Source organism: Photobacterium sp. DNB23_23_1, assembly GCF_052873815.1.
The window spans coordinates 1-105677 of record NZ_JBNNXT010000017.1 but is presented as its reverse complement, the minus strand read 5'-3'; the positions used below and the strand labels follow the sequence as shown (position 1 = coordinate 105677).

The following is a 105677-nucleotide window of genomic DNA, read 5'->3' as shown; positions in this document are numbered from 1 at the left end:
AGCCATCTGTCGTCTTTAAAACGATGGTTATGGCTGCTTGATATTAGAGGGTGTCGCACTTCGGAGTTGAATTCGGGAGTGAATAAAAGTACAATCAAAGGATACTATCATGAAATACGTATTTGCTTTAACATTGGCGTTATGCTCTTTTTCCTCTTACGCGACAACAGATAAAGAAATGTGCGAACAGTATGGTCGTGCATTGGCGGGAAATGCTGTTGAAAATCAAAAAGTTTTTCTCAATGAATTAACGTCTCGAACCCAGCAAGGCACATGGTCGTTAAGCGTAGAGGAATGTGCAATGTATATCAAGCATGGTAAAAATGACTTCAACTTTGAACTAGTTGAAATTGTTCTTGATTAATTATAGCTTGGCACTGAAATTGAAACTATAGTGAATGCCCTATAAATAATTGTATCCGTGCCACGGGTAAAACCAGCGGACCAAGCCGCTGGTTATTATATCTTATCCTCCACCCCAGAGTTATATATTAAAATTTGCAGATGTGGTCTAAATGAAGGTAATACAGTTCTTTTGCCATTCAGTGGCCTTTGTGATTTTTAATCCCGTATTACTCTAAAGCAAGAATCGCTTCAACAATCTCATTCATTGTTATCCCGGTAATATCGGGTTTCTTATACAAAGGGTTATATGGCCAACCCAAGCGGTCGATATAGGCAGCTTTCATCCCAACGCTAAGAGCGCCATGCGTATCCCAATCATGGGTTGCAACTAAGCGTAGCTTCTCTACAGGCAAGTTCATTTTATCAGCCAAGTAAGCATAAACCACAGGATCTGGCTTGAAACTTCCTGCTTCCTCCACTGACACAATTTCATCGAAATAATCGTTTAACCCAGCCTGCTTTATTTGCGAGGATACTAAAATCTGCGATGAGTTTGAAAAAGCGACTGTTTTATATCCAGCTGAACGCAATCGTAATAATGCGCTTTTAATATCATCATGGGGTTGAAGGCTAGCGAAAGTTGACAGTATTTCAGCTCGGTCTCCTTCCGTTAACCCAACCCCTAGGCGAGATGCGACTGTATCTAACGTCATTTTTGAGAGTGTAAGAAAATCAGTTTTCACGCCTGTTAATATACACACGGTCGATGTGTGCAATAACATTGAAAACCATAAGCTAGTGATTTTGTCATCACCAAACACTCTCTCAAATTTAGGGTTTAGTGAATCAAAGTTTAACACTGTTTCGTTTATATCGAAAATTATCGTGTCTTTATCCACCAAATCCTCCTTAAACCGTTAATTTCAATTACACTTGATAAGTGGCATAATCGCCTTCCCTATCTATTGTCCAAGTTGTTGTTTGGGATAGTTTGATGGAAACAGTGCACGTCGACTCTCATCATCCACCGTTGATTTAAACTCGATATCTTTGTCGATACTTCGGGCCACTGCCGCTGCGGGGCGGCTATTCACGCTATCAAACCAACGCTTTAAATTAGGGTACGGGGTAAGCCCTTCTTCACCTAACACAACCGGAGCCTTGTCAATCCAACCCCATGCGGCCACGTCTGCAATAGTGAACTCGTCACTGACAATATATTCTCGCCCCTCAAGATGTCCATCCAGCACCTCATAATGACGCTGCGCTTCTCGCAAGTAACGATTTTGAGCATACGGAATTTGCTCTGGTGCTGCGCGATGAAAATGCACACACTGACCCGAGAAAGGACCAAGCCCAGAGGCAATAAACATCATCCAGGACAACAACTCCGCGCGATCTTCCGCCTTACCAGCCAACAGCCCTGTTTTTTCTGAAAGGTACAACAAGATAGCATTAGAGTCGAATACGCGTGTACCTTCATCGACAATCGCAGGAAGTTTGCCATTTGGGTTGATAGCGCGGAACGTCGCAGTGTGTTGCTCACCTTTTAGCGTATCAACGGCAACCAGTTCATAAGGCAAGTCTGTTTCTGCCAGAAATAGGGCAATTTTCATTGGATTTGGAGTTTGATGAAAATAAAACTTAAGCATTTATGGTTCTCCTGATTAATGATCTTTATCCAGCATCCACATGCCAGCTAAAAATGTGATTCCATGTACCAAAAGCTATTACTTCTTCTATATGGATTAACTATAGGATAATTTGAACGGTCGCTCAATATCATTTTGAACAAATGTTCACAACTGTGTGTTTATTGGCTTACTTACAATAGGAAGTCACATCGCATTGTTACGAAGAGAAGCGATGGACAAAGACGCTTTTCCCATCCGGTAAGGGCTAGAGTCTGTCTTGAAGTGGTGCTGACAAAGCAACCAGTCCAATTTTATGCTCGATATTCTTTACCGATTCGATGCCTTCAGTCGTACTAACATCAGCAACAACGAAGTCCGTTTCAACATTGTATTTATCGGCGATTTTGCATGCATATTGACGTAGTGACCTACTCACCACTTTTTAACCACCAAAGATTTACGACCGACTATCTAGCCCAGCACGCCTTCTGACGTGAGGGATTTTTACCCATTAGTCGGCAAGAACTTCATTCAAAATCACCATTTTTCGTCGTGTTAACTTCCTCTCTATTCATCAGGTTCTTGCTCTGAATTTATACGAAGCATTTCGCCTTTTTGGAGTGCTATCCCCAACATAATTGAATTTTTTGTTTACTTGAAATTGTTAAAATATCGACCTGAAGCAAAAGACCTTCTCAGTGAAGGTAATAACATTAAGGGGAATAAATGAAAAAATTCGGACTGAAAACCCTCACTCTCACTATCGCCTCACTTTTTGCTACGTCTACCAATGCCAGTGTGGCGGATGACCACCCCTTAGCCAAATACCTTGCGGCGCCCGGCGCTACAGTTACCCTTCCAGTCAGCGCGGCAAAAGAACATTTTGAGTTAGATTTTATTCAGGATGCCTATGACAGCTTTGAAAGCTTCCACGCTCAGATGGGCGGAGATCACACACTCTACTATCTAACCAATTGGAGCACTTTTATGCGCACCGATATGGTCAACCCTGCCACTAAGCAGCTTGCACTGGAGCGCAACCTCAATAGCGACATCGGCAACATCGTGGTGAATACCGATAGTGAAGGTGAACAAAAAATGGATGATTATTTTGTTCATCCAACGTTCCGCCATCAGGGCGTAATGATGATCCACAAAGGTAAAGTGGTTTATGAGGCATACCCAGGTATGAATCCGACCGATACCCACCTTTGGATGTCTTCTTCTAAAACGATTACCGGCCTGATCACGGCGATGCTGGCCGAAGAAGGCAAACTAGATCTTACGGCCTCTGCAACTCAATATGTTCCGGATCTCAAAGGTACCGCATGGGACAAGGTTACCGTCCTGGATTTGGTCAACCACACCGCAGGATTGGATCACGAAGAAAATAATACGTCCATCCTTGACCCAGAAGGCATTTTCGTCCGCTTTGTTAGTTCAGCGCTGGGCACGACAGAACGCTGCACTAAAGGGGAGACCTGGCGTGACGTGCTAAAAGATGTCCAGCCACTTGATAACGAACAGCCAGGCGAACGCTTCCGTTACTCTTCTCTCAACACCCATGTTCTTGGCCAGGTTATCCAGAATGTAACCAACAAGCGCTGGTCAGACGTTGTCGAGGAGCGTATCTGGGGCAAACTGGGGGCTCGTATGCCACTGATGGTACACCTGACACCCGATGGTACTCCACTAAACCTAGCGATTATATCTTCGACCCTGGAGGACTTTGCCAAATACGCGACCCTGTATACGCCAAGCTGGGACAAGGTCGCTCACGAGCAAGTTGTCACTCCTTCGCTACTCAAGCAAATCCGCAGTGCCGGCAACGGCGATGCCTTTATCGGCGGCCACAAAGAAAAGCAGGCAATTGGCCTGTTTGCAGAGAAGCCCGTCAAAGGCGCGTACCAGTTTGACTTTATGTTTGAGGACGGAGCCATATATAAGCACGGCAACACTGGCCAGGGGATTTATATCGATCCGGAACGCGACTTTGCCGCAGTGTACTTCTCGGCGACGCCTTACGTTGCACCTTACGGTGAAATCAAAGCCCCTGCTTACTTTAGAAAAGTGGCTGAATTATTAGACCAGACGAAATAACCCATACTCGTTTGAGGCCTTAACTTTACGTTAAGGCCTGCTGGCTTCAAAAGGGAAGCTAACTTCTAGGTGATTGGCTTTATTAAATTGCCATCTATCTAGCCCGTACTCAGGAAAACCCTGTGAGCACACCGTCAGACATTTAGCTATCGGTGGTGTATTTTTTATCTTTAATACGTTAGAAGCCGATAGTTTGAGACAATAAATGATTTCACTGGAGCAAATACATTCTTTCACACTTGTTTACCAGCATGGCTCATACAGCGCCGCTGCACGTGCAGCCAATAAAGAGCGCAGTACAATACGAGAGCATGTTCTCACCTTAGAGGACACGATAGGAGTCGAGCTGTTCAAAATCGAAGGGCGGAAGGCAAAGCCTACCAACGCAGCCCACAAGCTGATATCTCGTGCCACGAACCTAAGCAAGCAAGCGAAAGACTTTGAGTTGACGGCCTTCTCATTGCTCGATGCTCCACTAGGAAAACTGTTTTTGCTCCACGATGAGCAAATTCCCACCAGGCTGCTCGCCAAAGCGATTAAAGCAATCAAGTGCCGTTATTCCGGCATGTCCATTCAATGTGCCCCCTCTTCCCGTGAAAACGCCTACCGCTGCATAGAGAACGGTGAGTGCCACATTGCGATAATGGCGACAGAAAACAGCCCAAGAACTCAGGCAAGAATTGCTTCCAAATATATTGGTAACTTACCACTCAGTGGCTATGTTCATACCCGATCACATCTTGCCAAAAACGAAAGCGTTACCCTAGATGACCTGCGGTTAGAAACGCAGTATGAGCTGCCAAATACCAGCGAAGGGGACTTGGGCTTTTTCAGGGTTTCCAACATTGTGGAGAAAATTAGTAATGTTGAGTTAACCGCGGAGTTATTAGCTGACGGCGGTTGGATTGCCCTGTCTGACTCCTTAGCCGCGCGATGGATAAAATCCGGCGACTTGAAACCATTAAAGTTAGACGACGCAACACGTAACTACCGACAAGGGGTATGCCTGTTTTTCGGGCTGGCCAGCGATACCCGAGAAGAGATCTCTTTTGCTCTGGACACGATTAACCACCACGCCAGCGATTACCTGACATAGCAGCCCAAATCCAGTTATGGCATGAGCAAGCATGACAATGCACCATGGTTAATACGTACTGTGCTCAGTGGGGTTACAACGTTAAACTCAATAGGACACCTCTGTAAATCAGATGCCCTTGTACACAGAGCAAACACTAGTCAAACGCTGGTGGCCACTCCTCCTCGCTTAGCCTCCCTTCTTTTATCAACTGCTCTCTCAGCCCATTAATCTTGTTTTTCAGTACATCACGAATAAGACGAATCGCAGGAGTGATCAGCTGACGGCTTGGTAGCACCAGCCACAACTCAGTCACAGGTATGTGATAACCAGGCATCACTCTTTGCAGCCGTCCAGTAAGCAGATCAGCAGATACATCGATAACAGATTTTTTCGCAATGCCTACGCCATCCACACACCAACGACGTACGATATCGCCATCATTCACAGCACGATCACTCTTGACCTTCACCTTAAACTTCTCTTCACCTTGATAGAGCTCCCAATCATCGTGCATCACCTCATAGAGCTTATAGAGTAAAGTATTGTGTTGAGACAACTCATCAGGGGTGGTAGGCGCACCGTGTTGTGAAATATATTCAGGTGATGCACACAAGAAATGCGGAATATTACAGATCTTAAAACCATACAGATTAAGCTCCTGCACTGCGGCTTTAGTCATGGCACGCAGCGCGACATCAACACCATCGCGATAAAAATCCACCCGACTATCGCTAACATGTAAACGCAAAGAAAGATCAGGATGCTGCTCCATCACCTCATTAAGCAGGGTGCGCATCAGGTTACGTCCCATCTCCGAGGACATGGCCATCTTAACCTCGCCATTAATCGACTGTTGCTCTTCATTAATCACTACCTGACCTTGTTGCAGCAGATCCAGCGCCTGTTGACATAAGGGCAGGTATCGCTCGCCCTCAGGGGATAACCTTAATTGCCGTGTCGTGCGCACAAAGAGCTGCGCACCCAGTAATTTCTCAATACGCTTTAACGCCACACTGGCAGCAGATGAGCTCATATCGAGCTGATTGGCAGCGGCGGTAATCGACTGTAACTCCGCCACGGTTAAAAACACCTGCAGATCGGCAATTTTCATAACATCACCCCATCTAATGCAAAGCATGCTTTGATCATAATATTGATTATCCACGTTTCAGCGAAAGTGTATTGAAGAACAGCCCGTTTATCTAGTGCTAGATGGCACCTAGTATACCCATCAAGCAATCACAACAACGTTCAATACGATAGAGAGTTAATAATGAAATCTTCAATCAAAGCATCAACACTAGCGCTCGCAACAGCACTACTCGCAACACCAACCTTTGCCGCTGATGCTACCTCTAAGGTTGTCGCCACTGACGACATTGAATGGGGCTACCTAAACCCGCAACGTGGCGAACTAAGCCCCGGTGCCGCCGATCTATGGGGTAACCGTACAACAGATACGGCAACAGGTATGCTGGTACGCTTTAACAAAGGCTTTGAGTCACCACCGCACATCCACAACATTACCTACCGCGGTATTGTTATTGATGGCCTCATGCACAACGCTGATCCAAGCGCAAAAAAAATGTGGATGCCAGCAGGATCTTTCTGGACGCAACCGGCAGGTGAAGACCACACTACGGCTGCCAACGGTGATACTAACTTGATCTATCTTGAGATCGACTCAGGCCCGTACCTAGTAAAACCATCCGAAGAAAACTTTGATAATGGTGAGCGTCCGCTTAACCTGCATAAGGACAATATTGTATGGCTAGATAACAGCGATCTGCACGATATCGACGCACAAGGTGTAAAGGCCACCTATGTATGGGAAAGCACCGCAGATATGGGTGGTTCTATGCTAAAGCTGCCCGTTGGTTTTGACGGTACCATTACCACCGAGGCAACCGAGTTCCGTGCCGTGGTCATCTCAGGTAGCGTAGATTACAACTCAAAAGACCAAGTTCAGCAAAAAACACTTAATCCAGGTAGCTATATAGAGTCTATGGGCGGCTTTAGCCATGCGTTCACCAATAAAGGTGATACAGAAGCCACCATCTACATCCGTACCAATAGCAAGTATCAGGTTAAGTAACACGCTATAACTCTCTTGTGTATACCTATTATAACGCGGGTATACACAGAGAATGCTAAATCAAGCCTCTCTGACTCAAGCATGAACGCTGTTACCGGCGTGTCTAACAATGAGATCATGGAGTTGGCGTTGGCATTCGAGTCACTGATACCATGCATCTGTATTTAGCTGGTACGGAAATGTAATAACACATCCACTAGCGAATGCTGTGACTTCGACAGGCGCTCAACATCACCATGGGTCTCTTTGCTTTGGCCCTCGATCCCATTGACCACCGACTGGATCTTATCCATGCTGCTAGTAATTGACATACTAACCGCTTCTTGTTGGCTAGCCGCCGAGGCCATTTCATCATTGAGCTGGCAAATAGTGCCCACCGACTGTGAAATAGCATTAAGTGCTTTTTCGCACTGCTCGGTACTCACCACCACGGACTGATTACTCTGTTGCAGGACCTGCATCTCAGCCAGCACACATTTGATACTATTCTTTAGCTTGGCAATATTATCGTCAATCTTCTCTGTGCTCTGCTGCGTTTGTGCGGCCAAGGTACGAACTTCATCTGCCACAACGGTAAAGCCACGTCCATAAGCCCCTGCCCGCGCCGCTTCTATTGCTGCATTGAGCGCGAGTAAATTGGTTTGGCTCGCAATAGCGCCAATTTGTTCAAGAACCTGTGAGATTTGTTCGATATCTTGATTCAACGTGCCAATTGCCGAAGAGGTCGAATCAAAATTTGTCATCAATGAATCAACATGTTCAACCACCTGGCCGATGTAGGTTTTACCCTCCTGTCCTTGCGTCAGGGTCATTGCCGCTTGCTCCGCCGCCCGTCGTGATGATTCCGACACTGATGCGGCAGAATGGCTCATTTCATTAACAGCAGCAACAACTTGACCCGTTTCTGAAACGTGATCGGATAACTGCATCTGCGTTGCCTCTGAATTTTTCTGCAGGTTATCGACTACTTGTTCCATTGAGCTTGATGCACCCGATATTTGCTTCACCATATGCTCGAGCTTAGCGATGAATACATTAATATCTTGCGCTATCTCACCAAGCTCATCTCGGCTAGTCACTTCTAAACGCTGGCTTAGATCCCCTTCCCCCGAGGCTAAGTCGGACACAACCACTCTTAAACGCATAATCGGGGCATAGGTATATTTGGCAAGAAAAATACTGACACAGATAATGATCAGGCCAGCAACACTCAGCGCCATTGTGATCAAACGGGTGATCTGATTCACTTCCTGGCCAATGAAACCATGATCGATATAACCGGTCAGCGTCCATTGCTGATTTTGTACATTAATTACCCGGCTTATCCCCTGCCAACTTGAGTCAGGTAGGTTATTGAAAACCTCAAATCCACTGTCTGTTTCCAACTTGAGGTAAGCGCCTTCAATTTGGGTGTTTTCAAGTAACTCTTGGACACTGGAGAGATCAACTTCAAATACATCCCCCCTACTTTCTCCTTGAGGCGAAATAATTGTCAGAACAGGGTTACCTTCTACCAGTGTTAAATCATCAACAGCCAACACCTCTGCGCTGGCAAGCTTTGCAAGCACCTGCTGACCTTTGACATCCATATCACTCAATGAGCCCTCAGGTGAAAAAACAAAGCCGTGGACGACCCGGTATATTTTATGAAAACCGGTTAATTGCTGTAACTGACCAAGGTCTGTCGCACTGGTATCCAATATACTCGCCAGCACAAGCTTGTTGTTGATTTCATTGTTCACTGTTGTAACCAGCAGTTCCATTTGGCTCTCAACGTCGGCATGCATCGAGCGCGTTGTTTCCCTAGAAACAAAGAAGCTCACGCTGAGATAACTCGCTAATATGGTTACCAAGCTAATTGCGATGAAAAACGCATTGATTTTCATCTTGAAAGAGAGAGATTTCATCAAGCCACCTGCTTATTTCTTATTCGTCTTTATTACTCCTTAGCAGCATACTAACCCGCAAAGTGATGTGAAATTGTGATAAGCCGCCATTATGTAATCGTTACCACACATTGATGTACCATTTCTTGGAAAAGTGTGATTTGTGACAAATCAAGCAGATACAACAATGAATTTGACGGCAGACGGCGGACTCACTTTACTTGGGGAGGACAAGTAGGCTTGCAGTATCGCCTGCCACAAAAGTGGAGTGTCGATTTAGTTTACCGATATCTGGATATGGATGTTAATGGTAGCCACCATGAGTTAGATACAACCCAGCAAGTCACACTTGCATTGGCTGCACCTCGGTGTGGACTTTTTCATACTTTTGAGCAGTGGAAAAATAACTATCTGCGACTACAGTAATGTCTAGACCCACCACATATGGTTACGCCATATAAGCTGACATTATGAACTCCCACAAAGAAACACTCACCAGCCAAATTCAGGGGCACGTCATATTACCTGATGACAGTGATTATGATGAAGCTCGCCAAGTATGGAATGCGATGATCGATAAGCGGCCTGCTGCTATCGTCAAATGCAGCAATGCTGCTGATGTACTCTCCGCACTAGACTACGCCAAAGACACAAATATTGACATCACTGTCCGAGGCGCAGGGCATAACATCGCCGGTAATGCGATATGCGATAACGGGCTAATGATTGATCTTTCTGACATGAAAGCGGTCACTGTCAATCCGCAAACCAAACGTGCGCTTGTTCAACCCGGGGCTACCTTGGCTGACTTTGATGCTGCTGCGCAGCAACATGGCCTCGCGACACCTGTCGGTATCAATTCAACCACAGGTATTTCAGGACTGACATTGGGCGGCGGTTTCGGTTGGCTGACCCGTAAATATGGTATGACTATCGACAATTTGGTTTCAGCCCAAATCATTACTGCTAATGGTCAACAACTGACTGCATCAGCAACTGAAAATAGCGATCTCTTTTGGGCTATCCGCGGCGGAGGCGGTAATTTTGGTATTGTGACCGAATTTGAATTTCAGCTCCATCCGGTAGGGCCTGAAGTGCTTGCGGGGTTAATTGTCTTTCCATTCGACCAAGCGAAGCAAGTACTGGAACAATACCGATCATTTACTCAAACAGCACCTGAAGATCTCAACGTCTGGGTTGTGATGCGCCAAGCCCCACCTCTGCCATTCCTGCCAGAAGACGTACATGGCAAAGAAGTCATCGTTCTAGCGATATTTTATGTGGGAGATTTAGCACAAGGGGAAGCCTTGCTCGAACCACTTCGCCAATTCGGCACCCCACACGGCGAGCATATCGGTGCACAACCTTATACTGCGTGGCAACAAGCCTTTGATCCGCTACTTACCGAAGGCATGCGTAACTATTGGAAATCGCACAATTTTACTGAACTACATGACGACGCATTGGAATTACTACTTCAATATGCCGGCAACCTCCCCTCTCCTCACTGTGAAATATTCATTGGTCAGCTCGCAGGAGCCGCCAACAGTGTTGCCTCAGATGCAATGGCTTATAGCAGCCGGGATGCCAAGTTTGTCCTAAATGTCCATGCACGATGGGAAACACCAGCTGAGGATGAAGCTTCTATCAATTGGGCTCGGGACTTCTTCAAAGACACGACGCCTTATGCCTCTGCGGGGGCCTATGTAAACTTCATGACGGAAGAAGAAGGCGGACGCGTTTCGGATGCCTATGACAGTAATTATCAGCGATTGGTCAAAATTAAACGCCAGTATGACCCTGATAACCTCTTTCACCATAATCAAAATATTAAGCCTTAACGTCATTATTTCTTAGGCAAAAAAAGGTCACTGACGTGGCCTTTTTACTTCATCGACTCAGATCAAACTTCCGTCACTTAATTCCCAACAATTTTAACCCCATGGCTACACTTATAGTGAAATCATCGTTGAAGGGGGAAGCAATATGGACTTCACACAAAAGATGAGACTAAGAGGTAAAGCCGAAGAAGATCTGTACTTTGCTCAACAAGACAGTGAACTGATCGAAGCTTTGCATGAAATGCAAAAGAGCGGCGAAATCGATAGCTGGCATAAAATACCTAAGCATAGCGACGAGCAAAATAAGCAATAATCTACGCTACATCCACTTTTAGCTATTTTGGTCATGCTTGTGTTTTCAGGCTTCTCATAGAGAGGTAGACATATTGTAGTGTTTTTAAACAGTACTCCATTCCTTGTGGAGTGGATGATGAGTGGTTCTTATGATGGCACAAAACTGTGCCTTTATATTAAGCCAGCGACCGAAAAGATTTATGTATCCCGCCAGTTACGTTAAACTTCACAACAACTGACAATCAATGAGCAATCCAAAGCACCTCGCAACGGTTTCAGCAGCTGTAAACCGTTGCTAGTTATATTTGGATGACTGATTTCGGTGTACACCATGTTGTAGTGCTTAAGCACAGCGTGGTCCGCACCGTGTAATGAAGAGTTAACAATCAATGAGCAACGCAATCCAGTGGTTCCCGGGTCATATGCACAAGGCCCGCAAAGAAATTGAAGAAGTCCTACCGAAGGTAGATGTGATCATCGAAGTACTTGATGCCCGCATCCCGTTCAGTAGTGAAAACCCACTGATTAAAACCTTTCGCGAAAAAAACAATAAGCCCGTTGTTAAGGTGCTGAACAAACGTGACCTAGCTGATCCTGAAATGACACAGTTATGGATTGATCACCTAGAGAAAGAGCAAGGTGTTAAAGCGTTGGCGATTACAACAGAGAATGTCAACGAAGTTCATAAAATCATGGAACTTTGTCGCAAGCTCGCGCCACACCGTGAAGAAATGGGGAAAAACATTCGCACCATGATCATGGGTATTCCGAATGTGGGCAAATCCACCATTATCAACACCCTTGCAGGCCGTACCGTTGCCATCACGGGTAACCAACCAGCAGTTACCCGCCAACAGCAGCGCATCAACCTACAAAACGGTATTGTGCTGTCTGATACTCCAGGAATCCTGTGGCCAAAAGTTGAAAACCCGCATAGTGGTTTCCGTCTGGCAGCAACGGGCGCGGTTAAAGACACCGCCATGGATTATATTGATGTTGCCTTCTTCACTATTGAATACCTTATCAAAGCTTACCCTACTCTGATCAAGGCACGTTACGACCTTGATGAAGATGAAGTCTCTGATAGTGAAATCGAGCTTATGGAAGCCATTGGCCGCAAACGTGGCTGCTTGAGATCAGGCGGACGCGTTGATCTTCACAAAGCCTCTGAAATTCTGATCAATGAACTGCGTAACGGCACACTAGGTCAAATCACAATGGAACGTCCTGAGATGATCACTCAGGAGTTGATTAACGTTGAGATTGAAGCAGAGAAGAAAGCAGAAGAAAAAGCAAAGAAGAAAGAAGAACGCCGCAAGCGCTACCTAAAAAACAAACGTTAAACTTAGCACTAGTCAATCCAGGTGAATGAGTCAACGCTAAGATAATGACCTTCAAAGCCCTCCTCGATAAATTCGTACGAGGGCTTTTTCTTTTCCTGTCATCCCGACATCAACCGTCCTCATTTTGCACACTGGTTGCGGTATAGAGCAAAAAGTTAGAATATAGTGCGCATTCATTTTACGGTGAAACTTTTTCGATCTCTCACGGTCTGAATCACATTGCAAGCTCTCTCTTTGTCAAAGTAGCAAAGAAACCATAAAATCAATTTCTTACTGAGACCATTAATGAGCCAAGCGGTAAACCAAAGCCAAACAGCCAAATATACCTTGCTGTTAGTGTTGGTCGTGATTTTTGTCTGCTCCGGGCAAAACTTCGGCTACACAACCGCGTGCACGGCAAATGACCTCCCCCCCAGCAAAGACAGCCAATCCGTCGACGCTACACCTGCATCGCAGCAAATGAAAGATTCGGCTGTTCACGGTAAATGTTCTCTTTCTGATCATTTACTGCAAATGCACCAGCACTCCGTTGAACACGCCATCATTAGCTTGTTTATCGTTGTATTGGCACTCTTGATCTATGCAGCTTTCACCCAAGCAACCCCTATATTTACAGAGCCCATTCCCCCAACACGGCGGCGTCACCTGACGCTGTGCGTGTTCCGAGAATAAAACGAAGCTAACCACTCTCATGCATTGCTTGAGATCGCTTTTGTTATTCTTGGAGTTATTACATTGAAAAATATGATTATTAAACGATTTTCCCTACTCACCTCTTTGATTGTTTTGATGGGAGGCCTGTTCTCATTTTCAGCTTCTGCTATTGAATATTCAACTGGCTGGTTACAAAATCCGGACCATCCTCCTGTCGAGCTTCGTTATATGCTAACTGGGCAACAAAACCTAGAATCCAAAACAGTCGAAGCCCTATTAGAAGTCAAACTGGATACCGACTGGAAAACCTACTGGCGCAGTCCGGGTGAAGGTGGTGTTGCCCCTTCTATCGATTGGTCTCTTTCAAATAACCTAGAAGGAGTCGATTGGCACTGGCCTATGCCAAAGCGCTATGAGTTTCTTGGCGTCGAGACACTAGGCTATAAGCACACCATCATCTTCCCAATGACAATTCACGTATCAGATATGTCCAAGCCTGTTTTCCTATCAGGCGTCCTAACCATGTCTTCGTGTACCAATATATGTGTACTGACTGATTACGAGATCACGCTAGACTTCAATCCCACCGATCTGACTGCATCTGAGCAAGCGATGCATTTGTACAACCAAGGAATGAGCAACGTCCCCAAGGAACAACCAAGCGTAGAGATCACAGCGCTATCGTGGGATAAAAACAGTAAGCTGATGTCAGTGGTTGCTACCAATACCCTTGGTTGGCACCAACCGGATGTGTTTATCGATGGCGAATCTCAAAATGTTCAAGACGCGTCATTCCTCAAACCAACCGTTCAGGTAGACGGTAATACCTTAACAGCCCAGATGAAGGTCAGCAGTTGGTTCGGCGAACCCAAACTGCTTGGTGAAACCTTGAATGTCACTATTAGTGATACTGATTTTTCTGTCGAAACCCAAGGCATTGCCAATGATATTCCGGTCACGCTGACAACAAGCAGCAGCAACTTACTTGAGATTATCGGCATCGCCCTGCTAGGTGGCTTGATCTTGAATATCATGCCGTGTGTTTTGCCTGTTCTCGGCATGAAACTCAGCAGCGTTATTGCCGCTGAAGGGCTAGAGAAACGTCAAATCCGCATGCAGTTCCTATCTTCTGCAGCAGGCATCCTCACGTCATTCTGGTTACTGGCTGGCTTTATGATTGTTCTCAAGTTATCAGGCCAAGCTTTGGGCTGGGGAGTTCAATTCCAAAGCCCGTACTTTATCGGCGCCATGGTGGTTATTACCGCCCTTTTCGCTGCGAATATGCTGGGCTTGTTCGAAATTCGCCTATCGAGCGGTACCAATACTTGGCTGGCAACAAAAGGCGATGATTCATACGTAGGCCACTTCGTACAAGGCATGTTTGCAACTCTGCTGGCAACGCCATGCAGTGCGCCGTTCCTAGGCACTGCCGTTGCTTTTGCACTGGGTGCAGATGTTGTCACTTTGGTTGCTATCTTTACCGCCCTTGCAATTGGAATGGCAACCCCTTGGTTGGTAATTGCACTCTTCCCTCGCCTAGCCCACCTCTTGCCAAAACCTGGCATGTGGATGGATAAACTCAAAACTCTCTTTGGTTTGATGATGCTGGCTACCAGCCTGTGGCTCCTAAGCTTGATGACAAGCTTCTTTGCTACCGCAGCGGTTGTACTGGTGGGTGTATTACTAATCATTGTGCTGCTATGGCGCTTAGGCAAAGTGAAAGGCCGTAAACCGGTCATTCTGGCCATGGCATTCATCATCGTCGGCTCTGGTGGTGGACTGATTGCTGGCAGCATGACAGCCGATAACTGGGCAACACCATTGCCACAGAATCACGCTTGGCAGCCACTCAATATTGACGCTATCCAACAACAAGTTAGCCAAGGAAAAATCATCTTTGTCGACGTAACAGCAGATTGGTGTATTACTTGTAAGGTCAATAAAGTCAGTGTCCTGCTTCAAGACCCAATCTATTCAGCCCTTGAACAAGATCATATCGTATTGATGAAGGGAGACTGGACCAAGCCATCAGACTATGTCACTGGATTTCTACGTTCCAATGGGCGCTTTGGTGTTCCGTTCAACATTGTATATGGCCCAAAGGCACCGATGGGGATAGCACTTCCGGTTATTCTGACCAATAACGATGTTATCAACGCCCTTGAAGCGGCCAGTGGCAAAGGAGCTGAGTAATGGCTTCACATTCATCTACTGAAGGCAAAACCAAACCCTCGAAGATTGCGCGTTTTTTCAAAGAAGCGGTCTTGATGCTGCTGGTTTTGATCGCCGTAACAACCGGGCTTGATATATGGCGTAGCCAAAGTATGCCGCAAGGCACGATCCCGGCTCTGGACGCACAATCAACCAAAGGGGAAGAAATCGACCTAATTACCCGCAGTCATGATAAGCCCGTGATGGTGTATTTCTGGGGCACATGGTGCAGTGTGTGCCGTTTTGTCAGCCCAACCATTAATTGGCTTGATGGAGACTACAATGTGGTGTCAATTGCAGTTAATTCTGGCGATAACCGTCGAATCAATGGTTACCTTGACCACCATGATTATGGTTTTACCACCATCAACGACACTCATGGTTCGCTAATGAAAGAGTGGGGAATCTCAGCAGTACCTTCTATTTTCATCATCAAAGATGGTCAGGTATCGTCAGTGACCACAGGCTTTAGCACACCACCGGGCCTATGGCTCAGAATGCAAATGGCACTCTGACTCCCCCTCACCTAACAAGCAGCCCAGTCTAAGACTGGGCTGTATTTTATCAAAGGACATCTATCTTTGGTGTAGAGAAACACTACCTACTCCCACTCCCAATGCCTACCTTCATGGCCGTCGGAAAACATCATCCGGTACCCGCTGATATTTCTGTGGGGGATATCACGCATGATCTTATGGAACTGTTTTGCATCGACATGGATCAGGTTTTCATGATCACCTGACTCTATAAATAGTTCATCTTGCTCAAACAGCATATCATCAACCAACATATCAACCTGATAAGGTTGGCCGATTGATGGGATCGCACCGGGTTCACAATCTTGAAATATCGATGTCAGTTCATGCTCACCAACAAGGAAGAATTGTTTCCCCGTCATTCGGCTGATCTTATCTATCATAACGCGGCGGTTAGAAGGAACAACAGCCATCAAGAACTCACCGTTCGTGTCTTTTAGCAGCACCGCTTTTGCAACCTGCGATGTTGGAACATGGGCCGATATAGCCGAACTAAATGACGTATCGGTATGTTTATGCCGAGTCAGACTGAAGTCGACATTGTGGCTGTTGAGGAATTGCCCTACTGTCAGTGCCATAGCCATGGAATCACCTCCTGATCATTCATCAAGCCACTTCCACGAATAGAAAGCGCGCCTGATGGAAACTGGGCCTACAGCCTCAGTATGGAAGGAGATAGTCAATTTCGCGAGCTAAATTCCACTCTAGAGTCGTAAACAATCCCTCACAGGTTAGGGCGTATTGACTTACCCTTGCTTGGGGATCACTCTCCTAGCTTGCCAGTAGGTACTTCGCCAATAGGGATTTTTCAGATTCGAAATCATGACGCCTTGTGACGTTGATGCATGAAGAAAGCGAGACTTACCGAGATAAATACCAACATGGCGTCGGCTACGTCCGGTCTTGAAGAAAACAAGATCGCCCTCTTTCAGCTCCGTAATAGCAACCCACTTACCTTGCCGAACCTGCTCGCCTGTTGTTCGTGGCAATTTCTGCTGGAATACTTCAGCAAGGCCAACTTGCACAAATGCCGAACAATCAATGCCCGCCTTGGATGTTCCCCCCAAACGGTAGGGTGTACCACGCCACTGTTTATAGACAGAATCAAGAGATGGCGACTGATGAAGCGGTACATTCATCTCAACAAATTCGTAGCGAGGTGAGTTGGCCAATTGATCGTCAGAGGACGAATCTTGCCCTGCAGAGTCCGGTGATGATGAGCACCCCGACAGACAAATTGTCAAAGCCAGTGACGGTAACAACTTTTTCACTGCAGTCGACCTCTTCTCTATGTCAGTGATGTCTGACTATGAAATTTTTGTGGTAATAATCTAATAGAATAGTCAATTACTGAAACTACGGGAACATTATTCTATGTCCGCTATGAAAATTTGACATAACTGATGATAAAGCCAGCAAAAGTGCTTTACAGCTGAAATGAAGACAAAAAAATGGCTGACAATTGTCAGCCAACAAAACTCCACACAACAGAAGAGATAGATACCATGCTCTCACCCAACCAAGGAGAGCGACTGCACCTACCGAAAGTGTTTATCGCTTTATTTCAGTGCCTTATCCAGGATTTTCTATCTAAAACCATCACAATTGCGAGCAACTTCACGCTACCAGCTCCTTTCAAGCACTAATTAAACAATTCAATGCTTTATTAGCTATACACATGTTTTTATTGATGAATTCATCAAAAGAGTATATTTCTATCTCGAAGAGACTGAATAAAAATCAAACAATTGTTACACTTCATTAATTATTTGGATAAACATGCGCTTATCTGCTGGTCATACAACTAAAAAGATTTCATAATGCACACAGTTTTTCATTAAATCGCTAAGGAGTAAGCGTGCTTGCATTCTTCCGCATTTTCCTCGCAGCCATTTTCATTATTTTTACCACGCTATTCGCTCTGGTTTACTGCATGTTGTTTAAACCTCGCGATCCTAAGCACGTACATTTTTTCTGTCGCTGGTTTAACCAACTTCATCGTATTGTTGGCGTTGAACTTATCCACCGCGGTCAAGAAAAGATCGCTGATACACATAAAGCCGTTTATGTGTCTAACCATCAGAACGTGTTTGATTTTGTTTCCGACCCAGGTATGTTGCCACCCCGCGCAGTCTCCATTGGCAAGAAGAGCCTCTTGTGGATGCCATTTTTCGGTCAGCTATATTGGATAACCGGTAACATACTGATTGACCGTGAAAACAAATCAAGCGCACGCAACACGATCCAGCAAGTTGCTGATGCTATCCATAAACGTAACCTGTCGGTATGGATGTACCCTGAAGGAACTAGAAGTAAAGGGAGAGGGTTGCTGCCATTTAAAACCGGTGCTTTTCGTATGGCGATTGAAGCAGGCGTACCTATCGTACCTATGTGCACGAGCTCTACTCACAACAAAATCTCACTATCAAGCCGAGACAACGGCATTATCATTGCTGAAATGATGGAACCTATTGATGTATCGGGCTATGAGCTTAATGATGCTCGCGAATTAGCCGATCATTGTCATCGGTTAATGGAAGAAAAAATTGCCGAGCTGGATGCAGAAGTTGCCCGACTAGAGCAAGCCCGCGCTGGTGATAACGTCAGTATCAACTCATAGCATCTTACCCAACAAACAAAACAGGCTTGCCATTTGGCAAGCCTGTTTTGTTTTAGAAGACAATGAATACCAACCTACATATTACCCACCTACATAAATATTTGATCAGTCTTGAACAGCTACTTACCCGTCAGTAAATCAAACCCATTTTTTAGCTGTTCACTTTGCAAAATCCGTCCATGCCCTAACCCCTCAGTCGCGATCAGCGTAACGTGTTGATTTTCACTCGCGAGTTCAGAGTAAGCATAAGAAGCAAATCGATCGTATTTGTCATGCACTATCACTGCTTTAGCTTGTCGACCATTTAAGCGACTAAGCGGGTTTATACTCTCTAGCGGGTATTGATATTGCTTGGCAATATCAGCAACCACATCATGAAATAGCTTCATCGAATACCCAGACTGCTTAACTGTCGATACAAGGTTTTCGGTATAGTTAAGTACAGGAGCCACCAACAGCACAGGCTTGTCTTGTAATAAAGGGTGCTGACTCTCCAACACCATTGCACCGCCCATACTATGAGCGATAACACCAGCAATTGATTCCTGCTGAGCTAAAATACTGTCAAATGCAGCAACAAAGCCCGGAAGATGCCCAAACTGCCCTTCACTCTCGCCATGTGCCGGATTATCGAACGCTAACGCCTTGTAGCCTGAATGGGCAATATGCTCCATCAACGAATAAAATTGCTGAGCTGAGCCTGACCACCCATGACCTAACACCCATGTAGGGCCTTCTCCGAGACAGTATGTCATCATCATACCTTCTGATGTCTCAATCGGATGGCGGACTATACCCATAGGCTCTTCTACGTTCTTTGTACTTCTCACTGGAGTCAACAGCACCTTACGAGCAACACGTTTGGCATGCTCAGGAGCAATGCGGTAATGTAAACGGGTGGTCAGGTTAACTAGCTTCCTGCGCACATCAAAGCCCTGGCTTTTCTTGAAATATATTTTGCTGCTCATTGCTGTCCTCACCTTAAAATAGAACGGTCGTGCTTTTTATTATCAAAGCTTATCATGTCTAAAACACATTGATTCATCAGAGAGCCTACATACGCCACTGATCAAACAATGTATCCACTCCTTGCCAAAACCGCTGATGATCGTCTGTCTCCAGTTCCATACTGAGAAATAAGTGACTGCTGAGATACACCCCGTATAACTGGTATACACACTGCCAGCTATCCAGAGTAACCACGAACTCTCCTTGCCGCTTTCCTTGTTCAAGCTGTCGATAAAGGTAATCAAGCCAGCGCTTTGTCACCGCTTTGAGCCTGAGCTGAACGGACTGCTCTTTGTCACCGTGCTCTGTCCATGCATCGAGAAACATGCAACTCCCCTGAAAAGAACGATTCCATGCTAGCCAGTTTGTTAGCAACAGCCTTAGCTTCTGCTCAATTGACTCAGGAGATTGTAACCTGGCCGGTTGTATCACCCGTTCCACAAACAACTCCCCAGCATAATCCAAAACCGCAATTTGTAGATTTTCTCGTGAGTTAAAATGTGAAAACAAGCCACTTTTAGACATGCCTGACGCTTTGGCAAGCTGGCCAATCGTTAAGCTATCCAGCCCCTCTCGACTGGCCAGAGAAAATGCAGTATTCAAAATATGCTGTCGGGTGGCTTCTTTTTTACTCATTGGCTGCAAATCCCTATCTCAGGACACCTCTAGACGATGTATTAATCCTCGCTGTTATTTTTAGCACGATCGTACTTTTCATGGAAGCCATATTTATTATCAACTGGATGTTCAATCTGCATTGGTTAGATGCACACGATCTAAGCTGACAATTTGTTAGCGTTCAGCGAAACGGAATAAGCTGTCGATGTGAATCGGGCAGCTCCCTACCTGATGAACGATATCTTCAGCTTGCTTAAGTGAATCGTAACTACAAGGGATCCCGTAACTATCCGTTATGGGGTATTCGTTACCCTCACTATCAATAAAGTTAATACTCCAACCGGCACTGAGATAGTCATGCACCAAACGAGCTTCAACGATTGCATTATCTGCCATCAACTGGCGGCACTCTGAAAGGATCATAATTCCCCCTAGCAGCAAGAGTCCCCATATCAATCTCGGCCACTCATGACTTGGTGGAGAATCCTGCCTCATCGAATGTTCAGTCAAAGTATAGCAAGGCTACAAAAAAGGCTACAAATAGTAGCCTTAATAGTTAATGCTGAGCGGAGCGATTACAGGTACATCTTCGCCACATCAGAAGGTTCAGATTCTGAACCCTCAAGTTGAACTGTCCAGTTCAAACCAACCAGAACACCGTCTTCTGACAGCGTAATCATCCAGTCTTCAACAAAAACATCTAGCGGGATCATTACAGCGGTGAACTCAGCCCACTCATCCACGCAGTGAACTTTTGCGTCGGATTCATTCGACCAAAATGGCATTACTTCAGATTGCTCGAACTCGCTAGAGTCAACAGAAAGCCAGTCACCTTCTTCGTTACAAAGTCCCCATACTTGTTGAGTATCTTTGGTCTCTTCAACAAACAGATCGCAATTTGCCTTAATATCTGTGGTTAACTTAGTCATTCTATTCTCTCTTATACATGTTTATATCCAAGCGGCCTGGACACAACACCTGTAACTTGATGTGAAGTATACCCAAGCACTTGATGTTGTTTGGGTATCATAATACCAGAGATTCATGGTAGAAGATGTACAATTTATCGCTATCTATGCTGCTAACTACATCAGATTATTGTCTGTTTAGGGTTTGAATCGAGAATTAAGGATTGGTAGCTATACTTGTTTAGATGACCGGAACAACAACACCTATTGGGCAGTAAAAGAGGGCAAAACATGGCAACCGTTGACTGGCTATCAAATCTTAGTAATCAGACTATTTTAAATCCTCGCTCTCACCTGATAGAAGCCCACGAATATATCGGCGAGCATGGAGAAAGAAAGGTCGCGGTTGACTGTGCATGTGGCAACGGCAGAGACACACTGTATCTGCTTGAGGAGGGTTATCACGTCTACGCCTTTGACAACGACCGTCCTCGCCTAAAGACACTCTCTGAACATCCTTTATTGGGAGCACACCCAAACCTCGATATTCAAATCAGTAGTTTTGCTGACTATGAATTCCCCCGTGCAAATCTTATCAATGCCAGCGCCTGCTTGTTTTTCTGCACGCCTCATGACTTCAACACGCTTTGGAACAACATATCCAACAGTCTCAAAAAAAGTGGCATTTTTTGCGGGCACTTCTTGGGTAAGGAAACGCTAGAGCCCAACGAAAAGTTACCTATCCTCACCCACAGCCAATTCGAGCTTGAGCAATTATTTGCCGACTTTTACATTATTTCTTGGAAAAAAAAGCAAGAGTACTCAGCCAATCTTACAGGTAAAAAACGACTTTGGTTAATTCACACCATAATCGCGATGAAAAAATAACAACTTTATAGCCTCCTTATACCCAAAACTCACAAGCAACCCATTCATCCTGAAAAGCTACATTCCCAGCAAAGAATGTTCATTTCCCGTTCTTATATAACGACTATTGCATAAGTAATTTTAAATACCATAATATTTATATGGTTTTAGAAAATAGGCATGTTTAGGTATGGATACCCACGAAATATTTAATGATAGCTATACACGCTGTCTGCGAAACAACCAATTCTTCTTCATTTTTTATCGCCATTTCTGGCAGCAAGAGCGACGATTCAAAGACCTCTTCCAAGATGTGGATTTAGAGCGTCAAGTTCAGATGCTAAAGTTATCAATCTCGATGATAATCCTTGCTTCTTCATCAGAACAAGCAAGAGAAAGTATTCGACGATTCGGTAAAGCCCATGGCCCTGATGGCATTGGTGTTCAACCTAATGACTTTGAGGTTTGGTTAGATTCACTCATTGAAACCGTTCAAATTTGCGATCCTAAGTACAATGATGAGATTGCTTTCGCTTGGCGAGAGTGCTTCAAGGAGGGAATAGCTATAATGAAACAGGAATGTTTATAGAGAACGCACATGCCTCCCAATTTTCGACCGGACGACTCATCAACGTCAAATACATCACCATCAACCAGTAAGCGTTCACTTTTTGATTGGCGTTACATACTTCTCATCGCCATAGCACTGGCGCTAGGGGTAATGGCCATTTATTTCTCACCTATCCGACAGAGCCGTAACTTTTACGACTATGCAGACCAGCGGTTATTGTTTGGTATCCCCCACTTCTGGAATGTCGTCAGTAACCTGGGTTTTCTTATTGTTGGTATTATTGGACTTAGAGAAAGCATACGCAACCGCTTGGTAATCAATCAATCACTCTCCTTTGCATACCAATTATTTTTCATCAGCCTTATCGGTGCTTTTCTCGGATCAAGCCTTTACCATTTATCACCTGGCCCATTCACCTTGATGATAGATAGGATCCCGATCACCATCAGCTTTATTTGCCTTTACTGTATTATCCTTGCCGAATACTTATCACCAACACTAGGCAGAGCAATGCTGCTGCCCACTCTGGCATACGGAGTGCTATCCGTTATCTATTGGTACATGACCGATGTCATTGATGGACGCGGTGATATGGCCCCTTATGTATTGGTGCAATTGCTGCCTATTATACACATCCCCTTGATTATCTGGCTTTACCCAAACAGCCGAAATCCGACTCGATACTACTTCTATGCTCTTGGCTTGTACGTGCTGTGCAAACTGGCTGAATCAAACGACGACGAAATATATGAACTCACCTCACAGGTAAGCGGTCACTTTCTGAAGCATATTTTGGCAGCCCTCGCTGGCTATTGTGTCTATCTAGGCTGGAAAGCGGCGACAAAAAAACCTCGTATCTAACGAGGCTTTGTCTAGCACTAAATCGAAATTACTTTTCGCCAATTCCGCGGTGTTCTTTTTTTGCTAGCGTAATTTTTCCGAAGCCAAGTTTACGGAAGTGACTATCTCTAAAGTCCCTCATCGCCTTACTGCCAGATGATACGGCTTCCACTTGCTGTTCCATTCGCAAAAAATCGGTTAGATCAATTCCTTCTGCTGCTGCAACCGCCTCATGGATCGTACGGTACTGAGAGTATGAAAACGTCAGCGTTTTCTCTTGTTCTTTAAAGGTATAAATAATAGTGCGTGACATAACGCCTCCAACAGCAAAATCAAGAGAGGGAATTTACCCTACTTCAATTTCAGAAGAAACCTTTTTTCCGGATTGACTGGAACCAGTTGGTACAATGTGCTCGGCCAAAATCTGTGCCTTTGTCATCGGTCGGTAAAAAAAGAACCCCTGCACATACTGCACGCCTTTCTTCTGAATAAAGTTTAGCTCTTCTGCCGTTTCAACACCTTCAACTACAATCTTAGCCTTTGTGATATGACCAAGTTGGACAACGACATCGAATAAGCTTCGACCGCGCTCAGTATCTAGGTTTTCCACCAGCGAGCGGTCTATTTTAATCTTGTCAAATTCAAAGCGTGATAGATAGGCCAGTGAAGAATAACCAGTACCAAAGTCATCCAAAGCAACAGAAATCCCCATAGCTTTGATAGCTTGGATCACTTTAGCCGTTCGCACTTCATCCTGAATCAGCATATTCTCGGTTATTTCGATTTCAACCTGATCATAGTCCAATGTGCTGTTATTTATCACCTGCTTGATTGACTTAACAAAGTCTTTCTTCAACATCGTTTCAGGTGAAACGTTTACTGATATTGTAACGTTTGACGAAAGAACCATTTTAGAGGCATCAGAAATGGCCGTTTCCAACACCCAAAAGTCCACATCGGAAAGAAGCCCTAATTGACCGAACGACTTCAAGAAAGTCGGTCCTTTTACTCGCCCTTTCACATCTTCATGGCGTATCAACGCCTCCAGCGCCACAACTTCAGCACTTTGAATATCAACTTGAGGTTGATAGTAGAGTAAGAAAGAACCACTATTTTCAAGCTTCTCAACTTCACGCTGAGCATTAATGTTATCTTGAATCGAAGGTAGAAAACTGTTTAATTTGGATTGTATCGGCACGTCATCCCCTTTAAAGAAGTGAGTGTGGAAGATAGATGAAACATCAACACCCAGCGATCGCTGATCCATAACCTTGAAAAAAGGATAATAGATAGCGATACCCACAAAAATAAGAAACAGCTGGAATACAGCCACCGAAACCGCACCACCTGACGCAACATACCCACTCATTACTGGCGGCATTAACCAACTATGCACTTCACTCAGAGGTGGAATCAACCCCATAGATATTGCGCCATACGCCAGCATAAAGCTAACAAGAGGCACGCACAAAAAAGGCAATACCATAATTGGGTTGAATATGATGGGAATACCAAACAGTATTGGCTCATTAATGTTGAAAATAGTTAGAATAAACGCAGCTTTCGCTAGTAACTTATAACCTTTGCTTTTTGAAAAAAACAGCATGCACAATACAAGACTAATTGTGTTACCACTACCGCCCATGCCCGTAAAAAAGTCATAGAAATTTGTACTAATTATATTGAGGTCTGTACCAAAATTTTTCCAGTCGGCCATATTAGCAATGCTAATATCATATAGCTCTGTTTTATACATATGCAAAATATTATGGCCATTAACCCCAAGACTCCATAACATTCCACGGATAAACTCATACAACAGTCCATCATAGAATGAGGTCGGATCCAGTTTAGGGAGCACTATTCCAGGCTGTATAAATGTTGCATATATAACAACAGAAAAATGAGAACCAATAATTAATATTGCTAATGTAAGAACACACGTGGCCATCATCTGTATAGATGTATCAGCAGCACTAATAAACTTATCAAAGCTAAATAAACGAAGCTTATTAAGCTTCGATATGATTGAGCAAGAAGCATATGCCGTCAAAAAAGCGATCGCAAAATTATTCGGTAGGGCTATGACTGGTGAAATAAGGTCCCATTGCTGTGATACAATGAAAAAAGAGGCAAGAGCACAAGTAATCGGTGCAGCTTTCGGTAATCGAAGCAATGATGAGTGATATGTGGCGAAGAATATATTGAGCAATAGCGGGAACATGTGACCTGTCATCTCCCCAACATAACCCAAAGTCACACTGATACTGTCATAACCAAACCTCCCAAAAAAAACAGAGAGCAAGTAAAAAAACGCTGCCACCCATGACACAGGCAAAGCCATAATAAAAACATTGCTGATAGCAACTATAAAGGTATTAGAAGATAAATTTGAGAGTAAAAGCGGCAATGTACACTATCCAATTAATAAAACACTAAGCAGCGCACCTAGTCATAAATGCATGGTTACAACCTGAAAAGTCGTTACTTTGTATCATATCAAATTAGATTTATAAGCACACTAGAATTACGATATATAACTTATTATTATATAAGCCAGTAGCTAATCATTATTCCCACCAAGGAAGAATATAAAAGTGAGTATATTAGGTGTTTTGTGATTTAACCGTAGTTATACCTAATAAAAAAGAACAATACCCAATAGATATCGAATTTATTTATTCAATACAAAATAATTGATACTCTTTTTAATAGGCTGATAGAAAATATAGCGCTAATATTTTTCCAAATTAAATAGAGAATGATTAGCTGTCAAATACAACGTTATTCATGATACATGCCTGAAAATCATATAATCGTAAACTAGCACTACCTGAGTAAACTGTTTTCCCATAGTTATGCACAGAAACAGTGGATAACCTTTATAAATAAACAGGCAGCTAACAACTCATCAACAATCGACATTGGTTCATCGGCAAAACCGGTCTAACAATCAACCAGGTTACACCGTAATGATGACTGGATACTTACTTTTGGCCTTTTAGATAGTGGATAACCTGATTGCTACTTCCCCGCCATACTAATTCTGGGTTATGCAGCTCTTTCTCGAACTTCCCATCAACGACAACGTCAACATACTCGAGCACTGCTTTCTGCTGCTCATCAAGCTCTGCCAAGCGGTAACCAGTCCACAACCAAATATCCTTACCGCTACATTCGGTCTGTACTCTTTTTACCAGTTTTAAAATAACTGGAACATTGGCAGGGTGCAGTGGGTCACCGCCCGACAAAGACAAACCGCGCCGCTTTATGCGGCTATCGTTCAGGTCCGCAATAATTTGGTCTTCTATTTCCTGAGTGTATACGTGCCCAGCATCCAAGCGCCAGGTGCTCTGGTTATAGCAACCACGGCACTGGTGCACGCACCCTGATACAAACAAGGTACAACGCGTCCCCGGACCATTAATAACATCAACAGGGTAATAGTTGTGATAGTTCATTGTTACTCCTAATAAAAAGTGCCGAATCATCGGCACTTAATGTCATTGTTCGGATCAGCGTATGGGTCTACATATGTTTCACACGACGTATAACTTCTTCTTGCTTACCAAAGTTAAACGGGCGTGCATCTGGACTACCTAGATACCCACAGACTCGACGGGTAACCGATACCTTCGATGGTTCATGATTGCCACATTTCGGGCAGGTAAAGCCTTTACTGGTACAATCAAACTCACCATTAAAACCACACTCATAACACTCATCAATCGGTGTATTTGTGCCATAGTATGGCACGCGGGTGTAGCTGTAGTCCCAAACATTCTCCAGCGCTTCGACGTTATGCTGAATATTCGGGTATTCGCCATAACAGATGAAGCCACCATTTGCGATTTCTGGGTATGGCATTTCAAAGTCGATCTTATCGTATGGGTTTACTTTCTTTTCAACATCTAAGTGGAAGCTGTTAGTGTAGTAACCTTTGTCAGTTACACCGTCTACCACCCCAAACTCTTTTGCGTCGATCGAACAGAAACGGCTGCACAAATTTTCACTTGGCGTGCTGTACAGGCTAAAGCCGTAACCCGTCTCTTCTTTCCAACTGTCAGTAGCCGCTTTCAAGCGCTCAACAATCGCGATCGCTTTTTCGCGCAGCGCTTCGTTGTCGTAAACATGCTCATCTGTACCGTACAAAGCATTGATCGTTTCGTGAATACCAATGTAGCCCAGCGAAATCGATGCGCGACCGTTTTTAAAGATCTCGGATACGTCATCGTCTGGCTGCAGACGCACGCCACAAGCACCTTCCATATAAAGGATCGGGGCAACGCGCGCTTTAACACCTTCTAGGCGGCTAATGCGGGTTTCTAGCGCACGACGTGCCAGTACCAATTTCTCGTCAAGCAAAGCGAAGAACGTTGCTTCATCACCTTTCGCCTTCAGTGCGATACGCGGCAAGTTCAGACTCACGACGCCGATGTTGTTACGGCCCTCGTGGATAAGCTCACCATTTTCTTCATATGCCCCTAGGAAGCTACGGCAACCCATTGGGGTTTTGAACGAGCCAGTCACTTCAACCACTTTGTCATAGTTTAGGATATCTGGATACATACGTTTAGATGCACACTCAAGCGCCAACTTCTTGATGTCGTAGTTTGCATCTTCCGACTTATGGTTTAAGCCGTCTTTAATAGCGAAAACTAATTTCGGGAAGACCGCTGTCTTGTGGTTTTTACCCAGGCCCGCAATACGGTTTTTCAGAATAGACGACTGGATCAAACGTGATTCCCAGGATGTCCCTAAACCAAAACCAAACGTAACAAATGGCGTTTGCCCATTCGCAGTGTGCAGAGTGTTTACTTCGTACTCAAGTGATTGGAATGCGTCATAACACTCTTTTTCAGTGCGCGCTTTAGCAAAGGCTTCTGGTTCTGGAATATCCCACTCGTTGGCAACTTGTAAGTGCTTTTCGTAACTAACAGATACGTATGGCGCCAACACTTCGTCAATACGGTTGATCGTTGTACCACCGTAAATATGGCTCGCTACCTGTGCGATGATCTGAGCCGTCACTGCTGTTGCTGTAGAAATTGACTTAGGTGTGTCAATTTCTGCATTACCCATTTTAAAACCATGAGTCAGCATACCGTTCAAGTCGATCAACATGCAGTTAAACATTGGGAAGAAAGGTGAGTAATCCAGATCATGGAAGTGGATATCGCCCTCTTCGTGTGCCGAAACAATATCACGAGGCAGTAAGTGTTGCTTTGCGTAGTGTTTAGCCACAATACCAGCAAGTAGATCACGTTGAGTCGGGATCACCTTGCCATCTTTGTTGGCATTCTCATTCAGTAGCGAAGCGTTGCTTTGATCAATCAACCCACGAATTTCATTATTTAAATGGCTTTTCTTCTCGCGAGCAAGGTCACGGTCGTGGCGGTACTCAATATAGGCACGTGCAACTTCTTTGTGTGGACCATTCATCAGGTGATTTTCAACCGCATCCTGGATAGCGTGGATCTCCACCTGCTTCTGGTCAGCGAACTGGGACAGTACTTGCTCAGCAACTGACTCAGCATATGTGGCATCCATTGCCTCTACAGATTCGGCAGCACCTAGTACCGCTTCTTTAATACGCTTGGTATTAAACGGTACAAGGCAGCCATCACGCTTAATCACAACAGGGTTCACACAAGTCTCCTAAAAATGACAGTGTCACGAAAACCACTAAATATAGGGCTTACAAAATTGACCAATACAAGATGTGGTGTATTAAGCGAGAATTCAGGAAGAGAAACATTGATCTATGTCAGTATTTCTCCAAGAGCGTACAGCTAACAACCGATGTTTTCGATTACCTCTCAAAACTGACATTTTCACTCGTTTCATTACAAAATTGTCAACCCATTTATTTGATACTCAGAGCTGAAATAACTGAAAAAAAACTTGAATATTATTTAGATTATTAGTTCGAGCTCAACGCCTCACAACAAAGCAACAGCACCTCTTTCATCGTGCTTTTTGTCGGTTACCTTCCCTGCCCTCTATACTCAAAAGCATCATTGTGGAGGCCATTGCCTATGAGAACTGCCTTGTCGTTTTTGTTCATTATTGGCGTACTGATATCTTCAATCTGCAGCGCATTCCAAATCACCCCGCAGAAATACGAAAGATATACTGGTGATCTTCCCGTTATGGAGGAGAAGCGTGTAATCCGCGTGCTTGTCGCTGCGGATTTGGGTTTTTACTACCTAGACCGTGGTCAGCCCAAGGGTTTAATCTCTGAAATGCTTAGACTTTTCGAAAAGTTTGTCTCAGAGAAAACCCAAAAAAAATACCGTATACAAATCATTCCGGTTCACCGTGATCAACTTCTTCCCGCTTTAAACGCAGGCATAGGGGATCTTGTTACGGCTAATATCACCATCACACCCAAACGCATGAAACAAGTCGATTTTAGCCACCCGATACTGACTGGTATCCAAGAATTATTTATCACCCACTCCGTGCGAAGCCCTATAACAGACATCAAGCAACTTTCGAAAAAGAGTGTTTGGCTACGAGCCAGTTCAAGTTACTACCAAAGCATCCGTCGAATTAATAAGCAACTACATAAACTCGGCAAGGAGCCAATGTATGTTCATTTTCTAGAAGAAACGCTTCAAGATTTTGAGATGCTACAAATGGTTCAAGAAGGCATTATTCCCATGACTGTACTCGACTCTCATAAGGCTGAGTTTTGGGATTTGGTTACTGATGACCTTCAAATTCACTATGAGTACCCAATCCGCAAAAATAGCGCTATCGGTTGGAGTTTTCGCAAAGACAGCCCAGAGTTTAAAGCGATTGTTGATGAGTTTGTGGAAAACAACCGTCGCGGCACACTAAATGGCAACATCTTATTCAATCGCTACCTCAATAGTAAGGCGTGGTTCCAAAAAGTCATGAGCCCCGATAGCATCGATAAATTCAAAGAGCTTGAAAATCGTTTTATTCGTTACGGTAATATGTATGACATCAACTGGCTGATCATTGCCGCCCAAGCCTTCCAAGAATCAGGCTTTGACCAATCTAAACGCTCACACGCTGGTGCTATAGGCATTATGCAGGTGCTTCCACAGACGGCTAGCGAGCCTTACATCAATATCAGTAACATCCAAAATATCGAAAACAATATCCACGCAGGGGTGAAGTATATGGACTTCATTCGCGATAGGTACGTCACAGATGATGACACTGATGAGCTCAACCAACTGTATTTCGCCCTAGCAAGCTACAACGCGGGACCAAATAGAATACGGCGATTAAGAAAAGTTGCAGAAGAACGCGGCTATGATCCGACCCAATGGTTTAATAACGTGGAGGTGATTGTCAAAGAGGAAGTTGGCATGGAACCTATCACCTATGTCGGTAACATCAACCGCTACTTCACCATCTACAAGCAAATCTTCTCTTTACAGAATGCAGCTGGCCAACGTATGGCAAGCTCTAACCTACTTCGTTTCAAACTCTCTCGCTAACCTGGTCACGTTTCAATCAAAACAACCTCGAATACAACAGACGATGAGATCAACCTCTCGCTTTCATCACGTTGTCATTTAATGTCACTACTCTTGCCAGTACAAAAGTAATATACCCAAACACCTTAAGTGGCTTGGGTATATGCAGTTAAGGAAAACACTGCTTGGGAATAACCTTGCTATTGGCCTCTGCTATAGCACTCAACAAGGCATAAATTTATGGATATATTGAACAATACAACCATTGTTGTACCGACCGATGAAGAGCTACTGGCCAACTGCCCAGATAGCCTGAACTTAAATGATGAAGAAAACGAGCTCGCCAACGATATTATTGTGCTTTGACAGCAACCTACCCAAATTAAGCAATGAGCTAGCACTCGGCTAGCTCTTCCTCACTAGAAGTACTATTCAGCAGCTATAAAATCAGGTCGAATTCTAGACATCAACACCATATCGATGTACTTACCCGCCTTGAATGTACTAAGCCGTTTGATCCCTTCTATCTCGAAACCCACTTTATTGTACAACGCACAGGCCGCTTCATTATCCGCATGTACTTCTAACTCAAGACGTACCAAATTTAGCCAATTATCCGCTTGCTCAATGGCTTGCTTCATCAAGTAACGCCCTACCCCTTTGCCATGACAAGAAGGGTGAACCGCTATCGCCAAGAATGCCACATGTCTATCCCGAACCTTGTTGGTTAAAAATAGCGTGACATGCCCGACAACCTTTTCACCAACTTCAGCGACTAAAGTGTAGTTATCGGGATTATCGAACAACTGCCCTACCGTGTCAGAACTTAAAAAGGGCTTCTGGGAGGTATTTTCCGTCACCTCAGGTAGGCGATAAATGTCGAACAAGTCACCGTTGTCCGATTTTTCATAATGTCTAATTGATATTTCCACTGGTATCCTTCCCGGTAAACCGCATTGACCTAATCGCGCCTAAGTGGGCGTATTACACTCTCAAGCCCTTCAATTTTCATCTCAAGGGCTAATGCCATCAACAAACCCAACTCACCCTCGGGAAAGCCCTTTTTTTGGAACCACAGCAAATATTCTTCCGGCAGATCAATAATGACCCGGCCCGCATACTTGCCAAAAGGCATCTTTACGTTAGCTAATTTTACGATTTTTTCTTTATCAAACACGTTGGGCCTGTTTTCTTTAGGGGATGGAAAAGCCAGTATCCTAAGCACTACACCGCCAACCATTGTGCAGCAGCAATGATGTCATCATCAACAGTGACCTGAGCGACAAATTGACTTCCCGGTTGTACCTTACCGACACCGGATGGTGTACCTGTCATCACGATATCACCATCATTCAGTGTCATGAAGGTTTGAATTTCTTTCAAAATGACATCAGGCGAATAAATCATCAATGAAACGGTGCCAGTTTGCATCAATACATCATCAATAAAGAGGCGTAGCCCTAATTCACCACTCTCGGTGGATGGTAAAGACACAAACGGGCTAAACAATGCAGAACCATCAAAAGCTTTACTGCGCTCCCAAGACAATCCTTTTTGCTTCAATTTGCTCTGTACACCACGCTTGGTCAGATCGAGACCTACCGCTACCGCATCGAATCTGCCATTGCGGTACAGAAATGACAACTCAGCTTCGTAATGGACCTCATCGCCATTATGTGAAGCGAACAGCGTCTCTGAAATAGCTGAATTAGGCTTATTGAATAACACCATCTCGTCAGGTATTTCGTTTCCTAATTCATGAATATGAGCCACGTAATTACGTCCAACACAGACGACTTTATTTGGCGTAATAACTTGTTCTTCAACAATCACTTGTTTCATTTCAATCCTTTTTAATGATCCTTAGTTATTGCAAAGTAACACCGATAAAAAAAGCCAGCAATGGCTGACTTTGAAAATTATTCGTTATCGATATTAGATTTATGTATCAGCTAGCCAACGATCTTGGGCACCCTACTCAGACACAAACACTAAGTTCGCATTGACGGGAACAGTCAGCAATATAGAGTTGAGCTTGGCAATATCTTTGAGCTTTCCAATCCCCTCATCAAGACCAAAAGCCCCGGCCTGTAATTCCACAGGATTTATCGTTGAAACCAACAGACCGCCATCATCCAATCCAGTAACCTGTACTTTTGCGTTTAACACTTCAGACTTGCCATGCAAATCGATCTTGAATTCAACATCCTGCACCACTGTTTGTCCGGCGCTCAATCCACTGATAGCCGCGCTGTCCACTTTGGCTTCAATAATGGTTAGTGGATACACTTCGGTATTGAAGAGCTCTTTTTTCATGCGCTCATCACGGATCTGAATCTTGGTATCGACGCTGGTCAAATCAATAGAAAGAGAGACCTCACCTTGGGCAGAAATAGATCCACTCAAATTACGAAAACCGTGTTGCTCCATGACACTGTCATTTTTTACCGAAGAGAACCCCACTGAGGAGTGAGTACTATCTAACTTCCAACCGGCCCACGCACCTGTTGCTCCAAGCATAAGCGCAGCAGATACGCTGCCTAACAGAACCTTGTTCTTCCACGTTAACGCCATTGACTTCCCCTTCTTTAGTTATTTCTTTGAAATATCACTTAGAAAATATAGGTCAGTTCTTTACTTAGCGTTAATTGGCGGAAAGGTCACCCTTTGACCTTCTGCCGTCAAAATAGCAATGTCGATAGGTTTACCGTCAGCATCTAGCCTCACTTCCCCAATCGCACTTCGGTTTATTAAACGGTGGTTTCCAGGCAGATCTGGATCGCGCTTGAAGATCTTGAGTCGCTTTCGCTTAGTCAGCAAATTGAGTGGTGAACGTGGGCTGTACAATATGCGATCCATAAAGTCACAAACGCGAAGTAGCGCATTCGGGAACTCATTTTTGATCCCGCTTGAGGTGATCTGGTAAATATTCGGGCTGCTATTACGAAAACGGAGTTTAACGTCATACGCAAACGAATAATGAACATCTCCAGACAGGATCACAAAGTTAGTTGGCGTTTTGGTATGGGTGAAAATATTGATGAGCGTGTTGGCTGAGCCCGGGTGAGCCATCCAGTTTTCCGCATCAATCACTAATGGCTGACCAAGCCATGTCATACCACGCTGTAAGGATTCAATAAACTTCACGCCAAACATGGGAGCGGCAGAAACCAGGATCACTGCTGGTTCGTTAATCAGCGACATTTGCAGCTCGCTGAGCGCCTCCCAGTCCATTAAGCCCGAGGGCTTGTTCATTTTCGACTCAGATCGCCAACGTCGAGTACGGGTGTCCAGTACCAACATTTTAGGTGACGTACTTATGGTGTAATGCCATTGTTCAAATCGATAGAGATAATCTATCAGACTATCATGGCGGTCACTGGTTGGTTGCTCGAAGTATTCCTCGACATGACTAAAAAATGTCTCATTGAAGTTTTCAGGTGCATTTCCCCATCCTTGGCACAGCCAGTAACTGATTAAACCGTTTCCGATAATCCGCCGAGAAAAGTGATGATGATAGGCTGCTTGCTCCCATCCTACGGTCAAGTTCCAGTCATCAGTGACATCATGATCGTCAAAGATCATATACGTAGGAACGTGCGCCATTAAGCGGCGAACTTGGGGCAAGCCGGCAACAAATTGATCAATTGTCGCTTTTTCATCGAACCACAGTTTTTGCCATTTTTCCTCAAGGGTGTGACCTTGCCACCGAAATAAATTCTTTTCCAGCTTCGCATTATCGACAAACTGCCACAGCACTGGTGACCATACCAATAAATACATGGCATTAAACTCACTCAACGTAATGAGATGATTACCTGACTCTCGGGAACTGAATACCGGTGACTTTAGCCTTAACCAGTTTGCAAGGCGAGGCACGCGCTCGATGATTTCATGGCCACCTTCGAGATATTTCGGTAACAGCTTATCCCTGCCGTAAAAATTATTGGCATGATCAAATAAGGCTTGTGTATTGGCAACTGGTGCTTTATCGAAGCTCTCGTCGTAAAGGCCCAGCAAATTGATCACTTGCTGAATACTGTCTAATGTTGAGCCAGCCACGTGGTCAGCATAGATCTGATCACCACTCATCATTAGTAATGATGGTCGATCTTCAATGCTCTGACTCGCAATTTTAGCATCAGCGGCGACCAAGCTGTCCTTGCTCGGATAGTGCGGGTTACGGCAAGAACCATGCATCACATAGTCTGCGTGAGTTTTTATGATAAATGTCGGCCGTGACTCCCCGTCATACAGTAAATCAGGTACTAATTCGGTCAGTAAGCCATCTTGAGTGTTAATTTGGTATTCCAGCGGTGTGTTACTAGGGAACTTACCACAAAATGTCACCTGAAATATCCAAGCACGCTCACCAATTCGAATATGCTTTCCTTGTGAAAGCTCACCGGTATATAGCGCTAATTGTTCTGTTTGCTGGTATAGAGTAAATGTCCCTTTAAGCGGGCTGGAAACCGCAAACCACAGCGTCAATTCCTGCGGCGTTACCTTGCGCAAGATTGGCCCTGCGAGGATGAGAGGCAACACAGATGAAGAGTGGGGGTGTTCTGTGGTTAATGGCAATTCAACAGTCATAATGCGCAGATACTCTTTACTTTTTATATTTACTCTTGGTAGGACATTAACAGCAACAATTTGTTTAAAAAAGTTATATACCCAAGTAACGCCAAAGACATTTGGGTATACCTAGAACATCTTTGCCAACTCGGTATACATCCAATTCATGACTTGGCCTACTCCCTTGTCACGTCGCTTCACCGCCCCCATTTCCACCATTAGAGGTTCAGGGATTTCTTCAGTGGAAAGCTCAACAAGCTCATCCACATACCATACTTCTTGTGCAACATGCTCGGGTACCAATGCCCAGCCGACCCCGCGTATTACCATCGAGGAAATCAAGTAATAGCTATCAATATGCCAGTAATTGGAAGAAATTGGCTTCGCTTTTCCCACCCCCATACGATCGCGAATGACCAGTTGCCTATGCTGGGTAAGGTCAGAAATTTTAGGTACTGGAATTGCAGCTAACGGATGCTCTCGTGAAACAATCAAAGCATGCTTAAACTGGCCGATTGACGTAAATTCCAAGCTGTCAGGTAAGGCATCCTGATGAAATAACACACCCAAATCGGCCTTCTCTGTTGCCACCCACTGAGAAATATCTTGCTGTGAGCCATTGATAATAGTGAGCTTCAATGATGGATAAACCATTGCCAAGGAGGCAAATAGGCTTTCGAAGGCAGTGATAGGCACCGCTTCATCAATGGCTATGGTAAATGTCACCTCCTCGCCTGACGAAACCGTCATCGCCCGTGCCGACATTCTTTCACATTGGGCAAGTACGGCTTGAGCTTCAATATACATTTCTTCGCCTTCTGGCGTCAGGACCGGCAAGCGCGCACTACGATCAAACAGCTCAAATCCTAAATCTAGCTCAAGATTATTGATAGCGGTACTGACCCGCGACTGCGCTTTTCCTATACACCTCGCCGCTGCAGAAAACGAACCTTGCTGGACCGCACACACAAATGCCTCCAGCTGATCTATCGTCCAATTCACGATTTTTCACCCAATATAATGACGAATTACCCCCTCACTCTATCCGAAAAACGGATAGATACAAACTTCAACCAATCTCAAAAACAGCGATAATGTTCCCAACGTTATTACAGCTCAAAGTCCCTATTCAACAACGGCGCAAGAGAAAGTCATGCAAGAGCAATTCAACCACGAAACGCCAACAAACATTCAAAGTATCAGCAGAACTTTCTGGCGATACACCATTCCTTCCGTTGCAGCCATGCTGGTTAACGGTCTATATCAAGTCATCGATGGTATTTTCGTGGGTCACTATATTGGCTTTGAGGGCTTGGCAGGTATCAATATGGCTTGGCCTATCATTGGTATTATCGCAGGTCTAGGGCTTCTTGTAGGCATGGGGACGGGAAGTCTAATCTCGATTTACAAAGGAGAAGGTAACCACAACAAAGCGCAAAAGGCTCTATCGACGGGGCTTAGCATAATTGCCATTGCCGGATTATTAGTAATGGCGCTGTTAACCATGATTGCACCATCACTTTTAATAGCACAAGGCGCAACGGGCGCACCGCTCGAAATGGGTCGCGCTTATATTGAAGTGTTCACTGGGGGGGCCGTATTCACTATCGCCGCCAGCGCTTTACCTATGCTCATTCGCAATGATGATAGCCCTAATTTCTCAACGGCGCTGATGATGGCTGGGGCAATTATCAATATAGCCCTAGATTATATTTTCATTGCCCACCTCGATATGGGGCTTAAAGGCGCTGCAATAGCCACCATCATTGCCCAGATTTCTATCACCATCGTTGCAGTAACGTATTTTTTTACGCATTACTCCAAGCTAAGGCTCAGTCTATGCACTTTCAGGTTTAGCCCAAGTATTGCAACCCGTGCAATCAGCCTCGGTGCATCAAGCTTGCTCATGTATGCCTATTTCAGCTTTATTGTTGCTATTCACAATAAGTTATTTATGGATTACGGCAGTGCGGTTCATGTCGGCGCATTCGCGATTGTTGGGTACCTGATAACCATGTACTACCTGCTTGCTGAAGGTGTCGCCAGCGGTATGCAACCGCCAGTTAGCTATTACTATGGTGCCGGTCATGGCAAGAAAATCCATGCCACGCTGCTCCTTGCGAGCAAAGTCGTGGTACTGACAGGCATCATCTCGGTCGCTTTCTTAAACTTATTCCCCTACACCTTAGTGGACTTATTCAGTAACGGCGATCCATCACTCGCGACTGAAACAGTCAATGGCTTACGCTTGCATCTATTCGCAATGTTTCTTGATGGCTTTATTGCCCTTGCTTCTGTGTACTTTATGTCTGTTAACCAGGGAGGGAAGGCTTTAGCCATTTCTGCGGGAAACATGCTGGTGCAAATCCCTTTCTTGTACTTCTTGCCACAGTGGCTAGGGGTAAATGGTGTTTGGTTATCAGTTCCTCTATCCAACATTCTATTAGCCGCAATTGTCGTACCGCTGGTATGGAAGGATATTCAGAATAAACAACGTAGTGACATTTTACTTAATACCGTAACAGCCTCATCTTAGATAGCATAAAAAGTACACGCTATTTGCGTGTACTTTTTATTTATACGTCCAGAGTTAGGGCAAGCCTAAAATATCCCTTTCTTCTTGATCTTCTGCACATGAGCTAGACGCTCATTCAAATCAACTACCGGAGATGGGTTGCCAGGCGGCTCATCCTGACGACTCGTACTTCTTTGCGACAGCGTACGTATCAATGCCGTTTGCGCTGTTAACTGATTTTTTAGTTCCGCAATCTGCTGTGACTGGGAGTCAATCATTGCAACGAGCTTTGCATTCTGATCGCTGAGCTGGTCGATACTGCCAATTACAGCCTCATCTTTACTTTCAGCCTCAACACTGTTTGTGCGTCGCTCTGAGGAAGATATGTACTCACGAGTCAGCTTAGCTTCGGATTTCACTTGCTCGCTAATCGACGCTTTTAAAGCCTCAAAGAGTGCAGTTTGCGCTTCTTGGTTAAACTCTTGCGGTGAGTTTTTTACCAGAAAGCCCAAACCTTGCAGTGTGTTTTCCAGCGTTAATTCTGATACCTGCGACTCTGTTACCTGTAAACTCAACTGTTGTGACAGGTCAGGACTTAGCAAGTGCATGAACAAACCACTCAAGTAGACCTGCTTTTGCACATTTCTCGCATTGAGAAGCGCCAAACCATTCTCTTCCGCTGACTCGGCTTTCAACCGCGTAAAATCATCTGCCCATTGATGAAGCACTTTGCTGGCATACAAATCGGCTGGGTTATTCAATGGGTCGAGGTAAATGGAGTAATTTATCCGCTTAAGACGTTCAGCCATTTACGGCCTCTTGCTCTGGCATATTCACCGCTTCACCATCGGCATGGTACAAGCACAACTCGCGAGCCAAGGCTTCTTGCGGCTCGTCCACCAGCACTACTCGTTCGCCCAACGTCTCATAGGCTTTTTGTACTGCCGGATAAATCAAGCTTGCTCCGCCTCCCACAAGGTAAACTCGGTTCGGGTTTTTAGCAAACTTCTTCGCTTCGTATGCGACTTGCTTACCCAACTCATCAATCTTGGTTTCAATCTTCTCAAGGATCATCTGGATCTGACTTTCGTCATTCACGACTTCTCGGACAAAATCATGATTAGCACGTTGCTTGATGAGTTCATTGGCGACTAAGTAGCTCGAATCACTATCGGCAACCGCCAGTGATTTGCGGGCAACATCGGTTACCATGGAAACGCCGATTTCGTTATTGCCGTAAATAGCAGAAACGTCATCAAACTCACCGACAATCACCCCCATATCCAGTGTCGTGCCACCAATATCGATCACCAAAGAACGGTTAAACTGGCTGACAGATTGCATTGTTAGGGTCGATAACACTGCGGGCAAACTTTCAGGCATCACCTCAACATCGATGATATCAAACAACTCGCCTTTGTTTAGCTCAATCTGGCGCATAAGATTGTCACGCTTGCGGGCAATTTTATCTTCGTTTTTCTGGCAATCTTCCGCGTTGTAGTATTCTGTGATCGGCAGTGTAACAACCAGCTTTACAGGTCCTGGTTCGATACCCGTTTGTAGCAGTGCATGATGAACTGACAATAAATTCAAATCATCGTATTGGTAATCAACATGGGTTGTTTCCAACGCCTTGTCGGAGGTCATATCGTAGGTATATTTAGTTGAGCCAATCGTATAGTTAAAGATCTTCTTGTCTTTTCTTAGTGCGGCACTTTTCCAGTTTTTTCGAAATGAATTCGGTGAAATAACAGTCTGTAATTCACCATTTTCAATCCAACTAACTTTAACGTTGGTTGAACCATCATCAACTGCAAATTTACGTGGCGTCATTTTGATCCTGCTCTATTCTCAAGGGGATATAGGTTTATCTGCGAGAAGTAGATAAAAACCCGACGCTAATGGCAAACCTAGCGCCAGAGTTTTGAAGCGGCTAGGCAAAACAAAAAAAATCCAACTCTTTTATTTAATTCTGGTGAAACTTGGTCGATCAGCCCGAGTGGTAGCGTTTATTAGCCTGCAGATTGTCGTGATTAGCACTCAGTTAATTATCACAAAACCATGCATCTTGTATGATACCAATCTGGGTAAGTCGTTGATCAAGTATTTATGTCGGTTGGTATGATGTATCACCCCATAAAAAAACAGCGACTAAAATAGTCGCTGTTTTCACATTTACTTCAAAATATCGTAAGGCTTTGACCATTGGTACCGCTGGCTCAGCTCCTTTTTAATTTGCTGATACCTTGGTGACGTCAACATTTGTTGTACATCATCAACGGTCAACAAAGGCTCACTACCCTGTGGGTGCTGATTCCGTACTGAAAGCATGTCTTTGGCACTTTGACGCAGCGAATCAAAAGACACTTCATCACCATTGCCATTCACAAATGAAGTGTAAACTTTTGCGGTCGTTCCCGACTGTGGTTTACCACAGCTATAAATTGAAGGGTTCCATAAACCATCTTTTGAGTGGTACTCCGTCACAGGTCGGCCTTCAGCAATATCTTCAATCATGCAATAGGTTGGGCTCAGGCTCACTAAGTTGTGGCTATTGTTAAAAGCATGAGCGACCCAATCACCACCGCTTGCTTCATCTGTTTCATCCTGCCACACCCAGCTATCAGAGGGGCCAGTGAAAGATTGACCAATAGCGAAACGTTGTGGATCGGATACAAAATATGCCGTATCACCGCTTTCCAGCTGGTATGCCTTAACAAAATCGCGCTGAAATTCATAATGCGCACTGTCAGTATGAAGGTTACGACCGTCATAAGGACCATCAATGAAGCCAACGGTAAGAAAGTTTGCCTCGGTCATCGCCTTGACACCGTCACTCAATGAGAGATCAGATTCATCCTCACTGATATAATAAGGGTAATCACTGAACAGAAGGCTCTCCCCGCCTGATATGATCCCGCTTCTTGGGCCTGAGTATTGATAACTAGCAACATCATAACTGGTTTCACGAAGGCCAGAGCTCATTTCAACCTCATCCTTAATGACACGAACCGATGTCCCGATCCAGTTACCTTCATATTTCAGTACATAGTCCTGTGTAATGACTTCACGCCCTGACTGAGGGTTAATATCATAACTTTGAATATCAAAGTGAGCTGATGTCGGGTCGAAATCCCAGCGTCGAAAGAATGAAACCTTAGTGCCTTTCTGGCTTATGGCCCGTGGCTCAGCATCATAATTTGCACCGCAGGCTTGACCGCGACTTGCGATATAAGCCAAATTAGTCCCGTTGACATCAACACGGCAAACAAACTGATCATGAAGTGCAGAAGCGTTCACTTTATTAACGATATTAGAGAATGCCTCTTCGCTTACCGTTGAATTGTGGGCCTGGAAATACCCCAAAGCTGCATTATAAGAAGCTAATTGAGCCTCAGAACTTGCTGGCAGTGTCAAAGCGTAATCCAACAAAAAGTACTCTGCCTTATTTTGCTGGATTTTATTGACAGCATAGCTAATTAGCTCTTTAGATTGATAATAACCTTGTACATTGGGCGTCGCATTGGCATAGGCTGCAGTCATGACAAGAAGAGCACTGATAATCGTTTTTTTCATTTTATCCCTTACTTCTTAAAATTTGACGGTGTACGCATGCCTGTCCCGTTATTCGAGGCATATTTCACGGCTTGGAGCATTTCTATGTCACTGTCATTAACACTAAGCTGAGTTTGACGGTCGTGTTGTTGGGTAGCACTACTAGAGTGGGTATTAGAAGATGAATCGCCACCACCACAACCGGCGAGGGAAACTCCCATTGACAGAAACAAAACCAATAATCGACATTTCATTTAAAGCAGCCTTATATCAAATACTTATCGTAGTAACCTAGAGAATATTGAGCACTGTTTTATTCTCTGCGCGGATTGTACGTTCAGCGTTTGTTCAGCTTCAAGACATTAATTGAATGGGTTTGTATAGATGAGCTTAGATATTTTATAAATTAAAATCTGTAGAGAAATTTATTGTTTATATTTTATGTAGTTAAACGGATTGATAAACAGTAGATAAAATATATATATTGAAAATACCAATCACAATTTGCATTTTTGGTTGTGCAGCATGGGGAATAACTAGGAGTAATGCCCTTGAATATTTAAATTGTAAGGGCATTTAATAATGTTAAGTTATCCTACTATCTTTAAGTACAGCAAAACATCACCACTTGAAGAGATCAGATCAATGTTGAATTAACTGAACCGTAGTAACGATCTTATCGTTTAAGCTTGGATGAATAATACCGCCATTATCAGGGTCGAAATTATCATAAAAGCTCGGTACTGACAGGGTTGCCTTCACCTCAGCACCAAAGAATGGCATAGAAGCCTCCGCCGCCGCCAATACGTTTTTAGCGCCACTAGGACCAGGAGATGTCGACAGCAAAACAACCGGTTTATCTTGGTAGACCTTTGGCTCGATGCGCGAAACCCAATCAAACAAGTTTTTATAAGCAGCCGTGTAAGAGCCGTTATGCTCAGCGAATGAAATTAGCAATGCATCGGCAGATTGCACCTTCCTGAGAAAAGCATGAGCGAGTGACGGTTGACCTAGCTCTTTTTCCTTATCTTGGCTAAAGAGAGGCAACTCAAAATCATTAAGATCCAAGACTTCGACATTCACGCCTTCTAACTGCGAGGCGGCATAAGTGACGAGTTGTTTATTGATAGACGTTGAGCTGTTACTTGCAGCAAAGGCGACAACTTTCATTCTGGCTTCCTTTCATCATGAACTATTTTGCATGTCTGATAACATTAGCAACCCATATTAGTGAAGTAAACTAGATGCCTTATTTACCTTTCTCTTTATAAAACCACATAAAAAAGATGTCATCAAAGCATCTACTTTACAACGCACTATATAGTTACATGATCATAGGCTCACTAAACGTCCAGCGTGAGTCAAATCTCAAACGTGTAATCTCCATTAGAGGCGGCAAATACCACTATCAATTTGCCGCCGAATTAATCTAGCCGTTTTTAGTCGTCAATTAACAATATTAAACAACATCATAGGAATCACCCCATAACAGCACTGACCTTGACAAGGTCAGTGCTGACATGAAAGCCCCCTATCGTTGCTAATATTATCTGCATGCCAATACTTTTACGAATAACTCCGCTTCTCTTTAGCTTAAGTGCTTTTGCCACTGTTGAACTACCCATAGCGGAATTTGAACACGAAGCACTCAGTACTTGGAAAGTAAAACACTTTCAAGGGCGTACCCAATACGTTCAAGTTAGGCTTGAAGGCCAGCGCGTGCTCAAAGCGACCAGCAATAACAGCGCAACCCTCTTGTCCAAGCCCATACGCATCGATCTCGTGGAAACCCCTTACCTTAATTGGTCCTGGCGGGTAGAGAATCAGTTAAAGGGGCTCAATGAAACCACCAAGGACGGGGACGATTACGCAGCCCGGATCTATTTAGCTATCGGTACTAAATTGCTGTCTTCATCCAGCAAGGCGATAAATTATGTGTGGTCTAGCAACCAACCACGATTCTCACGTTGGAGTAATGCATTTGCCGGAGAAAAAGTTCAAATGATAGCGATTCGAGGAGAAGCTGATAGCGTATCTCAATGGCAAAGTGAAAAACGAAATGTCTACCAAGATTTCATCAATATGTTTGGGGATAAAGGAAGCGAGCTAGCTAACCGTGAGGCTTATCGCGATCTTAATGGTATTGCCATCATGACGGATACCGATAACAGCAACCAGGCGGTCACAGCCTATTATGGCGATATCTTCTTTTCTGCAAAGTAGGTTGGTATTAGATAATCAGTTTAAATAGTTGCATAAAATAAGGGGGAAGCCACCTCACCTCCCCCCTTTGTTTCATTTTGACTGTGTCTAGCCTCTATACTGACGTCGCACTACTTTCCCTGCGGCGAAATGCGTTAAGTGACAAAATCACAATCACTACAGCAACGGCTGCCAATTTAATCGCTAATCCACTGAAAATCAGTGCAAATGGCACCATCAGCAATGCCAAGCGCTCCACGACTGACAGCGGCTTTATCAACCGCCCTTCAATCGCGCCAGCAAAGGCGACAATAAGCGCGATGGTGGTCACTATCGCGAACATAAAGCCAAACAAGTTCTCGCCATCATAGATAAGCGGTGAAAATGCCATCATCAACGGGATCAGGAAGAAGCCCTGCGCCAACTTGAATGCTTGCACCGCTGATTGCATAGGAGAAGCACCGGCAATGCCTGCACCGGCAAACGCAGCCAAGGCAATGGGTGGGGTTACATTTGAGGTTTGCGACAACCAGAACACGATCATGTGCGCGGCCAGAATGCTTAATCCAAGCTCAGTCAACGCAGGCACCGCCATAATTGACAACACGATATAGGCAGCGGTTACTGGTAAGCCCATTCCCAAAATCACCGCAGCTACAGCAATTAACGCCATTACCGACCACAAATAGCCACCAGATAATGCCATCAGGAACTGGGTAAACTGCAGGCCAATACCGGTTTGGCCAACAACCCCAACCACAATACCGGCAGTGGCACAGGCAACAGAAATAGGCAATGCCAGTAGCGCCCCTTCTTTCATCCCTTCAAGGAAAAGACGAAGACTTATACGACTGTGTTTCCGGCACATCGCCGCAACCAAAATGGCACTACAACCCGCAATACCAACCAGCACTGGCGAGTAGCTCATTAACAATAAGCTGGTGATCAAAATTAATGGAACAATGAAATGCCATCCCTGCTTCATCACTATTTTCAGCTGCGTGACTTTATCCATACCTTTGAGGCCGAGCTTACAGGCCATCAAGTGAACATAGAGCAAAGTACAACCGAAATATAAAATGGCCGGGGCAATCGAAACCAGTAAGATTTCACTATAGGCAATACCGGTAAACTGGGCCATGACAAAGGCACCCGCCCCCATCACTGGTGGCATAATTTGCCCGCCAGTAGACGCTGCAGCTTCAATACCTGCCGCTTGCTCAGGCTTATAGCCCAGCTTTTTCATCATTGGAATTGTCAAAGCACCAGTGGTCACCGTATTGGCAATCGCCGATCCCGAGATAGACCCTAATGCCGCAGAAGCAACCACACTCGCTTTCGCCGGGCCGCCACGATATTTACCCGCAACAGCAAACGCCGCATCAATAAAAAACTGTCCGGCTCCGGTCACTTGTAAAAAAGCCCCGAACAGCACGAAAATAAATACCACCCCTGCTGCAATAGCCAGTGGCGCACCAAACACACCGTTAGTGGAATAAATATGGAAACGGATGATCTCATCCAGTGCAAAGCCTTTGCTTGCCACACTGGCCGGTAAGATGTCGCCAAACATGGCATAAGACAAGAAGAATCCGGCAATCACCACCATGACTATACCGACTGTTCGCCGTGTTGCTTCCAACAAGGTCACAATCAAAATAGAGCCCGCCAGAATATCATTAGTCCCTAGCCCATCAAGTAAGAACCCAATGTCATCATAGTCAAAACGGACGATATGCTGTGCAGCCCACAGGGTGGCCAATACCATGGATAAATCAACCAGCCTTGCAGGCAAGTAGAAACGGTTGTCCACTTTCACCAAAGGCTTCACGAGAAAGACCAGTGCGAGGATCCAGCATAGGTGGACAGGGCGAAATACAGGAGCGGAGAGGTTGGCGGTCAGTCCCTGCCAAATTTGAAACACTGATAAAGCAACGGCGGCAACCGCTGCCAATTGCATTAAACGCTCAGTTATCCTGTGATTTAACGCCGAAGAATGGGTCATTGCGAACTCCTTGTAAACTGCAATGTTATGTACCCCCGAGTGACTTCGGGGGTATTACTTCAACCATCGATGCCGATAGGTTTTACTTCGGTTATTTATTTTTTCTCATCCATGAACTGCTGAGAGCCGGGGTGCAGTGGAATACCTGCCAACTTGTTCATGTTTTCAACAGTAGTGAACTTGGTTACGCCGATAGACTGGCGGATCTGATCGATGTTATCGAAAGCCACCTTGGTCATCTCGTACGCTAAGTCTTTATCCAGGTCCCCTTTTACCACAAGTACATTCCAAACGGCTGGAGCCTGGAAGGCAGGAACATTACGGTAACTGTCAGCATCAACATCCAAACCGCTGTATGAAGCGTTGTCTTGGTTGATTTTCGCTATTTCTTCATCACTGAATGACAAAATACGGATATCACGCGTCAGCGCTAACTCTGTGATTGCACCTACACCTAGGCTACCCACAATTACGCCGGCATCAATCTGACCGTTAGCCAGCGCTTCAGTGGTCGCGGTATAATTCAGTGCTTGACCGCGCACGTCACCCTCTTCAATGCCCAAGGTTTTCAAAATGTTCAGCGCACTCACACGCGTACCTGAGCCCGGCGCACCCAGCGCAACACGTTTACCTTTTAAGTCCGCAACGGACTTGATGTCTGAATTTGCTGGAACCATGAACTGAACAACATTGGGATATAGTGCAAACAACACAGAGACATCCATCTTGCGCGGGAACGGCTCTGTTCCTCGATAGGCTTGTTGTACAACGTTACCCATTGCGATACCAGCAAGTTGCTGCTGGGTCGACACTTTAATAACATTTTCTACCGATGCCGCCGTCACTTCAGCGCGCATATTGAAACCTTCGATATTCTCACTCCAAACCTTGGCCAGCAAACCGCCTAAAGGGTAGTAAGTCCCACTTTGGCTACCAGTACCTATGGTGTAGTTAGCCGCAGCAACGGGTAAAGAAACCGCCAGTGCCAGAGAGATAATCCCTTTTTTGATCATTGAACGCATTGAGTACTCCTTCTCATTTAGAACGTCTGATTATTGGTGACCTGACACCGTAGTATCAGGCTCGACACATAAGCATCAGGTTTTATTGTCATACCGATGTTGCATCAAATAAAACTGCATTTAAATGTTAAAATTGTGAAAGTTGTGAAAATGAGATATCAGTGGTGTTAAAGGCATCAGTAGCCGTCACTGCTTAGAACGAAATTATAAATTGCGTTACCCCGCTTAGATTGTTATCACACATTAAAAGTAATTTGCACTCAACCGCAATTATCATCACTACAGAAATGGTTATGCTGAACGCACTCTTGAATATTCTTGTTTGGAGGTATCAATGGCTGAAGAGCGCGCCATCAATCTTTACTACTACCTTGTAAATAACAAAGCCCCGAAAAGAGAGTTAGATGTGGTTATCAACTTATTAAAGCAGCAATACAAAATTGACTTGAGTCACCTTGAACGAAAGACACCGCCCCCAAAATCGATTCGATATTAACAGTTATGGTGCAGGAGTTTCACGAACCATGAATCAAACTAGTCAAATACTGTCAACATAAAGTCAAATAAATACAGACAAATATTTAATACATAAAAATAATACCATTAAATTATAACTTTTATTTAGGTTTACTCATTAGATCAACAAATAACCTAGACAGAATAAACACAATTGCAATTATTTAAAAAACAAATTTATAATAATAAAACTCTTTAATTATTACAGGTGATTTTTTATTTCTTTTTTATATATAAAAAATAAATGTAGAAAAAACCATACATTACAATATATTAATGCTACCACCAAAGATGAATACGACCTAATTATCAACACCTTAGCAACGACAGAGAAAACCATACAATTTGTGCCATTTTTTAATTCTGCTACGCTTTCTTCATCGCCTATCAACTGTAGGCGAATCCACACGTAAATACGACAACTCTATTTGTATGGTATTCAAAATGAATAATACAAATTATACTAATAATTTAAGCGGTACACGAAAAAATCATCAAACAACGAAAACAGGAGCCCTAACTTGTATCATCTCATGTATTTTATATTCTGGTAACCTGCAGGCTAAATGCGATATCCCCACGGGGGCGTCTCTAAGTCCATTATTTGGTGCCGAACCCTTTACACAGGCTCTTTATCGACTGGAAGAGTTTGGGACGATTCCGCTTCCATATTCATCAAATCCAGGTAACCCCTTCCCCACCCCTAGTGATAAAAACTCATCACCTGCCGGTAATAAATTGGATAACTTTATGGGACAAACCCTGTATCCAATTCCGGATAAATCACATTCTGGTTCATACGCTAATACGTCGGATCACAACCCTTGGAAAGATAAAATAAACAGCGTTCTTGGCCTAGGCTTAGTCAATCCTCCTGCTGAAGGCCGACCGCCAGGCATAGACTGGGCACACCAACGTTGGAGCGAGTTCTATCCTGAGGAGTATACTGTTACAGCACAATCTGGCGTGCGGGTAAATCGAGGTTTTCGCGATCAATACCAAACTCATCAATATCAATCCGATGAGTTTAAAGATGGCGGCCTTTACCACTCCACTTTTAACTGGGATAAACAGCCAAACCTCAGCAATGATTTCAAGGCAACCACGAACGGGATTCCCGCTCAGTTTCACCCTAAAATGCCAGTTCAACAAGCCAATTCGCTATGGACTTTTGACGGTACATTTCCACCAAAGTTATTGAAAATGCGTTATGGCTACCCGGTATTGTTCCGGCACTACAATGCGTTACCCATATCACCCTCAGCCAACAGTGGCTTTGGCCTGCACACTATTACCACCCACCAGCACAATGGCCATAACCCAGCAGAGAGTGATGGGTATACTCAAGCTTTCTATTTTCCAGGCCAATACTATGACTATCGTTGGCCAATGATTTTGGCGGGACATGATCACGTCAATAAAAAAGGAAAAGATAACCGAGCTGGTGGCCCAGATGGCAATGGAGGAATAAGGAAAGTACCGGGTGACTTTAGAGAAACAATGAGCTCACTCTGGTTCCATGATCACATGCTCGATTTCACTGCACAAAATGTCTATAAAGGCAACGCTGCCAGTCTGAACCTCTATAGCTCATTAGACCGAGGTAATGAATATATCAACGACGGCGTTAATCTTCGTTTTCCCAGTGGCTCTCACCTCGACTGGGGGAACCGCGATTATGACGTTAATTTAATACTGGCCGATAAGGCTTGGGACAAACAGGGGCAATTGTTTTTCAATATATTTAACCTAGACGGCTTTCTTGGCGATCGGATGTTGGTGAACTGGCAGTACATGCCTTATATGGATGTCAGAGCTCGACAGTATCGTTTCCGACTCCTCAATGCTTCCGTCTCCCGTTGGATGAAAATTGCGGTTATGACCGAGGATAAAGACCCTGTGCCAGTCTATATGATTGCTAATGACGGTAACATCATGGAGCACAGCGTTTTCTTTGAAAAAGGCGAACTTCCGACCCAAGCAATTGGTGAACGCTATGACATCATTATAGATTTCAGCCAATTTGAGCCTGGCACTAAAATCTACTTGGTCAACCTAATGGAGCATGAAGATGGTCGGGAACCTGAAAGTACTTTTAGCCGTTCCAAAGCATTTAGTGACCCTTTTAAGAAAGGAAACACCTGTGATCCTGCTGTAGGGAAGTTCATGGAGTTTCGGGTTAAGAGTTACGAAGGTATCGACCACAGCATGAACCCCGCTGATTTCGTCAAAGGTAAACAGAAGATGATCAAGCGTCCAAAATTCACTAAAACGGAATTAGCCAACGCCCGACATCGCTCCTTTGAGTTTGGTCGAAGCAGCGGTACAGACTCCGCACCGTGGACCATCAAAACAGATGGTGGCTCTGGGTTTGCAGCCGATCCTAAAAGGCTGTCGGCAGCACCTAACATCGGGGATGTTGAGATCTGGCACATTAGCGGTGGCGGGGGCTGGAGTCATCCAATCCATATTCACTTCGAAGAAGGACAGATCCTCAGTCGTGACGGTAGCAAACCTCCAGAGTGGGAAAAATGGGCAAGAAAAGACATCTATCGAATAGGTGATGTCAAAGACAGCAGCCGTGAAGTCACTGTGGCCATCCGATTCAGGGAGTTTATGGGCAGCTATATGGAGCATTGTCACAACACTCAACATGAAGATCATGCCCAGTTACTGCGTTGGGATATTGAAAAGCCAGGGCAAACCATGCCTATCAGAACCCCAATGCCAACATGGGAAGGTGTTGGCTATGTCGATTCCTTTACATTGTCTACCTACAAGAAAGGGGATGTGGACGCCAAAAAGGATTTCAACGACGATTAACCGCTTCAATAAACTCCCGATAAACGCCTAATTAGATGGCAACAATATGTTGCCATCTAGGAGATTTCTTAATGAAAAAAAATCAATCTCTACCTTTATTGGCTATGTTATTAACGTCACTAGCGACCGTTAGTTTTTCGGCAATGGCGGCTAAATGGCGAGAGAATTACTTTCCGAATACTGAGCTGATTACCCATAACAATACCAAGGTAAAATTCTATGATGATTTACTGAAAGACAAAGTCGTGCTCATCAATTTTATCTTTACTCGCTGTCAGAACGTCTGCCCGATGGAGACTGCTCGATTAGTGGCGCTGCAAAAAAAATTGGGTGATCGCGTTGGAAAAGATGTCTTTTTCTATTCCATATCAATCGACCCTGAGCATGACACTCCAGAAAGGCTCAATGACTATGCTCAGCAATATCAAATTGGCCCAGGTTGGTTTTTTCTCACCGGCAACCAGGAAGAGATCAATGAACTTCGAACTAAGCTCGGATTAACCATTGATGACTTAGAAGTGTCTGATGACGGCGAGTTGGATCACAATCTCAGCTTGATCATCGGTAACGAAGCAACGGGAAGATGGATGAAGCGCTCCCCTTACGAGGATACAGCCGTTCTTGCTGCCATGGTCGGTGATTGGCTTCACAACTGGCAGACATCATCAACAACACAACATACATCATATGACAAAGCCCCAAAGCTCAATGAAGAATCACAGGGACTTTATCTCTACCGTACAAGGTGCGTGACCTGCCATTCTTACTCGCTAGAAGAAAATAAATTAGGTCCTAACCTTAGTGGAGTTACCACACGACGAGAAGAATCATGGCTTCGACGCTGGTTAAAAGAACCCGATAAAATGCTGGAAGAAAAAGATCCAACCGCTATCGCATTGTTTGAAGAGTACAACCAAGTTCCGATGCCAAACTTACAACTAACGCAACATGACATTGATGAGCTGATACTCTTCATGAAAGAACAAGACAGCCAATTAACTGCACAAAACGCAACCAAAACAACACCTTAAAAGACCATCACTTCCCGCGACAATGCAACTAACTGTGCCACTGGCTATATGCGGTGGCTTTCACCTCGCCTCCACACAATAACATTCCCTTACATTCACTGTTATTACTTTGCATAAATTTGCTATCTACACAACCATTTACAATCAAAAACACGCACGTATTTAAAAACAGCGTTTTTAAAATCAACCACATAGGGCTTAAGTAACATATCACTTAAGCCATGGCTTGAAAATTTCAGTTAATTTACATTTTGAAATTTAAAAAACACCGTTCAATTTATACAGGAATGATTCAGTTTGATGTTGCTAAATTAGCGCCATAACAAAACGCCATCACAGAAGTGATGCAGCCTTTAAGCATCTTAATCAGCAGGAATCATCATGAATACATTCGCCAAATCTTCTATTGTTTCAATCATCGGCCTGACTCTTCTTACAGGTTGCGTAAACCCAGACAATCAAGATGATCCAAATGCATTGACTAAACAAGGTGCTGCCGGTGGTGCCCTGCTAGGCTTAACGCTCGGTGCATTAACAGGCGAAGCGGATCTTGCTGTTAAAGGCGCGATCGCGGGTGGCGTTACTGGCGGTGTAGCAGGTGCTTCTGCTGATATCCAAAACAACCGCGATAATCAGCGCCATGACAGCCGCAACGACGCCCTAGCGCAAATGGGTAATGGCGGACAAGCGACCACAACCAATACCCAACCACAAAACTGGGACAAGCTTGATAACTTCACCGGAGACTGGAATGTCAACATTTGGAGTGGAGCAACCGAGCAACCAGTAAATGCAACTGCAAATGCCTCTGGCTCCTTGGTGAAGACAACCGAAGCAAGCATCAACATCAATAATGTAACCGTTGGCGATCAAGCACAGGCACTCTCTTTTAATGCAAACTTTGCCTATACCCCCGAAGCTGGCTATAGCCTTACAGTGACAGACAACGCAAACAACGTACCGGTTACTTTTGCTGGTGAATTCCAACAGAATATGAACCGCTACAACTTCTACCCAACTAACGCACAAGCCAGCATTTACGAAAACTTCGACTCATCAACGGTTCGCTTAGAGCTCGGGTTTGCGGGTCAGAATGTTTGGATGGTAGACACCTATGCGCTCGTTGATGGTGAAGAGCAAAAAATTCAGACTTACCGTTTCACCAAAAGCTAATTATCACTTCATGAGCTGATAAATTTCCTGTAGCGCTGTGCCCTCCCAGATACCCAAAACATGGGTATCGAAGTAGACACAGCGTTTTTTTAAAGAGTACAGCTCAAATATCCATCCTCATAACTCCCTATAGTCACGTGAGTACCGTAACCAACTGACGGGAAGTTTTTAGGGAAAGGAACACTGTCGTCATATTGGCTGTCAACATGAGAGTCAAACTCCAGATCACCTTCCAAGTCATAACCTTCATAACGAAGCGTCATAGAGCCAACCCTCTCATAATCAACATATACATTGAGCACTTGACCGTAATAAAATTTACCGCCTGGCGCGGCCTCAAAAGAAACATCAAATTTTTTCCGATCATCCCGTGCCTCAAACCTTGCATCCATACTGGTATCGTAAGCACCGCGTTTTTCGCATTCAATTCTCTTTCTGTCTTCATCTTTCGCAATACTACTGCCAGAGAATGCAATCAAACTTACTATGCCCACTACTGTTAATGCATCTTGAATACCATTTTTCATGTTTTCACCTAATCAAGTTGATTCAATCAGACATGCCACTGCCTTTCCAAGCGGTACTTCAACATCCTTATTTCACGGGTAAGAGACAGATGTCTAATTATTGTTCCATGTCGATAGTGAGAAAATTTGAATACCAAATCCGCTCTATGCTTACAGCAAACCTATGGAACAATAATCACGCTTAGAGCCTCTTATAAACATGAGTAGACACTCTCAATCACAGCATGACTATAACCAGCTTGTGGATCTGTATTATGCAAAGCTATACCGCTTTGCTTTCAGCCTGACGAATTCACAAGCCGATGCCAGTGATCTTACCCAGCAGACATTTTGTATTTGGTTAGAGAAAGGACACCAGTTACGCGATCCTGAGAAGGTAAAAACGTGGCTGTTTACAACACTGTACAGGGAGTTCCTGCATGTAAAGCGGAAGTTAAGTGTGATGACAAGTGATGAAGGTATTGCCGAAGACGTAGCAGAAGAGCTGGAATGCCATGATAATCAGTGCATTGACCCAAATAAGGCTCTCGCTGCTATTGCGAGTTTGACTGAGTTTTACCGCACTCCTTTAATCTTGTTGTATATGCGGGAGCACTCATACCAAGAGATTGCAGATATTATTGGCGTTCCAATAGGCACAGTTAAATCTAGAGTATCAAGAGGTAAAGCAATGTTATACAAGATCATTGAATCAGATTTAACCGACTTCGACGATAGCTTGGAGCAAGTAGGAGCAGAGTAATGGACAGCAATACAATCAAGTCGATATTACGACTTTATCGTCCTGATATTGATGAAGAAACCAAGCCTATCACGGAAGCTCTAATCCAAGTAGAGAGCAACCCTGAACTTAAAGTATGGTACAGAAAACACTTAGAAAACGAAGATGCTATCAGTGCTCAGTTTGATGACATTGCTATTCCCATTCATCTAAAAGAGCAACTTAAGAAGCAATACGAACCCAAAAGCACGACGTCAAAACACAGCTCTTGGTTGGCACCGCTGGCGCTAGCAGCTTCAATGTTGCTGGTAGTGTTATCATGGTTTAACTTCTCGACAATAGACAAACCCAGCTTTGCACACTTCCAGCAAGACATGATCACCTTTGCTACCCAACCTTATGAAATGGATATAGTGGTGGAAGACCTTGATTTAATTAACAAGGGGTTTGCTAAAGCAGGATGGCCAACTAACTATATCACTCCCGAACCACTTAATAATTTGCATGCCTTGGGCGGGGTCACACAGCAATGGGAAAATGAAAAAGTGTCTATTGTTTGCTTAGAGGACGAGGCCGGTAAATATATTTGGTTATTTATCACTAAATTCAGTGCTTTTGGTGAAAATCAAGCAGTGGTTTTGAACGCAATGCTGGTTAGTGAAAAACCACTCCTCACCCATGCAGCATGGCAAGATCAGAATTTTATCTATTATATGTTAGCTGAAGGTGATATTGAGTTTATCAAAAGCTATTTATAATGGGCGTATACTCAAATCTATCACTTTAGTAGGCCCACCAATTCTCTTATTCGCAGCCGTGCCATCGCCAGATAACATTCTGTCATGGTACTTTGATCTCAATAAGTCTACATACACACAACAAAAACAATTACATGCTTGATATTGCCTGCTAGTATTCATGCATCAAAACAATAACAAATACCGTTTCATGCCGACCAATATTCCATTGTCCGATTACTCTTTGACCAGCCCAAACAACACAAGTCGAAAATGGACCAGTTTATTGGTGGTTGCTGCCCTTATCGCATCATCTCTACTCTCTTCCGTTGTTGTTCTCAATCCACATTACTTTGAGAAGCAAAGCGGTTGGCTTACCGGTGAAAAAATCCTGATTTGTACATCAGCGGGATTACGCTGGGTCTCGGTCTCTGCCCTTGAACGAAAAAACAAACACCAGCACAGCGATGATCACCAAAACTACAATTCACACTGCCCTACCTTCAAACTTCACGATAGTAGGAGCTTATCTTTCAATGGTAGCTACACGCTTGTTCACGACATTCAATTTGTAGTGCACCTTGCTGATTATCAATCACAACAAAAACAGATTACTGACCGGCTATACCTGATCGCGCCCAAACATTCTCCACCATTATCTTGAGTCAGCACTTAAGACAAAATAAATTAAAAAATTTAACTGGCATGACACCAATTGGAGAACATAATGAAAACTATAAAAAGCATTCTACTAGGAAGCCTATTCGCACTTACCAGCTCAGCCTATGCCCATGAATACAAAGCAGGCGATTTATATATTGACCACCCTTGGTCAAAACAAGTACCGCCAACTTCACAGGTTGCCGCGGCTTTTTTCAATATTATGAACCACAGCAACAACGGCGACGAACTGATCAGTGCTTCGTCCCCTATCGCAGGGAAAACCGAACTGCATGCACATATGCATGAAGACGGCATGATGAAAATGCGTGAAGTAGAAAAAATAGATATCCCTGCCAATGATTCACAAGCTCTTAAACCGGGCGGCTATCACATTATGTTTTTTAACCTAAAAGAAGTACCACAATTGGGTGAAAGCTTCCCATTAACCCTGAACTTCAAACATGCTGGAACCGTTAAGGTTGAAGTCAAAGTAGAAGAAGCAACCTATATGCCAGAGGACATGAAAGAAGAAATGATGGATCACAGCAAACACTAAATGAGCATCAATTGGTGCAAGCTAACCCATGGCTTGCACCCTTCCCTATCAGTTACTAACACTTACATTTCTTTTAACGACAACCTATAGTCAGACTGAAATCGTTACGTATAATACGCCTCAGTTTGAGGGAGTAGCTATTTTGCACTTTATGCAAAAGGTTACGTCAACATATTTGGCAACATGCCATGGCGTAACCAGTTACCAATATTTCAGGTAGCCCAGCGAGACTCGGACAATCACACACCAAATGCGAGGGCTAGGTGTGGGGTTGTTCGTGTTTTTTATAGCCCTCGCCTCTAGTAAGACTAATGAACGCTTTTCTTCTAGCACTTTCTGCATTAACTCTTGGCTTTGTGTTCCTATCCTTTAGTGCAGATAGGCTTATCGCATCATCCGCCACCTTTGCCAAGCACTGTAATATATCCATTGCCTTTATCGGTATGACTGTAGTTGCCTTTGGTACTTCCGCACCAGAACTATTAGTCTCAGCGACTGCAGCTATCAATGGTGCAGGCGAGCTATCAGTAGGGAATGGACTAGGTTCGAACATCATCAATATTGGCCTAGTAATATCGGTTTGTATTCTGTTTAAACCCTTATTTGTCCATTCTCGTTTCATCCGGCGTGAGTACCCTATACTGGCCATTACAATGATGCTGTCGTGCTTATTAATGTTGAATGGAAAACTCGCCATAGTTGAAGGTGCGATCCTCCTTTCTGGCCTTCTGGTGTATTGCCTGTATCTCGCCTATTCAGTAAAGCATGAGCATTCAGAACCTGAAGAGTTAGATTTCCTCAACATTTCAAAAGCCCGAGCGGCTCTTGAATCTATCATCATGCTTGTTATTTTACTTACATCATCAAAGCTGATGGTGTGGGGAGCCGTTGAATTGGCTGTCATTGCCGGAATTAGCGAACTGACAATTGGCTTAACTGTCATTGCATTTGGCACTAGCTTACCTGAACTCGCCGCCGCTCTTGCAGCTGTGAAGCGGGGAATGCATGACATCGCTTTTGCAACCGTCATCGGCTCAAATATTTTTAATCTCTTAGGTGTCATTGCTTTCCCTGCCCTTATTGATGATGGTTTGACACTGCCTCCGCAAATTTTAAGCCGAGACTTACCGGTGATGGCACTGCTTACAGCCGTGCTGGGTGGGATGTTAATGTTTGCAGTAGCAAAACAACGCTTCACTAGTAATACGACGGCTAGTTATCAAGTCAGCCGAGTGGGTGGTGGATTACTATTGATCATCTTCATTACTTATATGTGGTATATCGCCAGTTCAATCGTGTAACTATTTACCGGCATAACCGCGCTAGTGGCAAGGCATTGATATATAAAATGAACATCCGGTTATGCCACTACTTTCTACTTGGCTCTTTTGCTATGACATAAATTATTTATTCATATTCGCTCACCATTTACACTGTAAAGGTGGCCAATGCGCTTGATCTACCTCGTGCTAATGTAAGCCATTTCCTGCTTGATTGGTCTGATGAGTTATTAAATAATGATTTAACAACACAAAGATAATATCGCTTTTCATCCATATAGGGATATCAAGATGAAACTGCACCAAGTTGATGGCTACATCCAGTCGATATATCTGGTCGAATACCGCTATGGCCTACTCTTGCTCGATGGTTGCTGCCGCGCTGACATCCCTATCCTGCTCAAATTCATTTCCGACAACTTGAACCGCCCAATTAAAGACCTCAAATTGGTCGTTGTCACCCACATGCACCCCGATCATGCAGGCGCAGCCCATCGGCTGCGCAAAATGACAGGATGCAAAATCGCTGCGGCTAATGTGCAAGGACAATGGTATCAAGGGATTGATGGTGTACTGATGCACTGGACTGATTTATTACTAGCCAATTGGGTGGCTAGAAGAATGAAAAAGCCACGCCAGAATTTATGGTATAACGCAAAATTGAAACCCGATTTCCTGTTGGATGATCAAGAACCTTTGCCCGGTTTCCCCGAGTGGCAGGCCTTATTGACACAGGGCCATACCGACCGTGACTTATCGCTCTATCATCCGAACTCCGGCCAAGTTTATATTGCAGATTTAATGGTAAAAGTAAAAGGGCGCTACATCCCCCCCTTTCCTATTTTCTATCCAAAACGCTATCGGCAATCAATTAATAAGATCATCGCTTTATCACCCAACCGACTATTGCTCGCCCATGGTGGTGAAATAATCCCAACAACAGAAGACTTCCAGCACCTGCTTGAGAAAGCACCCACTACACCAATCACACATTGGCGATCAGTAAAAACCAAGTTCAAACGTGCATTTTTTGCAACATGAGTTACCAGCCACATTAAAGTGCTCCCGAAACAATCACCAGATCGCTCGGGATAAGTTAAGGCAGGAATTGAGGTCCTCTTGCCAAGCAATAACCAACGTTAATCCGTTTGTTTTTATAAAACAAAGCCGAGTCATTGCAATGACTCGGCTTAATATTGGCACCTCTATACAGATCAACGACTACTGGTCGGTCAGGGTCGTCATCGTCACATTTTTATCAAACGCTATTTCGTCGATAGAGGCGGCTGCGTTAGGAATGGCGATACTGGTGAACGTATTTTTATAAAATGCCCGCTTGTCGATAAGAGTCACTGAGTCGGGAATCGTCACACTCCTTAATCCATTACTTGCAAACGCTTCGGGACCGATAGAAGTGACAGAGTCAGGGAACGTCACACTGGTTAATGCATTTCTAGCAAACGCCGCCTCATCAATAGAAATGACGGAGTTGGGAAACGTCACATTAGTTAACGAATTTTTGTAAAATGCACTCTTACCAATGCGGGTGACTGAATCAGGAATCGTCACACTTGATAATGCGTTTCTTGCAAATGTCCAATTGCCAAGCGAAGTAACTGAATCTGAGATTGTCACACTGGTTAGTGCGTTATCATAAAAAGCACTGCTTCCTATCGAGGTAACAGAATTGGGGATGGTTACATTGGTTAATGCATTTCTAGCAAACGCGTCGTCGCCGATCAGCGTTATCGAGTCAAGAAGGGTTACCTTTGTTAGGATATTGCTAGCAAATGCCCCGTTGCCAATCGTGGTCACTGACTGAGGAATGGCTATACTGGTTAACGTATTGTCAAAAAAAGCCTTTTCACCAATAGAACTGACAGATTCAGACAGTATTAGATTCGTTAGCGCGTTTTTAGCAAACGCCTCATCGCCGATAGAGATGATCGAGTTAGGTAGTGTCACACTTGTTAGTGCGTTGTCGTAGAATGCCTGGTCGCCTATATGGGCCACTGAGTCAGGGATGGTCACATGCGTTAGTGTATTTCCATAAAACGCCTTATCGCTAATGGAGGTAACAGATTTAGGGATGACTACACTGGTTAAAGCATTACCATAAAACGATTGCTGTCCTATAGCGGTGACTGAATCAGGGATATCCACACTGGTTAATGCGTTATCAGCAAACGCCTTGTCACCAATTGTAGTGATAGCATCAAGGATTGTGACACTCGTTAAAGCATTCTCATAAAATGCTCCTTTACCAATAGATGTCACTGATTGTGGGATTATCAACGACGTTAATTCGTTACCATAAAACGCGAAGTCACCAATAGTGGAGAGAGAGTCCGAGAGTGTCAGGTTCGTTATTCCATTACTAGAAAATGCAGATTTTCCAATAGTGGTCACAGAATTTGGAATGATTAGCTCTGTAATTGTATTTCTATTAAATGCACTCATCCCGATAGAAATAACAGAATCGGGGATTGTCACACTCGTCAATGCGTTACTAGCAAACGCTTCCATGTCGATATACTTAACAGAATTAGGGATAGTTACACTGGTTAATGCGTTACTAACAAAAAGACCACTACTAATGGTGGTTAATTTATTTGAGATCTTCACCTCTGTTAAGGCGTTTCTTAAAAATGCGCCTGAACCTATAGAGGTGATGGAATCCGGAAGAATGAGGTTAGTTAGTTCATTTCCTGCAAAAGCCCACTGATCGATGTAAGTGACGGAGTCAGGAATCGTCACACTTCTTAAGGCTTTATCAGCGAATCCACTTGCACCAATAGACACGACAGGAACGCCGTCAAAGTTGTCTGGAATAATGATATGTTTATAACGAGAATTATATGCCTGAATTGTTCCTGTTTCTTCATCGAAATCAACATCATTTAACGTGAGTACTGTTTCTTGTATTTTTTGTTCGCTTAATTCCAATGTGTTATTTTGTTCTTGCTTGCAGCCTGTGCTTATTAAAAGCAACATTGCACACACAATAAATCCGGTAATATTTATTTTCATTATTCTCTTACTCGCAGAAATAGACTTTCATACTTTTTTTAAAATTTATCTCAGTTTTTAATTTAGGTGTCTTATTTTTCTGTAGAGTAAACCCTTCGAAAGCAGTTCCAACCAGGTTGCATGCGACATTACGCCACTCCACATTTATTAACTTACCACTAACTTAATTAACCAAAGTTTCGCATGATAACCTGAGAGCAAATAACTTAGATGCTGTTTTTGTGGATGTCGATGCTTTTTATCAGGAACTTTGACTTCCTTGCCAATATATTACTCCGTTATCCACCAATACGCAGCAGTTATCAGCATGTCGAAATGAGTTAGTAAGCTTCGCTTATTTGGAAACTCTGAATTAGCACTAACATAATCACCATTAGGTCATGGCTCAGTACTATATACATCGATTTAAATACCTCACTCTACTCATACAAGAAGCCGTCATATATGACAAGATGAAAACTAAAGATGACGCTAGTGGTATATATAGATATACATCTACTTTCGTTAGCAACCACTCTTCACCAAACGTAGATATCGCCTTGATAAAAAGCGGATGAATAAGATAAATGCCTAAGCTAAGTTCGGCGAAACGATTTAGCTTCAAGTCATTGTTTGAATACTCTTTAATTATGAAAAACAATGCCACCGATGCCACAACAACATTAACACTTAAATATGAATAAAAGTAAATATACGTTATATAATAACTACCAACAACGGTAGTAAATAGAGCAACTGCAAACATGATGATGCATCGTATTATTTTTGGTTTAATGGCATATTTAGCAATGTATCCACCTAGGCAATAATAACCTAAATAACTTAAGAAATCATTTGTAAACAGGCTAACTTTAGCGCTCAAATCAAAATATAAAAGAACAACATTTGAAAGAGCCGATAGCATAGCTAATGCAAAGCTGATACTAATGAAAACGAGCAGTTCATTTTTTTCGACCGCGCTTATTATTACCCTTAAGATAGGCGTCACTAAGTACAAGAAAGGCACCATAAAAAGATACCAAAGGTGATAATAAGGCTCACCAAGAGCCCACCCTTTAGCAACCGTAAAATAAGCTGTAGAGATATCACCTTTAAAGAAGTACTTTAAAATAACCCACAAAGAATAAAACAAGGACCAGAATACGAAGGGGATAAAAATCTTTCTTACTCTTTTTCTAAAAAAGACAGCATTTGATTCTGTTTTGTTAAGTAAGAAATAACCGCTAATCATGATAAATAGCGGTATACACCACATAGTTAACGATGCATATATGTTACCCGCCCACCAGCTACGATTACCATATATAGGGTTAATTATGTCAATATCACTAACAAAATCAGAAGCTACATGCAATAAAACCACAGCAAAAACTGAAAACACTCGTAAGTTATTAGCCCACAAAAAGAGACCCCCTCCAATTTTTTAAAGTCTAACTTAAAGAGTGTATTAATTCGCTTCGACAGCTCATAGACACCACTTGAAAAGTCATCGCTACCTTAGTAACTAGCAGATCACTTTCACACGGCCTACATCACCACTTTCTAATCGCACTTTAATACCGTGAGGATGATTTGGCGACTTAGTCAATAGGTCTTTTACAATACCGGAAGTTAATGTTCCGCTGCGCTGATCTTTTTTGAGGACAATTTTCACGGCTAATCCAGGGCGAATATTGGCACGAAGAGTTCCACTCATTTTCTCTACCTTCTTATTGGGCGTAATCACTGGTTGCGATTGGCACCGTGTCAGCAAGAATCAACTGACACGATGTTTATTGGTATATCGTTGCTTGTTTGGTTATGAATTTTTTAACCAAACATCAGCATTGCCAAGACCTTTCTTTTTACGTTTTTTCTTACCCGTACCTTCCGGTTTTGCCATCGGCTTATTGGCTTCTAGCATCTCTTGGGTAATGGTTTCATCGAGTTCAAATCCTTCTACCTGTTCACGATCAAGGCGGATCTTGTTCTTCTTTTCGATAACTTTGAAGTGATGAAAATCTTCATAATCAATCAATGATAAAGCTAAGCCAACTTCACCAGCGCGACCACTACGACCAATCCGGTGCATATAGTCGGATGGGCTTCTAGGTAGATCAAAGTTAATCACTACCGGCAACTTTTCGATATCTAAACCACGGGCGGCGATATCTGTTGCAATTAAGACATCAATTTCACCTGACTTAAACGCTTCCAGTATACGCGTGCGGTAGCCCTGCCCTTTGTCACCATGAAAGACTTCAGCTTCAATCCCACGCTTATACAGTTTATCGGCTAGGTGCTCACAACTGTTCTTGGCATTGACGAATACGAGTGCCTGTCGCCATTGATGCTGTTTGATCAAATGCGCTAATACTGCTGTTTTTTCGCCTTTATTGACGTTAAAAACACGCTGTACAACAGTGCTGGCATCATCACTTTGTAGCTGTATTTCAATCGGGTCAGTAAGCAGCTCTTGAGTTAACGTCTGTACTTGCTCTGGGAACGTAGCGGAAAACAGCAGTGTCTGCTTTTGTTTTGGCAATTTTCCCAGCAATTCAGATAGCTCATCTGTAAAGCCAAGGCTTAGCATTCGGTCGGCTTCATCAAGCACTAAGGTCTTTACCTTATCGAGCTTAATCGCATTACTTGACATTAAATCGAGCAAGCGGCCCGGCGTAGCAACCAAAATATCGGTACCGCCACGTAGCGCAAGCATTTGAGTATTTGCCGATACACCGCCAAAAACAGCCACGGTTTTAACTGCCCCGTTAAAATGCACAGCGTATGACTTAACACTGTCAGCCACCTGCTTAGCCAGTTCACGCGTCGGCACCAAAATCAGCCCAGTAACATAGTTACCTTGGCTGCTCTTTGGGTTCTCTCTGTTTTTTTGCGTAAAGAGATCCTGCAACATTGGCAGTGCAAACGCCGCCGTTTTACCCGACCCCGTATTGGCACCTGCAATCAAGTCACGGCCTGCTAACACACTTGGAATAACTTGCGTTTGAATCGGTGTAGGCTGTTGGTACTCCAGCTCTGTTAATCGAGCTAACAAAGGTTGGATGAGGGCAAGTTCAGCAAAGCTGGCTGGCGTTTTGGCAGTAGTCATTGGGTAATAAAAGCTCTAGCAAAAATATTGGCGTGCATCTTAGCCTATTTGAGCCCTGCGAAGTAGCACAACGATAAGTTTAGCCACGCTGATACCTGTTTATCACATTCTCTATGGTCATTATTCCAAACATGATTTTCCTGACAAATGACTCCGAGCTGCCAACGAAATAGAAATTTGGATGCCGAGACCATATCTTTTGTAAGGCAATATCAAGCTGAGCAGCTTTTTCAGAAGACTCACTTCTCACCGGATTATTGCTGCTGATATCGTGCCCCGTGGCACCCGCAGATTCAAAAAAGATAACCGCATCATAGCGGGCGATTTCCTCTTCGAAGGTCGAGTTAACCTCCTTGAAAAAATCACTTTCCGTTCCCGGCCAATAAGCTAAGCCATCAAGTGATCCCCGATCGCACACTAGTAACCTATCTGGAAAGTGTGCTTTATTGATATCTTCCAAGTTTTTCTGCAATTGGAAAATTGTTTTCTGGATCATTTTAAGTACTAGTTCATCTTCTGATCGTGTTATCCCGCCAGAAAAAAGCACCGTGGCAGCTTCAGGAACAACAGCAATTTGTTTGCCGAGCTCCCGACGGAAAAGATCCAAGGCCGTCGTTTTCCCACCTCCCGGACCACCAGTGATCACCACTTTCAACTGTTGTTTCATTATAGGCTCTAACTCGTTGGCTTTATCTAAATAGCTTAGTCAATAGGTCCAAATCATGTTCTAACCTTGTGGTGACCAATTACAGAAATGGAGCCCGGCAGTGACCGGGCTGTATTATCTAATGATCATTCTAAGTCTTTACTATGGAAAAGGGCCTGCCCTTTTTTATTCACATCTGACCAGAAATTGATATTGAACTGAGCATCATCACTCATTTCGATACGGTGCCAGTATTGCGGTGGGCTTGTTGCGAATTGCCCAGCATTGATGACAACCTTGACCTCTGGCTCAGTCGCTTCACTGTTGGCAAAGCCATAATAAGTGACCCTCCCTTCCATTACACACAGCTGACCAAATACACCTGCGGCCGTATTATGGTGACTGAGCAGTGCTGCCGGCACGGTTTCCTTGGTAAAGAAAGGCGTTGAACGCTGTACTGTCCAATGTGCAGGAATACGTTGATGGCTCATGGTAACCTCCAATTCAATTCTGAATCGATTAATTGATGTTTAACTGTTTAATTCTTTCAACAATGGGAATCCGTTAGGAAGGTGCTGCTGAGTAACGACATAACCCGTTAACTGCCCTTGCTCATTGCGGGCCCGCACCGTGCTTCCCAGCTTATTGACATCTATTTGCCAATTTAGCTCTTCGTTGATATCTGGAAGTACAGTTTGACCTGCAAGTTGAATTGGAAAATCAGGTGTTTTTACTTTCACCATCATAACGGGTAATACCAACGGTGTAGGCTGTCCCAATATTGTTTTGGCAAGCGCATTGGCACCTAATAATGCAGGTTGCAGATACGCCAGCACCTTGCCATTTATCTCTGCACAGTCGCCTATCGCAAACACATCAGGCGCAGATGTAGCTAGCTGATCGTTTACAACAATTCCTTTTCCGACCTTAATACCCGCGCTGGCTGCCAGCTGAATATTGGGTTTAAGTCCTGCCGCAGAGACCACTGCATCGACCTCTATCCGCTTTCCTGAGCTCAGTTCTACCTCCATGGGGCCATGTAGGGTCTTTGACAGTTTCTCAACCTTGTCAGATAGAAAGAACGTTGTTCGTTGCGAGGCCATGACTCGTTCGAGCTTCAAAGCAATATACTCGGGTAACTGATTAGCCATCAATATTTGGCAAGGATCAATCACCGACACAGTTTTACCACTGCTAGCAAAGTCCATCGCCAGCTCAGTACCAATCAATCCCCCCCCGATAACCGCGATATGTTTGGCTTGCTGCAATACATTCTGGGCGTCGGTATATTCAGATAAACTGTTGAGCGTCAATACACTATCTACACCGTCACCGCGCATAGGGGGAATGAACGCACGAGCACCTGTCGCGAGAACAAGTTTGTCATAATCGTATTGCAGTCCATTTGCCACGATGCACTTTTGCACGGTATCAATTACTTCAACAAAACAGTGGGTATGCAGTTCCACTTGGTATTCTGCAGAAAAATCTGAGCTACGCATCCGGATCAGATCACTCGCTGTTTGCTTTTTTGAACATGCATGACTCAAATCCGGCTTGTTATAGTCATGCCCTTCATCTGACGTAAACACATGGATAGGCAAAGCCTTATCCTGGCGGCGAATAGCTTTTACCAATTGGTAAGCGGCAAAGCCGCTACCTATGATCACCAGTGGTTTAATCATTATTTATGCCCCTTTCACCGGTTCAAACACGTCTTTGCCAAGACCGCATTCAGGGCATAAAAAGCTCTCGGGTACATCTGACCAGCAAGTACCGATGTCGATCCCTTGGTTCACTTCACCAATGGCGGGGTCATAAACCCAATTACACACCGTACAAAGCATTTTCTGGGTATCTGTTGGTGACAGAGCCTCACTGGTAGCTACTGAGCCTATGGTTGGCTGACTTGCTACGCTTGGCTCTGCATTCTGAACTGGCGCAGCATCAAAACATTCAACAGTACTTTGCTTAGACACTTGCAGATTAGAAACTGGTGCAGAAGCTTCTGCTAAAGGCAAAGCCTTCAGTGTCCATTGTTTGGCAATCATGCGACCATGTTCACGGCATTTAAGCATCATTTTGCCGTCTGGCTTCCATTTTGCTTTCAGGCCAAGGGTTGTTTCAAAACCAGCATCGGTCAAGCGTGAATGAATTCGGTCAACCGCACCACCATTCCAGCCATAGCTACCAAATGCTCCCGCTTTTTTATTCTTAAAGCGAAGCCCTGTGATTTCTTCCAGCATGCCTGCGACTTTAGGCATCATGACATTATTCATGGTCGACGAACCCACCAAGATCCCTTTAGAGCGGAATACGCTGGCCAAAATATCATTCTTATCTTGGCGAGAGACATTGAAAACCTTCACTGCCACGCTCGGATCTACATCGTGAATACCTTGAGCAATCGCATCGGCCATCATTCGCGTATTATTCGACATAGTGTCGTAGAAAATAGTGATGCGATCTTCTTGGTAGTTATCCGCCCACTCTAGGTACTGATGAATAATTTGAGTTGGGTTATCACGCCATACGATGCCGTGCGAGGTCGCAATCATGTCCACTGGAACATTAAAGCTCAGCACTTCGTGAATTTTTGCCGTTACTAATCCGCTAAACGGAGTAAGAATATTGGAGTAATAGCGCAGACACTGATCCATCAGTTCATTTTGATCCACTTCATCGTTAAACAAACGCTCATCGCAATAATGCTGACCGAATGCATCGTTACTAAATAATACTGCATCACCAGTTAGGTAAGTCATCATGCTATCCGGCCAGTGCAGCATAGGCGCTTCAATGAAGATCAGTTGCTTCCCATTACCAATGTCCAACGAATCGCCAGTCTTAACAACTTGGAAATTCCATTCCGGGTGATGATGGTGGCCAACGATAGAGTCAACGGCATTTTCAGTACAGTAGATTGGCGTATTAGGAATGCGTGCCATCAAATCAGAAAGAGCACCGGAGTGATCTTCTTCTGCATGGTTAATGACAATATAGTCAATATCTTCTAGATTGACTTCCATCTCTAGATTTTGAATAAACTGATGGCTAAATCGGTGGTCGACAGTATCAATGAGAACAGTTTTTTCTTCACGGATAAGATAGCTGTTATAACTGGTACCTTTGGTCATCTTGTATTCTGTGCCATGGAAGTCCTGCACTTCCCAGTCGCGTTGGCCTACCCAGTGAATGTTGTTTTTAACGTGAATTGTCATCTTGATACCTTACTCAATGCTATGGGCGCTACATGACGCCCTCAATCTGACTAAGGTAATGCACTGGCCGTGCCAACTTTTTATCATGTTGATAAATAATGAATTTATTTTCAACAACAAGCAAAACTGTCATTATGACAATTAATAATCACTGTCAAATAGACAGTATCATGTCATAATGACAACATCACAGTTCGTCAAAGAGGCGACAATGCTTAATACACCGAAAGAATTAACCCAACTCGCTTTGGATCTGACTCAGGGCATTTCTAGCCAAGACCGATTTGATCGCCTACTCACTGTCATCAAATCCCTTTTTGGGTGCGATTCATCGGCCCTGCTTGCTTTTCGCGAACAACATTTCTCCCCGCTTGCGATCAATGGCCTGTATGAAGAAGTACTGGGCCGGCAATTCGATATCAACGACCATCCTCGCCTTGAGGCCATTGCCAGAGCAGGAGATATCGTCCGTTTTCCCCATGACAGTGATCTGCCCGACCCGTATGACGGTCTGATTCCGAGCCATCAAGGCAACCTACATGTGCATGCCTGTATCGGCTTACCCCTGATTGCAGATGAAACCTTGATCGGAGCATTGACCATCGATGGGTTTGATCCTCACCAGTTCGACTTGTTTAGTGATGAAGAGTTACGCATTATCAGCGCCCTTGCTGCTGCAAGTTTACATACCGCCTTGTTGATGGAGCAGTTAGAAAGCCAAGCTTTCACCATGCCAGAATCTCACGGACAGGCCGCAATCCAAGCAGGAAAATCAGCCCAGTCAGGAAAGGTAGAGATGATAGGTAAATCGAAAGTGATGGATGAGCTGAGAAGCCATATTCAAGCCGTCGCCGCAACAGAGCTTTCTGTATTGATCTCCGGTGAGACTGGGGTGGGTAAAGAGCTGATCGCCGCTTCATTACATCAATTGTCCCACAGAAGTCAGCAACCATTGATCTACCTTAATTGCGCCGCACTGCCTGAGTCAGTTGCCGAAAGTGAGTTATTCGGGCACGTTAAAGGGGCTTTTACCGGCGCAATCAGTGACCGAAAAGGCAAGTTCGAAATGGCCGATGGCGGCACTCTGTTTCTTGATGAAGTTGGTGAGTTACCCCTATCCCTCCAGGCAAAGCTGCTGCGGGTATTACAATATGGCGACTTACAACGGGTCGGTGATGATAGTGTATTGAAAGTAAACACCCGCATTGTGGCGGCAACGAACCGCCAACTTCATGAAGAAGTCAAAGAAGGCAAGTTCAGAGCAGATCTGTACCACCGTTTGAGTGTCTTTCCTATCATGGCACCGCCTTTGAGGGAACGGGGAAATGACATTATTTTGCTAGCCGGTTTCTTCATTGAACGCTGTAAAGGCAAACTGGGGATCAAGTCGATGCGACTAAGTAGTGAGGCTGTTGCGCAAATCTCTGCCTATAGGTGGCCAGGTAATGTCCGAGAGCTTGAGCATGCAATCAATCGTGCTTCTGTTGTAGCTAGAGCGGAATCAACCCACTTAGACTTCATAGAGCTGCAACCTCAGCACTTCGAACTCATACATACTCCGCAAGAACTTTCGAAGGAAACACTTTCAGAAGGGGTATCTTCACACCATGACAAAATACAAGGCCCAATATCGATCGATACCAATATTGGGCTTAAAGATGCGACTACCCGCTTCCAATACCAATTTATTGAAGATTGTTACCAGCGGAACAATCAAAACTGGGCAGCAACCGCCAGAGAGCTCGATCTGGATGCGGGTAATCTCCACCGCTTGGCAAAACGGTTAGGGCTTAAATGAAAAAGGCCCCTTTCGGGGCCTTCTTCAAAGAGCATCTAAGAGTCACTCTCTTGCATATCCATTATTATAATGGCGAACATCTGGCACAATATTATGCTTATTAAGCAATCGGTACATTGTCGCTCTTGAAACACCAAGGTCTTTTGCTGCTGAAGCAACTTGTCCACGATGAGTCTCAAGGACTGCAACCAACACATCTTTTTCTGCCTCGTCCTTAATGTTACGAAGGCTTTGTTTGAGGTTTGACTTACTTGGTAGGTCAAAGTGTTCAGCTTTCACTTCATTGCCCTCAGCAAGCAAGGCCGCACGTTTTACCTGATTAATGAGCTCTCGCACGTTACCTGGCCAGCTATATCGTAATAGTAGCTGCTTAGAGTCTTCAGAGAACGATGACGCCATAGTGCTATATTCACGCGCAAATTTGGTCAAGAAGGTTTCAGCAAGTAAGAAGATGTCAGAACCACGCTCACGCAATGTTGGGACTTTAATATGGAAGACATTCAGGCGATAGAATAACTCTTTACTAAATTGCCCGTTCGTTACCTCGGCTTCTAAATCGGCACTGGTGGAAGCAATGATACGCACATCCCCAGAGACTTCACCTTCCAAACTCTCACAGCTAGGTGCTTGCAGATACATGAGAAGGGCTTCTTGTAACTCCTTGGATAATTCATCAACATTATCCAGCATGAGTGTGCCATTAAACGGTGTGCCGTCTTCCTGACGATAGCTGCCATCAAGCAAGGCCATGTTATCGTCATCCTGACTCAAAGCTGCGCAGTTTAGCGCAATAAACGGGGTATTTTTTCGCTTGGAAAGATTGTGGATAGACTTTGCAATCAATTCTTTACCTGTTCCATTTTCCCCAGTAAGGAAAACGTTCACTTCTGTCATGGCAACACGTCGCACCATATCACGTAGTTGCTTGATTGATTTTGACTCACCATACAACCCCATATCATGCTGCGAAGTGATCTCCACCCATGAACTTGCCTCAATCTCAAGCATACCAAGTTGGTGTCCAATCGTGCTCAACATGTGGCTACTTGGAATTGGCACTGTGAAATAATCAACACAGAAGTTATTAATAAACTGGCAGATAGCATCCGTTTTAAGCTGATCCTTTTTAATGATGGCTATCCATTTAACTTGCTTAGTTTTATTTGCCCTCAGTGAAATACTATTTAAGCTAAAATCATTATTACTTAAATCAACAACACATATACATGGGCTGTATTCTTCCAAGATTGAATCAACCGTACGTAGATCATAACAACAGTGGGTTTTCCATCCAGATTGTTCTAAAAGCGCAATCCATGGTTCGTAGTTACATCCAAGTGCTACTAAACGACCATCTATTGATTTATTTTGACTTTGAGTCACCATCGAAGTCACCTTCTATCAACTTATATTTATTGTGTTTGTAATAAAAATATAGGTGACATTTTTGTGTTGTGATGCGTTTCAAATATAAGAAATTGCACCAAGTGAATTTCATTCGTAGGAAACATACACTAATTGCTAAACATATCAATAGGTTATAAAAGCTAAAATGATAAGAAAAAAATTGAACTTTTTATCAAAAACGACTGTGTGACAAGAAATAAAAAAAAGCATTGTTAAGAAAACAATGCTTTTAATGACAAAAAAGTACCAAACATCAAATTTTTAGTGCAGACGGTTTAGTATCCGTTATGCAAAATTGAGTTCTCCAAGCGACTATTAAATAGGTTCTGCCTATTGAAGCCAGCGATATCGGCTTCGATATCCAGTACCGTCTCAGTTTTAATCGCAGTATTATCCGCAGAATTTTGTACAACAGTACCAATGACGTCTTTGGTAGAACCAAGATTAGCAATATTATTATCACCCACACTAATAACCTTTAAGGGGTCATCATAATCATAGGTCCGGGCACCATCATGACTCGTCAAGATACCATTACTAATAGTGAAATCAGCTACATGGGTACTTAATACCGTTTCACCATTAATCTCTGTCGTAACAGACAGACCAATGTTGATAATATTATCGTTGACCGAGACAAAACCACCTCGTAGCGAAGACATTTCTTCATCAGACAACGTGGTCAAACCTAAATCATCAATAGTAAGGAAACCAATAGATGCATGGGTAATAAGAGCAGAACCTCCTATTGCCGACGCAACAATTAACCGTGTTAACCTTTTCATACTAGCCTCTAATAATCATTACTACCAGGCAGAGTAATACTAAACGTTGATAGTGAGTCTCTTACAACAGCCTCTGACACGGGAGATGGGTTATATATATTATAATTATCTGCGGTGATAAAACTTCCCCGACCCTGCTCGACTCTATTTTTCACCAGCAAAACTGTTCCCTTGTAGACTTGTTTAAAATCAGCAATAGGAATGAGCAATGTCCCTCTAGATGGGTCACCCAAAATTACATTCTTTTCATTCATTCCCTTGATCACAACGAAGTGCATGTATCCATCAAAGTTAACGATAGTAATTGCCGGAATACGTAAATCATGAAATTTTTCTAGAGGTATATTATAGCCATTAGCATCAAGACCAACAGATTCAAGGTAGGATTTCATGTCTAACATCGAAAAACCCTGCTTTTCTATTTGATCTTTATCTCCATGCTCGAACATAAATTCGAATATGGTGTTTTCTTGAGATTCGATATCGTAATGATAAGTCAGCAATGATGCTACCGCCGCAGAGCCACAGCTAAAATCATATTGCTGCCTAAAAACATCACCAAATAGCTGCTCCTGATAACTTTTTACTTCCACATTAAATCCTCCCCGGCTGGGGAAATAATCTAATGCTTGGATGCTTGATGATGCTAATACGCTGATAAGCATGACAATTGACTTTTTCATACACTAACGCCTATCAAACTCTAAAAATTACAATACTTTAAATTAAATAAAGCAAGAAAGGGCCTTTCGGCCCTTAAATCTTAGTATGAGCCACCACCGCCAGGTAGGCTAGCTCCACCTGAGCCAACAAGCGCTGCGTTTGTGCTTGTAGTTTGTTGTACCATTGAGTTGTTACCCACGTTTTGACCTGCAATGTTGATACCAGAAGCCTGCTGGTAACCACCGTATAAGGTGTTAGCATGGTCAACTACCACATGTGTTGCATTCTGGCCCTTACAGCATGCACCACCATAAGTTACTGTGTTACCCATTACCGCACCGTCGATGGTTGATTCTGCAAGCAACTCATCTAGCTCATAATGACCCGTTTCTTTGATTGACCAGTCATTTTCAGAGTTGTTTTCTAGGACAACCTCATGGGTATTACCAACGTTTTTCATGATCAACTTATCATCATCTGTCTCAGCATAATAATTGTCAGTATAGGTTTTTTTATAGTTCAAGTCGGCATCAAGTGTAACTACGTCGTTGAAGCTACCTTCGATAGTAACGTCATCGTAGTCGTCGTAGCCGCCACCGTACCCACCGCCATATCCGCCGCCATATCCGCCATCCGCGAAGGCCATTGGTGATGCGACTAGTGCTGCTAAAAGCATAATTTTAGTTTTACGCATGATAATACTCCAAATTTGTAATAGTTTTATTCAAATCCATTTGAGAAAATTAATCTCACATAATTATTCTTTGTAACCTTAAACCAGAAGCTTTGATTGTTACGCCCTGCGAAACCAATAATATTTTATTGTTTATTGGTTGCTGACACCTAAATGTCAGCATAGATAGACTAACAATTACTTCAATGTCAGGTTTATCACGGTTGCATTCTGAATTAATACATTACTACCGGTGTTTTGTACGATATTATACACGCCAGATGAATTACTTAATGCGCCGCCATCAAGTATGTTATTCCCTGTTGTATTGTTATACGCACTATTACCTGTAACATCGCCATACATTTCTGAACTAGCCTGAAGTGTATCAGTTTCGAGCTCATATTCTCCACCTCGAGAATGAGTCATAAATTCTTCAGATAACTGTTCAGAATTTGCTAGAATATCCAACTCTTCAGCAGCTGCTGCACTATAAGATATAAATGCGACCACCATCAGTGTTAAATATTTCATGACATCCTCCTGAGAGCTGCAAAGCAGCTCTCAGTTATGTATTAATTACCAGCCAATACCGCATTGGTGCTAGCACTCTGCTGAACCAAAGAGTTATTACCCGCATTTTGGCCCGCAATATTGATACCTGATGCGCCTACGAAAGCACCGCTCATGTCATTAGTATGATTTACAGTCAGTGTTGACGCCTGGCTTGGTCCATAACCGTAACCACCTTTACCACCACAACAATCACTACCACCGTACTCAACTTCAGAGTAGGTAACATAACCATGAAGCTCGGATTTCGCTACGTGGTAAGTATGTAGCTCTTTAATATCAATTTCCGTGCTGTAGTCATTCAGGCTATTGTCTGTCCACTCTTTCTTGTAGGTATTATTGACGTTTTTCATTTTCAGAGTATCGTCATCAGAGTAATATTTATGGTCAACGCTATACTCTTTATCTACATCGAGGGTAAGGGTCTTATCAATGTCATCATTGTATGAGTCGGTAATTGTTTTATCATTACCGTCATCATATGATGGGTAATAAGGGTTGTAAGGTTGTTGGTAATCATTCGCTAGCGCAAGCGGAGAGCTAACAACTGCTACTAAAAGTGCGATATGTGTTTTACGCATGGTCATACTCCAAATATATTTAGTAGTTATTTTCTTATAATCACTCGCCGTGTTTGCGAGATAACTTAACTATAGTGCTGACCAAAAAAGTTCCTGTATTATTTTTAATAATTTTTTGTGCTTTTCATTATGAACTTTCCCTTTTAATTCTTAGCGTTTTCAACGTATAAAATATGAAATCAATTCTCATTTTTTCAATTATTGGAATAGTTCATCACATAATAAACATTGGTATTATTTCTTAAACTTTGGAATCATCTCTCATATAAAGTACACCTTCCTATTGTCTGAGATAAGAGATGATATGGATGCATTCTCATAAATAAGACCAATAATAAGATTCTTAATTACCATATAATTCTCACGTCTACTATTATTTTCTTATCTAGCAATATGCTTTTTTTATTGCATATATATAAGCAGAAACCACAACATATTTTTTGGGTAAGCTAAGAGTATTAAGTGAGGAATTCGTGAGTATTTTCAATAACAAAAGCTGTATCGCGCTTCTTGCTTTGATTTCAGGAACTGTCGCAGCAGAAACAGAGCAAGCTACAAATTCTACAGAACCCAATACAAAGCCGAAGCGAGTGCAGACCTTTGGCGATCTCCTTGATCCCGACTTACCAGGAGTGCTCACCCCCAAGGGTTCATTTGTTCTTGATACCAGTTTTTCTTTTACACAAAACTCATCTAACAGGGTGTCAGTCGTCGGCTATACCGTGCTTCCTTCCCTTATTGTTGGCTTAATTGAAGCTAGCGACACGGATAGAACAACGCTGACCTTCGGCTTGACCGGTCGTTATGGTATTACCAATCGACTAGAAGTTGAAGCGCGGATCCCTTGGGTTTACCGTTATGATTCAGTATCGAAGAGAGATACGAACACTCCAGCGGAAGGCGCGACCACTACAACTTTTGATGGCAGTGATATCGGTGATATAGAAGCTGCATTCAAATATCAAATTAACATGGAAACAGCGCCTTATTGGATTGCAGGGCTCAGATTCAAAACAACGACAGGTACATCCCCCTATGATGTCCCGGCTTCGACTGAATTTGGCTTAGAAGAACTCCCCACAGGTTCAGGCTTTCCGAGTATAGAACCAAGCTTGACGATGATCATGCCAATGGATCCTGCCGTTATTTACGCCAACCTTAGTTACATCTGGAATATAGAAGATGATGTAACTACTGAGCTCGATGGGAGTTCAACCAAAAGTAAAATCGACTTAGGTGACACTATTGGCATTAGCGCAGGTATGGGTTTCGCTGTTAACCCTAAGTTTTCATTCAGCTTAGGTCTCAGCCATAGAACTATATTGAAGTCCAAGATAAATGGTTCTACGCCATCTGATTCAAAGCTGCTCCAACTTGATTCGATATCTATGGGTGCTAACTACGCGATAAACCCAGAAACCACATTGAACGTTGGTGTCAGCGCGGGCTTGACCGCGGATGCTCCTGACTTTCAGCTTACCGTTCGTGTTCCATATACCCTACGATAACCCTCGCACTCAAAAATACTGCTATTTAATAGCCTTACCCGTTGCGGGTAAGGCTATTTTCATGACTAAAGTCTAATTTTCCTCTATGCTATGACGCTACTACTATGTGTAACAGGAAAATAAAAATGTCCACGCCATTAGAGCCAAGCCAAATTGAGCAGATTCAAGGTTATGATGCCGAGAAGCGTTATAAATACTTGGTGAAAGAAGTGGTTACCAACCGCGAAATATGGATTCTGACGGATGAACATGGTTGCGTCATGCTCAATACTGATGACGAGGACTGTGTACCAGTATGGCCAAACAAAGAGTTTGCTGAATCTTGGGCTACCGGTGAGTGGGAAGAGTGCAAAGCAGAAGCTATTTCACTCAATAAATGGCATAGCCGTTGGACACATGGCATGGAAGACGATGAGCTTGCCGTGGTTATTTTCCCTAACCAGGATGAGGATGGTCTTGTGGTGTTCCCTGACGAGTTAGACTTTGAACTAAAACAGCAAGCAAAAAAGTCAGCTAACCGCTAAACCACCCCGTTGCGATCAGTTATCTGGGGCGAAATTGACATCTTTCGCCCCACTTTAAAAGGAAATTTGCCATGGAAGCACTACTCACTAAACTAAAATCACAACCTGACAACGTCTCGTTTGCTGAAGTAATGGCAATCATCGAGCAGTATTATCGTTATCAGCCAACCGCTTTTACTAACGGTTTAGGAAACGACACCCTTTTCAACAAAGCAGCTACCAATGAAGGTTCCTGCCGGATATTCGCCTTTGCCAAACTCAATCAACTTTCAGAAGCTGAAACCCTTGCTTGCTTTGGTGACTATTACCGCATCGATGTTCTGCAACACCCTGACGCGACTGATCATCAAAACATTCGCCATTTCATGAAATATGGTTGGCAAGGTATTCAATTTGACGCTACACCATTGACTGAAAAAGCCTGTGCGTAAGAAAAAATCCACTCTGCGCCTACAGTTTTTTCTGACAATGAGAACATTTCTCGGGTGGTTTCATAAAAAATGGCGAACGTGAGGGGCTACCACAACCGTCACAAAACTTGGTTGAGCGTATCGTCAACCACGTCAACGGCACCATAAAAGCCAATAACCCAAGCATCATAGGTAGTGGGGGTTGCACATAGACAATCACAGCACCTATTACGACATTGCTTGCAATGTTGTAAGTCGGCCACAACTTGCGCTTTCTAGCGACATCTGTACCTCTCTGGAACAACATATAGCTAGCCGCAGCCATTGCGAGCCAAACAGCCGCAAAGATAATCAGTAAATCTTGTTGCATCTTTTATCTCTGAATTAACATCATCTGCGCATTCTAGCATTTCCCTTCCGATCTACGTATATCCCCTCGTGAATACAAATCGCAAAAAACAGTAAATATTCAAAGCTCAGCAAGGCAATCATTGCTCAGAAAGCAACCGAACATGGCAACGAGCTCATTTTACCGCACCAGCTCTCTTAAAGGGGAAATTCCTATTTATGGGCTAGATCACATTGTAAATATACTGATTGGGAAGCACGTCACAGGATGATAATTTGCTATCAGCTTTTCGACTAGGTTCATATTGAAAACCCAGCCTTCGCCCAGATATCTTATGTATGCCGCTTGACGTTGAAGTGGTGATACCAAGGAGATCCAATGATCGCGAAGTCTTTGTTCAGAACGTGTTTTGTTCTGTTATGTGTTTTCGGACGTGGCCCTGTTGCCAATGCCGCAGTACCACAATTTGCTGATTCGGAATTTAAACTTCCATCCCCAACACAAGACACCAAGGATAACTTCCAACGCTCTCTTAGCGGTTTATTTTCAATACCTAGCTTCCGACAAGAAGCACTATGCCAGCCATATAACGAATTCGATAAACTGTACCAGCATGCTGAAGCAGCCCAGCGAGAATTGGAGCAAATGCTAACCCAAGTCAGCCTACATACTGAGGCACAACCAATTATTCCTGGTGTAAAATCTCGAGAACGCGCAGAGCAGAAGGTTGTTACCGAACTCAAGGGGCAACCAGAGATGCTGACAGACCTTGCCCGTGGCACGCTTGTTGCCAATAGCATCTCATCACTCGTTGATGCCTTTAACCAACTGAGTCGCGAAAGCACCATTGTTGAAACCAAAAATCGATTCAAACAACCGGCCTCTTCTGGCTACCGGGATTTGAAACTGCTGGTACAGCTTCCTCAAACAGGTTTAATTGCCGAAGTACAACTTCACTTAAATACTATTGCAGAGATCAAAAGTGGTCCGGAGCACGACATCTACGAAACTATTCAGCACATAGAGCGCAAAGCCAGCCAAGAACAACGGCTGTTGAATGATATCGAGGTGGCAAAAATCAAAGTACTAAGACAGGAATCTCAACAATTATACCAACAAGCTTGGCATCAATACTTGCAGCCAGAGCCTCTTGCACTGGCAAGTTAACAAAATGTTTGTAAAGGGGAGCCGCTGGCTCCCCTTTGATTTCAATCAATTGCGTCACTCTCTGTCAGCGGTCTGTTAACTCCCATCAATGCACTTTCCCAATTCATCCAGCGTTCAGATAACTTTGATAATCTAGAAAGCATAGAGTAGCTAGCAACTCAAATAAATACGTCACTTTTTCTAAGCAGGCTCTGCCCGCTGAGTTACACACTATTACGTATGATGCCTGATTTGATCGGGCAGCAAAGGAGTTGTTTGATGCATTTTAAATCTGTACTTCGAACGTGTTTTGTTCTGTTTTTCCTGACCCGTGGGTCAGCGATGGCAGCACCATTGATGGCAGTCTACTCTGGACAAGACTACGAGGTAACACCTAAGCATTCTGAAGCCAGCAAAAAGTCGTTCCAAAAAAGCCTGAGCGGACTTTATAGCATTGATAGCTGGCGCGCGGCTGATATTCAACAGCCATACACAAATTTCGAGGATTTATACAACATCGCCCCCTCAGCCCAGCAGGAGCTAGCAACCCTGATGAACGAAGTGGGCTTGATGACCAACACCAACATCGTGTTGCCGGATGTCAAATCAAGAGAACGGGCAGAGAAGAAAATTGCCACTGAGCTCAAGGGGGATGCAAGCAAGATTACCGATTTGGCCCGGGCTTCACTGGTTGCTAATGATATCCATGGTTTGGTTGATGCTTTTGAGCTAATTAGCAAAGAAGCGACAATCGTGTCAGTTAAAAACCGATTTAAAACCCCGACCGATTCTGGTTACCGTGACTTGAAATTACTGGTTCAACTGCCTGATTCCGAGCTAATTGCCGAAGTTCAGTTGCACCTAAATGCAATTTCGGACGTTAAAAACGGTGAAGAGCACAAGATTTACGAACAAATTCAGCACATTGAGCGAGCAGCACTTAGCCAGAGCCGCCCACAAAGTGAATTTGAAGCAGCGCAAATCAAAAAGCTAAGAGCCACTTCGAAGTCTCTTTACCATGATGCATGGCAACAATACCTTCAGCCTGCAAGCATCGCCGTGTAACTGTTCCCCCAGAGGCCACTTGCAACTTGGCAGTGGCCTCTACCCTCAATAACATCTACGAGTAAAACTATTTCAAGCTGTTTCAGTTTTAAGCGAGATTCTCATTATTGACTACGCTTTTATTAGGTGGCTATGGAATCTTCACTCAACTTGGGGCCAAAACAACAACGCAGCCCCTAATACAGAGACCGCGTTATGACAAATCGTTACCAACCCATCGACTTCATGCTGCAAAATCATTTAGAGCAAGCTTGTGACGCCCATTACGACGTATTACTTGAGCTAAGGGACGACAGCACAGTGGAGGGGCAATGTATCAATACCGAAGTACATCCAGATCGTTCTGAATGGCTCGTGTGTAAAACGCGCTACCAGTACACCAAGATCCGCTTAGACTTCATAACAAAAATGAAGTCGTTAACGCCGGGTTCGAGCTTTTCCGAAGTTATACCATCTACTCAAGCGATCTTCAAAAGCTAGTTCAAACGCTAATCAAGTTATTATACAAATAAAAAAGAGCACCTCAGTGCCCTTTCTCTGTATACCAACCTACATAAATATTTGATCAACTACTTATCCAGATGGGTATTATTTATGGACCATGATTTCCAAGATCTGGATGTCTGTTTGTGTCATCGCACCATTAGCTAATGCCGACATATTGCGGATAGAGGAATCTACATCATCAGCAACGATGCCTTCGTTGCCTGTGACTCGAATTCCATCAAGTGCCATCAGCGCCGCCTTGATCGCCGCACTGGCAGATGAAGATACTTTCATCGCACAACTCGTCTTGGCACCGTCACAAATGATACCTGTAATATCACCAATCATGCTGCAAATAGCATTGCTGATATGGTTGAACCGACCGCCAAGCAGCCATGTCATGCCTGCAACCGCTCCCATGGAGGCTGTCGTTGCGCCACAAAGTGCCGATAACTTGTTCTGGTAGCTTTTAATATAAATAGCCATCAGGTGCGACATCATCAGGGCACGTACTGTCGTTTCTTGATCGGCGTTAAGGTGCTCCGCAACAACGACAACAGGCATAGTTGCTGCAATACCTTGATTGCCTGAGCCAGAGTTGCTCATTGCCGGTTTCATTGCCCCGTCCATTCGAGCATCTGAGGCTGCCGACGTACGACGTAAAATGTCAGTTAACAGACCACCAGAAAGTAGGCCTCGATCAACATTTCGCTGGAAGGTCGCACCAATTTGCAGACCGTATTTGCCTGTCAGCCCTTCTTTGGATAGCTCGTTATTCAACGAAGACGCCTGTAAGATAAAATCAATATCTTTTAACGGTGCGTGGAGAGCGAAGTCATAAATATCTTCCGCTGTCGCTTGTTCGAATATGTTTTCTTTTATCGTTGCTTGTGAAGTAGTTACCTGGTCTGCAATAAACAACGGTTGACCATTCTTCTCGATAGAAACAACCTGCGTATGGCTATCAGCAATAATCACCGTCACTGTATCGGTTGCATTGCTAACGGTAACCATAGCAAACAAGATATTGCTGACATCAGCCACACCTACCGATACCGCGCTGTTATCTAACATCTTTTTGGCTGAAGCAACGTCTTCCGAAGTAATATTTTTCAATACCTCAAGGCCAGCATCAGCATCACCCGCCAATGCGCCCACTGCCGCTGCAATTGGCAAACCGACCATTCCGGTACCCGGTACACCGACACCCATACCATTTTTCATCAAGTTAGGTGAAACAAAAGCTTCTATATAAGTAGGGATACAATTCAGTTCACGCGATGCCTTTGCAGCGGCCAAAGCAACAGAAACTGGCTCGGTACAGCCAAGTGCTGGCACAACTTCACGCTTAACAGTCTCAATAAAACCATTCCATAGATGCTTTTTCATGTTCATCACCTTCACGACATTAGTAGGGTATCAGGCTTATTAAAATGCAAATTATGGAGTCATAAGCCCTTGTCTTTATATGGTTAATGTACCGCTATCGCAGGATAAATATTTTCTTATTTTTCCTCCACTAAAGACCTTTAGTAGAAAAGTTTTCCCCATGAAAAGCATCGTGCGACATAAATCATATAATTTACTGGCCTCTGTCCAAACAAACACCCTATATGCGTTGATAACTCAAAAAATGGATATAAAAAAACGACCACATTGGGCCGCTCCTTTTGCTGGGCATTTAACTTTCCTACCACGTACCTTTCTGATCAGCTCGCCGCCTTTAGCGGTAACGGCTTGGTTGCCGATCTTTCTTCTTTTCCAAGCAGTTCATCGACAATCGTTTTCAGCAAGAACGTTTCACGTTCAATCGACATGCCTTTTTTATCACTGCTGGCAATAGTGTGCTCGTTATGGGCTATCGCATTGAAGATATTGATCCAAACCGGTTTCATTCCGTTTTTTACTTCATAATCTTCTAACTTAGTGTTGCCAAGCTGTTCATCAATAGTGCAAACATAACAGTAAGAAAGCATGTGCATGATGTCAAAATCAGGCTTATGCCATGGGCGGTATTCTTCATAGATACCAAACTCGCAGATATCTCGAATATTCTGCGCCCCCGTTTCTTCTTCCAGCTCACGGATCAAACCTTCAATAGCATCTTCACCGTCGTCAATACCACCACCGGGCAAGGTGTAGTCGTGGTAACGTTCGGTATATAACATGAGAATATTTTCACCATTAAGAATGATGCCTCGTGCCGCCTTACGATGAAACGTATTGCGCTGAAGCCCAGACGCTTCAAGACTTTGCAAATTAGGATGCACGGTTGATTTCAGTAGTCGCATGTTTATTTTCCGAACGCTTCAACAAGCGGTGAATTCTAGCTGATATACCCAAGCAACTTCAAGGTACAGGTTCAGCGCGAATATTTAAGCATGAAGTGATTTGGGGATAACTCTCAATTACCAAATCACTTAAGCATATAAGTATTCATCCGCTTTACCATCGTCAGCCCGGAGGTGCAGTCATAGAGCCTCAGCGCCGTCAGTGTAACTTGTAAGCCCAGCACAGAACGATTATATATATTTCCATTTTCACTAAATACGGTCGATATGGCTTCTTTAAGTAACTGATTTTTAGTCTTTGTCGGTAAAGAAAATTGCCATTGAGTCGCTTTGGGGTTTTCAACTTCAATCGGGCAGGGAATATGCCCGGGGTAGGTTTGCCAAGGAGTCATTAACGCCTGAGGGTAGCATTGCTGCAACCAAGCCATATATACACCATGCTTTAATGCCCATTGCGTTTCCATTGCGAACATCGCTGCAAGCACGGACTTACTGTAAAACGGCAAGCAAAAGTCCAGCTGGAAACGATCCATTTCTTCGTATGGCAATGCTAGATGATGGTGTTGATCGTTTTCCCACAAGAACAATTGATAGGCTTTTATTAGAGGTAAATGTGCATACTCCTTGAAGCTATCGATGATATTTTGCCTGAGTCGCTGCTGCAGTGTTTCGCCCTGCCTAACTAAACGCGGTGGAATATATGCCATCTGCTGCTCTAAATAACAGTCAACCAACAATTCAAGGTTCTCTTGTCGGCAAGCTTCAATGATAGCTTCACCGGTATATATCTGCCCAACACATACGCTGCCACCATTCCCAGACCAGAAAAGCCGAGGGCGAGCTAATTTATCATAGTATTCAAAGCTATCAGGTTGCCAGTGTATACCTAACCGTTGCTCAACAGTGAGTTCCTGGGTATCTGTCACCCGCACACTGTGAAGAGGGATATGATGATAGGCTGCGAATTGCTGACCATAGCTCGCATCCTGCGAATGGTTCCGCGAAAAATTAAGGCACTCTACTTCAGCTCCCCTTCGCTGCAGTTCAGCGGCAATTACCCGTGAATCTAACCCTCCGGATAATGTACTAACGGTCGAGCTATCCGAACCAAGGTATCTCTCAGTAGCTTGCTTGAAGCCAGCATCTAAACGCGCTATGCCTTCTTCAAGTGAACAGGAGGGGATATCGACATCAGACCATTTAAAATAACGTCTGCGTTGAATACCTACAGACGACGCTTCCAGCATATTCAAATCAGAGAGTTCTAGCATCTCACCAGGACGGGAAGCAAACACTTGGTTGTAAGGCGTCTTACTCCCCAGCGAGTACCCTAAGGTTGCTATTTCTGTCTGCGCCTCTAGATTATTTTCAAGCGGGATCCCTAGCTCAGGGAACAAGCGTAAGCAGGTGCTAAATATCACGGCGCCTTGATACTGCATAAAGTAGTAAGGCCTAATCGCTAAGCTATCTGTATATATCGATAATCGTCGGGCCCTTTTTTGGTAATGAAATACACAGAAAGTCCCCTCGGCCTCAAGCAGCGATTGCTCGGGCCGTTGGCTTTCGAGCAGCGACTGCATATCACTTTTAATGCATGAACTTAGCAATGGGTGCCCAGCCCCAACGACAAAACCCTTGTCATCATCAGCCCTCGCAGCATCACCAAAGCACTGATAATCAATCTGACTCAAAAATAGGGATGAATCAGAAAAACTATGACGAACGTCATCCTGATTGCGTGAAATGTGTCTGTCTATATTGTGCTTGACCGCTTTGAGCTCTGGTGTCCAGCGGGTCGAAAAAATGCCTGCGATTATACTCATGGCCCACTCCTAATGATCTTTCCAATCAATAGAGCAATTTGTAAGCCAACAAGAACAAAATTTTAAGCCATTGAATTTATGTGTAAAATCTTTTCAACCTGTCATTGTTATTGCTAATTGCAAAGCAATAACAAAATCCCCCAAGCCACTAATAAGCTTGGGGGACTTAAAAATATCTCTGCCTTTCAAGGCTCATCAACGCTGTTAATTGAAATCAAATAGGCGCTTAAAGAAGGTTTCAACTTTTCGGACACAACCTTGCTTAAGGGTTCCCTGAGGATCCCAAGCGGGGAGGTGGGTTTGTCCCACACAGCTTTGCGATAGTACACCACGTTGATCACGGTAGTAATCAAACTCGGTAATTTGCTCAGGTGCCTGTATAACTAAAGGTTCAGGGTCACGACTTTGGATATAATCTGCATACAAACGCAGTGGTCCTGAAGATCCAGTCAGCTTGACCGCCTTATTATCATCCCTTCCCATCCAAACAGTCACCACCTCGCGGCCGTCAACACCGACATACCAACTATCACGGCCTTTATCGGAAGTACCTGTTTTCCCCGCCAGACGAGAAGACGGCAGCATTTCATTGAGGTACCGTCCTGTTCCTTCACTCACCACACGTTGCAAACCATACATAGTGAGCCAAGAAGCTTGCTCTGAAACTGTTTGGGTAGAAACAGGTAATGACTGATAAAGTATGTTGCCTTCATTATCCACCACTGCACCCAGTGCAGATAACTCTGATCGATGTCCGCCACTAGCAATAGTTTGGTACATCTGGGTGACCTCGACCGGTGTTAAGGTAAATGCCCCCAGCAGTATCGACGGCAACTTCGGCACTTCATTTTTATCAATACCCAGCTTTTCCATGGTACTGATCACTTCATCCAAACCAACAGCCATCCCTAAGTTCACCGTCGGGATGTTGTATGATTTTGCCAACGCAGTATAAAGTGGTACCTCACCACGATACTGCCTATCGTAATTTCGTGGCGACCAGTTTTCCCCATTTTGGCCTTTTAGGGTCAACGGCCGATCTTGAAGGCTTGTGGAAAGAGAAAAGCGCTTAGGCAATTCTAACGCCGCCAAATATACCGCTGGTTTTACCACAGAGCCAATCTGACGCTTGGCATCAATGGCACGATTGAAGCCGTCGTATCCCGGTCGGGATCCCCCCACCATCGCTCGTATCTCACCACTGACTCGGTCAGCGACCACGACAGCCGTTTCAAGCTGGTCACCGGCTTTGGACTCAAGTTGCGGGATCACTTTACGCACAGACTGCTCAGCCATTTCCTGAGAGCGAGGATCCAGTGTTGTAAAGAGCCTTAGCCCCTGTCCTGCCTGATAATTCTTCACTTTTGCAGTTAGTTCACGCTGTAACTGACCAAAATACGCAGGCTGACGATTTGAAATCGTTCCTTTGTCTTGAATATCGAGCGGTTTATCTACTGCGGCAAGATAGTCATCTTGCTCCAATACCCCATTTTCGAACATTAGTTGCAGCACCAAGTCTCGGCGACGCTTAGTACGCTCAGGGTAACGCCATGGATTGTAATACGATGGGCCTTTCACCAAGCCAACCAACAGCGCTTGCTGATCAACTCGAAGTTCTGACAGCGGCAAGCCAAAGTAAAACCGGGAGCCCAACTCGAAGCCATGCACCGCATCGCGACCGCTTTGCGCCAAATATACCTGATTTAAATAGGCATCCAGAATCTGATCTTTGCTATAGCGATAGTCAATAATCAGCGCCATATACGCTTCACGCGCCTTTCGCCATAAACTGCGTTCACTGGTCAAAAACAAATTCTTGGCCAATTGCTGAGTCAGAGTACTCCCTCCCTGCACTGTCCGGCCTGCCTTGAGATTAGCAAGAAATGCCCTTGCTATTGCTGTCGGTGAAACCCCGTCGTGCTGATAAAAATCGCGATCCTCTGTTGCAATCAAAGCGTCAATCAAGGTTTCTGGCATTTCATCCATAGGGCGGTAGAGACGCTGCTCATCTGTCTGTGCTTCCAGCATCCCCAGCAGTTTAGGCTCAACTCGGATATAACCGAGCTCTCGGTTTGTCTCCGCCTCGACAATTGATTTAACCTTGGAATAATCAAAGTCAACAACAACATGCCGGGCATCTTGCTGCCCATCACGAAATTCAAAAGGGCGGCGAATAAACTCAACCTTCAACCGGCTAGTCGAATATTCCCCAGGGCGAGAGGGGTTGCTGACTTTACGGTATTTCAGCGCTTCCAGTTCGTTGATCAAATCGTCATAGCGGATCACCGCACCAGGTTGTAGTGCCAATTCACGCGCATATACAACAGAAGGTAGTTGCCACAACTGCCCCTCGAACTTTGCTGCCACTTCATCATTAATATCGACACCCATTTTGACCAACCCACAAGCGGTAAGCAGGCAGACACCCAATACGGTAAATTTCAATTTACGGTATGAACGGCGAGGCTTGCGTACGCTTTCAAGCGCTGAAGATGGCGATGATGGCTTGTTCAGTTCATTGATTTCAGAATCATTAATTTGAGGCTGATTGGACTTCTGTTGCTTGGTCATAACGTCGCTTTCGTGGCAAATTCGCGCCGACCTTACCGCAAGGTTCAGTTAAATTTGTCAGTATTTTGTCAAAGCATATTACTCCTTTAATCAAGCCGTACCGCCAGAAACGACCTAACCCCTCCTCATGTCTGGATATTACGGTCAAAATCACGCAAAATACGCGGCCCACAACTGATAGCCAAGCAGAGATGAAATGGAACGCGATTACAAACTAGAGTGCCTAATGACAATGCCACGCCATGAACTGGAAGAATTCAGCTTGCGTGTGATTGGCCGCATGGTTCCTGAAGATACGATGCAAGAAATCTTTACCTTTGAACAGGAAGAGATCGACAGCGAAGATCGCATGAAATCAGCCCAGTTTGATGCAATGCTGCGTATGACTGCTATTGCTCTTGGTGAAGTCAGTACTGCTTTCGAAGAATCAGACAATGCCAAGCAAAATACGGAACGTATGACTCGCCTTGTTCTTTGGCACTTCTATGCCATGTCCTTCAACTTGGAAGAAGCAGTCACTCTTGAGCAACACTGTGAAGAAGTGGAAAAAATATTAGTTAGCGCGCCAAAAGACGCATTTGGCTGGATTAAAGCGCTGACGGACTTGCTTCATACTTACGCTGAACTTAACGAAAAGCGTAACTGATAACCGGTATATACCTAACCATAATATCTTCACCAGCCAGAGCCGCTCGCTCTGGCTGGCGTATCGAGGCTACCCTAATGATGCCTGATGCTTGCTGATCAAGTCGTCCATCGCCTCTACAGCGCGCTGCTGAACATGATTAAAGCAATCTTCATGGCTCATTGCCTCAACCACCTCGTAATAACACTTGAGCTTTGGCTCTGTCCCTGATGGCCTAACCACGACACGAGAGCCATCATCTAGGTGATAAATCAGCACATCACTCGGCGGTAAATCTATCGGCTCTACCAATCCGTCGGCATGAATACGCTGGGATACTTTCAGGTCATCGGTAATGGCAACACCTCGTCCTGCAATCTGCGTCGGCGGCGTTGCGCGGAGTGTATCACCGATCGGTGGGGTTCCCGGCTGTAAAGCAATACTGCGCTGAGCATTGATATATAAGCCGTGCTCACGATAAATAGACTCAAGCTGATCCCACACCGTTTTCCCTTTCACGGCGAGTTCCGCAGCTAGCTGTGCGAACGCAACGAGCGCAGACAAACCGTCTTTATCCCATACGACATTACCCACGGTGTAACCGAGTGCTTCCTCATAAGCAAATAAGAACTGGCTATCTTCAGTCTGTTTCTCCATTGCAACATTCGTCAGCCACTTAAACCCGGTCAACGTCTGAAAGAAGGAGGCATCTACCGACTCAGCAATTTTCTCCAGTAACGTCGAAGAAACTATCGTCGTGCCCACCAAGTTTTGCGTCGGCCCAGCATGGGTCAACAAGTAGTGACCTAACAACACACCGACCTGATCGCCAGACAGCATTTGATAAGTGCCTTCTTCGGTTCGCACAGCGACGGCAAACCGATCCGCATCGGGATCGTTAGCACAGGCCAGCATGGCCTGGTGTTTATCGGCTTCGGCGATGACCAAATCCATCGCCCCCGGCTCTTCGGGATTAGGAAAATTAACCGTCGGGAATTGACCATCCGGCTCTCGCTGAGCAGCGACACTGTATACCTGATTAAACCCAGCATCTGCAAGAAGCGACTCGGCCAACTCGGCCCCAACACCATGCATTGCGGTATAGGCCAAACTCATCGTTTCAGGCTCGTTATGGTTTGAAAGCAAGGCGCTATTATTGAGTGCTTTTCGATATTCGGTGTAGAAATCACCATTTAACCACACTAGCAAGCCTTCTCGTTCAGCATCATCAATTGAGTGTTCAGGCAGAGGTTCAGTGGCCGCAATATCTATCTGCTGGGCGATACCTGAATCATGTGGAGGGATTATTTGTGCGCCATTGCCCCAGTACACCTTGAACCCATTGTACGCTGGCGGGTTATGGCTAGCAGTGACAACCACGCCTGCAACAGCTTCAAGATGGCGTACACCAAAAGCAACAACAGGGGTAGGAGCCACTTTTTCGGTCAGATAAACCCGGATCCCCAAAGAGGTGAGCATTGATGCTGCATCATGAGCAAACTGACGAGAATCAAGCCGACCATCATAACCAATCACCACTCCCTTTGACGCTGACTGGGCATTTTTCTGAAGCAGATATTTTCCCAGCCCCAAAGACGTTTCTTGAATGACCAACCGATTCATCCGGTTTGGCCCAGCCCCCACAATACCGCGTAACCCCGCAGTACCAAATGCCAAACGAGCAGAAAACCTCTCCGCCAGTTCTGACTGGCGATTGGCTTCTACTAACTGTTGAAGCTCTTCTCGTGTAATAGGATCGGGATCCCGTGCTAACCATGTTGAGACTTCTGGTGACATGTCGACATTCCCAATAAATTGCCATTTGGAATAGTATAGAGCGTGCGCCACAAGGGACAATTATATCTGTCTCAAAAAGCAGACTTAACAATATGAAAAATAAGTCATTAGAAGATGCAGGGATTTATCGCAAGCATAAAAAAATCCAGCCGGTGAGGGCTGGATTTATAATTCATCACACTAGATTGTTAAATCTGAGCTGATTAATCTTCGAAGCGAGGCTTACGGTCACGCTGAGGAGCACCATGGTTACGCTCACCACGGTAGCTACCACGGTTATCACCACCACGGTTGCGGTCGAAACGACGCTCGCCTTCACGACGTGGACGACCGCCTTCGCGGTTACCGTCACGGTTACCACGGTAGCCGCCACGGTTACCATCACGGTTGCCGTCACGACGGTGCTCACGTAGTACGTCATCAGCTACAACAACAGCTTTAACTTCGTTCTGGCGAATGCGTAGTTTCTTAAGCTGAGAAGCGACTTCACTTGTCATCTTCTTAGGTAGTTGAACATACGTGTGACCAGGAGCTAGTTTAATCGCACCGATGAACTCTTTGCTTAGGCCTAGTTCGTTTGCGATAGCGCCAACGATATCTTTAACCTGAACACCTTGCTCACGGCCAACCTGAAGCTGGTAAGTATCCCAGTCAGCGTTGTTGTAAGTGCGGCGCTCACGACGTTCGCCACGCTCACCGCCACGTTCGCCACCACGGTCATCACGACGACGCTCACGACGTTGCTTCTCACGCTCGATAGCAGCGATCATTGGGTCTGGACCTTTGTAGAACAAAGGACGGTTACCCTGCTGACGCTTAAGTAGCATTGCAGCAAGTGTCGCAGCATCAACTTCGATGGTTTCTTGTAGTTTTTCTACAAGCTCAACGAATGCTTCTAGGCTAGATTCTTCTTTCTGAGCTTCTAGCTCCTGACCCAAACGGTTCAGGCGAGAAGCTGCAACAAGATCACGGTTTGGAAGTTGGATTTCTTCCATACGAGACTTAGTTACACGCTCGATTGTACGCAGCATGCGGATCTGGTTAGTACGAACCAACAAGATCGCTTTACCTGCACGTCCAGCACGGCCAGTACGACCAATACGGTGGATGTATGACTCAACATCGAATGGGATGTCGTAGTTAAACACGTGAGTAATACGCGGAACATCAAGACCACGAGCAACAACGTCAGTCGCAACTAGGATATCGATAACACCTTTTTTGATGTGATCAACAGTACGCTCACGCAGTGACTGAGGGATATCACCGTGAAGTGCTGCAGCTTTGAAACCACGAGCAGACAACCAATCAGCTAGACGCTCAGTATCCTGACGGGTACGAACGAATACGATTGATGCATCAGTCTCTTCTGTTTCAAGAAGACGCATCATTGCTTCGTCTTTCTCTACGCCTTTAACAACCCAGAACTGCTGCTCAACTTGAGAAACAGTACGGTTTTCACCAGCAACGTCAATACGCTCAGGGTTACGTAGGAAGCGGTCAACAATTTGCTTAACGATTGGAGGCATAGTTGCCGAGAACAATACGCGCTGAGCTGACACTGGTGCTTGTTCCATGATCCAAGTTACGTCATCAACAAAGCCCATTTTTAGCATTTCATCGGCTTCATCAAGTACAAACGTACTAACTTCATCAAGGTGCAGGCGATCACGAGAGATTAAATCTTTCACACGACCTGGAGTACCAACAACAATGTGAGCACCATTTTTCAGTGCACGCATTTGATCAACGATAGATGCACCACCGTAGATCTCTAGTACTTTAAGGCCCTTGATGTTTTGACCTAGAACTTTAATTTCAGCAGCAACCTGGATTGCTAGTTCACGAGTTGGAGCCATAACAATAGCCTGAGGCTTATGCTGACCAAGATCCAACTTGTTTAGTAGAGGCAAAGAGAATGCAGCTGTTTTACCTGTACCTGTTTGTGCTTTACCTAGTGCATCAGCACCAGTAAGTAGAAGAGGAATAGACGCCGCCTGGATAGGTGTCGGCGCAACGAAGCCCATTGAGTCTAGTGCGGATAATAGTGTGTCGGCCAGTTCTAACTGACGAAATTCTGTAACAGATTCTTGCATTGGGATCCCAATAAATGATCTAACGTAAAACGGGGCCCCTAATGCTAATAAACGGTTCTGCAACAGCAACCACAAGCTTGGGCCTCGACTATAGAGGCGCGCATTGTGCGCTAATACAAGATAAAAAGCCAGAAAAAATTGAGCACTGTCACAAATTAACCTTCAAGTACCTACAATTCATACAATAAGTGCAACAGAGCATCTTTTTTAGTGAAAAACTCACTACTGATTTCATTTAAAACATGCTTCAATTAGCCCCTCCTTTTATATGCCCTCTTCTATAAACCTGATAATCAGGTAACAGGACTGGGCCGAAGCTTGGTTTTATGGGCTGAAAACTTTATAGTGTGCATGTTAACAACCTGAGATCGGGCATCATGTTTCAAGATAATCCTTTACTAGCACAGCTTAAAAAACAAATTCAGGAAACGCTTCCTAAAAAAGAAGGCAACATCAAAGCAACTGACCGTGGCTTTGGCTTTCTTGAAGTCGACAACAAGGAAAGCTACTTCATTCCACCTAACTATATGAAAAACGTTATGCACGGTGACCGTGTTATGGCCGTTATTCGTACGGAAAAGGAACGTGAGGTTGCCGAGCCACAGGAACTGATTGAACAATTCGTTACTCGCTTTATTGGACGAGTGAAGCTTATTCGTGATCGCTTGCATGTTGTTCCCGATCACCCGCAGCTGAAAGATGCCGTTAAAGCTCGCCCTGTCAAAGGCCTTAACCCAGAATTACTCAAAGAGGGTGACTGGGTTGTTGCCAACATGACACGTCACCCGCTGGTTGGTGACAACAAAACTTTCTTCTGTGAAATTAAACAAAAGATCACCGACAGTAACGACAAGATCGCGCCATGGTGGGTAACACTGGCTCGTCATGACCTACCAAAAGCTGAACCTGCACCGCAGGATAGTTGGTCGATGCTTGAAGAAGGTCTAGAACGCGAAGATCTGACCGACCTTCCTTTCATTACTATCGACGGTGAATCGACCAAAGATATGGACGATGCTATTTACACCGTTGCTAAAGGTGATGGCAGTTTTGAAATCACCATTGCCATTGCTGATCCAACGTCTTATATCGCAGTCGGTGAAAAAATGGATAAGGAAGCACGTGAGCGTGGTTTCACCATCTATTTACCGGGTCGTAATATCCCAATGCTACCTCGTGAGTTAAGTGATGAACTCTGCTCTTTACTAGAAGAAGAAAAGCGTCCAACAATTTGTTGCCGTGTCAGCATTGATAAAGACGGTGTTATCCAAGATGACATCCACTTCTTCGCCGCTTGGATAAAATCACAAGGCCGCTTGGCTTACGATCACGTCTCTGATCTGCTTGAGAATGGCAGCTGTGACCAGTGGACTCCAAACGAAACTATCCTAGAGCAAATTAAAGCGCTGCATGGTTTTGCTATTGCTCGCAGCGAATGGCGTGCGACCAATGCAGTTGTATTCCCAGATCGTCCAGACTACCGTTTCGAACTGAGTGAAGATAACGACGTTGTCGCGATTCACACCGATCCTCGCCGTACTGCCAATCGCATGATTGAAGAAGCGATGATCACTGCAAATATCTGTGCAGGTCGCGTGCTGAAAGAAAAATTTGATTTGGGTGTGTATAACTACCACAACGGTTTCAACCCAGAGAAACTGGATACGGCAATGGACTTCCTATCCAAAGCCGAGGCGCCGTTCGAAAAAGATCAACTACTGACTTTAGAAGGCTTCAGTGCACTTCGCCGGTGGCTAAATGATCAAGACAGTACTTACCTTGACAACCGCCTACGTAAGTTCCAAGCATACAGTGAAGTTGGCAATAAACCTGCCCCTCACTATGCCATGGGGTTAGATGTGTACGCGACGTGGACATCTCCAATCCGTAAATATGGCGATATGATCAACCACCGCCTACTTAAAGCGGTTATCTCAGGACAAGAACCAAGCCAAACACCAGATGACAGTGTGGGTGAAGAGATCGCGACTCACCGCCGCAACCATCGCATGGCTGAGCGCGATGTTGCCGATTGGTTGTATGTTCGTCTGCTTAAAGATGCTGTGAAGGAATCGACTGTATTTACCGCTGAGATCTTCGACATCAACCGTGCAGGCATGCGTGTTCGTCTACTGGAAAATGGCGCAGCCGCTTTCATCCCAGCCCCATTGATCATCGACAACAAAGCACGTATTGAGTGTAACGGTGAGCTGGGTATCGTGAGCATCGATAAGGAAAAAGAGTACCAACTTGGTGATCAGCTTGAAGTGACTATTGCCGAGGTACGCTCTGCGACTCGTCAACTCGTTGCAAAGCCTGTTAAACAGTTCCCGGCACCAGAAGCAGAAACAGCCCCGGCAGAGTCCGCAGAGGCTTAATCGACAACGACAATCAATCAAAGGGCCAGCACTTGCTGGCCTTTTTTGTATACTCAACATACCTTATACATAACTAGTCATACCAATCTGGATAAGTAATTGCTCAAGTATTTATGTAGGTTGGCATCATGCTCAATGGCCAAAATAAAAAGTCAGCTATGCAAAATTATAAATACGAAGAAGTACATCAACAGGTAAAACAATGGTTGGAAGACGTCGTCATCGGGCTCAACCTTTGCCCTTTTGCCGCTAAACCTAATCGTAATGAACAAATTCAGATTTTCATTTCTGAGGCGTCAAATGAAGAGGTGATACTTGAAGAAATCTATCAGCAACTTCAGAAACTGGATAGTACGCCTGTAGAAGAATTGGAAACCACCTTAGTCGTCACGCCAAACCTGTTCAGTGACTTTGCCGACTATAACCAATATCTCGATCTTATCGATGCTCTTGTATTCCAAATGGGATATCAAGGTATCTACCAAATCGCGAGCTTTCACCCTGATTACTGTTTCCACGGTACCGAACCGGATGATGCCGAGAACTTAACAAACCGATCTCCTTACCCAATTTTTCACCTTATCCGTGAAGGGAGTATGGAAAAGGTATTGAAGCACTACCCCGATCCAGAAGGTATCCCTGAACGTAATATTGAATGCGTAGAGAGCTTAACCGAAGAAGATGTAGCTCGGTTATTTCCATTTTTGAAGTAATATCAGACTCGCAGGGCTGTACAACAGCCTAGCTGGCTGGCTGGCTGGCTTTTTATCATTAATGAATACATAAAGATAAAAAAACCCGAACAAGTTGTCGGGTTTTGGTTACCAATAAACTTACTCTTCTTGCAAAGGTAAGCCAGCTATGCAGCAACGCCAATATAAATGTGGGACCTAGCTAACCCTAGCAGATCGGCGGCCAAACCATTGCTAGGCACTAAGCCCGGGAGTTGCTTGCCTAAGTGAAAACAAGCATCTTCTTATTATCTCTGAAGGTAATCATTTATACCCTACTCAAATGATTCTATCAGCCCACATTAAAATGTGAAACCATAAAGAAGGTATAAACACCTAAAATTCATCATTTATTCAAAAAAACCTTTTGCGTATTCTGAAAGTAATAAGTGACAAATTTGTAGGCTAGTAAACTGATAGGTAAGATAATTTACTTAATAAAAGTTCACTTTATAAAATGAAAGTGACCAGTATTTCTGATCACTTTAATCTCTAAAAAGTGGTCAATTACTTGTTTGACCCTTCCTTCATCTCTTTTTTCAATTTCGTACACTCATAGGCGGGAATAGCCGTTACACCCAGTATCTTCCCTTCATACATACATATGATTTGTGGTGTTGAGACAGTACTACCACCACTGTGACCAGAGGAAGAGTTGGCAAAAGTAAAGCTAGAGAAAGCAAGCATCATCAGAACAAACATTTTTTTCATTAGAAGCCTCCACGAGTTACGGTTTATTTACAACGAAAACCAACTCTAAAAGCGTAGCAGGTAATAACTGAAGTAAAAGCGGCGTGCTACTTCTAGCCCTAGATATAACGCCCCACGTTTTATTTATGAGAATCACTATTACGAAAGAAAGATAACTTCTTATGTCTTAATGACAAAAAAACCGGATGCCTTGGCATCCGGTTTCAATTTTTTCATGATATAGGGTTAACCGTTTATGTATTACCCTTTCACACCACCTGAAGTCAGGCCACCCACCAAGAATTTCTGGGCCAACAAGAATACTGTCGTGATTGGAATCGCTGACAATACTGCTGCGGCTGCAAAGTCACCCCATAGATAGTTCTGCGGGTACAGGTACTGCTGCATACCAACAGCTAATGTATAGTTGTTAACATCAGTCAATAGCAGTGACGCTACCGGCACTTCGGTTACCACACCGATGAACGATAGGATGAACACCACAGCAAGAATTGGCACGGAAAGTGGCAACAATACCAAGCGGAATGCCTGCCACGGTGTTGCGCCATCCAAGGCTGCAGCTTCTTCTAACGAGCCATCAATCGTTTCAAAATACCCTTTGATTGTCCATACATGCAGTGCAATACCACCAAGGTAAGAGAAAATCAGGCCACCGTGGGTATTAAGCCCCAAGAATGGAATATACTGGCCTAAACGGTCAAACAAGGCATAAAGAGCAACCAGAGCAAGTACTGCTGGGAACATTTGGAAAATCATCATCCCTTTCAAGATGGTGCTCTTGCCTTTGAAGCGCATACGGGCGAACGCATAAGCACTGGTTGTCGACAGAGCAACAATGATTACCGAGGTAATGCCTGCCACTTTCACCGTGTTCCACAGCCATAAAAGTACTGGGAATGGTGGTGGTGTTACGCTTCCGTCGCTGTTTGTCACCGAGAAGCCCAAGGCTAAACGCCAGTGATCAAGCGTTGGATTGCTTGGAATTAGCTCACCACCAGCAAAGTTACCTTCACGCAGCGAGATAGCAACAATCATCAATAAAGGGAAAATCGTTGCCGCTAGGAACAAGCACAATCCAATGTGTGTTGCCCATACCCGATATTTTAATGACTTAGGTTGAACCATTGGCATGACGTCTCTCCTTAGTTCTGCTCAAGCTTAGTGTTGGTAAATTTCAGGTTAAGTAGTGCCATACCACCTACCAAGATGAAGATAATTGTTGCTATCGCACCGGCTAGACCGAAGTCTTGACCACCGCCACCTTCGAATGCAATACGGTAGGTATAACTTACTAACAAGTCAGTGTAACCTGCTGGCTCTGAAGTACCGACCATGTTCGGGCCACCAGAGGTCAATAGCTGAATCATTACAAAGTTGTTGAAGTTAAACGCAAAGCTTGCAATTAGTAGCGGTGTCAGCGGTTTAATCAACATTGGCAATGTAATATTGAAGAAGTTCTGGATAGGGCCGGCACCATCAATGGCAGAAGCTTCATACAGATCTTCAGGAATCGACTTCAATAGACCCATACATAGAATCATCATGTAAGGGAAACCAAGCCAGGTGTTCACCAATACAACCATCACTCGGGCCATGACCGGATCAGAGAACCATGATGGCTTGATACCAAACATAGCTTCAAGCAACATGTTTATCTCACCAAAGCTCTGGTTGAATAACCCCTTGAAGATAAGAATCGAGATAAACGACGGTACGGCATAAGGAAGAATAAGCAGTACGCGGTAGATACCACTGCCTTTCAACGGCTCCCACTGTACGATAACAGCAAGGATCATCCCCAATGCAAGCGTCAGAGCAACAGCAAGGAAAGCAAAAACAACAGTCCAGACGAAGATGCCGAGGAATGGTTCTTTAATACCGTCATCCGTCAGCACTCGTTCGAAGTTAGCAGCACCAACGCCTACCACAAATCCTGGAGAAATAGGCTTTTCAACAAAATCACCATTTGCATCAACCGGTTGATAAAAACCAATTTCATAATTTGGCTTAAACAACTGGTTAGTTTGATTATTGAACAGTGACTCTCCGTCTTCCTGCAAAGTGAATAGTGCCGTTTCAGCAGCAAACTTTCGCAGACCACTCATGCGGATATGTTCACCGCTAGGCATCTCCAACTCGACCTTATTGAGGTTAGAGCGGTTTTGCACAATAGTACGGATGATTTCTTTCTCACCCTGCGCCGCACTGACCTCGCGCAGATGCATGAACTCTTCTGCAGGCGGATTAGCGATATCAAATACATCAGAGGCTAATAGGTCGCCATTGGCTTTAATAATAAGCTGATGACCGTTATCAACCTTATACAAGTCAAAACCGTAGCTATCACCTGACAAGAATGAACGCTGTTGAAGTACTGTCTGCGCTCGCTCTAGAGACAGCTGGTTGGAGGCACTGTAGTTAGTAAATGCCAATCCGACCGTGTAAATCAGCGGAAAGATAATGAAAACAATCATCCCGGCAATACCAGGATAGATATAGCGATGAGCGTAGGTTTTCTTACTACCAAAAATATAAAGAGCAAGAGCTGTGAGAACAACGGTAAGAAGTGCGAAGGGTATTTCACCCTGAGCATACATTAAGACAGTAGCATAACCGTTAACCGTACCGATCATGCCTAGTAGTGACCATTTCAGCCACTTACGATAATTTAATTTCGAACGTTCCTGAGGTGAATCGAGGAGTTCTGCACCTTGAACTGACTGCATCTCAGCTCCTTGCTAGCAAAATGACAAATAAAAATAGGGAGAGTTTCCCCTCCCCGTAAAAGGAATTACTTAAGAATGTGACCAGCGGCTGCATCAAGGGCATCATCAACACCCTGGCGACCGTCAACAACGTTCTGGATAGCGTTACCTTGTGCGTACCAGAAAGCAGTCATTTGTGGAACGTTTGGCATGATTTCACCGTTCATTGCGTTGTCCATTGTCGCAGCAATACGGGCATCTTTATCAAGCTTCTGCTGGAAAGATTTCAGGGCAACAGCACCTAGTGGCTTGTCAGCATCTACTTTAGCCAGACCTTCGTTAGTCAGTAAGTAGTTTTCGATGAACTCAACAGCTAGATCTTTGTTAGGAGAAACGGCGCTGATACCCGCAGTAAGAACACCAACAAAAGGTTTAGACGGGTTACCGTTTAGCTTAGGAAGTAGAGTGACACCGTAGTCGATACCAGACTTCTCAATGTTGCCCCAAGACCACGGGCCATTGATTGTCATCGCAACAGTACCTTTGTTAAATTCAGCTTCAGAGATGCTGTAGTCCATATCTGGAGAGATAACTTTCTTATCAACCAGAGACTTGATGAAGTTCATACCGTATTTCGCACCTGCGTTATTTACGCCTACGTCTTTCACGTCGTAACCGTTCGCAGTAAATTTGAAGGCATAACCACCATCAGCAGTTAGGATTGGCCATGTGAAGAATGGTTCTTTTAGGTTCCACATGATCGCTTTCTTGCCATCTTTCTGAAGCGTCTTGTCTAGTGCTTCGATGTCTTCCCAGTTTTTAGGTGGATTTGGAACAAGATCCTTGTTGTAAATTAGAGAAAGAGCTTCTACAGCAACAGGATAGCCTACATATTTACCATCGTAGGATACGGCATCCCAAGTAAAGTCGATGATTTTATCTTTCATCTCTTGAGATGGATTAATCTCTGCCAGTAGGCCAGCTTTCGCGTAGCCACCGAAGCGGTCGTGAGCCCAGAAAACAATATCCGGACCATCACCAGCAGCAGCAACTTGTGGGAAACGCTCTGCAAGGTTATCAGGGAAAGCGACAGTGACTTTAACACCAGTGTCTTCTTCGAACTGTTTACCTACTTCTGCCAAGCCGTTGTAACCTTTGTCACCATTAATCCAAATGGTAAGTTGACCTTCTTCAATCGCTGCATGTGCAGAGACTGAGCTAAGAGCAGCAAGGGTACATAATGCGACTGTGCTGAGGACTTTCTTCATTATTAACATCCTTCATGATTGTTATTGGCTGTATCGCAAAAAGTATTCCGCGATACAAATTTCAGTCTGTATCTTCCAACAGTATCAAGCACTCGGCATCATCCTGTGTCCTACGCCCCCACCCCCTAAGTGTGAAAAGCGTGATCTCCGTCGTTTCGCTTAGTGATGCAGATCTAATAACGACAGATGATTGTGATACAGCGCACATACTACTGGGAATAAAACAGTCCTTCAGCCCTTACAATGACAAAGTGTGATCCAAACACTCCTCCCCCCTTCATCCCCCTTTTTATTTATCTAAAAGGAGGATGTTTCTGTGCCCATCCTCAGCAAGAATACAACCATACCCACTGGGTAGTTGAAGACACTGTTCTTTTTTCTTAGGTAATGCACTTTTGCACTAACCACTCTTTTTAAAGACGACAGCACCATTTTATTTCTTGGGGAAGTAGATAATTTGGATTTGGTCAGGGTAGACGTCTATTCCCTTAATGAATGACGCTCTACCCAGTTTTTCTTCAATTACACTGAAAAATTCTTTACCCGCAAGGTCACGCGCGAATAAGATGAGGCCTTGCTGGCAACAACAACTTAGAGGAATAGGCTCGATGACGAGTGTTACTTTACGAAATGTATGTAAAGCATATGGAGATAACCTGATATCGAAGAACGTTGATCTTGATATTGCTGAGGGTGAGTTCGTTGTCTTCGTTGGTCCATCAGGCTGTGGTAAGTCAACACTTCTACGTTGTATCGCTGGCCTAGAAGACATCACTTCCGGTGATTTGTACATTGGCGAAGAGCGCATGAATGACGTACCACCGTCAGAACGTGGGGTGGGCATGGTATTCCAATCATATGCACTTTACCCTCACCTTAACCTGTTCGACAACATGTCTTTCGGCATGAAGCTGGCTAAAGCCGACAAGGACGAAACTAAACGCCGTGTTGACCACGCAGCAGACATCCTTCAGCTTGGCCATCTTCTTGAGCGTAAACCAAAGGCCCTTTCTGGTGGCCAGCGTCAGCGTGTTGCAATCGGTCGAACTTTGGTTTCCCAACCAAATGTGTTCCTACTGGATGAACCCCTTTCTAACCTTGATGCCGCGTTACGTGTGCAAATGCGTATCGAAATTGCCAAACTGCACAAGCAGTTGGGTTGCACCATGATCTACGTTACGCACGATCAGGTTGAAGCGATGACCATGGCACAAAAGATCGTGGTTCTTGATGGCGGCTATGTTTCTCAGGTCGGTAAACCACTGGAACTTTACCATTACCCGAAAAACCGCTTTGTTGCAGGCTTCATCGGGTCACCAAAAATGAACTTCATGAGCGTATTCATTGAGCAGGTTGAAGCAGAGCGTGTCATGGTTCAAATGGCTGACGGCAATGCATTCTGGATCCCAGTTGATGGAACAACAGTGACCAAAGGCGACCGTATGTCACTGGGTGTTCGCCCTGAACATTTGGTACCCGCTGGCGAAGGCGATGCAACAATTGAAGGTAAAGTACAAGTGGTTGAAAAACTTGGTTATGAGACCCAAGCTTACCTACACCTTGAGCATATGGATGCCGATTTCATCTACCGCCGTCCTGATACAATCAACGTAGATGCTGGCGATTTGTTCAAATTAGATATTCCTGCTCATCGCTGTCACCTATTCCACAGTGATGGCAACGCTTGCCAACGCCTACACAAAGAACCTTGCGAATAAAAACCAGCTCTCCTTTCTAACTAAAGCGCTGTTGATTAAACCCAACGGCGCTATACCATGACTGAACCGTTGAGTTTTCAGCTCTTATTCGTCGTCGCTTTAAACACCTAAAATGCCATTTCGATAACTATGCCGATGGGATCCACCGTGATACCGCCGGGGCCAATCGTTTCATCTCAATGACAGAAAAATTGTACATTCATTGATCCAAAAGCCTTCCAATTCAGTAAAGGGTGGAATAGGAGTGAATCCGCTCCTACACTAAAACTGAAACCGCAAGTTGGTTATATCGCTAATCTACGGGTATGACTTTGGTATGGAGGATCATGACATGAGCAGCCATGATAGAATCGAAGATATCGAACAACGCATCCATTTAGCTTATCAAGAGGGCAATTACCAAGAAGCAAAAGCACTTGAGGCCAAGATGCAAAAGCTGAGAGGGCAACGAAACCTATACGATGACAATGAACCCTACTCCCTTGAAGGGCGTACCTATATGGAATTCGACTGAAAATCGTGCTGCTCCTTTAGCTAGTTAACCGACGACCAAACAAAAGCGCTGCAATCGCAGCGCTTTTGATTTTTGATTCTAAACCGGATGGTTAATACCAGTCTGAATAAATAGTTGATCAAGTATTTATGTAGGTTGGTATTAATATTCTGTTGTTGGATACTGTCAGTCTGCGGCTAGGGCAAGATCAGCACGTTCGACTTGTTGCTGCAATACATGCTGGCCTTGCAGTACAGGAAATGCCAAAGAATGATTCGGTTCGGCAAAACTAAGATCTCCCATGACTGGCACAAAACTTGGCTGAACAAGTACAAGATCACGACACTGACCATTCACGGTAACTGATGTGTTTGCAGGATCAAACTTGACCTCAGCGGGTAATTCATCGGCATTAATCAAGAGTTGATACTTCGCTTTGTCCTTTGCCATCAAATGCAGCTCAAGCTGAACAGAATTATGACTCTTGTACTGCAACTCAAAACATTGCAGCCCTTGTTCATTATGTTGGTAACTCACTAACAGCGCATTAGATTCACCAAAACGTAGCTCGGCATCAAACTGCTGCCATGCAGAGGGTAAACAAGGTGCCAACACAATCTTACCTGATAACATTTCAGGCTTAAAACCGATGTAGTCCTGATAACCATTACGTGTAAACTCTGACACCGACCATGCTTGGGCATAGGTTCCTGTCGGTGTAAGTCCACCTTGTTCATTCAAAAATGCATCAAGGTTTTCACTCATTGCCCCGCGATGACCTAAATACAAAATCTGATCGGACAGATTTTGGGTCAGCTTGTAAGCAAAATCAGCGTAGCCATACTCAATCAAGCTTGAAACAGTAAAACCAGCATTCCACCCCCAAATGGTACCGTTATGATAGGCGGCATCTTTGTGGTACTCGTTACGATTAGCATGGTATGGATGGAAAATAGGATCATGCTGCGACAGTGACATGATCCCCCATGGGAGCAGCAACTCACTGACGGCATTCTTCACGACCTTGGCACCAATGGCTTTTTCCAGCAAGCCATTATCAAACGGTACCGTTACTGTCATCAACTGGTTAGATCGAACCTGCAAATCACGCTGATCATCAGTCAAAAGGCGATCCGCCAATTTTTGCTGCTCATGATCCCAAAACAGATTTTGGAAGCTCACCCTTACCTGCTCGGCCATTTTTTGATAATGCTCACTCCCCTGCACATCATCGGTTAACTTCGCCAACTCGACAGCGACCAATAAACTGGTATACCACAGAGCCTGAATGTCATTGGCACGGGTACCACGGGCAGACCAAGGCAGCTTACCTTCCAGTTTGGCATCCATCCAGGTATCAGGGTCACGGTGAGTCATCAAGCCATGTTCATCAAGGTAGTGCTTCTCTATACCCGCAATATAGGTTTGAACCACTGGGTAAATAGCCGCAGCATAGTCTTTGTCACCGCTATAACGCAGATAATCCCAGATTTCCCGTACCATCCACGGCGTACCATCGGTGGTGTTATAAATGATATTGGTTAAGCTGGTAACCCTGTTAGGGATGCGGCCAAAATTAACACTGCTTTCATCACTCAATTGCATCGAGGCGAAGTTATCAATAATGGTCTTGGCATCTTCAAAGTCGCCATTGACCAAGGTGATCCCCGGTACAGCAATAAAGGAGTCACGCCCCCAGCAGTCTTTGAACCATGGTAAGCCAGCCCAAATCCCCTTACCAAATTCCGTTGAAACGAATACTTTCCCGGACGCTTTCGCCCACATCAAAGCCCGGTTGTATTCCCTATCTGATGTCCAAACATAAGAATGGGTCAGCATGTCATACACCTGCTGCAGGTGAATGCTCACCCCATCATTGTCAACCAGCACTTTCGCTTGTGAGATTGCCTCTGCTTCACTTTCGGCAAAGGCCATATATATCGTCATCTCGGTTTGTGGCTCGGTAGAGGTCAATAATGGTTTAACATGGTGACCACTCAGGTGAAGCTTGTCTTTCAGATCTGGCGTTTCGTCAAATGTGGTTTCTTTAAAACCGAACGCCCGATTAGCGCAAAGGGCGATAAACGATGGCGTACCCGGTTGGCGCAATTCATTCGCAAGCGAGTACACCACCCCACCCTCGAATGCCGTCACTGACGAGCTATCTATAGCAAGGTTTAGCTGAGGGGCTATAGCCAACGTCGCAGGCTTATCGGCACGTACCCTGACTGCTGCACTGCGCTGACGGCTTTGCTGCCCCGAAAATAACATAAAGGTTTCTTCAATGTTGTCATCAGACCCATTGCTAAAGGCATGAGTAACACCGTACGGATAGATACGCGCTTCTGGTGCTGAGGTTTTATCATTGAGTACACCATCGACAAATGACGCCATCGCTCCAAGGTACCAGCCTTGCTTATGGCGATACTTACCGGACGCCACATAGCCATGGGTGACACCATCAAAATAACCATCAATATTATCGCCGAATACAAAGGGAGCGCTTTGCTCAACACTGATCGCCAATGCCTCAAACAGTGGCTCTGGCTCTAGAACAGTTCTTCCCTTACCGACAACTTGCCCCTGATCCGCAACCACTGAAAACGAGGCATTGAACAATTCACGGTTCGGCTCGCTATCAAGGTTTTCACCACCAGCTTCAATCACTATCTCCACGCTTTCATCTGAAGCATATACAGAAAGAGTATACAGCCCCGTCTCAGGTGCCATAAAAGTAAGGTCGTTGCCGATCCCTTTTGCTGGGATCAGTGGCAGAAGCTGCTTTAACTCACAAGCAACAGCTTTGTACTTATCGGCGGCAAAACTGAACGCTTCACTGCCTTGCTGATCGGAAATTTTGAAATGATGAAGATCTGCCGAAAAACAAACAATCGCTTGATAACAACCGTTACCCATATACATCATTGGCGTGTCATCACCCCACCCGTTAAAAGTTCCTTTGACATATAACGGTTCGTGAAAAGGTGCTTGATCAATTGTGTTCACGTGTAATCCTTGGGTCGTCGTTCATTACAAAAATGCACAGACTCTCCCAAAAGAGCTGCGCATAATATTATGTTTACTGTTTATCCAGACATGCCTGGTTCGAATCAACGGATCTGAGAAGCTGCTGTATCTAGTGCTTCTTGAACCGTTTGGCGACCTTGAAGCGCATTCTCGATAGCAGCCCCTTCAGCGAACCAGTAAGCGGTCATTTCAGGGATGTTCGGCATGATTTCGCCGTTTTCCGCATTGGTCATGGTCGCGGCAATACGGCTGTCTTTAGACAATTCTTGCTGAAAAGATTTCAACGTCACAGCACCCAACGGCTTGTCATCGTTAACCTTCGCTAGGCCTTCATCTGTGATTAGGTAGTTTTCTAGGAACTCAACCGCTAAATCAGTGTTAGGACTTGCCGCGTTGATACCCGCACTTAATACACCAACGAATGGGTTTGATTTACCGCCATCCAAGGTTGGGAATACCGCAACACCGTAGTTAATATTAGATTTATCAAGGTTAGTCCAAGACCAAGGACCATTGATGGTCATCGCCACATTGCCTTTATTGAATTCAGACTCGGAAACGGCGTAATCCATATCCGCTGATACAACCCCTTTATTAGATAAACTAACCAAGAAACTCAGACCAGCCACACCGGCTTCGTTGTTAACACCAATTTGCTTGCCATCAAAGCCAGTTTCAGTTTTCTTAAACGCATAGCCTCCATTCGCTGAAATCATAGGCCAAGTGAAGTACGCATTCTTCACATCCCACATAATGGCTTTCTTGCCTTTGGCCGACATTTGTTTTTCGATCTCGTACAGCTCTTCCCACGTTGTTGGTGGCTCAGGTAATAAATCTTTGTTGTAAATCAGCGAGGGGGATTCCAATGCGATCGGATAACCAACAAGTTGACCATCATAAGTTACGGCATCCCAGCTAAAGTCGACGAGCTTATTTTTAAATTCTTCTGACGGCGTAACTTTAGTGAGAAGGCCAGATTTCGCATAACCGCCAAAACGGTCATGAGCCCAAAAAATAATATCAGGACCGCCACCTGTTGCCGCAACTTGCTGAAATCTAGCTTCCAGTGAATCAGGGTATTGAACATTAACTTTTACCCCAGTGTCTTCTTCAAATTGACGACCGACTTCAGCTAAGCCTTCATAACCTTTGTCGCCATTAATCCAAATAAGAATTTCACCTTCCTGCATCGCAGAGGCAGCCATAGGAAAAGCAAGAGCAGCAGTCAAAGAGCACAGAGCGAAGGATTTCATCACACGTTTCATAGATATTTCCAAGTTATTTTTATTCGACCCGAGCATTTTCCTCCTCCGACTCAAGATGAGCATCCCCCCCCAGCCTACGCCCCCCTTATGTTGACTCAACTCTGTGAAATTGAACACATTTTGTAGATATAGAAACTTAGCGGCATTATGCGACTTTACTATCAAATACGGTCTTACTCCGCCCTTCAAAAAACTCATAATGCAGGGCACGTATGGCTTGCTGATATTCGTTGTCACTTACCACAAACTGTACATCTACATTACGCATAGAAGAGTGCATCGCGATCGGCGTTACCCCAAATCACGCCCTGAGCCAATGCCACTTTCACGTAAGCCTGCCGCAGCATTAGGATGTATGGCCTCCATCCCTAAGTTTGCCAACTGAACAACCACATCATAGTTAGTCATTTAACAAGGGTGTAGTGGTCAACTTAAATTGGCCACGGCTTTATAGTTATTCCAGTAACGCCTTTCAGACTCATTCGGTGTCAGCCCTCCATTATAGTGATGCGGCCTAAGCTGACTGTAATAACCGATTATGTATCGAATGATTTCTTGTCGAGCTTCAACAAAACTCCGATAACCCGTTACTGGAACCCATTCTGTTTTTAAGCTTCTGAAGAACCGTTCCATTGGGCTGTTGTCCCAGCAGTTTCCTCGCCTGGATAGACTCTGTTTTATCTGATAGCGCCATAGCAACTGACGAAAATGACGACTCGTATAATGACTGCCTTGATCGCTGTGGAACATAACACCTTTAGGGTTCCCTCGTGACTCATAGGCTATTGAAAGTGCTTTTCCTGTGAGCTTGCTGTCTGGCGATAAAGACATCGCCCAGCCGATTGGTTTGCGGGCAAATAGGTCTATAACGACAGCTAAATACATCCAGCGCTTTCCCGTCCATATGTAAGTCACATCACCAACCCAAGTCTCATTAGGAGCTGTAACAGCAAATTGTCGAGCCAGGTGGTTAGGGACTTCGACGTGTTCCTTCGACGCTTTCCGGTATTTATGCTTGGGCGATTGACAGCTAACCAATCCCATTGCTTTCATCAGTTTGGACGCTCGATAGCGAGACAATTTAACGCCTTGGGTAGATACCATATCAGCAATACTTCGCGCGCCCGCAGAACCGTTACTGGCAGCATGTACTTCTTTGATTAAACTGCGTAATTGAACTAGCTCAGGCGTAATGACCTTTGGCCTTTTACGCCAGTATTTGTAACTACTTCGATGAACGCTGAACACCTCACACAGTGTTTTTACACTGTAGCTCTGCCTGAGTTTCTCGATTATCGAGAATTGTTCAGTGAGTCCGACATCAACAGAGCTGTAGCTTAATGGGATGGTCTGCTCCTCCCTCAGCTACCTATACTCAGCTGAAGAGAAAACCAAGGAGGCTCCCATGTCTAGTT

The 105677-nt window shown here is 44.3% G+C and carries 95 protein-coding genes, 1 pseudogene and 1 riboswitch; of the genes and pseudogenes, 40 read left to right on the top strand and 56 right to left on the bottom strand.

Annotated features, from left to right (window positions below; all coding sequences use genetic code 11):
- The first annotated feature begins 109 nt into the window (after positions 1–109).
- The gene (locus ACVA53_RS12900; protein ID WP_255044457.1) at positions 110–364 is read left to right on the top strand and encodes a hypothetical protein; all 255 of its coding nucleotides are present in this window, start codon (positions 110–112) and stop codon (positions 362–364) included.
- Between the two features lie 208 nt (positions 365–572).
- On the opposite strand, the gene ACVA53_RS12895 is transcribed toward ACVA53_RS12900, so the two are convergent.
- From ACVA53_RS12895 to ACVA53_RS12885, 3 genes are all read right to left on the bottom strand, one after another.
- Complete coding sequence (locus ACVA53_RS12895) at positions 573–1244, bottom strand: haloacid dehalogenase type II (protein WP_446505307.1); 672 nt, start codon at positions 1242–1244, stop codon at positions 573–575.
- Between the two features lie 63 nt (positions 1245–1307).
- On the bottom strand, positions 1308–1997 hold the full coding sequence (locus ACVA53_RS12890) for a glutathione S-transferase family protein (protein ID WP_446505306.1): 690 nt from the start codon (positions 1995–1997) through the stop codon (positions 1308–1310).
- A 247-nt stretch (positions 1998–2244) separates the two neighbouring features.
- Positions 2245–2415 (bottom strand): hypothetical protein, encoded by a 171-nt coding sequence (locus tag ACVA53_RS12885; RefSeq protein WP_446505305.1) that lies wholly within the window; start codon positions 2413–2415, stop codon positions 2245–2247.
- Positions 2416–2705: 290 nt separating this feature from the next.
- Between ACVA53_RS12885 and ACVA53_RS12880 the strand changes: the two genes are divergently transcribed.
- Both ACVA53_RS12880 and ACVA53_RS12875 read left to right on the top strand, forming a co-directional pair.
- The gene (locus ACVA53_RS12880; protein ID WP_446505304.1) at positions 2706–4079 is read left to right on the top strand and encodes a serine hydrolase domain-containing protein; all 1374 of its coding nucleotides are present in this window, start codon (positions 2706–2708) and stop codon (positions 4077–4079) included.
- Positions 4080–4284: 205 nt separating this feature from the next.
- Complete coding sequence (locus ACVA53_RS12875) at positions 4285–5175, top strand: LysR family transcriptional regulator (RefSeq protein ID WP_255044452.1); 891 nt, start codon at positions 4285–4287, stop codon at positions 5173–5175.
- 136 nt (positions 5176–5311) lie between these two features.
- Here ACVA53_RS12875 and ACVA53_RS12870 read toward each other — a convergent pair whose 3' ends face one another.
- Positions 5312–6268, bottom strand: coding sequence for a LysR family transcriptional regulator (locus ACVA53_RS12870; protein ID WP_255044451.1), 957 nt, complete (start codon positions 6266–6268; stop codon positions 5312–5314).
- A gap of 162 nt (positions 6269–6430) precedes the next feature.
- Here ACVA53_RS12870 and ACVA53_RS12865 point away from each other — a divergent pair, with 162 nt between their 5' ends.
- Positions 6431–7252: a DUF4437 domain-containing protein gene (locus ACVA53_RS12865; RefSeq protein WP_255044450.1), complete on the top strand. Its 822-nt coding sequence runs from the start codon at positions 6431–6433 to the stop codon at positions 7250–7252.
- Positions 7253–7416: 164 nt separating this feature from the next.
- Here ACVA53_RS12865 and ACVA53_RS12860 read toward each other — a convergent pair whose 3' ends face one another.
- Complete coding sequence (locus tag ACVA53_RS12860; protein ID WP_446505303.1) at positions 7417–9159, bottom strand: methyl-accepting chemotaxis protein; 1743 nt, start codon at positions 9157–9159, stop codon at positions 7417–7419.
- Positions 9160–9608: 449 nt separating this feature from the next.
- Between ACVA53_RS12860 and ACVA53_RS12855 the strand changes: the two genes are divergently transcribed.
- The 6 genes from ACVA53_RS12855 (at position 9609) to ACVA53_RS12830 (ending at position 15996) form a co-directional block, all read left to right on the top strand.
- Positions 9609–10979 (top strand): FAD-binding oxidoreductase, encoded by a 1371-nt coding sequence (locus tag ACVA53_RS12855; protein ID WP_255044448.1) that lies wholly within the window; start codon positions 9609–9611, stop codon positions 10977–10979.
- Between the two features lie 145 nt (positions 10980–11124).
- Positions 11125–11292: a hypothetical protein gene (locus ACVA53_RS12850; protein WP_255044447.1), complete on the top strand. Its 168-nt coding sequence runs from the start codon at positions 11125–11127 to the stop codon at positions 11290–11292.
- A 370-nt stretch (positions 11293–11662) separates the two neighbouring features.
- The gene (ylqF, locus tag ACVA53_RS12845) at positions 11663–12616 is read left to right on the top strand and encodes a ribosome biogenesis GTPase YlqF (protein WP_255044446.1); all 954 of its coding nucleotides are present in this window, start codon (positions 11663–11665) and stop codon (positions 12614–12616) included.
- Between the two features lie 285 nt (positions 12617–12901).
- A complete protein-coding gene (locus ACVA53_RS12840) occupies positions 12902–13288 on the top strand; it encodes a hypothetical protein (RefSeq protein ID WP_255044445.1) in 387 nt (128 codons plus the stop codon).
- A gap of 72 nt (positions 13289–13360) precedes the next feature.
- Positions 13361–15463 carry a protein-disulfide reductase DsbD family protein gene (locus ACVA53_RS12835; protein ID WP_446505308.1) on the top strand — a complete coding sequence of 701 codons (2103 nt, stop codon included), beginning with the start codon at positions 13361–13363 and terminating at the stop codon, positions 15461–15463.
- Positions 15463–15996 (top strand): protein disulfide oxidoreductase, encoded by a 534-nt coding sequence (locus ACVA53_RS12830; protein ID WP_255044444.1) that lies wholly within the window; start codon positions 15463–15465, stop codon positions 15994–15996. Before ACVA53_RS12835 ends, ACVA53_RS12830 begins: the two co-directional genes overlap by 1 nt.
- 86 nt (positions 15997–16082) lie before the next feature.
- Here the strand turns inward: ACVA53_RS12830 and ACVA53_RS12825 are convergent, their stop codons facing one another.
- Both ACVA53_RS12825 and ACVA53_RS12820 read right to left on the bottom strand, forming a co-directional pair.
- Positions 16083–16601, bottom strand: coding sequence for an aminoacyl-tRNA deacylase (locus tag ACVA53_RS12825; RefSeq protein ID WP_255044443.1), 519 nt, complete (start codon positions 16599–16601; stop codon positions 16083–16085).
- A gap of 162 nt (positions 16602–16763) precedes the next feature.
- Positions 16764–17288, bottom strand: coding sequence for an NlpC/P60 family protein (locus tag ACVA53_RS12820; RefSeq protein WP_255044442.1), 525 nt, complete (start codon positions 17286–17288; stop codon positions 16764–16766).
- Between the two features lie 587 nt (positions 17289–17875).
- Here ACVA53_RS12820 and ACVA53_RS12815 point away from each other — a divergent pair.
- Positions 17876–18637 carry a 1-acylglycerol-3-phosphate O-acyltransferase gene (locus tag ACVA53_RS12815; RefSeq protein ID WP_255044441.1) on the top strand — a complete coding sequence of 254 codons (762 nt, stop codon included), beginning with the start codon at positions 17876–17878 and terminating at the stop codon, positions 18635–18637.
- A gap of 119 nt (positions 18638–18756) precedes the next feature.
- Here ACVA53_RS12815 and ACVA53_RS12810 read toward each other — a convergent pair whose 3' ends face one another.
- The 4 genes from ACVA53_RS12810 to ACVA53_RS12795 all read right to left on the bottom strand — a co-directional run bounded on the left by ACVA53_RS12810 (position 18757) and on the right by ACVA53_RS12795 (position 21192).
- Positions 18757–19605, bottom strand: coding sequence for an alpha/beta hydrolase (locus tag ACVA53_RS12810; RefSeq protein ID WP_446505302.1), 849 nt, complete (start codon positions 19603–19605; stop codon positions 18757–18759).
- Between the two features lie 85 nt (positions 19606–19690).
- Positions 19691–20281: a TetR/AcrR family transcriptional regulator gene (locus ACVA53_RS12805; protein WP_446505301.1), complete on the bottom strand. Its 591-nt coding sequence runs from the start codon at positions 20279–20281 to the stop codon at positions 19691–19693.
- 156 nt (positions 20282–20437) lie between these two features.
- The gene (locus ACVA53_RS12800) at positions 20438–20686 is read right to left on the bottom strand and encodes a hypothetical protein (protein ID WP_255044438.1); all 249 of its coding nucleotides are present in this window, start codon (positions 20684–20686) and stop codon (positions 20438–20440) included.
- 152 nt (positions 20687–20838) lie between these two features.
- Positions 20839–21192 carry a DUF2750 domain-containing protein gene (locus tag ACVA53_RS12795; protein ID WP_255044437.1) on the bottom strand — a complete coding sequence of 118 codons (354 nt, stop codon included), beginning with the start codon at positions 21190–21192 and terminating at the stop codon, positions 20839–20841.
- A gap of 270 nt (positions 21193–21462) precedes the next feature.
- Here ACVA53_RS12795 and ACVA53_RS12790 point away from each other — a divergent pair, with 270 nt between their 5' ends.
- The 3 genes from ACVA53_RS12790 to ACVA53_RS12780 all read left to right on the top strand — a co-directional run bounded on the left by ACVA53_RS12790 (position 21463) and on the right by ACVA53_RS12780 (position 23470).
- Positions 21463–22059: a class I SAM-dependent methyltransferase gene (locus ACVA53_RS12790; protein ID WP_255044436.1), complete on the top strand. Its 597-nt coding sequence runs from the start codon at positions 21463–21465 to the stop codon at positions 22057–22059.
- Positions 22060–22228: 169 nt separating this feature from the next.
- Positions 22229–22627 carry a globin gene (locus tag ACVA53_RS12785; protein WP_255044435.1) on the top strand — a complete coding sequence of 133 codons (399 nt, stop codon included), beginning with the start codon at positions 22229–22231 and terminating at the stop codon, positions 22625–22627.
- Positions 22628–22636: 9 nt separating this feature from the next.
- Positions 22637–23470, top strand: coding sequence for a ceramidase (locus tag ACVA53_RS12780; protein ID WP_255044434.1), 834 nt, complete (start codon positions 22637–22639; stop codon positions 23468–23470).
- Positions 23471–23498: 28 nt separating this feature from the next.
- On the opposite strand, the gene ACVA53_RS12775 is transcribed toward ACVA53_RS12780, so the two are convergent.
- From ACVA53_RS12775 to nrdD, 4 genes are all read right to left on the bottom strand, one after another.
- Positions 23499–23762 (bottom strand): DUF2960 domain-containing protein, encoded by a 264-nt coding sequence (locus ACVA53_RS12775; protein WP_255044433.1) that lies wholly within the window; start codon positions 23760–23762, stop codon positions 23499–23501.
- Positions 23763–23795: 33 nt separating this feature from the next.
- Positions 23796–25859, bottom strand: a complete 2064-nt coding sequence (locus ACVA53_RS12770) for an EAL domain-containing protein (RefSeq protein WP_446505300.1) — start codon at positions 25857–25859, stop codon at positions 23796–23798.
- Between the two features lie 577 nt (positions 25860–26436).
- The gene (gene nrdG / locus ACVA53_RS12765) at positions 26437–26910 is read right to left on the bottom strand and encodes an anaerobic ribonucleoside-triphosphate reductase-activating protein (protein WP_255044998.1); all 474 of its coding nucleotides are present in this window, start codon (positions 26908–26910) and stop codon (positions 26437–26439) included.
- A gap of 67 nt (positions 26911–26977) precedes the next feature.
- Entirely contained in the window at positions 26978–29098 is a 2121-nt protein-coding gene (gene nrdD / locus ACVA53_RS12760) for an anaerobic ribonucleoside-triphosphate reductase (RefSeq protein WP_255044999.1), read from the bottom strand.
- Between the two features lie 389 nt (positions 29099–29487).
- On the opposite strand from nrdD, the gene ACVA53_RS12755 reads away from it, so the two are divergent.
- Positions 29488–30927 (top strand): transglycosylase SLT domain-containing protein, encoded by a 1440-nt coding sequence (locus tag ACVA53_RS12755; RefSeq protein ID WP_255045000.1) that lies wholly within the window; start codon positions 29488–29490, stop codon positions 30925–30927.
- Between the two features lie 219 nt (positions 30928–31146).
- Entirely contained in the window at positions 31147–31272 is a 126-nt protein-coding gene (locus tag ACVA53_RS12750) for a hypothetical protein (protein WP_255045001.1), read from the top strand.
- Positions 31273–31334: 62 nt separating this feature from the next.
- Here ACVA53_RS12750 and ACVA53_RS12745 read toward each other — a convergent pair whose 3' ends face one another.
- The 6 genes from ACVA53_RS12745 to ACVA53_RS12720 all read right to left on the bottom strand — a co-directional run bounded on the left by ACVA53_RS12745 (position 31335) and on the right by ACVA53_RS12720 (position 36483).
- On the bottom strand, positions 31335–31838 hold the full coding sequence (locus tag ACVA53_RS12745; RefSeq protein WP_446505299.1) for a GNAT family N-acetyltransferase: 504 nt from the start codon (positions 31836–31838) through the stop codon (positions 31335–31337).
- A 29-nt stretch (positions 31839–31867) separates the two neighbouring features.
- Positions 31868–32083: a DUF3820 family protein gene (locus ACVA53_RS12740; protein WP_039469726.1), complete on the bottom strand. Its 216-nt coding sequence runs from the start codon at positions 32081–32083 to the stop codon at positions 31868–31870.
- Between the two features lie 47 nt (positions 32084–32130).
- Positions 32131–32748, bottom strand: a complete 618-nt coding sequence (locus tag ACVA53_RS12735; protein WP_446505298.1) for a fumarylacetoacetate hydrolase family protein — start codon at positions 32746–32748, stop codon at positions 32131–32133.
- 132 nt (positions 32749–32880) lie between these two features.
- Positions 32881–33480, bottom strand: coding sequence for a YceI family protein (locus ACVA53_RS12730; RefSeq protein WP_446505297.1), 600 nt, complete (start codon positions 33478–33480; stop codon positions 32881–32883).
- A 60-nt stretch (positions 33481–33540) separates the two neighbouring features.
- Positions 33541–35499 (bottom strand): alkaline phosphatase D family protein, encoded by a 1959-nt coding sequence (locus tag ACVA53_RS12725; protein WP_255045005.1) that lies wholly within the window; start codon positions 35497–35499, stop codon positions 33541–33543.
- Positions 35500–35610: 111 nt separating this feature from the next.
- Complete coding sequence (locus ACVA53_RS12720) at positions 35611–36483, bottom strand: LysR family transcriptional regulator (RefSeq protein ID WP_255045006.1); 873 nt, start codon at positions 36481–36483, stop codon at positions 35611–35613.
- 151 nt (positions 36484–36634) lie between these two features.
- Between ACVA53_RS12720 and ACVA53_RS12715 the strand changes: the two genes are divergently transcribed.
- Positions 36635–38017, top strand: a complete 1383-nt coding sequence (locus ACVA53_RS12715) for an MATE family efflux transporter (RefSeq protein WP_446505296.1) — start codon at positions 36635–36637, stop codon at positions 38015–38017.
- 65 nt (positions 38018–38082) lie between these two features.
- On the opposite strand, the gene ACVA53_RS12710 is transcribed toward ACVA53_RS12715, so the two are convergent.
- The 5 genes from ACVA53_RS12710 to ACVA53_RS12690 all read right to left on the bottom strand — a co-directional run bounded on the left by ACVA53_RS12710 (position 38083) and on the right by ACVA53_RS12690 (position 42721).
- On the bottom strand, positions 38083–38805 hold the full coding sequence (locus ACVA53_RS12710) for a hypothetical protein (RefSeq protein WP_255045008.1): 723 nt from the start codon (positions 38803–38805) through the stop codon (positions 38083–38085).
- The gene (gene parM / locus ACVA53_RS12705) at positions 38798–39829 is read right to left on the bottom strand and encodes a plasmid segregation protein ParM domain-containing protein (protein ID WP_255045009.1); all 1032 of its coding nucleotides are present in this window, start codon (positions 39827–39829) and stop codon (positions 38798–38800) included. Before parM ends, ACVA53_RS12710 begins: the two co-directional genes overlap by 8 nt.
- A gap of 342 nt (positions 39830–40171) precedes the next feature.
- On the bottom strand, positions 40172–41572 hold the full coding sequence (locus ACVA53_RS12700) for a porin (protein ID WP_255045010.1): 1401 nt from the start codon (positions 41570–41572) through the stop codon (positions 40172–40174).
- Positions 41573–41580: 8 nt separating this feature from the next.
- Entirely contained in the window at positions 41581–41805 is a 225-nt protein-coding gene (locus tag ACVA53_RS12695; RefSeq protein WP_255045011.1) for a hypothetical protein, read from the bottom strand.
- Between the two features lie 388 nt (positions 41806–42193).
- Positions 42194–42721: an NADPH-dependent FMN reductase gene (locus tag ACVA53_RS12690; protein WP_255045307.1), complete on the bottom strand. Its 528-nt coding sequence runs from the start codon at positions 42719–42721 to the stop codon at positions 42194–42196.
- Positions 42722–43105: 384 nt separating this feature from the next.
- Here ACVA53_RS12690 and ACVA53_RS12685 point away from each other — a divergent pair, with 384 nt between their 5' ends.
- Positions 43106–43774 (top strand): DUF3047 domain-containing protein, encoded by a 669-nt coding sequence (locus ACVA53_RS12685; protein ID WP_446505295.1) that lies wholly within the window; start codon positions 43106–43108, stop codon positions 43772–43774.
- 94 nt (positions 43775–43868) lie between these two features.
- On the opposite strand, the gene ACVA53_RS12680 is transcribed toward ACVA53_RS12685, so the two are convergent.
- Together ACVA53_RS12680 and ACVA53_RS12675 are read right to left on the bottom strand one after the other, a co-directional pair.
- Entirely contained in the window at positions 43869–45758 is a 1890-nt protein-coding gene (locus ACVA53_RS12680) for a TRAP transporter permease (protein ID WP_446505294.1), read from the bottom strand.
- A 95-nt stretch (positions 45759–45853) separates the two neighbouring features.
- Positions 45854–46780 carry a TAXI family TRAP transporter solute-binding subunit gene (locus ACVA53_RS12675; RefSeq protein WP_255045310.1) on the bottom strand — a complete coding sequence of 309 codons (927 nt, stop codon included), beginning with the start codon at positions 46778–46780 and terminating at the stop codon, positions 45854–45856.
- A gap of 334 nt (positions 46781–47114) precedes the next feature.
- Between ACVA53_RS12675 and ACVA53_RS12670 the strand changes: the two genes are divergently transcribed.
- The 4 genes from ACVA53_RS12670 to ACVA53_RS12655 all read left to right on the top strand — a co-directional run bounded on the left by ACVA53_RS12670 (position 47115) and on the right by ACVA53_RS12655 (position 52323).
- Positions 47115–47276 (top strand): hypothetical protein, encoded by a 162-nt coding sequence (locus ACVA53_RS12670; RefSeq protein ID WP_255045311.1) that lies wholly within the window; start codon positions 47115–47117, stop codon positions 47274–47276.
- Positions 47277–48046: 770 nt separating this feature from the next.
- A complete protein-coding gene (locus ACVA53_RS12665) occupies positions 48047–50119 on the top strand; it encodes a multicopper oxidase family protein (protein ID WP_255045313.1) in 2073 nt (690 codons plus the stop codon).
- Positions 50120–50190: 71 nt separating this feature from the next.
- The gene (locus ACVA53_RS12660; RefSeq protein ID WP_255045314.1) at positions 50191–51150 is read left to right on the top strand and encodes an SCO family protein; all 960 of its coding nucleotides are present in this window, start codon (positions 50191–50193) and stop codon (positions 51148–51150) included.
- 381 nt (positions 51151–51531) lie between these two features.
- Entirely contained in the window at positions 51532–52323 is a 792-nt protein-coding gene (locus ACVA53_RS12655; protein ID WP_255043198.1) for a hypothetical protein, read from the top strand.
- A gap of 89 nt (positions 52324–52412) precedes the next feature.
- Here ACVA53_RS12655 and ACVA53_RS12650 read toward each other — a convergent pair whose 3' ends face one another.
- A complete protein-coding gene (locus tag ACVA53_RS12650) occupies positions 52413–52850 on the bottom strand; it encodes a hypothetical protein (RefSeq protein ID WP_255043199.1) in 438 nt (145 codons plus the stop codon).
- Between the two features lie 199 nt (positions 52851–53049).
- Here ACVA53_RS12650 and ACVA53_RS12645 point away from each other — a divergent pair, with 199 nt between their 5' ends.
- From ACVA53_RS12645 to ACVA53_RS12620, 6 genes are all read left to right on the top strand, one after another.
- A complete protein-coding gene (locus tag ACVA53_RS12645) occupies positions 53050–53592 on the top strand; it encodes an RNA polymerase sigma factor (protein WP_255043200.1) in 543 nt (180 codons plus the stop codon).
- Positions 53592–54329: a hypothetical protein gene (locus tag ACVA53_RS12640; protein ID WP_446505293.1), complete on the top strand. Its 738-nt coding sequence runs from the start codon at positions 53592–53594 to the stop codon at positions 54327–54329. Before ACVA53_RS12645 ends, ACVA53_RS12640 begins: the two co-directional genes overlap by 1 nt.
- 160 nt (positions 54330–54489) lie before the next feature.
- Entirely contained in the window at positions 54490–54972 is a 483-nt protein-coding gene (locus tag ACVA53_RS12635; protein WP_255043202.1) for a hypothetical protein, read from the top strand.
- A gap of 63 nt (positions 54973–55035) precedes the next feature.
- Complete coding sequence (locus tag ACVA53_RS12630; protein ID WP_255043203.1) at positions 55036–55527, top strand: copper chaperone PCu(A)C; 492 nt, start codon at positions 55036–55038, stop codon at positions 55525–55527.
- 129 nt (positions 55528–55656) lie between these two features.
- A riboswitch (yybP-ykoY riboswitch) is annotated at positions 55657–55833 on the top strand.
- A gap of 5 nt (positions 55834–55838) precedes the next feature.
- Positions 55839–56828, top strand: coding sequence for a calcium/sodium antiporter (locus ACVA53_RS12625; protein WP_255043204.1), 990 nt, complete (start codon positions 55839–55841; stop codon positions 56826–56828).
- 270 nt (positions 56829–57098) lie between these two features.
- Positions 57099–57848: an MBL fold metallo-hydrolase gene (locus ACVA53_RS12620; protein ID WP_446505292.1), complete on the top strand. Its 750-nt coding sequence runs from the start codon at positions 57099–57101 to the stop codon at positions 57846–57848.
- A 180-nt stretch (positions 57849–58028) separates the two neighbouring features.
- Here the strand turns inward: ACVA53_RS12620 and ACVA53_RS12615 are convergent, their stop codons facing one another.
- The 8 genes from ACVA53_RS12615 to norV form a co-directional block, all read right to left on the bottom strand.
- Positions 58029–59837 (bottom strand): leucine-rich repeat domain-containing protein, encoded by a 1809-nt coding sequence (locus ACVA53_RS12615; protein ID WP_446505291.1) that lies wholly within the window; start codon positions 59835–59837, stop codon positions 58029–58031.
- A gap of 391 nt (positions 59838–60228) precedes the next feature.
- Positions 60229–61239: an acyltransferase gene (locus tag ACVA53_RS12610; RefSeq protein WP_255043208.1), complete on the bottom strand. Its 1011-nt coding sequence runs from the start codon at positions 61237–61239 to the stop codon at positions 60229–60231.
- Positions 61240–61341: 102 nt separating this feature from the next.
- Positions 61342–61533 carry a YwbE family protein gene (locus ACVA53_RS12605; protein WP_255043209.1) on the bottom strand — a complete coding sequence of 64 codons (192 nt, stop codon included), beginning with the start codon at positions 61531–61533 and terminating at the stop codon, positions 61342–61344.
- Positions 61534–61635: 102 nt separating this feature from the next.
- Entirely contained in the window at positions 61636–62928 is a 1293-nt protein-coding gene (locus ACVA53_RS12600) for a DEAD/DEAH box helicase (RefSeq protein WP_255043210.1), read from the bottom strand.
- 79 nt (positions 62929–63007) lie between these two features.
- Positions 63008–63595 (bottom strand): AAA family ATPase, encoded by a 588-nt coding sequence (locus ACVA53_RS12595; protein ID WP_255043211.1) that lies wholly within the window; start codon positions 63593–63595, stop codon positions 63008–63010.
- Between the two features lie 125 nt (positions 63596–63720).
- Positions 63721–64065, bottom strand: a complete 345-nt coding sequence (locus ACVA53_RS12590; RefSeq protein ID WP_255043212.1) for a DUF1971 domain-containing protein — start codon at positions 64063–64065, stop codon at positions 63721–63723.
- A gap of 39 nt (positions 64066–64104) precedes the next feature.
- Positions 64105–65259 (bottom strand): NADH:flavorubredoxin reductase NorW, encoded by a 1155-nt coding sequence (gene norW / locus ACVA53_RS12585; protein WP_255043213.1) that lies wholly within the window; start codon positions 65257–65259, stop codon positions 64105–64107.
- 3 nt (positions 65260–65262) lie between these two features.
- The gene (norV, locus tag ACVA53_RS12580) at positions 65263–66795 is read right to left on the bottom strand and encodes an anaerobic nitric oxide reductase flavorubredoxin (protein WP_446505290.1); all 1533 of its coding nucleotides are present in this window, start codon (positions 66793–66795) and stop codon (positions 65263–65265) included.
- A gap of 211 nt (positions 66796–67006) precedes the next feature.
- Here norV and norR point away from each other — a divergent pair, with 211 nt between their 5' ends.
- Complete coding sequence (norR, locus tag ACVA53_RS12575; protein ID WP_255043244.1) at positions 67007–68593, top strand: nitric oxide reductase transcriptional regulator NorR; 1587 nt, start codon at positions 67007–67009, stop codon at positions 68591–68593.
- A gap of 42 nt (positions 68594–68635) precedes the next feature.
- Here the strand turns inward: norR and ACVA53_RS12570 are convergent, their stop codons facing one another.
- The 6 genes from ACVA53_RS12570 to ACVA53_RS12545 form a co-directional block, all read right to left on the bottom strand.
- Positions 68636–69979, bottom strand: a complete 1344-nt coding sequence (locus ACVA53_RS12570) for a sigma-54-dependent transcriptional regulator (protein ID WP_255043215.1) — start codon at positions 69977–69979, stop codon at positions 68636–68638.
- Positions 69980–70275: 296 nt separating this feature from the next.
- Positions 70276–70785, bottom strand: a complete 510-nt coding sequence (locus ACVA53_RS12565; RefSeq protein WP_255043217.1) for a hypothetical protein — start codon at positions 70783–70785, stop codon at positions 70276–70278.
- Between the two features lie 8 nt (positions 70786–70793).
- Positions 70794–71468 (bottom strand): C39 family peptidase, encoded by a 675-nt coding sequence (locus ACVA53_RS12560; protein WP_255043218.1) that lies wholly within the window; start codon positions 71466–71468, stop codon positions 70794–70796.
- Positions 71469–71548: 80 nt separating this feature from the next.
- Positions 71549–72142, bottom strand: a complete 594-nt coding sequence (locus ACVA53_RS12555) for a hypothetical protein (protein ID WP_255043219.1) — start codon at positions 72140–72142, stop codon at positions 71549–71551.
- 177 nt (positions 72143–72319) lie between these two features.
- Positions 72320–72655, bottom strand: coding sequence for a carbon storage regulator (locus tag ACVA53_RS12550; RefSeq protein WP_255043220.1), 336 nt, complete (start codon positions 72653–72655; stop codon positions 72320–72322).
- A 41-nt stretch (positions 72656–72696) separates the two neighbouring features.
- Positions 72697–73275, bottom strand: a complete 579-nt coding sequence (locus tag ACVA53_RS12545) for a hypothetical protein (RefSeq protein WP_446505289.1) — start codon at positions 73273–73275, stop codon at positions 72697–72699.
- A gap of 473 nt (positions 73276–73748) precedes the next feature.
- On the opposite strand from ACVA53_RS12545, the gene ACVA53_RS12540 reads away from it, so the two are divergent.
- From ACVA53_RS12540 to ACVA53_RS12515, 6 genes are all read left to right on the top strand, one after another.
- Positions 73749–74783 carry a transporter gene (locus tag ACVA53_RS12540; RefSeq protein ID WP_255043222.1) on the top strand — a complete coding sequence of 345 codons (1035 nt, stop codon included), beginning with the start codon at positions 73749–73751 and terminating at the stop codon, positions 74781–74783.
- A gap of 125 nt (positions 74784–74908) precedes the next feature.
- Positions 74909–75307: a DUF2750 domain-containing protein gene (locus tag ACVA53_RS12535; protein WP_255043223.1), complete on the top strand. Its 399-nt coding sequence runs from the start codon at positions 74909–74911 to the stop codon at positions 75305–75307.
- Positions 75308–75378: 71 nt separating this feature from the next.
- Positions 75379–75738, top strand: a complete 360-nt coding sequence (locus tag ACVA53_RS12530) for a HopJ type III effector protein (RefSeq protein ID WP_446505288.1) — start codon at positions 75379–75381, stop codon at positions 75736–75738.
- 706 nt (positions 75739–76444) lie between these two features.
- The gene (locus ACVA53_RS12525) at positions 76445–77233 is read left to right on the top strand and encodes a phosphoribosylglycinamide formyltransferase (protein ID WP_446505287.1); all 789 of its coding nucleotides are present in this window, start codon (positions 76445–76447) and stop codon (positions 77231–77233) included.
- Between the two features lie 258 nt (positions 77234–77491).
- Positions 77492–78277, top strand: coding sequence for a RelA/SpoT domain-containing protein (locus ACVA53_RS12520; protein ID WP_446505286.1), 786 nt, complete (start codon positions 77492–77494; stop codon positions 78275–78277).
- 195 nt (positions 78278–78472) lie between these two features.
- Positions 78473–78757, top strand: coding sequence for a Rho-binding antiterminator (locus ACVA53_RS12515; RefSeq protein WP_255043227.1), 285 nt, complete (start codon positions 78473–78475; stop codon positions 78755–78757).
- A 108-nt stretch (positions 78758–78865) separates the two neighbouring features.
- Here the strand turns inward: ACVA53_RS12515 and ACVA53_RS12510 are convergent, their stop codons facing one another.
- The 4 genes from ACVA53_RS12510 to mrcB all read right to left on the bottom strand — a co-directional run bounded on the left by ACVA53_RS12510 (position 78866) and on the right by mrcB (position 85448).
- Positions 78866–80152 (bottom strand): L-cysteine desulfidase family protein, encoded by a 1287-nt coding sequence (locus ACVA53_RS12510; protein WP_255043228.1) that lies wholly within the window; start codon positions 80150–80152, stop codon positions 78866–78868.
- A gap of 320 nt (positions 80153–80472) precedes the next feature.
- Entirely contained in the window at positions 80473–81054 is a 582-nt protein-coding gene (locus ACVA53_RS12505; RefSeq protein ID WP_446505285.1) for an NUDIX hydrolase, read from the bottom strand.
- A gap of 125 nt (positions 81055–81179) precedes the next feature.
- Positions 81180–82877, bottom strand: coding sequence for an asparagine synthase-related protein (locus tag ACVA53_RS12500; RefSeq protein WP_446505284.1), 1698 nt, complete (start codon positions 82875–82877; stop codon positions 81180–81182).
- 204 nt (positions 82878–83081) lie between these two features.
- Complete coding sequence (gene mrcB, locus ACVA53_RS12495) at positions 83082–85448, bottom strand: penicillin-binding protein 1B (protein ID WP_255043231.1); 2367 nt, start codon at positions 85446–85448, stop codon at positions 83082–83084.
- Positions 85449–85644: 196 nt separating this feature from the next.
- On the opposite strand from mrcB, the gene ACVA53_RS12490 reads away from it, so the two are divergent.
- Entirely contained in the window at positions 85645–86094 is a 450-nt protein-coding gene (locus ACVA53_RS12490; RefSeq protein ID WP_255043232.1) for an exoribonuclease R, read from the top strand.
- A gap of 69 nt (positions 86095–86163) precedes the next feature.
- On the opposite strand, the gene ACVA53_RS12485 is transcribed toward ACVA53_RS12490, so the two are convergent.
- Positions 86164–87870, bottom strand: a complete 1707-nt coding sequence (locus ACVA53_RS12485) for a phospho-sugar mutase (protein ID WP_446505283.1) — start codon at positions 87868–87870, stop codon at positions 86164–86166.
- A 203-nt stretch (positions 87871–88073) separates the two neighbouring features.
- Positions 88074–89966, bottom strand: coding sequence for a DEAD/DEAH box helicase (locus tag ACVA53_RS12480; protein WP_255043234.1), 1893 nt, complete (start codon positions 89964–89966; stop codon positions 88074–88076).
- 377 nt (positions 89967–90343) lie between these two features.
- Between ACVA53_RS12480 and ACVA53_RS12475 the strand changes: the two genes are divergently transcribed.
- Positions 90344–92344, top strand: coding sequence for an exoribonuclease II (locus tag ACVA53_RS12475; RefSeq protein WP_255043235.1), 2001 nt, complete (start codon positions 90344–90346; stop codon positions 92342–92344).
- A 158-nt stretch (positions 92345–92502) separates the two neighbouring features.
- Entirely contained in the window at positions 92503–93057 is a 555-nt protein-coding gene (locus ACVA53_RS12470) for a DUF1415 domain-containing protein (RefSeq protein ID WP_255043236.1), read from the top strand.
- Positions 93058–93582: 525 nt separating this feature from the next.
- Here the strand turns inward: ACVA53_RS12470 and ACVA53_RS12465 are convergent.
- The 4 genes from ACVA53_RS12465 to malE (ACVA53_RS12450) form a co-directional block, all read right to left on the bottom strand.
- The gene (locus tag ACVA53_RS12465; RefSeq protein ID WP_255043237.1) at positions 93583–93786 is read right to left on the bottom strand and encodes a hypothetical protein; all 204 of its coding nucleotides are present in this window, start codon (positions 93784–93786) and stop codon (positions 93583–93585) included.
- 240 nt (positions 93787–94026) lie between these two features.
- Positions 94027–94917, bottom strand: coding sequence for a maltose ABC transporter permease MalG (gene malG, locus ACVA53_RS12460; RefSeq protein WP_107349021.1), 891 nt, complete (start codon positions 94915–94917; stop codon positions 94027–94029).
- Positions 94918–94928: 11 nt separating this feature from the next.
- Positions 94929–96512, bottom strand: a complete 1584-nt coding sequence (malF, locus tag ACVA53_RS12455) for a maltose ABC transporter permease MalF (RefSeq protein ID WP_446505282.1) — start codon at positions 96510–96512, stop codon at positions 94929–94931.
- Positions 96513–96577: 65 nt separating this feature from the next.
- Complete coding sequence (gene malE, locus ACVA53_RS12450) at positions 96578–97759, bottom strand: maltose/maltodextrin ABC transporter substrate-binding protein MalE (RefSeq protein ID WP_255043239.1); 1182 nt, start codon at positions 97757–97759, stop codon at positions 96578–96580.
- 608 nt (positions 97760–98367) lie between these two features.
- Between malE (ACVA53_RS12450) and malK the strand changes: the two genes are divergently transcribed.
- Positions 98368–99477 (top strand): maltose/maltodextrin ABC transporter ATP-binding protein MalK, encoded by a 1110-nt coding sequence (gene malK, locus ACVA53_RS12445; protein WP_255043240.1) that lies wholly within the window; start codon positions 98368–98370, stop codon positions 99475–99477.
- A gap of 331 nt (positions 99478–99808) precedes the next feature.
- Positions 99809–99991: a hypothetical protein gene (locus ACVA53_RS12440; protein ID WP_255043241.1), complete on the top strand. Its 183-nt coding sequence runs from the start codon at positions 99809–99811 to the stop codon at positions 99989–99991.
- A 165-nt stretch (positions 99992–100156) separates the two neighbouring features.
- Here ACVA53_RS12440 and ACVA53_RS12435 read toward each other — a convergent pair whose 3' ends face one another.
- The 3 genes and pseudogenes from ACVA53_RS12435 to ACVA53_RS12425 form a co-directional block, all read right to left on the bottom strand.
- A complete protein-coding gene (locus ACVA53_RS12435) occupies positions 100157–102976 on the bottom strand; it encodes an amylo-alpha-1,6-glucosidase (protein ID WP_446505281.1) in 2820 nt (939 codons plus the stop codon).
- A 104-nt stretch (positions 102977–103080) separates the two neighbouring features.
- Complete coding sequence (malE, locus tag ACVA53_RS12430; protein ID WP_446505280.1) at positions 103081–104262, bottom strand: maltose/maltodextrin ABC transporter substrate-binding protein MalE; 1182 nt, start codon at positions 104260–104262, stop codon at positions 103081–103083.
- Positions 104263–104688: 426 nt separating this feature from the next.
- Positions 104689–105600 (bottom strand): annotated as a pseudogene (locus tag ACVA53_RS12425) (IS3 family transposase); the annotation flags it as partial.
- Between the last annotated feature and the right edge of the window lie 77 nt (positions 105601–105677).

Excerpts from the sequence above, each read along its gene's own strand:
- ACVA53_RS12530 (WP_446505288.1), top strand. The coding sequence starts at position 75,379 with ATGGAAGCACTACTCACTAAACTAAAATCACAACCTGACAACGTCTCG.
- ACVA53_RS12525 (WP_446505287.1), top strand. The coding sequence starts at position 76,445 with ATGATCGCGAAGTCTTTGTTCAGAACGTGTTTTGTTCTGTTATGTGTT.
- ACVA53_RS12635 (WP_255043202.1), top strand. The coding sequence starts at position 54,490 with ATGCATCAAAACAATAACAAATACCGTTTCATGCCGACCAATATTCCA.
- ACVA53_RS12795 (WP_255044437.1), bottom strand. The coding sequence starts at position 21,192 with ATGACTAAGTTAACCACAGATATTAAGGCAAATTGCGATCTGTTTGTT.
- ACVA53_RS12545 (WP_446505289.1), bottom strand. The coding sequence starts at position 73,275 with ATGCGTAAAACACATATCGCACTTTTAGTAGCAGTTGTTAGCTCTCCG.
- ACVA53_RS12875 (WP_255044452.1), top strand. The coding sequence starts at position 4,285 with ATGATTTCACTGGAGCAAATACATTCTTTCACACTTGTTTACCAGCAT.
- ACVA53_RS12520 (WP_446505286.1), top strand. The coding sequence starts at position 77,492 with ATGCATTTTAAATCTGTACTTCGAACGTGTTTTGTTCTGTTTTTCCTG.
- ACVA53_RS12855 (WP_255044448.1), top strand. The coding sequence starts at position 9,609 with ATGAACTCCCACAAAGAAACACTCACCAGCCAAATTCAGGGGCACGTC.
- ACVA53_RS12865 (WP_255044450.1), top strand. The coding sequence starts at position 6,431 with ATGAAATCTTCAATCAAAGCATCAACACTAGCGCTCGCAACAGCACTA.
- ACVA53_RS12535 (WP_255043223.1), top strand. The coding sequence starts at position 74,909 with ATGTCCACGCCATTAGAGCCAAGCCAAATTGAGCAGATTCAAGGTTAT.
- ylqF (WP_255044446.1), top strand. The coding sequence starts at position 11,663 with ATGAGCAACGCAATCCAGTGGTTCCCGGGTCATATGCACAAGGCCCGC.
- ACVA53_RS12605 (WP_255043209.1), bottom strand. The coding sequence starts at position 61,533 with ATGAGTGGAACTCTTCGTGCCAATATTCGCCCTGGATTAGCCGTGAAA.
- mrcB (WP_255043231.1), bottom strand. The coding sequence starts at position 85,448 with ATGACCAAGCAACAGAAGTCCAATCAGCCTCAAATTAATGATTCTGAA.
- ACVA53_RS12840 (WP_255044445.1), top strand. The coding sequence starts at position 12,902 with ATGAGCCAAGCGGTAAACCAAAGCCAAACAGCCAAATATACCTTGCTG.
- ACVA53_RS12625 (WP_255043204.1), top strand. The coding sequence starts at position 55,839 with ATGAACGCTTTTCTTCTAGCACTTTCTGCATTAACTCTTGGCTTTGTG.
- ACVA53_RS12595 (WP_255043211.1), bottom strand. The coding sequence starts at position 63,595 with ATGAAACAACAGTTGAAAGTGGTGATCACTGGTGGTCCGGGAGGTGGG.
- norV (WP_446505290.1), bottom strand. The coding sequence starts at position 66,795 with ATGACAATTCACGTTAAAAACAACATTCACTGGGTAGGCCAACGCGAC.
- ACVA53_RS12505 (WP_446505285.1), bottom strand. The coding sequence starts at position 81,054 with ATGCGACTACTGAAATCAACCGTGCATCCTAATTTGCAAAGTCTTGAA.
- ACVA53_RS12800 (WP_255044438.1), bottom strand. The coding sequence starts at position 20,686 with ATGATCCTTTCAGAGTGCCGCCAGTTGATGGCAGATAATGCAATCGTT.
- malE (WP_446505280.1), bottom strand. The coding sequence starts at position 104,262 with ATGAAACGTGTGATGAAATCCTTCGCTCTGTGCTCTTTGACTGCTGCT.
- ACVA53_RS12715 (WP_446505296.1), top strand. The coding sequence starts at position 36,635 with ATGCAAGAGCAATTCAACCACGAAACGCCAACAAACATTCAAAGTATC.
- ACVA53_RS12550 (WP_255043220.1), bottom strand. The coding sequence starts at position 72,655 with ATGAAATATTTAACACTGATGGTGGTCGCATTTATATCTTATAGTGCA.
- ACVA53_RS12850 (WP_255044447.1), top strand. The coding sequence starts at position 11,125 with ATGGACTTCACACAAAAGATGAGACTAAGAGGTAAAGCCGAAGAAGAT.
- ACVA53_RS12470 (WP_255043236.1), top strand. The coding sequence starts at position 92,503 with ATGCAAAATTATAAATACGAAGAAGTACATCAACAGGTAAAACAATGG.
- ACVA53_RS12480 (WP_255043234.1), bottom strand. The coding sequence starts at position 89,966 with ATGCAAGAATCTGTTACAGAATTTCGTCAGTTAGAACTGGCCGACACA.
- ACVA53_RS12835 (WP_446505308.1), top strand. The coding sequence starts at position 13,361 with ATGATTATTAAACGATTTTCCCTACTCACCTCTTTGATTGTTTTGATG.
- ACVA53_RS12775 (WP_255044433.1), bottom strand. The coding sequence starts at position 23,762 with ATGTCACGCACTATTATTTATACCTTTAAAGAACAAGAGAAAACGCTG.
- ACVA53_RS12630 (WP_255043203.1), top strand. The coding sequence starts at position 55,036 with ATGAAAACTATAAAAAGCATTCTACTAGGAAGCCTATTCGCACTTACC.
- ACVA53_RS12700 (WP_255045010.1), bottom strand. The coding sequence starts at position 41,572 with ATGAAAAAAACGATTATCAGTGCTCTTCTTGTCATGACTGCAGCCTAT.
- ACVA53_RS12825 (WP_255044443.1), bottom strand. The coding sequence starts at position 16,601 with ATGGCTATGGCACTGACAGTAGGGCAATTCCTCAACAGCCACAATGTC.
- ACVA53_RS12900 (WP_255044457.1), top strand. The coding sequence starts at position 110 with ATGAAATACGTATTTGCTTTAACATTGGCGTTATGCTCTTTTTCCTCT.
- ACVA53_RS12440 (WP_255043241.1), top strand. The coding sequence starts at position 99,809 with ATGAGCAGCCATGATAGAATCGAAGATATCGAACAACGCATCCATTTA.
- ACVA53_RS12890 (WP_446505306.1), bottom strand. The coding sequence starts at position 1,997 with ATGCTTAAGTTTTATTTTCATCAAACTCCAAATCCAATGAAAATTGCC.
- ACVA53_RS12590 (WP_255043212.1), bottom strand. The coding sequence starts at position 64,065 with ATGAGCCATCAACGTATTCCTGCACATTGGACAGTACAGCGTTCAACG.
- malE (WP_255043239.1), bottom strand. The coding sequence starts at position 97,759 with ATGAAGAAAGTCCTCAGCACAGTCGCATTATGTACCCTTGCTGCTCTT.
- parM (WP_255045009.1), bottom strand. The coding sequence starts at position 39,829 with ATGACGCCACGTAAATTTGCAGTTGATGATGGTTCAACCAACGTTAAA.
- ACVA53_RS12600 (WP_255043210.1), bottom strand. The coding sequence starts at position 62,928 with ATGACTACTGCCAAAACGCCAGCCAGCTTTGCTGAACTTGCCCTCATC.
- ACVA53_RS12785 (WP_255044435.1), top strand. The coding sequence starts at position 22,229 with ATGGATACCCACGAAATATTTAATGATAGCTATACACGCTGTCTGCGA.
- malF (WP_446505282.1), bottom strand. The coding sequence starts at position 96,512 with ATGCAGTCAGTTCAAGGTGCAGAACTCCTCGATTCACCTCAGGAACGT.
- ACVA53_RS12725 (WP_255045005.1), bottom strand. The coding sequence starts at position 35,499 with ATGACTGTTGAATTGCCATTAACCACAGAACACCCCCACTCTTCATCT.
- ACVA53_RS12810 (WP_446505302.1), bottom strand. The coding sequence starts at position 19,605 with ATGAGCAGCAAAATATATTTCAAGAAAAGCCAGGGCTTTGATGTGCGC.
- ACVA53_RS12695 (WP_255045011.1), bottom strand. The coding sequence starts at position 41,805 with ATGAAATGTCGATTATTGGTTTTGTTTCTGTCAATGGGAGTTTCCCTC.
- norR (WP_255043244.1), top strand. The coding sequence starts at position 67,007 with ATGCTTAATACACCGAAAGAATTAACCCAACTCGCTTTGGATCTGACT.
- ACVA53_RS12805 (WP_446505301.1), bottom strand. The coding sequence starts at position 20,281 with ATGAGTAAAAAAGAAGCCACCCGACAGCATATTTTGAATACTGCATTT.
- ACVA53_RS12660 (WP_255045314.1), top strand. The coding sequence starts at position 50,191 with ATGAAAAAAAATCAATCTCTACCTTTATTGGCTATGTTATTAACGTCA.
- ACVA53_RS12560 (WP_255043218.1), bottom strand. The coding sequence starts at position 71,468 with ATGAAAAAGTCAATTGTCATGCTTATCAGCGTATTAGCATCATCAAGC.
- ACVA53_RS12640 (WP_446505293.1), top strand. The coding sequence starts at position 53,592 with ATGGACAGCAATACAATCAAGTCGATATTACGACTTTATCGTCCTGAT.
- ACVA53_RS12780 (WP_255044434.1), top strand. The coding sequence starts at position 22,637 with ATGCCTCCCAATTTTCGACCGGACGACTCATCAACGTCAAATACATCA.
- ACVA53_RS12650 (WP_255043199.1), bottom strand. The coding sequence starts at position 52,850 with ATGAAAAATGGTATTCAAGATGCATTAACAGTAGTGGGCATAGTAAGT.
- ACVA53_RS12465 (WP_255043237.1), bottom strand. The coding sequence starts at position 93,786 with ATGAAAAAAATGTTTGTTCTGATGATGCTTGCTTTCTCTAGCTTTACT.
- ACVA53_RS12755 (WP_255045000.1), top strand. The coding sequence starts at position 29,488 with ATGAGAACTGCCTTGTCGTTTTTGTTCATTATTGGCGTACTGATATCT.
- ACVA53_RS12490 (WP_255043232.1), top strand. The coding sequence starts at position 85,645 with ATGGAACGCGATTACAAACTAGAGTGCCTAATGACAATGCCACGCCAT.
- ACVA53_RS12510 (WP_255043228.1), bottom strand. The coding sequence starts at position 80,152 with ATGAAAAAGCATCTATGGAATGGTTTTATTGAGACTGTTAAGCGTGAA.
- ACVA53_RS12500 (WP_446505284.1), bottom strand. The coding sequence starts at position 82,877 with ATGAGTATAATCGCAGGCATTTTTTCGACCCGCTGGACACCAGAGCTC.
- ACVA53_RS12615 (WP_446505291.1), bottom strand. The coding sequence starts at position 59,837 with ATGAAAATAAATATTACCGGATTTATTGTGTGTGCAATGTTGCTTTTA.
- ACVA53_RS12475 (WP_255043235.1), top strand. The coding sequence starts at position 90,344 with ATGTTTCAAGATAATCCTTTACTAGCACAGCTTAAAAAACAAATTCAG.
- ACVA53_RS12670 (WP_255045311.1), top strand. The coding sequence starts at position 47,115 with ATGGCTGAAGAGCGCGCCATCAATCTTTACTACTACCTTGTAAATAAC.
- ACVA53_RS12730 (WP_446505297.1), bottom strand. The coding sequence starts at position 33,480 with ATGGCGTTAACGTGGAAGAACAAGGTTCTGTTAGGCAGCGTATCTGCT.
- ACVA53_RS12485 (WP_446505283.1), bottom strand. The coding sequence starts at position 87,870 with ATGTCACCAGAAGTCTCAACATGGTTAGCACGGGATCCCGATCCTATT.
- ACVA53_RS12735 (WP_446505298.1), bottom strand. The coding sequence starts at position 32,748 with ATGAAACAAGTGATTGTTGAAGAACAAGTTATTACGCCAAATAAAGTC.
- ACVA53_RS12680 (WP_446505294.1), bottom strand. The coding sequence starts at position 45,758 with ATGACCCATTCTTCGGCGTTAAATCACAGGATAACTGAGCGTTTAATG.
- ACVA53_RS12690 (WP_255045307.1), bottom strand. The coding sequence starts at position 42,721 with ATGAAAGTTGTCGCCTTTGCTGCAAGTAACAGCTCAACGTCTATCAAT.
- ACVA53_RS12665 (WP_255045313.1), top strand. The coding sequence starts at position 48,047 with ATGGGACAAACCCTGTATCCAATTCCGGATAAATCACATTCTGGTTCA.
- ACVA53_RS12645 (WP_255043200.1), top strand. The coding sequence starts at position 53,050 with ATGAGTAGACACTCTCAATCACAGCATGACTATAACCAGCTTGTGGAT.
- norW (WP_255043213.1), bottom strand. The coding sequence starts at position 65,259 with ATGATTAAACCACTGGTGATCATAGGTAGCGGCTTTGCCGCTTACCAA.
- ACVA53_RS12515 (WP_255043227.1), top strand. The coding sequence starts at position 78,473 with ATGACAAATCGTTACCAACCCATCGACTTCATGCTGCAAAATCATTTA.
- ACVA53_RS12860 (WP_446505303.1), bottom strand. The coding sequence starts at position 9,159 with ATGAAATCTCTCTCTTTCAAGATGAAAATCAATGCGTTTTTCATCGCA.
- ACVA53_RS12710 (WP_255045008.1), bottom strand. The coding sequence starts at position 38,805 with ATGGCTGAACGTCTTAAGCGGATAAATTACTCCATTTACCTCGACCCA.
- ACVA53_RS12830 (WP_255044444.1), top strand. The coding sequence starts at position 15,463 with ATGGCTTCACATTCATCTACTGAAGGCAAAACCAAACCCTCGAAGATT.
- ACVA53_RS12750 (WP_255045001.1), top strand. The coding sequence starts at position 31,147 with ATGGATATATTGAACAATACAACCATTGTTGTACCGACCGATGAAGAG.
- ACVA53_RS12870 (WP_255044451.1), bottom strand. The coding sequence starts at position 6,268 with ATGAAAATTGCCGATCTGCAGGTGTTTTTAACCGTGGCGGAGTTACAG.
- ACVA53_RS12685 (WP_446505295.1), top strand. The coding sequence starts at position 43,106 with ATGCCAATACTTTTACGAATAACTCCGCTTCTCTTTAGCTTAAGTGCT.
- malG (WP_107349021.1), bottom strand. The coding sequence starts at position 94,917 with ATGCCAATGGTTCAACCTAAGTCATTAAAATATCGGGTATGGGCAACA.
- ACVA53_RS12675 (WP_255045310.1), bottom strand. The coding sequence starts at position 46,780 with ATGCGTTCAATGATCAAAAAAGGGATTATCTCTCTGGCACTGGCGGTT.
- nrdG (WP_255044998.1), bottom strand. The coding sequence starts at position 26,910 with ATGAACTATCACAACTATTACCCTGTTGATGTTATTAATGGTCCGGGG.
- ACVA53_RS12565 (WP_255043217.1), bottom strand. The coding sequence starts at position 70,785 with ATGAAAAGGTTAACACGGTTAATTGTTGCGTCGGCAATAGGAGGTTCT.
- ACVA53_RS12555 (WP_255043219.1), bottom strand. The coding sequence starts at position 72,142 with ATGCGTAAAACTAAAATTATGCTTTTAGCAGCACTAGTCGCATCACCA.
- ACVA53_RS12880 (WP_446505304.1), top strand. The coding sequence starts at position 2,706 with ATGAAAAAATTCGGACTGAAAACCCTCACTCTCACTATCGCCTCACTT.
- ACVA53_RS12570 (WP_255043215.1), bottom strand. The coding sequence starts at position 69,979 with ATGGTGACTCAAAGTCAAAATAAATCAATAGATGGTCGTTTAGTAGCA.
- ACVA53_RS12790 (WP_255044436.1), top strand. The coding sequence starts at position 21,463 with ATGGCAACCGTTGACTGGCTATCAAATCTTAGTAATCAGACTATTTTA.
- malK (WP_255043240.1), top strand. The coding sequence starts at position 98,368 with ATGACGAGTGTTACTTTACGAAATGTATGTAAAGCATATGGAGATAAC.
- ACVA53_RS12655 (WP_255043198.1), top strand. The coding sequence starts at position 51,532 with ATGAATACATTCGCCAAATCTTCTATTGTTTCAATCATCGGCCTGACT.
- ACVA53_RS12620 (WP_446505292.1), top strand. The coding sequence starts at position 57,099 with ATGAAACTGCACCAAGTTGATGGCTACATCCAGTCGATATATCTGGTC.